This is a genomic window from Nocardia camponoti, from assembly GCF_014646135.1.
Lineage (GTDB): Bacteria > Actinomycetota > Actinomycetes > Mycobacteriales > Mycobacteriaceae > Nocardia > Nocardia camponoti.
Window position 1 is genome coordinate 1 of the sequence record NZ_BMMW01000003.1, and the last position, 115,343, is coordinate 115,343.

General features: G+C 65.1%; 106 protein-coding genes and 3 tRNA genes (1 of these 109 running past the window's edge). 41 read left to right on the forward strand and 68 right to left on the reverse strand.

Features of this window, described 5'->3' with window-relative positions; all coding sequences use genetic code 11:
- Positions 1-103: 103 nt before the first annotated feature.
- From murA to argS, 23 genes are all read right to left on the reverse strand, one after another.
- Positions 104-1,384, reverse strand: coding sequence for a UDP-N-acetylglucosamine 1-carboxyvinyltransferase (gene murA, locus IEX78_RS14865; RefSeq protein ID WP_188829620.1), 1,281 nt, complete (start codon positions 1,382-1,384; stop codon positions 104-106).
- A gap of 89 nt (positions 1,385-1,473) precedes the next feature.
- Entirely contained in the window at positions 1,474-2,052 is a 579-nt protein-coding gene (locus tag IEX78_RS14870; RefSeq protein ID WP_188829621.1) for a cob(I)yrinic acid a,c-diamide adenosyltransferase, read from the reverse strand.
- Positions 2,049-2,474 carry a DUF2550 domain-containing protein gene (locus tag IEX78_RS14875; RefSeq protein ID WP_188829622.1) on the reverse strand — a complete coding sequence of 142 codons (426 nt, stop codon included), beginning with the start codon at positions 2,472-2,474 and terminating at the stop codon, positions 2,049-2,051. The genes IEX78_RS14870 and IEX78_RS14875 overlap by 4 nt, the downstream gene beginning before the upstream one ends.
- A 203-nt stretch (positions 2,475-2,677) precedes the next feature.
- Positions 2,678-3,049, reverse strand: coding sequence for a F0F1 ATP synthase subunit epsilon (locus tag IEX78_RS14880; protein WP_188830207.1), 372 nt, complete (start codon positions 3,047-3,049; stop codon positions 2,678-2,680).
- 33 nt (positions 3,050-3,082) lie between these two features.
- Positions 3,083-4,531: a F0F1 ATP synthase subunit beta gene (gene atpD, locus IEX78_RS14885; protein ID WP_188829623.1), complete on the reverse strand. Its 1,449-nt coding sequence runs from the start codon at positions 4,529-4,531 to the stop codon at positions 3,083-3,085.
- Between the two features lie 99 nt (positions 4,532-4,630).
- Complete coding sequence (locus tag IEX78_RS14890) at positions 4,631-5,602, reverse strand: F0F1 ATP synthase subunit gamma (RefSeq protein ID WP_188829624.1); 972 nt, start codon at positions 5,600-5,602, stop codon at positions 4,631-4,633.
- Positions 5,603-5,665: 63 nt separating this feature from the next.
- Entirely contained in the window at positions 5,666-7,306 is a 1,641-nt protein-coding gene (gene atpA, locus IEX78_RS14895) for a F0F1 ATP synthase subunit alpha (protein WP_188829625.1), read from the reverse strand.
- A gap of 66 nt (positions 7,307-7,372) precedes the next feature.
- Positions 7,373-8,185, reverse strand: a complete 813-nt coding sequence (locus IEX78_RS14900) for a F0F1 ATP synthase subunit delta (protein ID WP_188829626.1) — start codon at positions 8,183-8,185, stop codon at positions 7,373-7,375.
- Positions 8,186-8,204: 19 nt separating this feature from the next.
- Positions 8,205-8,762 (reverse strand): F0F1 ATP synthase subunit B, encoded by a 558-nt coding sequence (locus tag IEX78_RS14905; protein ID WP_188829627.1) that lies wholly within the window; start codon positions 8,760-8,762, stop codon positions 8,205-8,207.
- 5 nt (positions 8,763-8,767) lie between these two features.
- The gene (locus IEX78_RS14910) at positions 8,768-9,016 is read right to left on the reverse strand and encodes an ATP synthase F0 subunit C (protein WP_188829628.1); all 249 of its coding nucleotides are present in this window, start codon (positions 9,014-9,016) and stop codon (positions 8,768-8,770) included.
- Positions 9,017-9,092: 76 nt separating this feature from the next.
- Entirely contained in the window at positions 9,093-9,926 is an 834-nt protein-coding gene (gene atpB, locus IEX78_RS14915) for a F0F1 ATP synthase subunit A (RefSeq protein WP_188830208.1), read from the reverse strand.
- Positions 9,927-10,234: 308 nt separating this feature from the next.
- The gene (locus IEX78_RS14920; protein WP_188829629.1) at positions 10,235-10,690 is read right to left on the reverse strand and encodes a Cg1360 family ATP-synthase-associated protein; all 456 of its coding nucleotides are present in this window, start codon (positions 10,688-10,690) and stop codon (positions 10,235-10,237) included.
- Between the two features lie 11 nt (positions 10,691-10,701).
- Positions 10,702-11,850 (reverse strand): MraY family glycosyltransferase, encoded by a 1,149-nt coding sequence (locus tag IEX78_RS14925; RefSeq protein ID WP_188829630.1) that lies wholly within the window; start codon positions 11,848-11,850, stop codon positions 10,702-10,704.
- A 13-nt stretch (positions 11,851-11,863) separates the two neighbouring features.
- Positions 11,864-12,529 (reverse strand): L-threonylcarbamoyladenylate synthase, encoded by a 666-nt coding sequence (locus IEX78_RS14930; protein ID WP_188829631.1) that lies wholly within the window; start codon positions 12,527-12,529, stop codon positions 11,864-11,866.
- Positions 12,530-12,843: 314 nt separating this feature from the next.
- Positions 12,844-13,710, reverse strand: coding sequence for a peptide chain release factor N(5)-glutamine methyltransferase (gene prmC, locus IEX78_RS14935; RefSeq protein ID WP_188829632.1), 867 nt, complete (start codon positions 13,708-13,710; stop codon positions 12,844-12,846).
- 54 nt (positions 13,711-13,764) lie between these two features.
- Complete coding sequence (prfA, locus tag IEX78_RS14940) at positions 13,765-14,844, reverse strand: peptide chain release factor 1 (RefSeq protein WP_188829633.1); 1,080 nt, start codon at positions 14,842-14,844, stop codon at positions 13,765-13,767.
- A gap of 99 nt (positions 14,845-14,943) precedes the next feature.
- Complete coding sequence (rpmE, locus tag IEX78_RS14945; RefSeq protein ID WP_188829634.1) at positions 14,944-15,180, reverse strand: 50S ribosomal protein L31; 237 nt, start codon at positions 15,178-15,180, stop codon at positions 14,944-14,946.
- Positions 15,181-15,410: 230 nt separating this feature from the next.
- Positions 15,411-17,522 carry a transcription termination factor Rho gene (gene rho / locus IEX78_RS14950; protein ID WP_188829635.1) on the reverse strand — a complete coding sequence of 704 codons (2,112 nt, stop codon included), beginning with the start codon at positions 17,520-17,522 and terminating at the stop codon, positions 15,411-15,413.
- A gap of 235 nt (positions 17,523-17,757) precedes the next feature.
- The gene (thrB, locus tag IEX78_RS14955; RefSeq protein WP_188829636.1) at positions 17,758-18,684 is read right to left on the reverse strand and encodes a homoserine kinase; all 927 of its coding nucleotides are present in this window, start codon (positions 18,682-18,684) and stop codon (positions 17,758-17,760) included.
- A 25-nt stretch (positions 18,685-18,709) separates the two neighbouring features.
- Positions 18,710-19,822, reverse strand: a complete 1,113-nt coding sequence (gene thrC / locus IEX78_RS14960) for a threonine synthase (protein ID WP_188829637.1) — start codon at positions 19,820-19,822, stop codon at positions 18,710-18,712.
- Positions 19,819-21,168: a homoserine dehydrogenase gene (locus IEX78_RS14965; RefSeq protein ID WP_188829638.1), complete on the reverse strand. Its 1,350-nt coding sequence runs from the start codon at positions 21,166-21,168 to the stop codon at positions 19,819-19,821. The genes thrC and IEX78_RS14965 overlap by 4 nt, the downstream gene beginning before the upstream one ends.
- On the reverse strand, positions 21,165-22,586 hold the full coding sequence (lysA, locus tag IEX78_RS14970) for a diaminopimelate decarboxylase (protein WP_188829639.1): 1,422 nt from the start codon (positions 22,584-22,586) through the stop codon (positions 21,165-21,167). The genes IEX78_RS14965 and lysA overlap by 4 nt, the downstream gene beginning before the upstream one ends.
- 37 nt (positions 22,587-22,623) lie before the next feature.
- Positions 22,624-24,282 carry an arginine--tRNA ligase gene (gene argS / locus IEX78_RS14975; RefSeq protein WP_188829640.1) on the reverse strand — a complete coding sequence of 553 codons (1,659 nt, stop codon included), beginning with the start codon at positions 24,280-24,282 and terminating at the stop codon, positions 22,624-22,626.
- Between the two features lie 90 nt (positions 24,283-24,372).
- Between argS and IEX78_RS14980 the strand changes: the two genes are divergently transcribed.
- From IEX78_RS14980 to IEX78_RS15015, 8 genes are all read left to right on the forward strand, one after another.
- Complete coding sequence (locus tag IEX78_RS14980) at positions 24,373-25,275, forward strand: thioredoxin-like domain-containing protein (RefSeq protein ID WP_188829641.1); 903 nt, start codon at positions 24,373-24,375, stop codon at positions 25,273-25,275.
- A complete protein-coding gene (locus tag IEX78_RS14985; RefSeq protein WP_188829642.1) occupies positions 25,275-25,949 on the forward strand; it encodes a DUF305 domain-containing protein in 675 nt (224 codons plus the stop codon). The genes IEX78_RS14980 and IEX78_RS14985 overlap by 1 nt, the downstream gene beginning before the upstream one ends.
- Positions 25,950-26,041: 92 nt before the next feature.
- Positions 26,042-26,114, forward strand: a tRNA-Arg gene (locus tag IEX78_RS14990).
- 652 nt (positions 26,115-26,766) lie between these two features.
- On the forward strand, positions 26,767-27,519 hold the full coding sequence (locus IEX78_RS14995) for a DUF1963 domain-containing protein (protein WP_188829643.1): 753 nt from the start codon (positions 26,767-26,769) through the stop codon (positions 27,517-27,519).
- A gap of 649 nt (positions 27,520-28,168) precedes the next feature.
- On the forward strand, positions 28,169-28,681 hold the full coding sequence (locus IEX78_RS15000) for an Rv0361 family membrane protein (RefSeq protein ID WP_188829644.1): 513 nt from the start codon (positions 28,169-28,171) through the stop codon (positions 28,679-28,681).
- Positions 28,682-28,767: 86 nt separating this feature from the next.
- The gene (locus IEX78_RS15005; protein WP_188829645.1) at positions 28,768-29,790 is read left to right on the forward strand and encodes an iron ABC transporter substrate-binding protein; all 1,023 of its coding nucleotides are present in this window, start codon (positions 28,768-28,770) and stop codon (positions 29,788-29,790) included.
- A 54-nt stretch (positions 29,791-29,844) separates the two neighbouring features.
- A complete protein-coding gene (locus IEX78_RS15010) occupies positions 29,845-31,344 on the forward strand; it encodes an ABC transporter permease (protein WP_229684014.1) in 1,500 nt (499 codons plus the stop codon).
- Entirely contained in the window at positions 31,341-32,402 is a 1,062-nt protein-coding gene (locus IEX78_RS15015) for an ABC transporter ATP-binding protein (RefSeq protein ID WP_188829647.1), read from the forward strand. Before IEX78_RS15010 ends, IEX78_RS15015 begins: the two co-directional genes overlap by 4 nt.
- Before the next feature lie 191 nt (positions 32,403-32,593).
- On the opposite strand, the gene IEX78_RS15020 is transcribed toward IEX78_RS15015, so the two are convergent.
- Positions 32,594-32,665, reverse strand: a tRNA-Cys gene (locus tag IEX78_RS15020).
- A gap of 88 nt (positions 32,666-32,753) precedes the next feature.
- On the opposite strand from IEX78_RS15020, the gene IEX78_RS15025 reads away from it, so the two are divergent.
- Complete coding sequence (locus IEX78_RS15025; RefSeq protein ID WP_188829648.1) at positions 32,754-33,302, forward strand: MarR family winged helix-turn-helix transcriptional regulator; 549 nt, start codon at positions 32,754-32,756, stop codon at positions 33,300-33,302.
- Here IEX78_RS15025 and IEX78_RS15030 read toward each other — a convergent pair.
- The 3 genes from IEX78_RS15030 to IEX78_RS15040 form a co-directional block, all read right to left on the reverse strand.
- A complete protein-coding gene (locus IEX78_RS15030) occupies positions 33,299-34,090 on the reverse strand; it encodes an enoyl-CoA hydratase (protein WP_188829649.1) in 792 nt (263 codons plus the stop codon). The two genes, IEX78_RS15025 and IEX78_RS15030, sit on opposite strands and share 4 nt — an antisense overlap.
- Before the next feature lie 54 nt (positions 34,091-34,144).
- Entirely contained in the window at positions 34,145-35,212 is a 1,068-nt protein-coding gene (locus tag IEX78_RS15035; protein WP_188829650.1) for an enoyl-CoA hydratase/isomerase family protein, read from the reverse strand.
- Positions 35,213-35,311: 99 nt separating this feature from the next.
- Positions 35,312-36,298, reverse strand: coding sequence for a DUF2157 domain-containing protein (locus tag IEX78_RS15040; protein ID WP_188829651.1), 987 nt, complete (start codon positions 36,296-36,298; stop codon positions 35,312-35,314).
- A gap of 415 nt (positions 36,299-36,713) precedes the next feature.
- Here IEX78_RS15040 and icmF point away from each other — a divergent pair, with 415 nt between their 5' ends.
- Together icmF and IEX78_RS15050 are read left to right on the forward strand one after the other, a co-directional pair.
- Positions 36,714-39,893 (forward strand): fused isobutyryl-CoA mutase/GTPase IcmF, encoded by a 3,180-nt coding sequence (icmF, locus tag IEX78_RS15045; RefSeq protein ID WP_188829652.1) that lies wholly within the window; start codon positions 36,714-36,716, stop codon positions 39,891-39,893.
- 9 nt (positions 39,894-39,902) lie between these two features.
- Positions 39,903-40,313: a DUF3224 domain-containing protein gene (locus IEX78_RS15050; protein ID WP_188829653.1), complete on the forward strand. Its 411-nt coding sequence runs from the start codon at positions 39,903-39,905 to the stop codon at positions 40,311-40,313.
- On the opposite strand, the gene IEX78_RS15055 is transcribed toward IEX78_RS15050, so the two are convergent.
- Both IEX78_RS15055 and IEX78_RS15060 read right to left on the reverse strand, forming a co-directional pair.
- The gene (locus tag IEX78_RS15055; RefSeq protein WP_188829654.1) at positions 40,310-41,059 is read right to left on the reverse strand and encodes an SWIM zinc finger family protein; all 750 of its coding nucleotides are present in this window, start codon (positions 41,057-41,059) and stop codon (positions 40,310-40,312) included. The two genes, IEX78_RS15050 and IEX78_RS15055, sit on opposite strands and share 4 nt — an antisense overlap.
- Positions 41,059-43,866: a DEAD/DEAH box helicase gene (locus IEX78_RS15060; protein ID WP_444543789.1), complete on the reverse strand. Its 2,808-nt coding sequence runs from the start codon at positions 43,864-43,866 to the stop codon at positions 41,059-41,061. The genes IEX78_RS15055 and IEX78_RS15060 overlap by 1 nt, the downstream gene beginning before the upstream one ends.
- A gap of 107 nt (positions 43,867-43,973) precedes the next feature.
- Between IEX78_RS15060 and IEX78_RS15065 the strand changes: the two genes are divergently transcribed.
- On the forward strand, positions 43,974-44,666 hold the full coding sequence (locus IEX78_RS15065) for an HNH endonuclease family protein (RefSeq protein ID WP_188829656.1): 693 nt from the start codon (positions 43,974-43,976) through the stop codon (positions 44,664-44,666).
- Positions 44,667-44,677: 11 nt separating this feature from the next.
- On the opposite strand, the gene IEX78_RS15070 is transcribed toward IEX78_RS15065, so the two are convergent.
- The 5 genes from IEX78_RS15070 to pdhA form a co-directional block, all read right to left on the reverse strand.
- A complete protein-coding gene (locus tag IEX78_RS15070; RefSeq protein WP_188829657.1) occupies positions 44,678-45,496 on the reverse strand; it encodes a sulfurtransferase in 819 nt (272 codons plus the stop codon).
- A gap of 38 nt (positions 45,497-45,534) precedes the next feature.
- Complete coding sequence (locus IEX78_RS15075; protein WP_188829658.1) at positions 45,535-46,767, reverse strand: benzoate/H(+) symporter BenE family transporter; 1,233 nt, start codon at positions 46,765-46,767, stop codon at positions 45,535-45,537.
- A 93-nt stretch (positions 46,768-46,860) separates the two neighbouring features.
- Complete coding sequence (locus tag IEX78_RS15080) at positions 46,861-48,297, reverse strand: dihydrolipoamide acetyltransferase family protein (RefSeq protein WP_188830209.1); 1,437 nt, start codon at positions 48,295-48,297, stop codon at positions 46,861-46,863.
- Between the two features lie 46 nt (positions 48,298-48,343).
- Entirely contained in the window at positions 48,344-49,318 is a 975-nt protein-coding gene (locus tag IEX78_RS15085; RefSeq protein WP_188829659.1) for an alpha-ketoacid dehydrogenase subunit beta, read from the reverse strand.
- Positions 49,315-50,397, reverse strand: coding sequence for a pyruvate dehydrogenase (acetyl-transferring) E1 component subunit alpha (gene pdhA / locus IEX78_RS15090; RefSeq protein ID WP_188829660.1), 1,083 nt, complete (start codon positions 50,395-50,397; stop codon positions 49,315-49,317). The genes IEX78_RS15085 and pdhA overlap by 4 nt, the downstream gene beginning before the upstream one ends.
- Before the next feature lie 177 nt (positions 50,398-50,574).
- Between pdhA and IEX78_RS15095 the strand changes: the two genes are divergently transcribed.
- Positions 50,575-51,075 carry an Lrp/AsnC family transcriptional regulator gene (locus IEX78_RS15095; RefSeq protein WP_188829661.1) on the forward strand — a complete coding sequence of 167 codons (501 nt, stop codon included), beginning with the start codon at positions 50,575-50,577 and terminating at the stop codon, positions 51,073-51,075.
- Positions 51,076-51,090: 15 nt separating this feature from the next.
- Here the strand turns inward: IEX78_RS15095 and IEX78_RS15100 are convergent, their stop codons facing one another.
- On the reverse strand, positions 51,091-51,483 hold the full coding sequence (locus tag IEX78_RS15100; protein WP_188830210.1) for an acyl-CoA thioesterase: 393 nt from the start codon (positions 51,481-51,483) through the stop codon (positions 51,091-51,093).
- Between the two features lie 87 nt (positions 51,484-51,570).
- Here IEX78_RS15100 and IEX78_RS15105 point away from each other — a divergent pair, with 87 nt between their 5' ends.
- On the forward strand, positions 51,571-52,962 hold the full coding sequence (locus IEX78_RS15105) for an MFS transporter (protein WP_229684015.1): 1,392 nt from the start codon (positions 51,571-51,573) through the stop codon (positions 52,960-52,962).
- Here the strand turns inward: IEX78_RS15105 and IEX78_RS15110 are convergent.
- The 4 genes from IEX78_RS15110 to IEX78_RS15125 form a co-directional block, all read right to left on the reverse strand.
- Entirely contained in the window at positions 52,959-54,110 is a 1,152-nt protein-coding gene (locus tag IEX78_RS15110; RefSeq protein WP_188829663.1) for a DUF5925 domain-containing protein, read from the reverse strand. The genes IEX78_RS15105 and IEX78_RS15110 overlap by 4 nt on opposite strands.
- 97 nt (positions 54,111-54,207) lie before the next feature.
- Positions 54,208-55,626 (reverse strand): NAD(P)(+) transhydrogenase (Re/Si-specific) subunit beta, encoded by a 1,419-nt coding sequence (locus IEX78_RS15115; protein ID WP_188830211.1) that lies wholly within the window; start codon positions 55,624-55,626, stop codon positions 54,208-54,210.
- 17 nt (positions 55,627-55,643) lie between these two features.
- A complete protein-coding gene (locus tag IEX78_RS15120) occupies positions 55,644-55,946 on the reverse strand; it encodes an NAD(P) transhydrogenase subunit alpha part 2 (protein WP_043648409.1) in 303 nt (100 codons plus the stop codon).
- On the reverse strand, positions 55,946-57,064 hold the full coding sequence (locus tag IEX78_RS15125) for a Re/Si-specific NAD(P)(+) transhydrogenase subunit alpha (RefSeq protein WP_188829664.1): 1,119 nt from the start codon (positions 57,062-57,064) through the stop codon (positions 55,946-55,948). The genes IEX78_RS15120 and IEX78_RS15125 overlap by 1 nt, the downstream gene beginning before the upstream one ends.
- Before the next feature lie 408 nt (positions 57,065-57,472).
- Here IEX78_RS15125 and IEX78_RS15130 point away from each other — a divergent pair, with 408 nt between their 5' ends.
- The 3 genes from IEX78_RS15130 to IEX78_RS15140 are packed head-to-tail and all read left to right on the forward strand — an operon-like array spanning position 57,473 to position 59,393.
- Entirely contained in the window at positions 57,473-57,919 is a 447-nt protein-coding gene (locus tag IEX78_RS15130) for an HIT family protein (RefSeq protein WP_188830212.1), read from the forward strand.
- Complete coding sequence (locus IEX78_RS15135) at positions 57,916-58,752, forward strand: maleylpyruvate isomerase family mycothiol-dependent enzyme (RefSeq protein WP_188829665.1); 837 nt, start codon at positions 57,916-57,918, stop codon at positions 58,750-58,752. Before IEX78_RS15130 ends, IEX78_RS15135 begins: the two co-directional genes overlap by 4 nt.
- Positions 58,752-59,393: a Type 1 glutamine amidotransferase-like domain-containing protein gene (locus IEX78_RS15140; RefSeq protein WP_188829666.1), complete on the forward strand. Its 642-nt coding sequence runs from the start codon at positions 58,752-58,754 to the stop codon at positions 59,391-59,393. The genes IEX78_RS15135 and IEX78_RS15140 overlap by 1 nt, the downstream gene beginning before the upstream one ends.
- Positions 59,394-59,439: 46 nt before the next feature.
- Here IEX78_RS15140 and IEX78_RS15145 read toward each other — a convergent pair whose 3' ends face one another.
- Together IEX78_RS15145 and IEX78_RS15150 are read right to left on the reverse strand one after the other, a co-directional pair.
- Positions 59,440-59,952, reverse strand: a complete 513-nt coding sequence (locus IEX78_RS15145; protein WP_188829667.1) for a GtrA family protein — start codon at positions 59,950-59,952, stop codon at positions 59,440-59,442.
- Between the two features lie 58 nt (positions 59,953-60,010).
- Entirely contained in the window at positions 60,011-60,322 is a 312-nt protein-coding gene (locus IEX78_RS15150) for a hypothetical protein (protein ID WP_188829668.1), read from the reverse strand.
- A gap of 264 nt (positions 60,323-60,586) precedes the next feature.
- Here IEX78_RS15150 and IEX78_RS15155 point away from each other — a divergent pair, with 264 nt between their 5' ends.
- A complete protein-coding gene (locus IEX78_RS15155) occupies positions 60,587-61,948 on the forward strand; it encodes an FAD-binding oxidoreductase (protein WP_188829669.1) in 1,362 nt (453 codons plus the stop codon).
- A gap of 39 nt (positions 61,949-61,987) precedes the next feature.
- Complete coding sequence (locus IEX78_RS15160; protein ID WP_188829670.1) at positions 61,988-62,272, forward strand: GNAT family N-acetyltransferase; 285 nt, start codon at positions 61,988-61,990, stop codon at positions 62,270-62,272.
- Between the two features lie 58 nt (positions 62,273-62,330).
- Here IEX78_RS15160 and IEX78_RS15165 read toward each other — a convergent pair whose 3' ends face one another.
- The 4 genes from IEX78_RS15165 to IEX78_RS15180 form a co-directional block, all read right to left on the reverse strand.
- A complete protein-coding gene (locus IEX78_RS15165) occupies positions 62,331-63,488 on the reverse strand; it encodes an acyl-CoA dehydrogenase (RefSeq protein ID WP_188829671.1) in 1,158 nt (385 codons plus the stop codon).
- A gap of 166 nt (positions 63,489-63,654) precedes the next feature.
- Positions 63,655-64,314: a TetR family transcriptional regulator gene (locus tag IEX78_RS15170; RefSeq protein WP_188829672.1), complete on the reverse strand. Its 660-nt coding sequence runs from the start codon at positions 64,312-64,314 to the stop codon at positions 63,655-63,657.
- A 134-nt stretch (positions 64,315-64,448) separates the two neighbouring features.
- Positions 64,449-64,961, reverse strand: a complete 513-nt coding sequence (gene purE, locus IEX78_RS15175) for a 5-(carboxyamino)imidazole ribonucleotide mutase (protein ID WP_229684017.1) — start codon at positions 64,959-64,961, stop codon at positions 64,449-64,451.
- Between the two features lie 84 nt (positions 64,962-65,045).
- Positions 65,046-66,269 carry a 5-(carboxyamino)imidazole ribonucleotide synthase gene (locus IEX78_RS15180; RefSeq protein WP_229684018.1) on the reverse strand — a complete coding sequence of 408 codons (1,224 nt, stop codon included), beginning with the start codon at positions 66,267-66,269 and terminating at the stop codon, positions 65,046-65,048.
- 45 nt (positions 66,270-66,314) lie between these two features.
- Here IEX78_RS15180 and IEX78_RS15185 point away from each other — a divergent pair, with 45 nt between their 5' ends.
- On the forward strand, positions 66,315-66,860 hold the full coding sequence (locus IEX78_RS15185; RefSeq protein ID WP_373291612.1) for a GtrA family protein: 546 nt from the start codon (positions 66,315-66,317) through the stop codon (positions 66,858-66,860).
- Here IEX78_RS15185 and IEX78_RS15190 read toward each other — a convergent pair.
- Genes IEX78_RS15190 through IEX78_RS15200 form a run of 3 tightly spaced genes read right to left on the reverse strand, consistent with a single transcriptional unit; the run spans position 66,857 to position 69,387 of the window.
- Entirely contained in the window at positions 66,857-68,167 is a 1,311-nt protein-coding gene (locus tag IEX78_RS15190; protein ID WP_188830215.1) for a sensor histidine kinase, read from the reverse strand. The two genes, IEX78_RS15185 and IEX78_RS15190, sit on opposite strands and share 4 nt — an antisense overlap.
- 7 nt (positions 68,168-68,174) lie before the next feature.
- Entirely contained in the window at positions 68,175-68,852 is a 678-nt protein-coding gene (locus IEX78_RS15195; protein ID WP_188829674.1) for a response regulator transcription factor, read from the reverse strand.
- Positions 68,853-68,856: 4 nt separating this feature from the next.
- Entirely contained in the window at positions 68,857-69,387 is a 531-nt protein-coding gene (locus IEX78_RS15200; RefSeq protein WP_188829675.1) for a PH domain-containing protein, read from the reverse strand.
- 94 nt (positions 69,388-69,481) lie between these two features.
- Between IEX78_RS15200 and IEX78_RS15205 the strand changes: the two genes are divergently transcribed.
- The gene (locus IEX78_RS15205; RefSeq protein ID WP_188829676.1) at positions 69,482-70,456 is read left to right on the forward strand and encodes an acyl-ACP desaturase; all 975 of its coding nucleotides are present in this window, start codon (positions 69,482-69,484) and stop codon (positions 70,454-70,456) included.
- Positions 70,457-70,510: 54 nt separating this feature from the next.
- On the opposite strand, the gene IEX78_RS15210 is transcribed toward IEX78_RS15205, so the two are convergent.
- Positions 70,511-71,305: a biotin--[acetyl-CoA-carboxylase] ligase gene (locus tag IEX78_RS15210; protein WP_188829677.1), complete on the reverse strand. Its 795-nt coding sequence runs from the start codon at positions 71,303-71,305 to the stop codon at positions 70,511-70,513.
- Between the two features lie 126 nt (positions 71,306-71,431).
- Between IEX78_RS15210 and IEX78_RS15215 the strand changes: the two genes are divergently transcribed.
- The 3 genes from IEX78_RS15215 to IEX78_RS15225 all read left to right on the forward strand — a co-directional run bounded on the left by IEX78_RS15215 (position 71,432) and on the right by IEX78_RS15225 (position 74,113).
- Entirely contained in the window at positions 71,432-73,072 is a 1,641-nt protein-coding gene (locus tag IEX78_RS15215; protein WP_188829678.1) for an acyl-CoA carboxylase subunit beta, read from the forward strand.
- 73 nt (positions 73,073-73,145) lie between these two features.
- A complete protein-coding gene (locus IEX78_RS15220; RefSeq protein ID WP_229684019.1) occupies positions 73,146-73,478 on the forward strand; it encodes an acyl-CoA carboxylase epsilon subunit in 333 nt (110 codons plus the stop codon).
- Positions 73,478-74,113, forward strand: coding sequence for a Maf family protein (locus IEX78_RS15225; protein WP_188829679.1), 636 nt, complete (start codon positions 73,478-73,480; stop codon positions 74,111-74,113). The genes IEX78_RS15220 and IEX78_RS15225 overlap by 1 nt, the downstream gene beginning before the upstream one ends.
- On the opposite strand, the gene IEX78_RS15230 is transcribed toward IEX78_RS15225, so the two are convergent.
- Complete coding sequence (locus IEX78_RS15230; RefSeq protein ID WP_188829680.1) at positions 74,039-74,800, reverse strand: helix-turn-helix transcriptional regulator; 762 nt, start codon at positions 74,798-74,800, stop codon at positions 74,039-74,041. The genes IEX78_RS15225 and IEX78_RS15230 overlap by 75 nt on opposite strands.
- 112 nt (positions 74,801-74,912) lie before the next feature.
- Between IEX78_RS15230 and IEX78_RS15235 the strand changes: the two genes are divergently transcribed.
- The 4 genes from IEX78_RS15235 (at position 74,913) to IEX78_RS15250 (ending at position 80,025) form a co-directional block, all read left to right on the forward strand.
- A complete protein-coding gene (locus IEX78_RS15235; RefSeq protein WP_188829681.1) occupies positions 74,913-75,800 on the forward strand; it encodes a sulfurtransferase in 888 nt (295 codons plus the stop codon).
- A 191-nt stretch (positions 75,801-75,991) separates the two neighbouring features.
- Positions 75,992-77,788 (forward strand): acetyl/propionyl/methylcrotonyl-CoA carboxylase subunit alpha, encoded by a 1,797-nt coding sequence (locus IEX78_RS15240; protein ID WP_188829682.1) that lies wholly within the window; start codon positions 75,992-75,994, stop codon positions 77,786-77,788.
- Between the two features lie 480 nt (positions 77,789-78,268).
- Complete coding sequence (locus IEX78_RS15245; protein WP_188829683.1) at positions 78,269-79,225, forward strand: patatin-like phospholipase family protein; 957 nt, start codon at positions 78,269-78,271, stop codon at positions 79,223-79,225.
- 443 nt (positions 79,226-79,668) lie between these two features.
- Positions 79,669-80,025, forward strand: a complete 357-nt coding sequence (locus IEX78_RS15250; RefSeq protein WP_188829684.1) for a hypothetical protein — start codon at positions 79,669-79,671, stop codon at positions 80,023-80,025.
- Between the two features lie 147 nt (positions 80,026-80,172).
- On the opposite strand, the gene IEX78_RS15255 is transcribed toward IEX78_RS15250, so the two are convergent.
- From IEX78_RS15255 to IEX78_RS15270, 4 genes are all read right to left on the reverse strand, one after another.
- A complete protein-coding gene (locus IEX78_RS15255; RefSeq protein ID WP_229684020.1) occupies positions 80,173-81,360 on the reverse strand; it encodes a YVTN family beta-propeller repeat protein in 1,188 nt (395 codons plus the stop codon).
- Positions 81,361-81,478: 118 nt separating this feature from the next.
- Complete coding sequence (locus IEX78_RS15260) at positions 81,479-81,670, reverse strand: hypothetical protein (RefSeq protein ID WP_188829685.1); 192 nt, start codon at positions 81,668-81,670, stop codon at positions 81,479-81,481.
- Positions 81,671-81,761: 91 nt separating this feature from the next.
- Entirely contained in the window at positions 81,762-83,108 is a 1,347-nt protein-coding gene (lat, locus tag IEX78_RS15265) for an L-lysine 6-transaminase (RefSeq protein ID WP_188829686.1), read from the reverse strand.
- Positions 83,109-83,173: 65 nt separating this feature from the next.
- The gene (locus IEX78_RS15270; RefSeq protein ID WP_188829687.1) at positions 83,174-83,626 is read right to left on the reverse strand and encodes an Lrp/AsnC family transcriptional regulator; all 453 of its coding nucleotides are present in this window, start codon (positions 83,624-83,626) and stop codon (positions 83,174-83,176) included.
- 114 nt (positions 83,627-83,740) lie between these two features.
- Between IEX78_RS15270 and amaB the strand changes: the two genes are divergently transcribed.
- Together amaB and IEX78_RS15280 are read left to right on the forward strand one after the other, a co-directional pair.
- Positions 83,741-85,246, forward strand: coding sequence for an L-piperidine-6-carboxylate dehydrogenase (gene amaB, locus IEX78_RS15275; protein WP_229684021.1), 1,506 nt, complete (start codon positions 83,741-83,743; stop codon positions 85,244-85,246).
- 49 nt (positions 85,247-85,295) lie between these two features.
- Positions 85,296-85,369, forward strand: a tRNA-Met gene (locus tag IEX78_RS15280).
- A gap of 46 nt (positions 85,370-85,415) precedes the next feature.
- Here the strand turns inward: IEX78_RS15280 and IEX78_RS15285 are convergent.
- Positions 85,416-85,970: a histidine phosphatase family protein gene (locus tag IEX78_RS15285; RefSeq protein ID WP_188829689.1), complete on the reverse strand. Its 555-nt coding sequence runs from the start codon at positions 85,968-85,970 to the stop codon at positions 85,416-85,418.
- Positions 85,971-86,027: 57 nt separating this feature from the next.
- On the opposite strand from IEX78_RS15285, the gene IEX78_RS24290 reads away from it, so the two are divergent.
- Positions 86,028-91,193, forward strand: a complete 5,166-nt coding sequence (locus IEX78_RS24290; RefSeq protein ID WP_229684022.1) for an Lhr family ATP-dependent helicase — start codon at positions 86,028-86,030, stop codon at positions 91,191-91,193.
- Complete coding sequence (locus IEX78_RS15300; RefSeq protein ID WP_188829690.1) at positions 91,193-91,969, forward strand: Fpg/Nei family DNA glycosylase; 777 nt, start codon at positions 91,193-91,195, stop codon at positions 91,967-91,969. Before IEX78_RS24290 ends, IEX78_RS15300 begins: the two co-directional genes overlap by 1 nt.
- On the opposite strand, the gene glpD is transcribed toward IEX78_RS15300, so the two are convergent.
- Positions 91,966-93,702, reverse strand: a complete 1,737-nt coding sequence (gene glpD, locus IEX78_RS15305; RefSeq protein WP_188829691.1) for a glycerol-3-phosphate dehydrogenase — start codon at positions 93,700-93,702, stop codon at positions 91,966-91,968. The two genes, IEX78_RS15300 and glpD, sit on opposite strands and share 4 nt — an antisense overlap.
- 211 nt (positions 93,703-93,913) lie before the next feature.
- On the opposite strand from glpD, the gene glpK reads away from it, so the two are divergent.
- Positions 93,914-95,410, forward strand: coding sequence for a glycerol kinase GlpK (gene glpK / locus IEX78_RS15310; RefSeq protein WP_188829692.1), 1,497 nt, complete (start codon positions 93,914-93,916; stop codon positions 95,408-95,410).
- A gap of 489 nt (positions 95,411-95,899) precedes the next feature.
- Here the strand turns inward: glpK and IEX78_RS15315 are convergent, their stop codons facing one another.
- From IEX78_RS15315 to IEX78_RS15330, 4 genes are all read right to left on the reverse strand, one after another.
- On the reverse strand, positions 95,900-97,081 hold the full coding sequence (locus IEX78_RS15315; protein ID WP_188830218.1) for an aminotransferase-like domain-containing protein: 1,182 nt from the start codon (positions 97,079-97,081) through the stop codon (positions 95,900-95,902).
- Between the two features lie 80 nt (positions 97,082-97,161).
- The gene (locus IEX78_RS15320; protein WP_188829693.1) at positions 97,162-99,234 is read right to left on the reverse strand and encodes a DUF8176 domain-containing protein; all 2,073 of its coding nucleotides are present in this window, start codon (positions 99,232-99,234) and stop codon (positions 97,162-97,164) included.
- A gap of 88 nt (positions 99,235-99,322) precedes the next feature.
- Complete coding sequence (locus IEX78_RS15325) at positions 99,323-100,495, reverse strand: hypothetical protein (RefSeq protein WP_229684023.1); 1,173 nt, start codon at positions 100,493-100,495, stop codon at positions 99,323-99,325.
- A 123-nt stretch (positions 100,496-100,618) separates the two neighbouring features.
- Positions 100,619-102,019, reverse strand: coding sequence for an NAD(P)H-quinone dehydrogenase (locus tag IEX78_RS15330; RefSeq protein ID WP_188829694.1), 1,401 nt, complete (start codon positions 102,017-102,019; stop codon positions 100,619-100,621).
- Between the two features lie 93 nt (positions 102,020-102,112).
- Here IEX78_RS15330 and IEX78_RS15335 point away from each other — a divergent pair, with 93 nt between their 5' ends.
- A complete protein-coding gene (locus IEX78_RS15335; RefSeq protein WP_188829695.1) occupies positions 102,113-102,574 on the forward strand; it encodes a gamma-glutamylcyclotransferase family protein in 462 nt (153 codons plus the stop codon).
- Positions 102,575-102,617: 43 nt separating this feature from the next.
- On the opposite strand, the gene IEX78_RS15340 is transcribed toward IEX78_RS15335, so the two are convergent.
- The 3 genes from IEX78_RS15340 to IEX78_RS15350 all read right to left on the reverse strand — a co-directional run bounded on the left by IEX78_RS15340 (position 102,618) and on the right by IEX78_RS15350 (position 105,767).
- Entirely contained in the window at positions 102,618-103,766 is a 1,149-nt protein-coding gene (locus tag IEX78_RS15340; RefSeq protein ID WP_188830220.1) for an amidohydrolase, read from the reverse strand.
- A gap of 89 nt (positions 103,767-103,855) precedes the next feature.
- Positions 103,856-105,052, reverse strand: a complete 1,197-nt coding sequence (locus IEX78_RS15345; protein ID WP_188829696.1) for a M20 family metallopeptidase — start codon at positions 105,050-105,052, stop codon at positions 103,856-103,858.
- Positions 105,053-105,065: 13 nt separating this feature from the next.
- Positions 105,066-105,767 (reverse strand): enoyl-CoA hydratase-related protein, encoded by a 702-nt coding sequence (locus IEX78_RS15350; RefSeq protein ID WP_188829697.1) that lies wholly within the window; start codon positions 105,765-105,767, stop codon positions 105,066-105,068.
- Positions 105,768-105,800: 33 nt separating this feature from the next.
- Here IEX78_RS15350 and IEX78_RS15355 point away from each other — a divergent pair, with 33 nt between their 5' ends.
- Both IEX78_RS15355 and IEX78_RS15360 read left to right on the forward strand, forming a co-directional pair.
- Positions 105,801-106,580, forward strand: a complete 780-nt coding sequence (locus tag IEX78_RS15355) for a purine-nucleoside phosphorylase (protein ID WP_188829698.1) — start codon at positions 105,801-105,803, stop codon at positions 106,578-106,580.
- Positions 106,581-108,080 (forward strand): phospho-sugar mutase, encoded by a 1,500-nt coding sequence (locus IEX78_RS15360; RefSeq protein WP_188829699.1) that lies wholly within the window; start codon positions 106,581-106,583, stop codon positions 108,078-108,080. It abuts the gene before it with no gap.
- Here the strand turns inward: IEX78_RS15360 and IEX78_RS15365 are convergent.
- Positions 108,077-108,499: a DUF4913 domain-containing protein gene (locus tag IEX78_RS15365; RefSeq protein WP_229684024.1), complete on the reverse strand. Its 423-nt coding sequence runs from the start codon at positions 108,497-108,499 to the stop codon at positions 108,077-108,079. The genes IEX78_RS15360 and IEX78_RS15365 overlap by 4 nt on opposite strands.
- Before the next feature lie 41 nt (positions 108,500-108,540).
- The gene (gene upp, locus IEX78_RS15370; RefSeq protein WP_188829700.1) at positions 108,541-109,164 is read right to left on the reverse strand and encodes a uracil phosphoribosyltransferase; all 624 of its coding nucleotides are present in this window, start codon (positions 109,162-109,164) and stop codon (positions 108,541-108,543) included.
- A gap of 151 nt (positions 109,165-109,315) precedes the next feature.
- On the opposite strand from upp, the gene IEX78_RS15375 reads away from it, so the two are divergent.
- Genes IEX78_RS15375 through IEX78_RS15395 form a run of 5 tightly spaced genes read left to right on the forward strand, consistent with a single transcriptional unit; the run spans position 109,316 to position 112,719 of the window.
- Entirely contained in the window at positions 109,316-109,633 is a 318-nt protein-coding gene (locus tag IEX78_RS15375; protein ID WP_308426544.1) for a hypothetical protein, read from the forward strand.
- Positions 109,630-110,766 carry a C40 family peptidase gene (locus IEX78_RS15380; protein ID WP_188829702.1) on the forward strand — a complete coding sequence of 379 codons (1,137 nt, stop codon included), beginning with the start codon at positions 109,630-109,632 and terminating at the stop codon, positions 110,764-110,766. Before IEX78_RS15375 ends, IEX78_RS15380 begins: the two co-directional genes overlap by 4 nt.
- A complete protein-coding gene (locus tag IEX78_RS15385; protein WP_188829703.1) occupies positions 110,763-111,116 on the forward strand; it encodes a hypothetical protein in 354 nt (117 codons plus the stop codon). The genes IEX78_RS15380 and IEX78_RS15385 overlap by 4 nt, the downstream gene beginning before the upstream one ends.
- Positions 111,113-111,466, forward strand: a complete 354-nt coding sequence (locus tag IEX78_RS15390) for a YbaB/EbfC family nucleoid-associated protein (RefSeq protein ID WP_188829704.1) — start codon at positions 111,113-111,115, stop codon at positions 111,464-111,466. Before IEX78_RS15385 ends, IEX78_RS15390 begins: the two co-directional genes overlap by 4 nt.
- Before the next feature lie 20 nt (positions 111,467-111,486).
- Entirely contained in the window at positions 111,487-112,719 is a 1,233-nt protein-coding gene (locus tag IEX78_RS15395) for a SatS C-terminal domain-containing protein (protein WP_188829705.1), read from the forward strand.
- Here the strand turns inward: IEX78_RS15395 and IEX78_RS15400 are convergent, their stop codons facing one another.
- From IEX78_RS15400 to IEX78_RS15410, 3 genes are all read right to left on the reverse strand, one after another.
- Entirely contained in the window at positions 112,720-113,820 is a 1,101-nt protein-coding gene (locus IEX78_RS15400; RefSeq protein WP_188829706.1) for an adenosine deaminase, read from the reverse strand.
- Between the two features lie 94 nt (positions 113,821-113,914).
- Positions 113,915-115,204 (reverse strand): thymidine phosphorylase, encoded by a 1,290-nt coding sequence (locus IEX78_RS15405; protein ID WP_188829707.1) that lies wholly within the window; start codon positions 115,202-115,204, stop codon positions 113,915-113,917.
- 19 nt (positions 115,205-115,223) lie between these two features.
- Positions 115,224-115,343: the 3' end of a cytidine deaminase gene (locus tag IEX78_RS15410; protein WP_188829708.1), read on the reverse strand. Its footprint extends 294 nt past the window's final position; 120 of the gene's 414 nt are visible here — the last part of the coding sequence; its start codon lies beyond the right edge, outside the window; it ends in the stop codon at positions 115,224-115,226.

Genomic DNA, 115,343 nt, shown 5'->3' on the forward strand with positions numbered 1-115,343 from the left:
TCGTTATCCCTGCCGGTGAAGGCCGGGTCGGTGTCCGTGTCGCTCTGACTCGAATAAAGTTACGTGTTGGGTAACGCGTTGTCAACTCCCCAGGTCAGAGGCCCTATTTCGGCGTACCAACCCGTTCAACTTGCCCGCCGAGGGCTTGCATCTGCTCAACGAAGTTCGGATATCCGCGGTCGATGTGGAAAACATCGTGGACTTCGGTGACACCATCGGCGCACAAGCCGGCGAGCACCAGGCCCGCGCCAGCGCGAATGTCGGACGACCACACCGGTGCGCTCGACAAACGCGGGATGCCGCGGACAACCGCGTGATGGCCGTCAGTACGCGCGTCGGCACCCAACCGGATCATCTCTTCCACAAACCGGAACCGCGCTTCGAACACGTTCTCGGTGATCATCGACGTGCCATCGGCGACGGCGGCGAGACCGATAGCCATCGGCTGCAAGTCAGTCGGGAAACCGGGGAACGGGAGAGTCGCGAAGTTGACCGCGCGCGGTCGCTCGGCCTGCACAACGCGAAAACCATTGGGCTCGTAGGTAATTCGCGCACCCGCGGAGCGCAGCTTGTCGAGCACGAGCGACAGATGCTTGGGGTTAACCCCGGTGACGCGCACGTCGCCCTGGGTCATCGACGCCGCGATCCCCCACGTCGCGGCGACGATGCGGTCGCCAATCACGCGATGCGTGGTCGGGGAAAGCCGCTTGACGCCCTGGACGGTAAGCACCGACGAACCGGCGCCTTCGATCCGCGCACCCATCTGCACGAGCATGTTGCACAGGTCGACGATGTCGGGCTCGCGCGCCGCGTTGTCGATGACGGTCTCGCCTTCCGCGAGCACGGCAGCCATCAGGATGTTCTCGGTGGCACCAACCGACGGGAAGTCGAGGCGAATGCGCGCGCCCTGGAGCTCTTCGGCCTTCGCGACAACGCAACCGTGCTCGATTTCCGACGTCGCGCCAAGCAAGCGCAAGCCTGCCTGGTGCATATCGAGGGGACGCGAACCAATCGCATCGCCACCCGGCAACGCGACAACGGCCCGCTTACAGCGCGCCATCAGCGGGCCGAGCACACAAACCGACGCGCGGAACTGCGTGACCGCCGGGAAATCGGCGTGGTACTTGGGCTCGGGCGGCGTGACGATCGAGACGACGCTGCGGTCGCCAGGGGCGTCGTCGGTAATCGCGACGTCGCAGCCGAGTCCGCGCAGGACCTCGGCCATCAACGGGACATCGAGGATGTCAGGGCAATTGGTGATGGTTGTCGTGCCCTCAGCCAACAGGGCGGCGGCCATCAGCTTCAGGACGCTGTTCTTCGCCCCGCCGACCACGACCTCGCCGACGAGCTGATTACCGCCGGAGACCAGAAACCGTTCGCTCACTCCGCCAGCTTATCGACCAGCACCGCGCGAGGTGCCCCCCGGCACCAAACCCGCCCGATCGAACCTGGGAACTGCTGTGGGCGTAGGGATTACGCTTCGCGCGCGCCGCCGGGTTGCCAAAGGACGTCGCCGTCGGGGTTGGTGACCCGGCTCAGGATGAACAACAGGTCAGAGAGGCGATTCAGGTATTTCGCGGGCAGCACTGACGTGTCATCGGGGTTGGCATCGACGGCCGCCCATGCGGACCGTTCGGCGCGGCGCACCACCGTTCGGGCAGTGTGCAACAGCGCGGCCAACGGGGTGCCCCCAGGCAAAATGAACGAATTCAGTGCTGGCAGAGGCTCATTGAACTCATCGCACCAGGTTTCGAGCCGGTCGATGTAGGGCTGGGTGATGCGCAGCGGCGGGTACTTCGGGTCGGCGACAACCGGGGTCGACAGATCAGCGCCCGCGTCGAAGAGGTCGTTTTGCACCTGACGCAACACCGCGAGAATTTCGGCATTGGGCTGACCAAGCGCGACAGCGACGCCGATCGCGGCATTGGCCTCATCGCAGTCGGCATACGCGACAACGCGCGAATCGGTTTTCGCAACCCGCGAGAAGTCGCTCAGGCCCGTTGTCCCGTCGTCGCCGGTTCGCGTGTAAATGCGGGTGAGATGAACGCTCATGCCTGACCACCCCGGGTGCGGCGCGCACGATCCGACGGGCGCGATTCCAGCCACGACAGGAAAGCGGCCATCGAACCACGATCCAACGCGAGCTCGTAAGAACCGTGCGGATCGGTGACCCCGACGACGATTTCGTCGTGCATGATGTCGAACTCGTCGCCCTGGGGCTTACGCCGTTCGTCGATCTCTAGGCCCTGGCGATGAATTGTGCTGTCGGGGCCGAGTTTGAGACTGGTGAGCTTGAAGAAAACCAGCTTGTCTTCCTCGTAGCGAATGAGCCCGTGTCGCCAACCAGCGCCACCTTTAGCAGGCAAAACCCGCAGCAACGCGGCGGTGCCGCCACGGCGCAACATCACCAACCGGTAGGTAGATGCGGCAGCTAAGAAGACCAGCGTGAAGACCAGAATGATCAGCAGAACCATCCCGGTGTGCAATGCCGTACGCCCTTCCGCTGTAGCCGGTGTATCAGTGACACGTCCTTCGTCATTCAATCACGTCGACGGAAACCCGATCAACGCGGTCCCATTCCCCCGACGTCGGCGCGTCAAACCACCCAGATACGCGAAATGCCGGTGACGAACTTTTCAAAAGTTCGTCACCGGCCCTTCGGTGAAGCTGCTAGCAGCTAGTTGACGGTGACCGTCGCCTCGTAGGCACGGAGCTGGCCCTGCGCGATACGCAGTTCCTCCTCCGAAACCTCACCGGTGGCGATGACCTGCCGCGCGGCGTCGGGGTCGACCTCGCCCGCGAGGTCGGCCGACTCGGCAAGCACCCGCACGGTGTCGGCGGTGACCGAGAAGAAGCCACCGTGCACCGCGGCGACGATCCGCTCGCCGTCGGTCGACACGATCGTGACCGTGCCGCCCTCAACGAGCTGACCGAGCAGCGGCTCATGGCCAGCCATGATGCCGATCTGACCCTCGGTGGTCTGCGCGCTGACGAACGTAGCGTTGCCGGACCAGATCTTGCGCTCGACGGCGACGAGATCGACCGTCATCGTCCTTGCGTTGGAATCAGTCGCCATTGGTGACTACTTCCCGGCGATCTTCTTCGCAGCGGCCTCGACGTCGTCGAGTCCACCGCAGGAGTTGAACGCCTGCTCCGGAAGGTGATCGAACTCGCCCTTGCAGACGCGGTCGAAGTCGTCGATGGTCTGCGCAAGCGGCACGACCGAGCCCGGCTGACCGGTGAACTTCTCGGCGACGATGAAGTTCTGGCCGAGGAACTTCTCCAGGCGACGGGCGCGACCGACGAGGACCTTGTCCTCTTCGGAAAGCTCGTCCATACCGAGGATGGCGATGATGTCCTGCAGTTCCTTGTACTTCTGCAGGATTCGCTTGACCTCGTTGGCAACACGGAAGTGACGCTCGCCGACGATCGAAGCCTCAAGGATGCGCGAGGTCGAGGTCAGCGGGTCAACGGCCGGGTAGATGCCCTTCTGCGAGATCGGGCGCGAAAGCTCGGTCGTCGCATCGAGGTGGGCGAAGGTCGTCGCCGGGGCCGGGTCGGTGTAGTCGTCGGCGGGGACGTAGATCGCCTGCAGCGAGGTGATCGAGCGGCCCTTCGTCGAGGTGATGCGCTCCTGAAGAGCACCCATCTCGTCGGCCAGCGTGGGCTGGTAACCAACGGCCGAAGGCATACGACCCAGCAGGGTCGAAACCTCGGAACCGGCCTGGGTGAAACGGAAGATGTTGTCGATGAAGAGCAACACGTCCTGGTGCTGGACATCGCGGAAGTACTCCGCCATGGTCAGCGCCGACAGCGCGACGCGCATACGCGTGCCCGGCGGCTCGTCCATCTGGCCGAAGACAAGGGCGGTGTCCTGAAGGACGCCCATCTCTTCCATTTCCAGGTGAAGGTCGGTGCCCTCACGAGTACGCTCACCGACACCCGCGAACACCGAGGTGCCCGAGAACTCGCGAGCGATACGGGTGATCATCTCCTGGATCAGAACGGTCTTGCCGACGCCGGCACCACCGAACAGACCGATCTTGCCGCCCTTGACGTAAGGGGTGAGCAAGTCGATGACCTTAATACCGGTCTCAAGCAGCTCGGTCTTGCCTTCGAGCTGGTCGAAGCTCGGCGGCTGGCGGTGGATGCCCCACTGCTCGCCGTCGCGGCCAAGGCCGGGGGTGTCGAGGCAGTCACCGAGGGCGTTGAACACGTGGCCCTTGACGACGTCGCCGACGGGAACCGAGATCGGCTTGCCGGTGTCGGTGACGCTGGCGCCACGGACAAGGCCGTCGGTCGGCTGCATCGAGATGGTGCGCACGATGTTGTCGCCGAGGTGCTGAGCGACCTCAAGGGTGAGGGTCTTAGCAACCGACGGAAGGGCGATGTCGGTGTGCAGCGCGTTGAACTGCTCGGGGATGGCACCACGCGGGAACTCGACGTCCACGACGGGGCCGATGACACGGACGACGCGACCGGCGGTGTCGCCCGCCTTCTTCGCGTTGTCCTGAGTGACAGCTGCGGTCATTAGATTGGTTCTCTCTGTGCTGGATTGGCGGCCTTCGGGGGCCCTTCGTGGTTACGCAAGCTTCCGCCTACGGGCCCTGACCTCAGGCCGCGGCGCTGTTTAGTCGCGGTCCGAGCTCGACGCCAGCGCGTTGACGCCACCGACGATTTCGCTGATTTCCTGCGTAATTTGGGCCTGACGCACCGAGTTCGCCTCGCGCTGGAGCACATTGGCCAGCTCGTTGGCGTTGTCGGTCGCCGCCTTCATTGCGGTGCGCCGAGCCGCGGACTCGGATGCCGCTGCCTCAAGCAACGATGAGTAGATACGGGTTCCAACGTACTTGGGCAGCAGTGCGCCCAGCAGCACGTCGGCGTCCGGCTCGAACTCGTACTGAGCCGTGACAACCACGTTCGGCGCGTCCGACAGCATGTCGTCGCCGAGCTCGTACGCCTCGTCGACGATGTTGACCTGGATGGGCGCCAAACGACGCACCTCCGGGGTCTGGGTCAGCATCGAGACGAACTTGGTGTAGACGATGTGCAACTCGTCGACACCAGGGACTTCGCCTTCGCCGTCGAGCGCGGGAACCGTGCCCTCGGAACCAGCCATGAACGCCTTGACCAGGAACTCGCATGCGGCCTGAGCATCGGCGTAGGTCGGCTGCTGGGAGAAGCCGGTCCACGAACCCTGGAACGGGCGGTTGCGGAACTTGTAGAACGTGAGGCCCTTGTTGCCCATCACGTACAGCACCGGTTCCTTGCCGTCGCCGCGCAGCGTGGTCATAAGCTCCTCGGCGCGCTTGAGCACGTTGGAGTTGTAACCGCCACACATGCCGCTGTCGCTGGTGATCACCAGGACGGCGGCGCGCTTCGGGTTGGGCCGCTCGGTGAGCAGCGGGTGCGCCAAGTTCTTCGACGCGCTCGCCAGCTCACCGAGGACCTTCGTGATCTCTTCGGCGTACGGCTTGGCCGCGGCAACGCGGGCCTGTGCCTTGGAGATGCGCGAGGTCGCGATCAGTTCCTGAGCCTTGGTGATCTTCTTGATCGAATTCACACCACGAATGCGGGAGCGCAATTCACGCAAACTTGCCATTTAACGGTTCACACTCCCCTCATTCATCAGAACGGAAATTGCCGACATCAGTTCAGACCCGGCTTACTTCTCGACGTGCTTGCGGGTAACCGAAAGCGACTCGACCTCTTCGTGGTCAAGATCGCCAGCGGCGGCCTCGTTCACGACGCGCGAACCGTCGGCAGCAAGGAAGCCCTGCTTGAAGTTGTCGGTCTCGGCCTTGATCTTGTCGGCGGCCTCGCCCTCGAGCGGCTTCTTGCCACCCTGCAGCGCGTCGAACGAATCCTGCGCGGTGCTGTGCAGGTGCTCAAGGAGCTCGGCAGTGAAGCGACGCACGTCGCCAACCGGCACCGAGTCGTAGTAGCCACCGTCGACGAGGTAGATCGAAACGACCTGGTCCTCGACCGAAACCGGCGAGTACTGGTCCTGCTTGAGCAGCTCAACCCAGCGGGCGCCACGCTCAAGCTGAGCGAGCGACGCGGCGTCGAGGTCGGAAGCGAACGCGGAGAACGCCTCAAGCTCGCGGTACTGCGCCATTTCCAGACGCAGCGAACCGGCGACCTTCTTCATGGCCTTGGTCTGCGCGGCGCCACCGACACGGGAAACCGAGGTACCGACGTTGATAGCCGGACGCACGCCCTTGTTGAACAGGTCGGACTCAAGGAAGACCTGGCCGTCGGTGATGGAGATGACGTTGGTCGGGATGAACGCCGAGACGTCGTTGGCCTTGGTCTCGATGATCGGCAGCCCGGTCATCGAGCCGCCGCCCATTTCGTCGGACAGCTTCGCGCAACGCTCAAGCAGACGGGAGTGCAGGTAGAACACGTCACCGGGGTACGCCTCGCGGCCCGGCGGACGACGCAGCAGCAGCGAGATCGCGCGGTAGGCCTCGGCCTGCTTGGTGAGGTCGTCAAACACGATGAGGACGTGCTTGCCCTGGTACATCCAGTGCTGGCCGATGGCCGAACCGGTGTAGGGGGCCAGCCACTTGAAGCCCGCGGAATCGGAAGCAGGCGCGGCGACGATGGTGGTGTACTCCATCGCGCCGTGCTCCTCAAGCGCGGACTTGACGCCCGCGATGGTGGAGCCCTTCTGGCCGATCGCGACGTAGATGCAGCGAACCTGCTTGGACGGGTCGCCGGTTTCCCAGTTCGCCTTCTGGTTCAGGATCGCGTCCACGGCGACAGCGGTCTTGCCGGTCTTGCGGTCGCCGATGATCAGCTGACGCTGGCCACGGCCAATCGCGGTAAGGGCGTCGATCGCGGTGATACCGGTCGCGAGCGGCTCCTCAACGGGCTGACGCTCAAGCACGGTCGCGGCCTGAAGCTCAAGCACGCGGCGCTCGTCGGACTCGATCGGGCCGAGTCCGTCGATCGGCTGGCCGAGCGGGTTGACGACACGACCGAGGAAGTTGTCACCAACGGGAACCGAGAGCACGTCGCCGGTGCGGCGGACTTCCTGGCCCTCTTCGAGCGAGGCCGACTCGCCGAGGATGACGGCACCGATCTCGGTGTCCTCAAGGTTCAGCGCGACGCCGAGGACGCCGCCCGGGAACTCAAGCAGTTCGTTGGCCATCGCCGAAGGCAGCCCACTGACGTGCGCGATGCCGTCGCCGGTGTCGGTGACAAGACCGACCTCTTCGATGGAGGTTTCGGGGGTGTAGCTCTGGGTGTAGCTCTCGATCGCGCTACGGATCTCGTCGGAGGAGATCGTCAGCTCCGCCATGTTGTTCCTGCTCTCGCTGTGGTCTCGAATGTCGGGGGTTGGATAAAGCGCGTGCTCGCTGGTCCGTTAGGACAGCGCGCGACGCAGCTTCTCCAGTCGGCCGGTGGCGCTGCCGTCGATGACGTCGTCTCCGACGCGCACGACGACGCCGCTCAGCAGCGTCGGGTCGACCTGCACGTGCACGGTGACCGGCTTGCCGTAGATGCGCTGCAGCGAAGCGGCGAGCCGCTCCTTCTGCGAGGCGCTCAGCTCGACGGCCGCATGCGCGTGGGCGACGATCTGGTCACGACGGGCCGCCGCCAGATCGGACAGGGCGTCGAAAGCGACGCCGATGTTGTTGGTCCGCAGTCGGGTGACCGCCTGCTCGGCCAGCGTCAGGGTGATCGGCTCGGCCTTGCCCGACAGCAGGCGCTCAACGAGCTCCTTGCGGGCCTTGACCGGCTTGCCCTGATCGGAAAGCGCCTGCTCAAGCTCGGGGTTGTCGGCGATGATGCGACCGAGCCGGAACAGCTCGTCTTCCACCGCGTCGAGCCGACCGCCATCAGCGGCCGAGGCGAGCAGGGCTTCCTGTCCGAGCAGCACCAAGGTGTTGACCAAGTCGCTGGTGCGCGACCAGTTCTGGGCGACCGCGGTGGTCAGCACTGCCTGAGTGGCAGCGCTGACCTTGCCGCCGAAGATCCGCTCACTGAGTTCAGCGCGCGCCGAACCCGGCACCGAGGAGTCCGCGAGCGCCACACGCAGCGAACGCTGGTCGTCCAGCACGGCGACAACGGCGAAAAGTTCCGAACCCGTTGTGGCCGCGATAGTTTCGCTTCCGGTCAACGCGACCCGAAGCGCCTCGCGAGACCGGGCACTGGCCTCGCGGCTCGCTGCGTACATGCTTCTCACTTTCGCGTCGCTACCTTCCGACCCCGATGCCAGCGTCGGTGTCGTCAAGTTCGCTGAGGAACTTGTCGATCGACGCGGCCTGCTTGGCCTCGTCCGAGACCGACTGACCGATGATCTTCTCGGCCAAGTCGACGGCCGTGCGGCCGACCTCGGAACGCAGTTCGGTCAGGATCTGCTGACGCTGAGCTTCCAGCTGCGAGTGACCAGCGGCGACGATACGGTCGCTTTCGGCCTGTGCATCGGTACGCATCTGCGCCAGAATCTGCTGACCCTGGGTGCGCGCATCCTCGCGGATACGTGCGGCCTCGAGCCGGGCGTCGGCAAGCTGCTGCTGGTATTGCGCCAGCGTGTGCTTTGCCTCTTCCTGGGCTGCCTCGGCCCGAGCGATACCGCCTTCGATCTTGTCGGTGCGGTCTTCAAGAGTCTGCGTGACGCGAGGAACGACGTACTTCCAGAACAGCAGACCAATGACGATGACGCAGACGATCGACCAGACGATGTCGTACGTTTCGGGGATAAGAGGATTCACATCCTCTCCCCCTGCGGCGAGCGTGATGATTTCGCGCATCGGAATCAGAAGATGAAGCCGGCGACGAGGCCGATCAGCGCCAGGGCCTCGGTGAACGCGATACCGAGGAACATGTTGGTGCGGATCTGGCCGGAGAGCTCAGGCTGACGGGCGATGCCCTCGATGGCCTTACCAACGACGATACCCACGCCGATGCCGGGGCCAATCGCGGCGAGGCCGTAGCCGATGGCACCGAAGCCCTTGAAGGTCGACTCGGTGTTCGCGGCTTCCTGGGCCAGGTAAGCGAGGCTCATGAGCTTGTTTCCCTTTCTTTTGCTCACCCGCCGGTCGGCGCGTGTAGCAGGTTTGGCAGTTGTGGCGGAATGAAGGTCAGTGGTCGTCGGCGTGCTGCGCGAGGCCGATGTACACCGCGGTCAGCAGGGCGAAAACGTACGCCTGCAGGAAGATGACCAGCAGCTCGAACAGCGTGAAGCCGATGCCCGCGATCAGTGAGAAGGGCGAGAAGACCTTCATCCATGCGGTGGCATCGAAGAGGAAGAACCACGTGGCGCTGAAGAACAGCACCAGCATGATGTGGCCGGCCAGCATGTTGGCCATGAGTCGGACGGTAAGCGTGAACGGGCGCAGGATGAACGTCGAGATGAACTCGATCGGAATCAGCAGCACGTGCAGCGCGATCGGCACATCGGGAACAACAATGCTCGAACGCATGTACTTGAAGAAACCGTACTTGCGGATACCGACATAGTTGAAGGCGATGTAAGCCAAAGCGGCGAGCACGATCGGCATACCGACGCGCGCGTTCGACGAGATGTTCAAGAACGGAACCACAGAGGAGAAGTTCAGGAACAACACCGTGAAGAAGATGGTGGCGATCAGCGGAAGGAAACGCTTACCGGTTTCCTTACCGAGGACTTCATCAGCGATCTGTTCCTTGACGAAAACAACGCCGAGTTCAGCCACATTCTGAAGGCCGCGCGGAACGATCTTCGGTGAGCGGAAAGCCAGCGCGAAGACGATCACCAAGACGGCGGTCATCAGGAGCCGGACCAGCATCAGGCGATCGAGTTCGAACGGCGTACCCTCGAACAGCACCGCTGGAGGGAAGAAGTCGGACAGCGATGGCGCGTGGAACTCGCCCGCCGCCAAAGTGATGACGCTCAGCGTTCTCTCCCGTGTTCGGGCCGCGGGTACGACGGTCATTCCCGCGGTTCGATCGGACATATGACGATCTAATGGGGGTCGACGCTTGTCGGCTCGAATTTCGACAGTGGCTTTACGGCGTAACCGCGAACGACTGTACGGGTGTCGGCGACATCGTCGACATGCTTGTTCCGGGCATATTCCTCCCGGATCGGCAGTAAGCATAGCGGCACCAGGTGCGATCAGGATGATCCACCCCCGGCAACCCGAGGCAAAGCCCCGAACTGATCCGGGCCGCGCCCCCAGCTTGGGTGCTTGCTTACTTACACTTTACCAAGTTATCTACGACGTTGGGTAGTGGGGTGCGATTATTCCTGCTCGGAAGCCGTTTCGCTGTCTCCCGCGCGTGTCGTGACGTACGGAACCTTTTGGCTCACAACGCCATACGTCTCCGCGCCGAGCACGATGATGAGCGCGCCGACGACGGTGAAGAACAGGGCGGGGCGACTGTAGAAATCGAACTGGTTCAGGATCGCTACCAGCACTAATGCGACAAGCAGCTTGCCAACCCAGCTCACCAACATGACCATGTGAGCCGTCGTTGGCGGCAGCTTCGCGCCGAGAATCACCGAGATCACGGTGGTGAGGATGAACCCGCCGCCGATCAGGCAGCCGAACACCGCGCCCCACAGACCGGCGATGCCAGCGAGGGCGGTGGCGACGATCACCGACAAAACGACGAGCACGCCAAGCCCGATCAGGCCGTAGCGAAGGGCGGCGCGCAGGGGTGCCTGCTCTTCCGGGGGCGGGGTTTGAGTGCTCACGCCAAAAAACTTTACCTTGCGGGCTGGGTTGGCGTTTTGGCCGGACCGGGCCGTCGCATCGACGGAATCGCCGTCACGACCAGCGCGAACACCAGTCCGCCAGCGACTAGCAGCACAACAACGCGCCGATCCATCAGTGAAGTGCCAACGGCACCAAAGGCCAGCACGCCGACCCATAAATAGATCAACAACACAACGCGACGGTGCGAATGCCCGATCTGCAACAAACGATGATGCAGATGCATTTTGTCCGGTGTGGAAAAACTCACGCCAGCGCGCACGCGACGAACAATCGCCAACAACAGATCAAGCACCGGAATGAACATCACCGCGCCAACAAGCAGCAGCGGCGACAGCAGACCGACGATGTCGCGCGGGCCGTAACCCTGCAGCGGAATTCGACCAGAAGCGCCGGTGGAAACAGCGGCGAGCATCAATCCGATCAACATCGAACCGGTGTCGCCCATAAAAATGCGGGCCGGCTGGAAATTGTGCGGAAGAAATCCGAGGCACGCGCCTGCCAAGGCGGCGGCGAGCAATGCGGGCGGATAGGTGTCGACCGAGCCGCCCTGGTCGTAAAGCAGGCCAACCGAGAACACGAAAACCGCACCCGCGCAAATCAATCCCAAGCCAGCGGCGAGACCGTCGAGCCCGTCAACGAAGTTCATCGCGTTGATGAGCGTGACGCTGATCGCGACGGTGACAAGACCGCCCTGGAGGGCGTCGAGGACGACAGTTGTGTCATTGAATGGGTTGTAAATGACGTACCAACTCAGGCCCATTACCGCCATCACGCCAGCGGCGGTCACCTGTCCGGCGAATTTCGTGAGCGCGTCAAGGCCCCAACGGTCGTCAATAATGCCGACCGCGACGATGATCGTCGCCGCGACAAGCACGGCGGGAATATCGGGCGCGTAATCGAAACCGCGCCGCAGCGCGGGCAATTGGTGTGCGAAGGCGACCGCGGCGACAACGCCGATGTACATGCCAAGCCCACCCATGCGCGGGACCGGCTTGACGTGGACGTCGCGTTCACGCGGCACCGCGACCGCACCAAAGCCGATGGCGAGCACTCGGACTCCACCGGTGGCCAAGAAGGTCACGGTGGCCGAGACGAGCAGCACGAGGACGAGCTCGCGCAGAGGAACAACCGTGCTCATCGCGGGCGTGCTGTCACCGCTGCGCGGGGCTGAGGAGGGCGTCGGGCGTCATACCAAGAACCTCGGCGATCTCCTCGGCCGACACCGCGCCTTCGCGGAGGATGCGCGGCTGGTCGGCGGTGAGGTCGACGATGGTCGACGCGGTCGCGTGCTCGGCGGGGCCGCCGTCGAGGTAGACGCTGGCGAGCGAACCGAGCTGGTCACGGGCCTGTTCGACAGTGCTCGCGGGCGGTTGCCCCGACACATTCGCACTCGACACCGCGAGCGGGCCGACCTCCCGCAGCAGCTCAAGCGCGACCGGATGCAGCGGCATCCGCAGCATCACCGTGCCGCGGGTATCGCCGAGATCCCATGCGAGCGAAGGCGCTGCCTGGACGACAAGGCTGAGCGCACCCGGCCAAAACGCGCGAATCAATTCGCGTGCCTGCGGGCGAACCGAGAAAACGAGGCCGTCGATGGTGTGCCACGAACCAACGAGCACCGGCACCGGCATGTCGCGCCCACGCCGCTTCGCGGCAAGCAGGTCGGCGACGGCGGCCGAGTCGAAGGCGTCGGCGGCGATGCCGTAGAGGGTGTCGGTCGGCATCACGACAAGCCGACCCGATTTCAGTGCGCTCGTCGCGGCGGTGATGCCTGCCGCGCGCGAATCCGGCTGTGCACAGTCATAGACGGTACTCACTGTGCTTCGTCCGCCTCTCCGAGGAACTATCGGTGGTTTTGCGTACGCGGCGCTGAGGTTTCGCTGCCGCGCCAATACTGCCGCGCTGCCACGCGGGAAACACCGCGCGAGGCCGTTGCGTGCGTCGCAGAGTCTAGCCCCCAAACCTGGGCGCGCGTGCGGGGGGAGTTTTCGAGGTCGCTGATCGCAGGTCGGAGTGCCGATTACGTGACTAGCCCCGGGTGGACACGCGCGCGGTCTGCGCGGCGACCGCTGTCACCACTCGCGGTGTACGAGCGGCGCCCGATCCGTCAAGCCGTGACAGAACCAGACCTCTACCTGCGGCGGGCGGTGACGAAGCGCGGCTTGTTGGCCAGGTCGTTGTGTCGGGCGACTTCGGTGAAGTCTGCGGTTGTCAGGGCGTCAGCCACTCCCGCACCGTTGGTGTCGTCATGTTCGATGCCGGTCGCGCCGCCCGCGCGCACAAGTCGCGCGATGTTCGGGACCATCCGGTTGATCACGCTCAATCCGTCGGGGCCGCCAAACAGGGCGCGGTGCGGATCATGTTGGGCCACTTCGGGTTCCAGCGTCGCCGCTTCGGGAATGTACGGCGGGTTCGACACGACGAGGTCCACTCGGCCGGTCAACTCGCTCAGTAGCGCGGGGTCGGTGACGTCGGCGGCGTGGACCGCGATGGGCGTATCTCCTTGCGCCGCACGGTCTTTCGCGTTGCTCCGGGTCCATTCCAGCGCTGCGGGGTCGAGTTCGACCGCGTGCACCTCGGCGTCGGGGCGCGCATGGGCGATAGCGAGGGCGATGGCACCCGATCCGGCGCATAGGTCGACAACGATCGGGGCCTTCACACCATCCAGCGACCGCACCGCCCATTCGACAAGCAACTCGGTTTCGGGGCGCGGGATGAAAACCCCGGGCCCGACGGCGAGGTCGATCGCGCCGAGCGGGGCCGTTCCGGTCAAGTGCTGCAACGGAATTCGCTGTTCGCGCTGGGCGACGAGCGCATCGAACGGGTCGACGAACGCGGCGTCGACCGTCGGCTCAAGCGCGAGTCGCATCCTCGAAACGCCGAGCACGTGCGCGGCGAGTAATTCGGCGTCAAGCAACGGCGACGCGACGCCCGCCGCGCTCAACCGCTCCCCCGCCGCGACAATCAACGGCCGCAGCCGAATCTGTTCAGCCACCATGCCGCCTCCACTTGTCGGACCGTTGCGCCGCAGGCTTGTCGGCGGTGCGGCGGGCTATTCCGCCGCCATGCGCGCGTCGCGGTCGGCCTTGCCAAGCGCGTCGAGCAACGCGTCCATGTCGCCCTGCAAAACCGCGTCAAGATTGTGTGCCTTGAAGCCGATGCGGTGGTCGGCGATGCGGTTTTCCGGGAAGTTGTAGGTGCGGATGCGCTCGGAGCGGTCGACCGTGCGGATCTGGCTCGCGCGACCGGCGGCAGCTTCCGCGTCGGCCTGTTCTTCGGCCAATGCCTGCAAACGCGCCGACAACACCTGCATCGCGCGCGCCTTGTTTTGCAGCTGCGAACGCTCGTTCTGGCAGGTCACGACGATGCCGGACGGGAGGTGGGTGATGCGAACGGCCGAGTCGGTCGTATTAACGCCCTGACCTCCCTTGCCCGACGAACGGTAGACGTCGATGCGCAGGTCGGTTTCGTCGATCTGCACCTGCTCGACCTCGTCGGGCTCGGGGTAGATCAGCACGCCAGCCGCCGAAGTGTGGATGCGGCCCTGCGACTCGGTGACGGGCACGCGCTGCACACGATGAACCCCACCTTCGAACTTGAAGCGCGACCACACGCCGTCGCGGGCCGCGTCGCGCGACTTGATCGACAGCGTCGCTTCCTTGTATCCGCCCAGGTCAGAATAGGTGACGTCGAGCGTTTCGACCTTCCACCCGTGCCGCTCGGCGTAGCGGATGTACATGCGCGCGAGGTCGGCGGCGAACAGCGCCGACTCCTCACCACCTTCGCCGGACTTCACCTCAAGCACAACGTCGTCGCCGTCGTGCGGGTCGCGGGGGGCGAGCAGGTCGGCGAGCGCGAGCTCAAGCTCAACCAACTGGGCTTCCAGGCCGGGGACCTCGGCGGCGAACGCGGCGTCGTCGGCAGCGAGTTCACGCGCGGCTTCCAGGTCGTCGCGCACCGCTTCCAGCTTGCGATAGGTGCTCATCACGGGCGCGAGCTCGGCGAACCGCTTACCAACGCGACGTGCCGCACCCGCGTCGTTGTGCAGCGACGGGTCGGCTAGCTGCGCTTCAAGGCCCGCGTACTCGGCGAGAACGTCATCGATAGCGGAAGGAGCCGTCTGATCGGCCATGAGTTGAACTCCTGCGGAGGGTTGTCACAAGGTGGGCGCTACACAAAACACCAAACGCCCGGTCCTGCGGAAAGCAGTACCGGGCGTCGGTGGTGGCAACTAGGAGGCGTCGTCGGCCTTCTTGGCGCCGGCGCGCTTGCCGTAGCGAGCCTCGAAGCGAGCAACGCGGCCGCCGGTGTCGAGGATCTTCTGCTTGCCCGTGTAGAACGGGTGGCACTGCGAGCAAACCTCGACGGTGATCTGGCCGGACTCCTTGGTGGAGCGAGTCTGGAAGGTGTTGCCGCAACCACACACAACGGTGGTGTCGACATACGTGGGGTGGATTCCTGCCTTCATGGGCGTCCTCTCGATCATGGTCCCGGGTCGCACACCACTGGAAACGTGGAATACGTGAACCGGTACCGACTAGGCGGAATATCTGCGAACTCGCAGACACACGATTAACCAGTATGCCAGAGTTCGCCGCGCTGGATGACAACGCCCTCTGGTCACGCGTTGTTCCCACGTCGGCGAAACGACCGATGGGTCCCGCTCGAAAGCGGAACCCATCGGCAAACTTCACTGTGTCACTCGTCCAGCGCGCCCGGTGCGGTCTTGGAAACCGTCATCAGGAACTCCAGGTTATTCTTCGACTTACGCAACCGGTCCATCAACAGGTCGATGGCCTGGTGCGAATCGAGGCCCGAAAGCACGCGGCGCAGCTTGTGCACGACCGCCATCTCGTCGGGCGACATCAGCAGTTCGTCGTGACGCGTCGACGACGGGTTGATGTCGACGGCAGGGAACACGCGACGTTCGGCGATCTTGCGGTCGAGCTTGAGCTCGGCGTTGCCGGTGCCCTTGAACTCTTCGAAGATCACCGTGTCGCCGGTAGAACCGGTCTCGACCATCGCGGTGGCGATGATGGTGAGCGAGCCACCGTTTTCGATGTTGCGCGCCGCGCCGAGGAACCGCTTGGGCGGGTACAGCGCGGTCGAGTCGACACCACCGGAGAGGATGCGACCCGATGCGGGCGACGAGTTGTTGTACGCGCGGCCGAGTCGAGTGATCGAATCAAGCAGCACCACAACGTCTTTGCCCATTTCCACCAGACGCTTTGCCCGCTCGATGGCGAGTTCGGCGACGGAGGTGTGGTCGCCCGGCGGACGGTCGAAGGTCGATGCGATGACCTCACCCTTCACCGAACGCTGCATGTCGGTGACCTCTTCGGGACGCTCATCAACAAGCACAACCATGAGGTAGCACTCGGGGTTGTTGATCGCGATCGCGTTGGCGATGTCCTGCATGATCGTGGTCTTACCCGCCTTGGGCGGGGAAACGATCAGCGCGCGCTGGCCCTTACCAATGGGCATGATCAGGTCGATCACACGCGTGGTGAGCTTGTTTTGCGCGGTTTCCAGACGCAGCCGCTGATTGGGGTACAGCGGGGTGAGCTTCTGGAAATCGGGACGGCGCTTGGCAGCTTCGACATCGCCGCCGTTGACGGTGTCGAGACGAACTAGCGGGTCGAACTTCTGCCGCTGGTTGTTGCTTTCGCCGTCACGCGGGGCGCGAACCGCACCGGTGATGGCGTCGCCACGCCGAAGTCCGTTCTTGCGAACGAGATTCATCGACACGTACACGTCGTTCGGGCCGGCGAGGTAACCGGACGTGCGGACGAACGCGTAGTTGTCGAGCACGTCAAGAATGCCTGCGACAGGCTGCAATACGTCGTCTTCGCGGATTTCGATATCGCGCGATTCGCCAGCGGCGGGAGCGCCACCGTCGCGGTCGCGACCACGACGACGCTCACGGAACCGGCGACCACGCCGACCGCCGCGACCCTCTTCGTCGTCGCCATCGCGATCTTCGCGCGGGCCACGGGCGGGGCCGTTGTTGTTGCCAGCGTTGGCATTGCCGTTCGCATTGCCGTTGCCATTTTGGTTGCGCTGGTTGTTGTTCCGCTCGTTGCGGTCACCCCGCTCGCCGCGATCATTACGGTCGCCACGATCACCACGGTCGTTGCGCTCGCCCCGGTCGGGACGCTCGCCACGCTCGGGCCGGTCGCCACGATCTCGACGACGCTCGCCCTGCTCGTTCTCGGTCTTGGGCTCATCGGTGCGAACCTCAGCGGCGTTGGCCGAGTTGGCAGCGTTACCTGAGTTGGCGGCGTTGCCTGAGTTGTCGTTACCCGAACGACCCTGCTCACGACCACGACGCTGACGGCCACGACCACGCTGACCACCATCGCGACCCGAATCGTCGCGACCAGACTCATCAGACCCCGACTGCCCCGACTGCTCAGCTTGCGCCGGAGCCTGCTCAACGGGCTTCTCAGCAACAGCGACCGCGGTAGGTGCGGCGGTCTGCGCGGCGGCGGGAGCGGATTCTGCTGCGGCGGGAGCCGACTTTTCAGCCTTGTCGCCGCGCGACTTGGCGGCGGGCGCCTTCTCAGCGCGCGGCTTCTCGGCGGCCGAACCGCCGGACTGATTTTCCTTAATAGCGGCGATGAGATCGCCCTTACGCATCCCCGAGGTGCCTCGGATACCGAGTTCCCCCGCCAGTGCGCGCAACTGCGGCAGCAGCATTCCAGTCAGCCCCGATCGTGCGACGTCGGTTTGTTCGCTTATTTTCGAAATCTGTCCGGATTCACTTTCGCGGCCGCCCGAGGGTGTCGCGAGCAGGTCCGTTTCTGTCACGGAAATCCTTTCCTTCCCTCGAGTGCCTTATGCATTGGTCGAGGGTTCGTTCCGTAGACCCGGTAATGCGTACCGAGCACGGATTATGCGTCCGCGAGGAGAGATCGCTCTTCAAAACTGCCCTAGAGCTTGCTTGAGCGATTGCCCTGATGAAGCACCGGCGTCTGACGCGCACGATGTACGGACAGACCAAGAATAGCGCTGTATCCGTAGCATCGGCAAGGCAGGCACGCCGTTAGTCGATCGAGACCCCGTCAGCGATCACCGGTTCGATCACTTCGAGCCCTTCGGCCTTGGCGAGTTCATGCAATTCAGCGGGAAACTCGCTGGTCGTGAGCGCGAGAATGGTGGGACCAGCACCCGAGACCGTCGCGGCGATGCCAGCGGCGCGCAACCGCGCGATCCACGCGGTGGTCAGCGGCAACGCTGGTGCGCGTTGGGTCTGATGCAACTTGTCTTGCGTTGCCTGCATCAGCAGGTCGGGGCGTTCGGTGAGCGCGACAACCGCGAGCGCGGCCCGACTCACGTTGAATGCCGCGTCGCCGTGCGGAACCTGCGCGGGCAGCAGCCCACGGGTGTGCGCGGTCGATGAACGCTCGCTCGGCACAAGTACGACAACGCGCAGCGCGGCGGCGGGCGCGAGACGAACAGCGCGGTAGCGAACGGTGCCGTCTTCGGCGGTCTCGGTCCATGAAACAACAGCACCGCCGAGCACGCTCGCGGCGGCATTATCGGGGTGGCCTTCGAATTCCGAAGCCAAATGCACGAGTTCGTCGCGATCGATTTCGAGCGCCGGATCGAACTTCGCGGCGAGCCCAGCGCCTGCCGCGAGTCCACCAACAACGGCCGACGCACTCGACCCAAGCCCACGCGAATGCGGAATCACGTTGCGGCACACCACATCTAGGCCACCGGCGCGCAAACCCGCTGCGGCTAAACCTGCTTCGATGGCGCGAACAACAAGATGTGTTGGCCCCCACGGCACATCGTTGGCACCTTCACCCTCGACGCGGATGGTGAGTCCGTCGTCGGTGGTGCGCACCTCGATCTCGTCGTAGATGCCCAAAGCCATTCCCAGACAATCGAATCCGGGACCAAGGTTGGCCGTCGACGCGGGCACCCGCACCGAAACGGCCAACCCGGCGGGCAAGGTGGCTGACATCGTTGAGACCTCGTGCGCGCTCAACTCAGGCCAGCTCGAGTTCGGCGGCGATAGCCACGGGGTCGACGGCGATGGGCTTGACCTCGGGCATGCCAGCGAGGGCATTGTCGGGGTCCTTTAGGCCGTTGCCGGTGACGGTGCACACGACGGTGAGGCCCGAATCCAGCCAACCTTCCTGGTGCGCGGCAAGCAGACCGGCCACGCTCGCCGCGGACGCGGGCTCGACGAACACGCCTTCCTTAGCGGCGACGAGACGGTAGGCGGCGAGGATTTCGTCGTCGGTCGCCGCGCGGAACGCGCCACCGGACTGCTCCTTGGCCTCCATCGCACCGTTCCACGACGCGGGCGAACCGATACGGATCGCGGTCGCGATGGTCTCGGGGTCCTTCACCGGCGCACCGTTGACCAGCGGCGCGGCACCAGCGGCCTGCACGCCGAGCATGCGCGGCAGCGACGTGGTGATGCCGTCGGCGTTGTACTCGCGGTAACCGCGCCAGTAGGCGGTGATGTTGCCAGCGTTGCCGACGGGCAGCACGTGCACGTCGGGTGCCTTGCCGAGCACGTCGCAGATTTCGAACGACGCGGTCTTCTGGCCTTCGATACGCGCCGGGTTGACCGAGTTGACCAGGCCGACCTCGGGGAAGTCGGACGTGACCTTGCGCGCGAGTTCAAGACAGTCGTCGAAGTTGCCTTCGACCTGGATGATCTTCGCGCCGAGCATCACGGCCTGAGCGAGCTTGCCCATCGCGATCTTGCCCTGCGGGATCAGCACGGCGCATTCCATGCCAGCGCGAGTGGCGTAGGCGGCGGCCGATGCCGACGTGTTGCCCGTCGACGCGCACAGCACAGCCTTCTGACCGCGGTACTTCGCGTCGGTCATCGCCATCGTCATGCCACGGTCCTTGAACGAACCGGTTGGGTTGGCACCTTCGACCTTGAGGTACACCTCGCAGCCGGTGAGCTCCGACAGGTACGGCGCGGGAACGAGCGGCGTGCCACCTTCGAACAGCGTGACCGGCTCCCAGTCGGCAGCCCCGGCCAATCGGTCACGGTAGGCCGCGATCAGACCGGGCCACCGCGAATGCACTCCCGTCTGGGGAGCTACGCCGCGCAAGGCCCTACCCGATGCTGTGCTCATTCTTCCGTGCCTTCCAATCTCAAAACGCTGGTCACATGGGTGACGGAATCCATCTCCGCCAATGCCGCGACAGTATCGGCAAGGGCCGACTCCGTCGCTTCGTGGGTGACGACGACGAGGCGAGCGCCTTCGCCATGACCCTGCTGCCGCACCGTCGAGATGCTCACGCCATGCTGGGCGAATTCGCCAGCGACAGCGGCGAGCACGCCGGGACGATCCGCGACCTGCAGGTTCACGTGGTAGCGGGCCAGGGTGTCGCCGATTGGCGCGATCGGCAGCTCAGCATAAACCGACTCACCGGGCGCGCGACCACCATAAAACTTGTTACGGGCGGCCATGACGAGGTCGCCGAGCACGGCCGACGCGGTTGGGGCACCGCCGGCACCCTGCCCGTAGAACATCAGGCGACCGGCGTTCTCGGCTTCAACGACAACCGCGTTGAACGCGCCGTTGACCGAGGCGAGCGGGTGCTTGCGCGGGATCAGCGCGGGGTAGACGCGCACCGAAACGCGTTCCTTGCCGCCTTCGGCAGCGGTCGGCTCGCCCGGACCAGCGGGAACGCGCTCGCAGATAGCGAGCAGTTTCACCGTGGCGCCGAGCGCGGAAGCGGTTTCCAGATCCTCGGAAGTGATCTTGGAAATGCCCTCGCGGTACACGTCAGCGGCGGTGACGCGGGTGTGGAACGCGAGCGAGGCGAGAATCGCGGCCTTCGCGGCGGCGTCGAAGCCTTCGACGTCGGCGGTCGGATCGGCTTCGGCGTAACCGAGACGCGTTGCTTCGGCGAGGGTATCGCCGTAGTCCGCGCCGGTTTCGTCCATCGCCGACAGGATGAAGTTGGTCGTGCCGTTGACGATGCCGATGACCTTGTTCACGCGGTCGCCCGAAAGCGACTGGATCAGCGGGCGAACAACGGGGATCGCACCGGCGACAGCGGCCTCGAAGTACAGGTCGGCGCGGTTGGCTTCGGCGGCAGCGGCCAGCTCACCGGTGTAATCGGCAAGCAGGGCCTTGTTGGCCGAGACGACCGACTTGCCCGCGTTGAGCGCCGACAGGATCAGGCCGCGTGCGGGGTTGATACCGCCGACAACCTCGACAACAAGATCGACGTCGTCACGCGCGACGAGCGCTTCGGCATCGGTGGTGAGCAGTTCAGCCGGGATACCACGGTCCTTGCTGACATCGCGGACAGCGACACCGCGCAACACGAGCGGCGCGCCAACGCGGGCACGCAGGTCGTCGGCGTGATCGCGGAGAATGCGAACGACCTCGGTGCCAACGTTGCCCATGCCGAGCACCGCGACGCCGAGCGGACGCTCCGAATCCCAAGTCCCGTTCGATGCGCTCATTGCTCTACCTCCAGGCTCAGCAGGTCCGCCACCGTTTCCCGGCGCAGAATCAGTCGCGACTTCCCGTCACGCACCGCGACCACAGCGGGTCGGGTGAGCTGGTTGTAGCGACTCGACATGGAATAGCAGTACGCCCCCGTCGCCGCTACCGCCAGCAGGTCACCAGGCGCGGCATCGGCGGGCATCCACGTATCCCGAATGACGATATCGCCACTCTCGCAATGCTTTCCGACTACGCGCGCGACAACCGCGTGCGCGTCAGATGACCGCGAGACCAGACGGCAATCGTAATCGGCCTGATACAGCGCGGGCCGAATATTGTCGCTCATTCCGCCATCGACGCTCACGTAGCGACGACGCGCGCCACCGTCGAGTTCGACGTCCTTGATCGTGCCGACTTCATACAGCGTGACCGTGCCCGGACCGGCGATCGCGCGACCAGGTTCGACGGCGATCGTTGGCTCAGCCAGGCCAGCGCGCGTTGCTTCGGCGGCGACGAGGTCGCGCAGGTTCGCGGCGAAGGCGGTGAGCTCGGGCGGGCTGTCGCTCGGCAGGTACGAGATGCCGAGGCCGCCGCCGAGGTCGAGCGTCGAGATCTGCGCGGTGCGTTCGATGCCGAACTTGTCGATGGCCTCACGCAGCAGGCCGAGCATGCGACGGGCCGCGATCTCAAAGCCGTCGAGTTCGAAGATCTGCGAACCGATGTGGCTGTGCAAGCCGACGAGGCGCAGGTTGTCGGCCTCGAAGACGCGCGCCAGCGCTTCCATCGCGTCGCCACCGGCGATCGAGAAGCCGAACTTCTGGTCTTCGTGGGCGGTCGAAATGTATTCGTGGGTGTGGGCTTCGACGCCGACCGTCACGCGGACGAGCACGTCCTGGACAACCCCAGCGGCACCCGCGACAGCTTCGAGTCGCTCGATTTCGTACAGCGAATCGACGACAACGTGGCCAACACCAGCGGCAACGGCCGCTTCCAGCTCAGCAACCGACTTGTTGTTGCCGTGCAGCGCGATGCGCTCAGCGGGGAAATCGGCGTTGAGCGCGACGGCGAGTTCGCCACCCGAGCACACGTCGAGCGAAAGGCCCTCGTCGCGAATCCAGCGCGCGATCTCGCCGCACAGGAACGCCTTCGACGCGTAATGCACGCGGGCGTTCGGCCCGAACGCGGCGACCATGTCGCGGCAGCGCGAACGGAAGTCGTCTTCGTCGATCACGAAAAGCGGCGTGCCGTACTGGCGTGCGAGCTCGTCGACGCGCACGCCAGCGAGTTCGACGACACCGTCGTCGGCGCGCGTCGCGTTGCGCGGCCAGACGTTGGCGGGCAGGTTGATCAGCTCGGCCGGGTCAGTCGGGCGCTCAGCCAAAGTGGGCGCGTGCGGAATCTCCGCGTGCCGTGGGCCAGCCGGGTGTGCGCTCATGTGAGTGCGGTGTCCTTCCTGAAAAGCGTGCCGGGGTTCACATGCGCTCCGGCGCGCTGACGCCTAGCAGGGTCAGGCCGTTGGCCAGCACCTGTCGGGTCGCGCGCACCAGTTCGAGGCGGGCGGCATTAAGAGGGGTGACAGCTTCGTCGCCCTTGGGGAGTACGCGCATGTCGTCGTCGGACTGGAACGGGTGATAAACCCCGGCCAGCTCTTCGAGGTAACGAGCGATGCGGTGCGGTTCGCGGGTCTCGGCTGCTGTTGCGACGACGCGCGGGTAGTCGCCGAGAGTGCGGATGAGGTCGCCTTCGCGGTCGGCCGTCATCAACGCGAAATCCGGTGCGACAGAAGCGAATTCAAAGTTCTTCGCGTTGTCGATAATGCGGCAGGTGCGGGCGTGGGCGTACTGGACGTAGTAGACCGGGTTTTCGTTGCCAGCCTTGGTCCACACGTCCAAGTCGATGTCGATGCTTGAGTTCACCGACGAACGCACGAGCGAATAACGCGACGCGTCGACGCCGATCGCTTCAACCAGATCGTTGAGCGTGACGACGGTGCCCGCGCGCTTGCTCATCTTCACCGCTTCGCCGTCGCGAACCAGGTTGACCATCTGGCCGATCAGCACCTCAACGGTGTTGGGATCGTCACCGAACGCGGCGGCGGCGGCCTTGAGGCGACCGATGTAGCCGTGGTGATCGGCACCGAGCATGTAAATCGCCAGGTCGAAGCCACGGCCACGCTTGTTCTGGAAGTAGGCGATGTCACCGGCGATGTAGGCGGCGTTGCCATCGCTCTTCAGAACAACGCGGTCCTTGTCGTCGCCGTACTCGGTTGACGCGATCCACCACGCGCCGTCCTTCTCGTACAGGTTGCCGCTGGTTTTGAGCTGCTCAACAGCCTGCTCAACCGCGCCGGAAGCGAACAGTTCGGACTCGTTGAAATACACGTCGAAGTCGGTGCCGAACTCGTGGAGGTCAGCGCGAATCTGGGCAAACATCTGCGTGACGCCCTCGCGACGGAACAGTTCGTGCCGCTCGTCGGCGGGAAGGTCGAGCACGCCGGGATTGGCGGCGACGATGCCAGCGGAGATGTCTTGGATGTATTCGCCGGCGTAACCGTCTTCGGGGGTGGGCTCACCCAGCGCGGCGGCGACCAGCGAGCGCGCGAAGCGGTCGATCTGCGCGCCGTGATCGTTGAAGTAGTACTCGCGGGTCACGTCGGCACCCTGAGCTGCGAGAATGCGGCCGAGCGCATCGCCGACGGCGGCCCAACGGGTGCCACCGAGGTGGACGGGGCCGGTCGGGTTCGCGGAAACGAATTCAAGGTTGATATTCGTGCCGGTCAGCGATTTGCCGGTGCCGTAGTTCTCAGCGGCGGCGAGCACCTGCGCGACGATCGCACCCTGCGCCGAAGCGGCAAGGCGGATGTTCAAAAAGCCCGGTCCAGCGACCTCGGCAACCTCGATCGCGTCCGTCGCGGAAAGGGCGTCAGCCAGCCACGTTGCCAGTTCGCGGGGGTTCGTCCCAACCTTCTTCGCAACCTGCATCGCTATATTCGTGGCATAGTCGCCGTGGTCAGGGTTACGGGGACGTTCCACACTGAGCTGCTCGGGCAGGACCGATGAGTCGAGTCCACGTTCGACGAGCACCTTCGCGGCGGTAGTGCGAAGGAGATCTGCAAGGTCAGCTGGAGTCACGAGTCTCTATCCTATTGGCTGGGCGTACTTGCACGTCGACCGCCCGCCGCGAATGAAGATCATCCACACGTCGAAAGAGCACAAGCAGCGATGCCGAGCAGCACAAGCGCCACCTCAGCTAAGGCCGTGCGCGCCGCGGGGAAGTCGTCTCCGTCGCGCAAAAAGGGCAAGGGCAACATTCCCGGCAAGAAGCGGGAGACGCCGTGGGCCCTGATTGGCGCGGGTGTGGCGATCATCGCACTCATCGGCCTTCTTGCCTACAGCCTGGTCCCCAAGTACCTCGATCAGGCGGCGATGCGTGAGGCGCAGACCGACCTCAAGGAATGGGTGCCGACCAAGGAAAACCCGGACCCGTCGACCAAGATCGAAGGGGTCGTGAAGACCGAATACCCGGCTGGCATGCACGTGCAGTCGACCCAGCGCGTCGCCTACGACAAGGCACCCGCGTTCGGTGGTCCGCACGATTCGGCGTGGGCAAACTGCACCGGCACCGTTTACGCGAAGCCGATCCGTCAAGAAAACGCCGTCCACTCGCTTGAGCACGGCGCGATCTGGATCACCTACAACCCCGACAAGGTCAACGCCGATGGCGTTTCGACGCTGTCGAAGTTCGTGCAGGGCCGTGAGCAGTCGCTGATGTCGCCGTACCCGGGCCTCGATTCGCCAGTTTCGGTGCAGTCGTGGGGTCACCAGCTCAAGGTGAATTCGGTCGACGACCCGCGCATCAAGCAGTTCATCTCCGCGCTGCGCGCCAACCCGTACGGCGCTTACCCCGAGGTTGGCGCTTCCTGCTCGAACCCGGGCTTCGACGCCGCCAACCCGCCGCCGTTCGACTCGTCGCCCTACGGTCCTGACGCGGTGAAGATGGACGGCACCGGCGCGAAGAACGACGCCCCGGCTGAGCTTGGTGGCGCCGGTGGTCTCGGTGGCGCGTTGCCGCCGGGCGTGCAGTCGATTCCGATGCCGACCGGTGCGGCACCGGCCGGTCAGTAGTGGATTCCGATACCGGTACGCGCCGGGCGAGCGGGCCAGTGCTCGTGCTCGGGGCGATCGGGTTGTTGCTGCTCGGCGCGGTGATTGGGGTGCTGCTGCGGTTGCCGCTGGACCGTGGTGCAACCGAAGCCGCGCCCGGGCCGGTTGATATTGGGTTCAGCCAGGACATGTCGGCGCATCACGCCCAAGCTGTCGACATGGCTGGCATCGCGTTGACGGGTTCCACCGACAACGACGTGCGTCGCCTCGCCTACGACATCCTCACGACGCAGCAGAACCAGATCGGCCGCATGCAGGGCTGGTTGCAGCTGTGGGATGAGCCGAGCCAGCCCGTCGACGGCTACATGACGTGGATGCAGTCCGGTGGTCACGACCACGGCGGTGCGAAACACGACATGGCCGAAGGTGCCGCGTCGATGCCTGGCATGGCGTCGCAGGCGGAGATGACGGCGTTGCGCGCGTCGTCGGGCCCGGCACTGGACACGATGTTTCTGCAGCTCATGTTGCGTCACCACCAGGGTGGTGCGCCGATGGCCGAATATGGCGCTGAGCACGCCGAGACGTCGGCGGTGAGCATGCTGGCCGCGCAGATGTCGAAGGCGCAAGCGAGCGAGTCGAAGGTGATGACCGACATGCTCACCGCGCGCGGCGCGACCCCGCTGCCTTTGAGCTGACGCTGCTTGACCGGCCCCGCCTTGTCGGTTGGGGCCGGCTTAATCAGTTTTGGCGCAGCAGGGTTGATGCGATACGCTGTCGTCGCTATCCCGCCCTCGTAGCTCAGGGGATAGAGCGTCTGCCTCCGGAGCAGAAGGCCGCAGGTTCGATTCCTGCCGAGGGCACAGACGAAAATGGCCCCCAACCTGCGGGTAAGCGGTTGAGGGCCATTTTCGTACGCATGATCAGCTCGCGCCGATGCCACAAGATGACACAACTTCGCCGAATGTGCGGTATGCCGTGCTGGCAATTGGCATCTATTCGTGCCGCGACAGGCCTGCGGTCGAAACCGGATCCGCATGAAATGCTGGGTCACATGACCCCCCTAGGCCTTCCCGTGCCTGCCGACGACGCCGACGGCAGCGAATTCTGCTGGTTTGCCCGCACACCGATCGCCTGCTGCGCGTTCAGTGACTATCGCGGTGATCTGTACACAATCCCCCCCGGAGTGATAGCTCGGTGGGAACGCTCCAGCGAGTTACCAAATGACCTGCTCCAATTACGCAGCTACGTGTTCTCGGAGCAGAGAGCGTGCTATTACGCGGGCGGTTACGGCCTACCGTTCAAGGACAAGCCACTGGTTCGTGCACTAGTCGACAAGATCAGGGAGATCTCCGGGGGAGTAATAAGATGCCCCGCCGCCGAATCCGAGGGTGGCTGCGAATGCGTGAATTACGTCCGTTCCCAGCGATGAGCTAGGCCAGCGGCACCGCGGACAGACCGAGCGCCCGCACACCGATGTGAACAGTCAAAGGGGCTTCGTGTGACGATGGCGTGGTGGCTGAGGCTGAATCTCTACACCCTGACTTCCAATTGACGATCCGGGAAGGTTTGCGGCTCCGTCACGGCAGCCAGGGAGACATGCTCATCGGATACTTCGGCGGACTGCCGGAACTCCCGGAAGGATTCGACTGGCCCGGAGACGATCGGGGCCACTACGAGCACGTGGCCACAATCGATTTGGCGAGATTGCCCGCGTTGGATCTGGGCCTTCCAACATCTGGCAGGATCACGGTGTTTGGCGACACCGGTGGATGGTCGGGCGCGCTGCTGTACTTCGCCGACGACGTAGTACTCCAGAAAACAGCACTGCCCGAGGACCTCGAACGTCAAAATCGACTCTTCCGACACGTTCCGATGACGTACGTGACTGTTCCGACAATTCCTTCGCGCTGGTGGCTTGAGGAGTACCTGCTGGGGGACGGCGACCACGACGACAGCGTGCACGAACGCCTGGAGTCCTTCTCTGACACTTTCCGCTCCCGCTCATCGTCGTGGCATCAACTCGGTGGGTGGGCCAACGAGATCCAGGGTGAACGCGACCGCGGCCTCCTGCCTGACACGACGGCCGAGCGACACTTCTTCCCCGACTATCCGCCGCTCGGACCTGTTCTGATTGCCCAGTTCGACACCGATCACGAACTCGGTATGGGCTGGGGTGATTTCGGAACCCTCTACTGCTTCATCGATATCGATCATCTCAAGAATCGCGACTTCACCAACGTCGAGGTTTACTGGGAAAGCTACTGATAAGAGGGTCGGACTCATGCCGTACTCATCCCCAAATCGGCATGGGCGGATCTTCGACGACGAAGCAGTCGACGGCCGCTCCGAGTGTCACCACGCTGTTAAGGTCCCCAGCCGACTGGTTGGGGACCTTTCGCGTTGTCAGATGACAATCCGCTTCGCATCCGGGTCCTTGTCAACTAGCATGGAGAGTGCTGAGCGGGTGAAGCGCCGCGCGAACGACGCTCCACCCTGGATGGGTCTAGCTAGCCAACCAAACTCGGCTGACCAGGAACAGGGCCCCGGCGGTCACTGCAGCTGCTACGAACAGCATGCCGTAATCGACCGGGGCCGCCTTCTTGCTCCGGCGGTGCTTAGCCAAATCCATCACCTCCTTTCTCGGCGCGGCACGGCGACCAGGTCCCGTACCGCCCCTGAGCTGGAGGTAGCGCCAGCCTACTCACGGCTGGCGACCAATTGCCAAGAACAACAGCAACTTTCGTGCATCCCCGACTTCACGTGTGCGAATAATCCGGCAAATCAGTCAAATTCGCTGGTTCGCAACAGTTTGCGACGGTGGATTTGTCCCGCAACGTCTACCGCGCTACCGTTCCCCGCAAACGTTTGGCCGCAGTTGTGTTCACGGTTTCACCGGATCATCCAGGAGCGGGTCATGGCGCAAATTTCTTCAACCCCGGTCGAGGCGAGCGGAAGCGGTCTGTCGCCGACGTCGCCCCAAACCCCAATGGGGACAAAGCTTTTGCTTGCGGTCGGCGTCGCTATTGTTGTCGTCGCCGCCGTCGCGGCCGCGTTTCTCGCCTTCGGCGGAAAGTCCGAACCCTCCGCTGATCAGCAAATCGAAACCGCTATTCGCGATTTCTACTCAACCCTCGACAAAGACGGGTTTGTCGCGGCTAATGCGAAAACGTGTGCCGCCGACCGGGCCGAGCTCGCCGCGCTGAGTCCCCAAGCGCGCGAACAGTTTCAGCAAGCCACGCTCAAAGTGCGCATTGACAAAGTCCGCGACGTCATCGTCACCGGCAACGACGCCAAGGCCACCATCGACGGCACCCTCACCCTGACCGTCCCCGGCGAAGCGCCCAACACTGAAAACAGCACCGACGAACACCTGCGCAACGAAGACGGCGTGTGGAAGATCTGCTCGGCCCCGGCTAACAAACGCTGACCAACAAACCCCGTCCAGCTCACGCAGGGTATCTTGCTTAGGTAAGCCTCATCATAGGATGGGGACCCTGTGCTGGAAGGACGCGAATGACCTCGCGTAGTTGGAAGCCGCTAGCCGGCCTGATGACCGTCGCCATCGCCGCACTCGGCCTCACGGCCTGCTCGTCCGGCTCGGGCAATGCCGACGAGATCACCGTCTACAACGCCCAGCACGAGTCGCTCACCAAGGAATGGGTTGCCGATTTCACCAAGGAGACCGGCATCAAGGTCACCTTGCGTCAGGGCGGCGACACCGCCCTCGGCAACCAGCTCGTCGCCGAGGGTGCCAACTCCCCCGCCGACGTTTTCCTCACCGAAAACTCCCCCGCGATGGCGCTTGTCGAAAACGCGAACCTGTTCGCCGACGTCGACAAGGCAACGCTGAACCAGGTGCCCGCGCAGTACCGCCCGTCGACCGGTAAGTGGACCGGAATCGCCGCGCGCGCAACGGTTTTCGTCTACAACAAGGACAAGCTGCCGACCAGCGGTCTCCCAACCTCGCTGCTCGATCTGCAAAACCCGGAGTGGAAGGGCCGCTGGGGCGCTGGCACTTCGGGTGCGGATTTCCAGGCGATCGTCGCTGGCCTGCTCGCGCTCAAGGGCGAAGACGTCACCCGCACCTGGCTCCAGGGCATGAAGGCGAACGCGACCACCCTGCAAAACAACGTCGCGACGATGAAGGCCGTCAACAATGGCGACCCGGTCGGCGGCGTGATTTACCACTACTACTGGTACCGCGACCAGGCCAACACCAAGGAATCGAGCAAGAACACCGCGCTGCATTACTTCAAGCATCAGGATCCGGGCGCGTTCGTGAGCGTCTCGGGTGGCGGCGTTTTGAAGTCGAGCAAGAAGCAGGAATCGGCGCAGAAGTTCCTCGCCTACATCACATCGAAGAAGGGTCAGGAGATCCTGCGCGACGGCACGTCGATGGAGTACCCGGTCGCTGACGGCGTTTCGGCCAACCCGGCGCTGCCGCCGCTCGCCGACCTCCAAGCACCCGCGATCGACCCGAGCAAGCTCGATTCCCGCAAGGTCACCCAGCTCATGACCGAGGCTGGACTGCTGTAAGTGCCGCTCGCCACGCTTAGCAAGACGAGGTCCCGGGGTCCCGGGACCTTCGTCGTGCTTGTCGCGCTCATTCTCACCGCGCTCACCTTCATCCCGCTCGGCTACATCGTTTCGGTGCTGTTCGACACGGGACTGTCCGAGGCGGCTGAGCTAGTTTTCCGAGAGCGCGTCGGGCAATTGCTGATCAACACCGGGCTGCTTGTCGCGTGCACGGTGCCGATCTGCGTGGTCGGTGGAATTGGTCTCGCGTGGTTGGTTGAACGCACCGATGTTCCCGGAAGGGCTTGGTGGGGACCGGTTTTGGTCGCGCCGCTCGCGGTGCCCGCGTTTGTGAACAGCTACGGCTGGGTCAGCGTTTTTCCGCGCATGCACGGGCTACTCGCCGCCGTGATCGTCGCGACAATGTCGTATTTCCCGCTCGTCTATCTGCCTGCCGCGGCGACCTTGCGCAGACTCGATCCAGCGTTGGAAGAGTCGGCGCGCGCGTTGGGTTCGGGACCAGTCGAAGTGTGGTTTCGGGTGGTTTTGCCGCAGCTGCGGTTGGCGATTCTCGGCGGCGGTTTGTTGATCGGCCTGCACCTGCTTGCCGAATACGGCGCGTTCGTGATGCTGCGCTACGACACCTTCACGACCGCGATTTTCGAGCAGTACCAAAGTAGTTTCGCCGGTCCTGCCGGCAGCATGCTCGCTGGTGTTCTCGTGCTGTGTTGTCTCGCGCTGCTTGGCGGCGAATCGGCGTTGCGCGGCGACGCGCGCTATGCGCGACTTGGCAGCGGCGCGCAACGGGCGGCCGAACCGGTCGCACTCCCGACCGCAGCCAAACTTCCGCTGGTCGGCGTGCTGATCGCGGTCACAATTGGCGCGCTCGGCGTTCCGCTGTGGACGATCTTCCGCTGGCTCTGGTTGGGCGGCGCGAAGGTGTGGGACGGGGTGGAAATCGGCAACGCGCTCGGGCAGACCATCGCACTCGCGGCGAGCGCGGCCGTCGTGACCACGCTGTGCGCGTTTCCGATCGCGTGGATCGCGGTGCGGTCGAAGTCGCGGTTCGCCCGGTGGATCGAAGGCGCGAACTACATCACCTCGTCGCTGCCAGGCATCGTGATCGCGCTCGCGCTGGTCACGGTGACGATTCGCTACGTCCCCGACCTCTACCAAACCACCGCGCTTGTCGTGATCGCGTACACGATGATGTTCCTGCCGCGCGCGTTGGTGAGCGTGCGATCGGGCCTCGCGCAGGTGCCGATTGGACTGGAAGAAGTGTCGCGCTCGCTCGGCGAAGCACCCGCGGCGACGTTTTTCCGCGTCACGCTAAGGCTCACCGCGCCAGCCGCCGCGTCGGGTGCCGCACTCGTTTTCGTCGCTGTCTCAACGGAACTCACCGCGACGCTGCTACTCGCGCCGAGCGGCACCCGCACGCTGGCGATGCAGTTCTGGGGTCTGTCCGGCGAACTCGACTATGCCGCCGCCGCGCCGTACGCGCTGATCATGATTATCGCGGCGATCCCGGTGACGTACCTGCTTTTCACCCAGTCAAGAAAGGCGGCAGGGGCATGAGTCGTCTTGTCGTACAAGATGTTTCGAAGAGTTTCGGTGGACCGGCACCGGTGCTCGACGCGATCAATCTCGAAGTGCCTGACGGCTCTGCCGCCGCTGTTGTCGGCGCGTCGGGGTGTGGCAAGACCACCCTGTTGCGCGTGATCGCCGGGTTCGAGACACCCGACGCCGGTTCGGTCTGCCTTGGCGCGGAAACCGTTGTCGGCGAACGGTTTTGCGTTCCGCCGCAGCGACGCAAGATTGGGTATGTCGCCCAAGACGGGGCGCTTTTCCCGCATTTGAGCGTGGCCGACAACATCGCGTACGGGTTGTCGACGGGGGTGCGCGGCGGTTTTCAGCGCCTGCGGCGGCGTTCGGAGGCCGACCGCGCGCGCATCACCGACCTGCTCGCGATGGTGTCGCTTGACGCGTCCTACGCCGACCGCAAGCCGCATCAGCTGTCGGGTGGGCAGCAGCAGCGCGTCGCGCTGGCGCGCGCGCTGGCCCGCAAACCGGATTTGATGCTGCTCGACGAACCGTTTTCGGCGTTGGACACGGGCTTGCGGGCAACGACACGCGAAGCTGTCGCCGAAACCCTGCGCGCGGCCGGGATGACGAGCATTTTGGTTACCCACGATCAGGAAGAGGCGCTGAGCTTCGCCGAGCAGGTCGCGGTGATGCGCGACGGCCGATTCACCCAGGTCGGCGAGCCGGTGACGGTGTACACGCGCCCAGCTGACCTGTTCACTGCCGGTTTCCTAGGCGACACGGTCTTGCTCGACGGAGTGTCGGACGGGCATGTCGCGAAAACGGTACTGGGCGACATCGCGGTGCAGGAAGGCGCGCCGGACGGTGAGTGCACGGTAATGCTGCGCCCAGAGCAACTGACCGCCGCGACCGGCACGGGCCCGCATGTGGTGAAGCACGTTGATTTCCGAGGCCCGGAAGTGATCCTGACGATCGAGTTGGCCGAGGGCGCGGGAACAGTCCGCGTACGCCGCGCGGGAATGAACGCACCGCAGACAGGTGACCGCGTGCAGCTCACCCCGCATGGAACAGCAATGGCCTACCCCAAGTAACCCAGGTTCCCCAAGCAATAAGAACGAACTGCGGCACCCAACGCGGGATCCCCACGTCAACCAAACAGGGCAAGATTTTCGGCCCCTCTCAGTTGCGGTGCGTTGCGTAACGGCGAAGCCGAAGCAACGCGCCGCAACTGAGAGGTCACTGGCCGAAAATCCCGCGCGGCGGAGCCGCGCAATAAATACAGAGCGAGCGGCGGGAATTGAACCCGCGTAAACGGCTTTGCAGACCGTTGCCTCAACCACTCAGCCACGCCCGCCTCGGTTACCGATACTGCCGTGGTCGGGCGCATCTGCCGAGGTTTGGGATCACCGTGATCGCAAACGGGGCGTGGGATGATCGGAACTATGTCGCGTCGCAATCCGCTCCCGCTTGATCCCATCGCTGAGGCGCATCGGCAGTGGGTGGGGCACGGTTGGGGCGACGTTGCTGACGGGATGGCGGTGGTCACGTCGCTGGTGCGTGCCCAGCAGATTGTGATGGCGCGCGTTGACGCGGCGCTCAAGTCGTCGGGGCTCACGTTTTCGCGCTATGAGCTGCTTCGACTGTTGAGTTTCACCAAGTCGGGGGCCCTGCCGATGGCGAAGGCCAGCGCGCGACTTCAGGTGCATCCGACTAGCGTCACCAACACTGTCGACCGCCTCGCCGCCTCCGGGCTCGTGACCCGCGTGCCGCATCCCACCGACCGCAGGACAACGCTCATCGAGATCACCGGAGAAGGCCGTCGCGTTGTTGATGACGCGACGGCCGCGCTCAACGCGCAGGTCTTCGCCGAGCCTGGCATCGCGCCGGAGTCAACGAAACATCTACTCGCACTGCTCGCCGAATTCCGTTGGGAGGCAGGCGATTTCGCGTCGGCAGATTCGCTGTGGGAGCCCACCGACGCGACCACCTAGCGGTCGGTGAACTCCGGCTTGCGCTTGTCGACGAACGCGCCCATGCCTTCTTTCTGATCCTGCGTCGCGAACAGCGAGTGGAAGCTGCGGCGCTCGAAAAGCACGCCTTCGGCGAGCGAGCTTTCGAACGCGCGGTTCACGGCTTCCTTCGCGGCTAAGGTCGCCGGTAGCGCGTAGCTCGCGATGGTCTGGGCGGCTTCGAGCGCGGTGTCGAGCAGTTCGTCGGCGGGCACAACGCGCGCGACGAGCCCGGACCGTTCCGCTTCTTCCGCGCCCATCATGCGGCCGGTGAGGATCAAATCCATCGCCTTTGCCTTGCCGACAGCGCGGGTCAGGCGCTGCGAACCGCCGATGCCTGGGATGATGCCGAGCTTGATTTCGGGCTGACCGAATTTCGCGTTGTCGGCGGCGATGAGGATGTCGCACAGCATCGCGAGCTCACAACCGCCGCCGAGGGCGAACCCGGCGACTGCGGCGATAGTCGGCTTGCGGAAGTTGGCGAGGCGATCCCAGCGGGCGAACGCGTTGGACAGGTACATGTCCATCGACGACTTATCAGCCATCTCTTTGATGTCCGCACCGGCGGCGAACGCCTTCGGCGACCCGGTGATCACGACCGCGCCGATGCTGTCGTCGCGGTCGATTTCGTCGAGGGCGGCGATGACGTCATCGAGGATGGCACCGTTGAGGGCGTTGAGCGCTTCGGGCCGGTTGAGGGTGATCAGCGCGACGCCGCCGCGCCCCTCGGGGCCTTTGCGTTCAAGCAGGATCGTCTCGAAGTCGGTCACAGGGTTCCCTTTCGGTCCGGGGTGTTCTGCGCCAGACCCTACCGGCGTCGCGTTTTACTCCGGCAATCCAAGTTCGTGCTCGCCGAGTTCGGCGAAGTACGCGTCGACTTGGGCGGTGGTGACGTCGGCGATCGTCGCGGGCGACCAGCGCGGGCTGCGGTCCTTGTCGATCACCTGCGCGCGAATGCCTTCGGCCAAGTCCGGGGTGGATAGCGCGTGGACGGTCAGGCGGAACTCGACGTTCAGCGCGGCGGCGAGGCTGGGCAGCGTGCGGGCGTTGCGGACCGCGCGCAGCGTAGCGGCAAGTGCCAGTGGGGATTTCGTGAGCAACTCGTCGCGCGCCTTGGTCGCTTCGGGGAGCTCAGCGGCGGTGAGCGCGTCGACGATGTCAGCGACGGTCTCGGCCGCGTAGCACTCGTCGATCCAGCTGCGATGGGATTCGAGCACGGACTCGCCTGCGCTAGTTGCGAATTGGGCGACCGCCTCATCGACCGGGGTGATGGTCAGCGCGTCGAGCAGCGCGGGGAGGTCGGCGCTGGGGACCAATGTGTCCGCGAATCCGGCGTAGATCGCGTCGGCACCGCTCATGCGGGCGGTGGTGAACGCGATGTGCACGCCGACCTCGCCAGGGCCGCGACCCAGCAGATAGGTGCCGCCGACGTCGGGAACGAAGCCAATTCCGTTCTCCGGCATGGCAATTTGCGAGCGTTCGGTGACGATGCGATGACTGCCATGCGCGGAAACGCCAACGCCGCCGCCCATGACGATGCCGTCCATCACCGCGACATACGGCTTCGGATAGGACTTGATGTAGTCGTTGAGCAGGTATTCGTCGCGCCAGAACTTGGCGGCGGCGGTGTCGATGGGACGCTGCGCGCCGCCCGCGTTGATGTCGTGCGCGTCGCGGAAAATGGCGACGATATCGCCGCCCGCGCACAGCCCGCGCTCGCCAGCACCGACGATCGCGACCGTCTCGACGGCGTCGTCGTCGGCCCATTCGCGCAGCGTGGACAGGATCGCGAGGCTCATCGCGTGACTGAGCGCATTGATCGCCCGTGGCCGGTTCAGGGTGATCAACCCAAGCCGACCGCGTACCTCGAACAACACATCCGCTTCACTCATGCCGTCACGATAAAGTTGGACGTCCGTGCATTTCTATCTGGCCGGGGCAGGATGTGACTCATCGCACGCGACACGGTGCCGCGTCAGGCGCGGTCGATGTCAGCCGACGTCGAGGTCGCACCGCGATCCGGCGGCAACGGGACGTTCTCGGCCGCGTTGCTCCCGCACAATCACCCCAATCGCGACGGCGAGCACGATCAACCCCACCGTGATCACGATCGCTGGGACGCCAACTCCCCCATCCGTGGTGCGAAACAGGACCTCGCCGAGTGCGATCGCGAGCGCCGCCGCACCACCGATCACCAGCACCGGTTCCCATCGCGCGAAGGCCAACGCGAGCGCGACCAGCCCGACAACGGCCGTGACCGAAGGCTGCCACGCCGACTCCCCTTCGCCGAGCGCTTGCGCCCCCACAACGCCGGTCACGCCACCAATGAGGTACCCAGCCCAGTTCGCGACGAGGACGCGCCGGTAAGCGACGGCGAACCAGCCCGCGGCAATGACCAGCAGCAACGCGCCTGTCCAGTGCGAATAGTCGGCGAGCACCGCCGCGGTGACACCCGCGGCGACGCCAATGAGCGCGAGGCCGATCACGCTGGGGACCATCAGGTACGTGAGCAGCGCGAGGACAAGCCCGGTCAGCGCGACGGCCGCCGGACTTTCGCGGTCGGCGGCGTCGAGCGCGATCGCGACGGCCGCGCAACCAATGCAGGTGCCGAGGGCGAAGAGGATCGCGGCGAGTCGCACGCGACCCGCCGGGGCGATCGGCACGCGCCGAAAAATCCCACGACATCCACCGACGACGACAACGCCACCGGCGATCGAGCACCCTGCCGCGACGACGAGCAGCAGCACCTGACCGGTTTGAGCGAGGTCGTCCCAGCCGTAGTCGATGAGGACAACGACCCCGGCGAACACGATCGCCGCACCCAGATAGGCGACGGCTTCGGCGAGCGCGCGCCCGAAGGTTGGCCGCGCGTCGCGACGTGCCTCCTCGGTCGCGTGCAACACCGCGTCACGTTGCGCGGGACTGAGGACCCCGTCGGCAACGAGCCGTTCCACCGCGACAGCCACCGCTTGTGTCATGGATTGAGTATGTGCACCCCGAGGGCGGACTTCGCTGAGTTTGGCCGTGCGTTTCGCCGATTGCGCGAATTCCCCGCTGGCAGGCGTCCTGCGGTCACGTTGGTGCTGGGCGGCCGCTGCCTGGCTAGCCGCGAGCGACGCTGCTTGTCCTTAGCGATCGTCGCGTTGGGTGGCCGCACTGCGCGGTGGCCGCGAGCGACGTCGGTTGCCTCGGCGATTCGTGACCGCGCCGCCCGGCCAGCCGCGAACGACGCTGGGTTGTCCTTGGCGGTTCGTCGCGTTAGGCGGCCGCAAGGTGCGCCCACCCGCGAACGACGTCGGTTGCCCTCGGCGATTCGTGACCGCGCCGCCCACTCGCGACGTAGAATTAGTTTGATGTCCAAGTATTGGACATGCGACTAAGTGGAGGCCCGCGTTGCCTGAGCTGCACGTTCCCGTTCACCCCGTCCGGTTCGTCACCTCGGCGGCGCTTTTCGACGGCCACGACGCCGCGATCAACATCATGCGGCGCATTCTCCAAGCTCAGGGCGCGGAAGTGATCCATCTCGGGCACAACAGGTCGGTGCGCGACATCGTCGACGCGGTGGTTGAGGAAGACGTCAACGGCGTCGCTGTCAGCTCGTATCAGGGCGGCCATGTTGAGTTCTTCGAATATCTCGCGGCGTCACTGCGCGAAGCAGGGGCCGCGCATGTGCGGATTTTCGGTGGTGGCGGCGGGGTGATTGTGCCCGACGAAATCGCCCGGCTCGCTCAGTCCGGCGTGCGGATTTTCGCGCCGGAGGACGGGCAGCGTCTTGGGCTGCCGGGAATGGTCAACGAGCTGATCGCTACGTGCGATGTTGATTTGTCGGCCACGTCAGCCGAGGTCAGCACGCTTTTCGCCGGTGAGCGCACGGCGCTCGCGCGCACGATCACGTGTCTTCAGCAAGGCACGTTGTCGGCCAATGAGCGCGCTGACATTAGCGCGGCCGCAGCAGCGCGCACGGTGCCCGTCCTCGGCATCACCGGCACCGGCGGCAGCGGAAAGTCTTCGCTCACTGATGAATTGGTGCGCCGGCTGCGCGTCGACCAGCAGGACAAGCTGCGCATCGCGGTGTTGGCCGTCGACCCGACGCGCCGTCGCGCGGGTGGTGCGTTACTCGGCGACCGCATTCGGATGAACTCCCTCGACGGCGAGCACGTGTACTTCCGTTCGCTCGCGACGCGCGGTAATCACGAACTGCCTGACAACATCGACCTGATCATCGACGCGTGTAAGGCGGCGGGCGCTGATCTGGTGATTCTCGAAACGCCCGGCATCGGTCAGGGTGATGCGGGGATCGTCGACCACGTTGACGTCGCGCTGTATGTGATGACGCCGGAGTTTGGCGCGCCGTCGCAGTTGGAGAAGATCGACATGCTCGATTACGCGGACGTTGTCGCGGTAAATAAGTACGAACGACGCGGTGCGGCCGACGCGGTGCGTGACGTCGCGCGACAGTTGGTGCGCAATCGCGAGGCGTTCGGCTCGTCACCTTCGAATATGCCCGTATTCGGTACTAGCGCAGCCACTTTCGATGACGACGGCGTCACCGCGCTGTACCAGCACCTCAGCGGGTTGCTCGCGGAGAAGGGTCTAGAAGTTGCGCAGGGCTCGCTGCCGACCGTCGATACAAAGGTGTCGACGCGCTTCGCGACGCTGATTCCGCCGACCCGTGTGCGCTACCTCGCCGAAATTGCCGAGACGGTGCGCGATTACCACGCCGCGACTGGTCAGCTCGTTGCCGCCGCTCAGCGCGCACAGCGACTCGCTTTAGTGCATGAGGAATTGCCGGACGACCCCGCGGTCAGCGAACTGTTTGACCAGGCCCAGGCCGCGCTCCCGACTGATGTCGTCGCGCAACTGCGCGAGTGGCCTGCCGTTGCGGCCAGTTACCGCGAGCGGGCGGGCGTCACGACAACACGAGAAAGCTTGTCGGGCAATATAATTCCGCGCGTCGCGCTCCCCCGCTACACCGACGACGGGGAACTGGTTCGGTTCCTACGCACCGAGAACCTGCCCGGTCGCTTCCCGTTCACCGCTGGCGTTTTCCCGTTCAAACGCGAAAACGAGGACCCTGCAAGGATGTTCGCTGGCGAAGGCGACCCCGCGCGGACAAACCGCCGGTTCAAGGTGCTGTCCGCGCATGCGCCCGCGATTCGACTGTCCACCGCGTTCGATTCGGTGACGCTCTACGGCAACGACCCAGCCGAGCGCCCCGACATTTACGGCAAGGTCGGGACCAGCGGCGTTTCCGTCGCGACGCTCGACGACATGCGCGAATTGTTCGACGGCTTCGACCTTCTCGCGCCCACCACCTCGGTTTCGATGACGATCAACGGGCCAGCGCCAACAGTGCTCGCGTTCTTCCTCAACGCGGTGATCGACCAGGCGGTCGCGAAATTCACCGCCGCCGAGGGCCGCGCGCCTTCCCGCGAGGAAGCTCAGCAGTTACGCGCGGACGCGCTCGCCACCGTGCGCGGCACCGTCCAGGCCGACATTCTCAAAGAGGACCAGGGCCAAAACACCTGTCTGTTCTCGACGGAATTCAGCTTGCGCATGATGGCTGACGTGCAGGAATGGTTTATCCGCAACGGGGTGCGGAATTTCTATTCGGTGTCGATTTCGGGCTATCACATCGCCGAAGCGGGTGCGAATCCGATTAGTCAGCTCGCGTTCACACTCGCCAACGGATTCACGTACGTGGAAACATATTTGGCGCGCGGACTCAATATTGACGACTTCGCACCGAATCTCTCGTTCTTCTTCTCGAACGGCATGGACCCGGAATACACCGTGCTCGGTCGCGTTGCCCGTCGCATTTGGGCCATCACGATGCGTGACCGGTACGGCGCGAACGAGCGGTCGCAGAAGTTGAAGTACCACGTGCAAACCTCCGGCCGATCGTTGCACGCGCAGGAAATGCAGTTCAACGACATTCGCACCACCTTGCAGGCGCTCATCGCGGTTTACGACAACTGCAACAGCCTGCACACCAATGCTTTTGACGAGGCGGTCACTACCCCGACCGAAGAATCCGTGCGGCGAGCGTTGGCGATTCAGCTCATTATCGCGAAGGAATGGGGACTCGCGATGAACGAGAATCCGCTCCAAGGCAGCTTTATCATCGACGAACTCACCGACCTCGTCGAAGCGGCCGTGCTCGCCGAATTCGATCGGATCAGCGAGCGCGGCGGCGTGCTTGGCGCGATGGAAACCGGGTACCAGCGTGGTCGCATTCAGGACGAGTCAATGCTCTATGAGCAGCGCAAACACGACGGCACGCTGCCGATTGTCGGCGTCAACACCTTCCTCAGCGACACCGAAAACGCGACCGGACCCATCAAACTCGCCCGCGCGACCGAAGCCGAGAAACGCTCGCAACTCGACCGCGTTACCTCATTCAAACAGGCCAACCGCAGCGAAGCCGAAGTCGCGCTCGCCGCGCTCGCCGACGCCGCGCATGCGGGCGAAAACCTGTTCGACGTGCTCTTCGACGCCGCGCGCGTGTGCACGCTTGGGCAGGTCACCGACGCGTTTTTCACCGTCGGTGGACAGTACCGTCGCACGGTTTAGCATCGTCGTATGAAGGCAATCGGAACCTTTGCGCTCACCGCGTTCGACCCGACTCCCGTTCAACCAGAACCGCCGATCGTCACCGCGCTGCCCGTTGGCGTGTCGCATATGACCAAGGAATACTCCGGTGAAATCGGCGGAGTTTCGGCCACGCTCTTCACCGCAGCGTTCGACATGGATTCCGGCGCGGGCACTTACGTGGCGATGGAATCCTTCGACGGCACGCTCAATGGCGTTGCTGGTACGTTCAATTTCGTCCATTCCGCAACCACCGGCGGCACTGACCGCACGCATGAGTTCTTCCTCATCGTGCCGCAGAGTGGGACAGGCGGATTGACGGGCATCACCGGCACCGGCGCGCTTTACGTGGATGACAAAGGCGGCCACCACATTTGGTTCGACTACGAACTGCCTGCTTAGCGGTCGAATTCGCGGTAAAGGTCGCGCAGTTCCCTAAGGCCGGTTGCCGCCATCGGTTCATCTTCGGACGACATTCTTAGCGCCTGTCGAAGGACAAGCGGATCGAGATCGTCGAGGACTGAGGTGAATTCGATGCGCGGCAGGTCGGGTAGTACTAGCTCGTCGCCGTAAGGGTCGCTGAATTCGTTGTCGCCCGTTGACTTTTCGACGCCACCAATCAGGGTGTCGAGGTCGAGCCCGCGCAAGGTGAGCAGGACACTCGGTTCCTCGTCGATGCGTTCGGCGACCAAATAGCAGACCGCAGCCACATGCTTGCACGGCCAACCACTATCGGGGCAGCTGCACGAGAAATCGAGTTCGGCCGCCGTCGTTGGGAGCAAGTGCGGGGCGAGCGCTTTCGGCAACGCACCAGACGCTATTTCGGCGAGCATTCCGGGCGCGCCTTTAATTTCCTCGAGCAGCAGCTCAACTTCTTCGCTCTGAAGTGGCCGCACGCTCAGTTCCGAGCGGAACGGATTCGGCTGACTTCCCTGTACTTCAGCGGGAACGAGACCGCGCTCGATCCGGTAATTCACCACCTGACCTGCGCGAGCGTAGGTACGGCCGCGCGTGAGCCGACCCGCGTCGCCCACCTTTTCCACCGCGTCAAGGAATGCTTTGCCCCACCAGGTTCGACCGAATCCGCCATGCGTTTTCGCACCGCCGACCACCGGTTTCCGTTTCCCGAATTCGCGATAATCAACCATTAGTCGCCCACCGCTTCCGCGCCGAGGGTAAACAGATCACGCAATTCGTCGGTACTCAATTCGGTAATCCAATTCTCGCCCGCGCTTACCGCGAGGTCGGCGAGTTGTTTCTTGCCGGTGATCATGTCGTCGATGCGCTCCTCAATGGTGTCGACGCACACGAGTTTGCGAACTTGCACCGCGCGGTGTTGGCCGATGCGGTAGGCACGGTCGGTCGCCTGATTCTCCACGGCGGGGTTCCACCAACGGTCAAGGTGCACAACGTGATTCGCTGCCGTGAGGTTGAGGCCCGTCCCACCCGCTTTGAGCGAGAGCAGCATGAGGGGCGGGCCGTCTTCGCGCTGAAAACCGGTGACCATGTCGTCGCGGCCGCGTTTGCTCACGCCACCATGCAGGAACGGGACGGGTGTGCCAAACCGTTCGGTGAGATACGGCAGCAGCAGGTCACCAAACTCGCGGAATTGGGTGAAGAGCAGGGCTTTTTCGCCGTCGGCAAGCACAGATTCGAGGATGTCATCGACGAGCGCGAGCTTTCCCGAGCGGTGACTGCCGCGTCGGAGGACGGGCGAGCCGTCGGACAGGTAGTGCGCGGGATGATTGCAGACCTGCTTGAGTCGGGTGAGCGTGCTGAGCACAATGCCCTTGCGCGCCATGCCTTTTGCGCTCTTGAGCTTGGTGAGCATGTCGTCGACAACGGCCTGGTACAGCGCGGCCTGTTCGACGGTGAGGTTGGCGCGGACCGTCATTTCCAGCTTTTCCGGCAGGTCGGTGATGACGGTCGGGTCGGTTTTCAGTCTGCGCAGGACGAACGGGTCGGTGATGAGGCGCAGGCGGTCGATGGCGAGTTGGTCGCGTTCGCGTTCGATCGGCACCGCGAAGCGCGCGCGGAACGACTGCGGGCTGCCAAGCAGTTTGGGCATCGCGAAGTCGAACAGGGCGCGCAATTCTTCAAGTCGGTTTTCGACCGGGGTGCCGGTGAGGGCAAGGCGGTGGCGTGCTTTGAGGGTTCGCGCGGCTCTCGCCTGCCTGGTCGCGGCGTTTTTGATGTGTTGGGCCTCGTCGAGAACGATGCGTTCCCATTGTTGTTCGCCGAGGAGGGCGGCGTCGCGGGCCAGGAGCGCGTAGGTGGTGACGACGATGTCGGCGTCGGCGACGCCTTTCGCGAAGTCGTCGCCTTTGCGGCGGTCGGCGCCGTGGTGGACGAGGACTTCCAGGTCGGGGGCGAAGCGCTGCGCTTCGCGTTGCCAGTTGCCGACCACCGACATCGGGCACACCAAAAGCGTTGGGCCAGGCTGTTTTTCGACTGTTTCACGCTCGTGAAGCAACAGCGCGAGGACCTGAACAGTTTTGCCGAGGCCCATGTCGTCGGCGAGAACTGCGCCGCAGTCGAGGCGGTTCATTGTCGCGAGCCAGCTCAGACCGCGTTGCTGGTAGGGGCGAAGTTCAGCTTTGAGTCCCTGCGGGGTTTCGACCAGTTCGGGTTCGGCTTGGCGTTCGAAAAGGTCGGCGACCCAGCCTTCGGCGGTGACCTCGGTGACCGGAACGTCGTCGACGCGTTCGGCGGCGAGTTGGCCGATCATGTCGGCGAGGGTGATGGGCGTGTCGTCGGTGTATTGCGCGACGTAGCGCGCGGCCGCGGCGAGGACGCGGTGGTCGGCTTGGACCCAATCACCGCGCAACTGAACAAGATTCGATTTGCTCTGGATCAGCCGTTCCATCTCGGCTTTGGTGAGCACCATGTCGCCGAGGGCGAGTTCCCAGCGATACGACAGCAGGCCGCTGAGCCCGACCGTTGATTCGGCGGCGGCCGGGCTGGTCACACGGAGGCGCATGCTCGGCTCGGCGACGTTCCACGCGCGCGGAAGCAGCAGGCGGATGCCGCTTTCTTTGAGCGCGTGCGCGCCGTGCGCGACTAGGTCGACGACCACTTCGGTCGGCAGGAGGAGGTCGAGGCCGCGCGGGTCGCTTGGGAGGTCGCGGAGGCGCGGATAGGCTTTGCGCGCGGCGGCCAGCTTTTCAGCTGCGGTGCGGACGAGGACTGCATCATCTTCCAGCGCAACAGGTTTGGGTGCGTCATCGACTGGGCGCAGGCAGACTTGGAGCCGCCACAGCGCGGTTGCTTCATCGGTGGTGCCGAAGGTGCCGTCGGGTTCGCACAGTCGCAGCACGAGTTCAGGTTCGTCGGCGGTGTAGCCGGCTCGCCAATGCGCGAGGGTTTCGGCGAGGCGATACGAACCGGATTCAAGCGGGATGTCGCCGACGAGCGCGTCGAGCAGCGGGTGCGTCATGCGCCGGTCGGCGATGTGTTCGCGGGCGATGGGGTCGGTGAGCTCGGTGATGAGGTCATCGAGCACTTCGAGCGGCGGACCTGCCGCTTTAAGCGCGGCGGGCATGGCTGTTGCTAGCTCGGCGAGCCACGCGCGTTGCCGTTGTCCGCCGATGAGCCGCCAGCGGGCCCACCACTGGCCGTCGGCGCGTTCGAGCTGCGGCACGACGCGCCCAGCCTCAACCCACCGTTCGATGCCGCGCACGACATGGGCGAGGAACCGCAGGTCGCCGGAAATGGCGTCGCCGCGAGGGAGGCGGGTGCGCAGAATCGCGGCGGCGGTCGGCGGGGCGAGCGCGTGCGCGGGCACCTGTTTGACGCCGCGCGTTGCGGGGTCGTAGACGTGGGCTTTGTGGCGAAATTTCGCGCGATGAAGCAGGTCAGTGAGGACAGGCCCGATCTTCGCTTGGTCGACGGCTTCGTCGGGGCTGTCGAAGTACAGCAGCAAGCCCGAACCTGGGGACCAGAGAGCGTGCAGCATGGTGTTCATCCAAGCAGGTGGTCCCGACAAGTTTCGCCCGGCGCAGTTTGACCGGGCTATCTGCCTTAATTTCCGAACCTGTCGGTGGGTGGGGGTAGAACTCTCGCATGAGCCCGTTGCGTTCGCTCGGTGTCGCCGTCGTGGCATTGCTCACGGTGGTGCTTGCCGCGTGCGCGCCGTTGCGAGGGGACGCGCCTGCGCCGGGGAGTCCCGCGCGGACCAGTGTTGAAGAGTTGCTTGCGCGGGTGCGGATGGTTGATGCGCGTGGGAAGCCCGGTGGGTACGAGCGTGGGTGTAAGCCTGGGCAGGGGTGCGTTTTTGGGGCGGCGTGGTCGGACGATACGGATGCGCCCGACGGCCACGATGGGTGTGGAACTCGCGACAATGTGTTGGCGCAACAGTTGCGTGACGTGGTGAAACGCGGCAACTGCGTCGTTGTCGGCGGGGTATTGGCCGACGCGTACACCGGCACCGAGATCACGTTCACCAAGGCCGATGCGGGGGCGGTCCAGATCGACCACGTGTTCCCGCTGGCCGCCGCATGGGATCTTGGCGCGAACGCGTGGTCGCTCGCCCGTCGCGCTCGCTTCGCCAACGACACCGTCGTCAACCTGCTCGCGGTCTCCGGCAGGGCGAATCAGGATAAGGGCGACAAAACGCCGGGCAGTTGGCTGCCGCCCGCCGGGTCGAGTCACTGTTTTTACGCGGCGAAGTATTTGACGGTCGCGGTGAGTTACGACCTGCCGATTACGGCTGCTGACCGGGCGCGATTGGCTGAGGTGGCGAAGGGGTGCCCGTAGTCGGCGCCTGCTCACGCCCCCTTTTCGACCGGTCGGTCCGAGTCGTTCGACCACTGCGACCACGAACCCGGGTACAAGGCCGCGTCTAGGCCCGCGATGGCCAGGGCGGCGACCTGGTGAGCTGCCGTGACACCCGATCCGCAGTACACCGCGAACGGGCCCTCACCCAGCGCGGCGAAACGTTCGGCGAGGTCCTCGGCGGGGAGGAAGCGGCCGTTTTCGTCCAGGTTTCCGGTCGTTGGGGCGCTCAATGCGCCGGGGATGTGGCCTGCCTGCGGGTCGATGGGTTCCACCTCGCCTCGGTAGCGCTCGGCGGCGCGCGCGTCGAGCAGTTGACCCGGCCAGGTCGCGGCACCATCGATGTCGATGGTGGAGAGCGCGCCGGGGTGCACGACCAGGTCGCCGGGGTCGGGCGCTGGTTCTTCGCCGGTCGCGATAGCGCCGCCCGCCGCGATCCAGGCGGGCAGACCGCCGTCGAGAATGCGCACGTTCTCCACGCCCGCCCAACGCAACAGCCACCAGGCGCGGGCGGCGGCGAGGCCCCCGGTTGCGTCGTAGACGACGACAGGCTCGGTGGCGGTCAAACCCCAACTGCGAGCGCATTTTTGGAAGTGCGTTGTATCCGGGAGCGGGTGGCGACCTTGCGCGGGCGAAGGGGGCGCGGCCAGTTCGGTTTCGAGGTCGACGAACACAGCACCGGGCAGGTGACCGTCGAGGTAGTGCTGCGGACCGTTCGGGTCACCCAGTGCCCACCGCACGTCAAGCAGGTGAATTCGGGTGTCCACCAACTCTTCCCGAAGTTCTTCGGGAGAGACCAGCACCGCACTCATCGCACTCCTTCACTTCGCCCCTCTGCCCGAAACGATACTCACGTTGTTGCGGGCAGCACGCGGCGCAGGACGATGCCGGTTAACAGTGCCCAGAAGGCCGCGCCAACACCGAGGAAAGGGGTGGCGGATGCGGCGACGAGGAAGGTTGCCAAGCTCGCGATGCGGTGCGTTGGGTCGGCCAGTGATCCGGCCAAGGAAGCGGCCAGTGTCGCCAAAAGCGCAAGGCCCGCAACAGTTTCCACCGTCCCCTGTGGTGCTGCCGCGATGAACGTGACCACCGCCGCCGACGCTAAGCCGAGGAACAGGTAGCTCGCTCCCGCTGTTGTTGCGGCGATCCAACGGCGGTTGCGGTCCGGGCTCGCGCTCGTGCCTGCCGACAGTGCCGCGCTGATCGCGGCAAGGTTGATCGCGTGGCCGCCCGCTGGTGCGCCGACCACGGTGCCGATGCCGGTCAGCAGCAGCGACGGTCGCCACGGCACCTCGTAATCAAACGAACGCATCACCGCGACGCCCGGAATGTTCTGCGACGCCATCGTCACCACATACAGCGGCACCGCGAGGCCGATTACCGCCTGCCACGACCAGTGCGGAACGGTCAGTTCCAGCGTCGGGACCATCGCGGCTAGGTCAAGTGGTCGATGCGCGACCGCGATGTCGATTCCAGTGCCGACGGCGGCGACCACAAACGCAACGAGCACCGCCCACTTCGGCGCGAACCGTTGGAGCACGACCCACGTGAGGATCGTCGGGACAACGATCGCGGGCGCGGTTGCGAGTGCCTTCACCGGGGCAAGGCAGATCGGAACGAGCACGCCAGCGAGCATCGCTTGGGCAAGCGGCACCGGAATCGACGCGACCAACGCGCCAAGTCGCTGCCACAACCCCGTCGCCACAATCAGGACGCCGGTGACGATGAACGCGCCGATCGCGCCGGGCCAGCCACCAACGACCGCGCCGGTCCCGGCGAGCAGCGCTGCACCGGGCGTTGACCAGGCCAGCGTGAGCGGAATCCGATACCGCAGGCTGAGGATCAGCATCCCGACGCCCTGGGTAAAACACAGCGCGAGCAGGCCGGATGCGGCTTGCGCGGGAGTCGCCCCAACTGCCCGCAGCCCGGTGAGCACGACCGCGAACGAACTGGTGAACCCGACAAGCGCGGTAATAAGCCCGGCCCCGATGGGTTGACCCACCCCAGCCGCCGCGGCCGTCCCACCAGCCGCTGCGTCACTGCGCGGTCCAGCTGGTTGGTCAGTCGCGTGAACGTCGGTCATCGCCCGATGATGATGGTTACCGGCCCCGTTGTCTGGGACCAGTCCCCCGAAACTGGCCTGACTTCGACGCCAACCGTCGGACGGGTCGCGCTCCTACCTACTCAATAACGTCAGCGGGTCTGACAAATACTCGCCCACTCTCGCCAAAAATCGGGCGCCCAGTTCGCCGTCGATCATTCGGTGGTCGAAGCTCAGGCCCAACGTCGTGACCCAGCGAATCGCCAGTTCGTCGCGGTGTACCCACGGGCGGCGGCGGATTGCGCCCAGCGACAGGATCGCCGCTTCGCCCGGGTTCACTAGGGGCGCACCGGAATCCACACCGAAGACACCAACGTTGGTGATGGTGAACGTGCCGCCGCGTAGGTCGGCTGGGGTCGCGTCGCCGGAGCGAGCGGTCTCGGCCGACCACGCGATCTCGCGGCACAGTTCGCTCAGCCCAAGCGTGTGCGCCTCCTTCACCGTCGGCACGAGCAAACCTCGGTCGGTGGCGACAGCGATGCCCAGGTTCACGAAATGCTTGATCGCGATCTGTTGGTTTTCCTCATCCCAACTGGCGTTGATCGCGGGGAAGTCCGCGATGGCCGCAAGCACTGCCTTCGCTACAACGGACAACGGCGTAAGTGCCAGTTCCGCAAAGGATTTGGTGGTACGAAGGTGGTCGAGCAATTCCATCGACGCCGTGCAGTCGATCGTCACAAACGTGCTCGCCTGGGGAATCGTGCGGGCACTCGCAACCATCGCAGCGGCCGTGCGCTTGCGAATCCCACTGACCGCGACGCGTTCTTCGCGCGCGGTCGGTTCAATCAGTCCCCCACTCCCCCGGTCGGTGCCGCTGTGGTCGCTGTTTTGCTGGGCCGCAGTATGTCCGTCTAACCCTGACCCAATTCCGGGACCCGTTCCCGCCGCTGAGCCACCCCGCTCGGGACTCGAACCTCGCCCGAATTCAGGTGTGGCCCTAACGAACTCGCTGTCGACACCAAAACCCCCGTTAGACCCACCCTGCCGACCAGGCACCGTAACGGGAACGGAAGCCCGCACATCCTCAACCGTCACCGCCCCGTCCGGCCCCGACCCCGCGATAAACCACAGGTCGACACCCAACTCCTTCGCCAACTTTCGCGCCCCCGGCGTAGCGCTCGCCCGATGCGATGACGACGCACCCTCACGAGAAACCGCAGGCCGCCGCCGCGACGTGGCCTCAGCTGACGGCCCGTACCCAACAAGCACGTCGTCGCGCCGCACTTCATCAACCGTGGGCTGTGGTGTAACCGCCAGATCATTGCGCACCCGGATCAGCGGCGCGCCAACGGGAACGGTGTCGCCAGGCTGCGCGAGCAACTCGACAACCACCCCGGAGAACGGCGACGGAAGCGCCACAACAGCTTTCGCGGTCTCTACCTCAGCGATGGTCTGGTTGAGCTCGACCGTGTCGCCCACCGCGACCGCCCACGAAACCAGCTCGCCGTCAGCGAGTCCTTCCCCTAGGTCTGGTAGCCGGAATTCGAGCACGTCAGAATCCTCAGCGGGCATACGGATACCTCTCACGTCGGCAAGCTGGTTTCGTGGGCGGTCACGCTTATGCGGCCAAACAGCGATCGACCGCGGCGAGAATGCGGTCGGGGTCGGGCAAGTGATGCTTTTCGAGCTTAGCGGGGGGATAAGGGATGTCGTATCCGCCAACGCGCAGCACGGGCGCTTCCAACTGATAGAAACACCGTTCGGTGATCCGCGCGGCGATTTCCGCACCGAGCCCGCCAAATACTGGCGCTTCATGAACAATCACCAGTTTGCCTGTCTTATTGACCGACGCGGCGACAGTGTCGACGTCGAGCGGTGACAAACTGCGCAGGTCGATGACCTCAAGCGAATGTCCTTCGTCCGCAGCGATTTTCGCCGCGTTCACCGCCGTTGCCACTGTGCCGCCGTAGGCGACAACCGTCGCATCGACACCCTCCATGAGCACCCGCGCCCGGTCGAGCGGCAAATCCGGCCCGGCATCGAAATCGACATCCTCCTTGTCCCAGTACCTGCGTTTGGGCTCAAAGAAGATCACCGGATCATCGAGCGCGATGGCCTGACGGAGCATCTGATACGCATCGGTTGGCGTGCTCGGCGCAACAACCCGCAGCCCAGCCGTATGCGCGAAATACGCCTCGGGCGATTCGGAGTGATGCTCAACCGCCCCAATGCCGCCGCCGAACGGAATGCGAATGGTCAACGGCGCCTTGACCTTTCCCCCAGTGCGATAGTGAATCTTGGCGACCTGCGACACGATCTGATCAAACGCCGGGTACACGAACCCGTCGAACTGGATTTCACACACCGGCCGATACCCGCGCAATGCCATCCCGAACGCGGTGCCGATAATCCCCGATTCGGCAAGCGGGGTGTCGATCACCCGACGGTCACCAAAGTCCTTTTGCAAGGTGTCGGTGACCCGAAAGACGCCGCCCAGCTTGCCAATATCCTCGCCGAGCAGCACGACCTTGGCGTCGCTATCCATGCTCGCGCGCAACCCAGCGTTGAGCGCGGCGGCGAAAGTGGTGATCATGGCGTGCCTCCTTCGGCGAGATAGTCGGCGAACTGCGCGCGTTCGGCCGCGACGAGCGAATGATCGGTGGCGTAGACGTGGTCGAACATGCTCATCGGTTCGGGATCGGGCGCATTGATCGTGGCGCTGCGCACCCGACGCGCGACATCGTCGGCAACGGCGGCCACTTCCTCGGCGAACCCTTCGTCGTAAAGTCCTTCGCGCTCAAGCAAAGCGCGAACCCGGTCGATGGGATCGCGACGCCCCCACAGCTCCATTTCAGCGGCGACGCGATAGCGAGTGGGATCGTCGGCGGTGGTGTGCGGGCCCATGCGATAGGTGATGGCCTCGATAAACGTTGGGCCGCCGCCGGTACGCGCACGCTCAAGCGCCTGCCGCGTGACCGCCATGACCGCGAGCACGTCATTGCCATCAACCTGCACGCCAGGCATCCCGTACCCGTCGGCCCGTTGCACAAGCGGCCCGCGACTCTGCACGCTCACCGGTTCGCTAATGGCCCACTGATTGTTTTGGCAGAAGAAGACAACGGGCGCGGTCCACGCCGACGCGAAGCCGAGTGCTTCGGCGATATCACCCTGGCTTGTTGCCCCGTCACCGAAATACGCGATGGTCGCGATCTCCGCGCCGTCGAGCTGAGCGGCGTAGGCATAGCCGGTGGCATGGAGGGCTTGCGAACCCACGACGATGTTGGCGTTCGTCATGTTGACCTCGTCGGGGTCCCAGCAGTGATGCGCCACGCCACGCCACAGCGCGGTGAGCTGCTCGGGCGGAACGCCACGACAGTAGGCGACCGCTGTTTCGCGGTAACTGCCGAACACATAGTCGTCCGGCTTGAGCGCGTGCGCCGACCCAACCTGGGCGGCCTCTTGCCCTAGCAGCGGCGGCCACAACCCGAGCTGACCTTGCCGCTGCAACGCGGTGGCTTCGACGTCGATGCGACGAGTGACAACAAGATCGGTATAGAGCGCGCGCAGTTCACGCGGGCCGACATCAGCGACCAACGCCGCGTGCACGGGGTCGAACACCCGTCGACCATCGGGTTGCACCAACTGCACCGGGTAGGGCTGCTTGATCCGCATCTCGCCTCCTTTCCGCACCTTGTTGGCGGGTTCGGCAACGCCGTCGCAGCTGCCCGTTTCGGCATGTGCGACCTATGTCACATAGCATCCTCTTTTACGCGTAGTGCGCAAGTGGCTCACTCAAAAATAAGCAGAATGCTCAAACTCAAGGTGCGCAACACTGTCATACTGCGTCGTATGCCAAGTCAATACGACCCGTATCCCGAGATCCGCGCGCTCGACGCGACCGATGCTCGACTGCTGCGCGAACTAATCGCAACCCCGCGCGCGACCGGTGTCGAACTAGCCGCCCGACTCGGCCTCTCCCGCAACACCGTGCAGGCACGCCTGACCCGGTGGGAAACCGACGGCGCGCTCGGCAGCATCGAGCGACGCGTCGAACCGCGCGCGCTCGGCTACCCGCTTTCGGCCTTCGTCGCCGTTGTCGTTGACCAGCACCGACTCGATGCTGTGGTCGAGGAAATGGCCGAGATTCCCGAGGTCACCGAGGTGTGCGGCATGACCGGACCAACCGACCTCACCGTGCGTATCGTCGCTCGCAACGCCGACGATCTCTACCGTCTCGCTGGCGCGATCCTCAAGATCCCCGGCGTGGAACGCACGAATATGGCGTTGGTGATGCGCGAAGTCGTCGGCCCGCGCACCGCGCCCCTGCTCGACCGACTTGCTGGCGACTAGGCGAACGCGGTGGGTTTAGTCGGTGACCAACTCGGCTGCGGCTTCGCGAATCACGGTGGGAATCGCGACCGGCTTGCGGGTCTGCCCATCGACGTACACGTGCACGAACGACCCGGTAGCGGCCAGTTCAAGACCAGCTCCGCTCTCGCGGAAGATCGCCAGGTCGTAGGTGATGCTTGAGTTGCCGAGTCGCTCGATGCGCAGGCCAACCTGGAGTTGATCGGGGAAGCTCACCGAGCCGTGGAACTGGCAGGACGTGGTCGCGACGACCCCCAACGCGGGCAGCGCGGTGATGTCGACGCCGGTCGCGCGCATGAGCCAGGCGTTCACCGCGGTATCGAAGTACGAGTAATAGGTGACGTTGTTGACGTGCCCGTACTGGTCGTTGTCGGCCCACCGCGTTGGCATGGGCCACAGGACGGGATAGCGCGACGATGGATGCTGACTCACAGGGCCGACGATAGTGCAGGGGGCTCGTCTCAGTACCGTCGAAGCGTGAGCGCGAAGATCGAATCCCGGTTCCGAGCGGCGCGCGTTGGCGTCTTCGCGGCGTTCACCCTTACCGGGCTCGTGCTCGCGATGTGGGTTGTCCATATTCCGGCGATCACCGATCGCGCGCGGATCTCGTCGTCGGAACTCGGCATGCTGATCCTGTTGCTTTCCGCGGCGGCGATCGTGGGGATGCGGGGTGCGGGACCGGCCGCTGACCGCTTCGGTAGCCGTCGCGTTGTCGCGGTGGCGGCGACGTGGGTTTCCTTGAGCGCCATCGGAATTGGCTTCGCGGACAGCCCCCTCACACTCGCCATCGCACTCGCGGTGTTCGGCGTGGGCAATGGGGCGCTTGACGTGTCGATGAATACCCAGGCGATTTATGTCGAGCGCGCGTACGGTCGCCCGATCATGGCGGCGTTTCACGCCATGTTCTCGGCTGGCGGCTTCGCTGGGGCGCTGGTTGGCGCTGCGACGTTGCGGGCGGGATGGTCGCCGGAACTGACCCTGTCCTGCACGGCGGCATTGGGCGTCGCGGCGACGATCTTCCTGGTCCCGCGCCTACTACGCACCGAACCGGACCGCGCCAACCCGACCCGAGAACCGACGCTCAAGCCCAGCCCCACCGAAGTCAATTCCGCGACAGGACGGCCTGTCCCTGACACCGCCGCGCCAAGGGATTCGTCCGAGCCCGCAGCTCCCGACCCATGCGCGACAACCACGCCCAACGTCATCGACACGAAGCGCCCGACCGACGACCCAACCCGCCACGCACCTCAACCCCACCGCCGCCAAGTCATCTCCCTCGGCATCATCGCCTTCATCCTGCTGCTCGCCGAAGGCGTCGCGGGCGATTGGAGTGCGCTCCAAGTCCGCGAACATCTCAACGCATCCGACGCCGACGCCGCCCTCGCCTTCGGCGCGTTCAGCGCGACGATGACCATCGGTCGTTTCCTCGCCGACCGCGTCGCGGCCCGTATCGGCCCGGTCGCGATGGTTCGCTACGGCAGCCTGTTGTGCGCGGCGGGGTTCGCGGTGGTGATCTGCTCGCCGTGGATTCCCCTGACGCTCCTCGGCTGGGCGATGTGCGGACTGGGCCTTGCGGGCGGTGTGCCGCAGATCTTTTCGGCGGCAGGCAACCTTGGCGGGCGCACGTCGTCGACGGATATGTCGCGCGTTTTCACGATCGGCTACCTTGGCCTGCTCGCTGGACCGGCCATCATTGGCTGGCTGACGGCAATAATCCCGCTAACCGCAGCCTTATTAGTCCCCCTAGTCCTTTCCCTGGCGTGCGCAGCCGCCGCAGGCACCGTCGGGGAACAAGATCATCAGGCTCTCAGGGAGAAATCCACTCGACGTTTAGTGACACCAGAGCCTGATGATCGATCGTCCAACTAGAGGTACATGCCCACTTCTACCGGGAAATCCCGGGTAGACGCGATATGCGACTCCCCGTCCCGGTGCGCGACCAGCTCCGCCAACGTCGCACCATCGGTCCCTAACGCGGGATTAGCCGGGCCGTCATGAGCAGCCAACCAGGCCCGCGATTCGTCAAGTGACAGCCGACCGACCTCCAACTGCGCCAAACAACGGCCCGGTCGCACCACTGCCGGATGCAATCGCGACAAGTCTTCGTTCGTCGTAATCGCAACCAAAACCTTGCGGCCCTGCCCAAGCATGCCGTCGGTCAGGTTCAGCAAACGCGAAAGTTGTTGCCCTGCCGCCTCTTTCGCTTCGCCGCGAATCAGCTCATCACAGTCTTCCAAAACCAGCAACCGCCATCGACCATCGGCACTCTCGCCGTCGGGCCCCGCGGCAACTTCCATCAGGTAGCCGGGGCTCGCGAAAAGCACCTCGGGATCGAGCACGCAATCCACCTGACACCACGCCGCCCACGACCGCGCCAACGCACGCAGCGCGGTGGTTTTACCGGTCCCTGGCTCGCCGTGCAGCAACACCAGACGACCACGCACCGAAGCTGGGTCGAGGTTCATCAGCCGATCAAGTTGGTCACCGACCGCGACCGCGTAGTTGCCGCGAATGTCTGCCCAGGCGGGCGCTTCAATCTGCCGGCGACGGCGCGCTGGCCTGCGGGAATCCGAATGCCAGAAGCCCATCTCGACGGTCGACGCGCTACTCGCCTCAAGCGCGGCACCGGCAACACTCTCCGCGAGCACCGCAACCGCCAGTTCGTCGGATACCGCAGTGACCTCGACGGTTGCCGATCCTCCACCCCATCGCGTTGCCCGCAGCAGCCACCCATCGCCTGCCGCGAGCAGCGCGCTGCTGTCGTCGTCGGCAACCGAGCGCACCAAACGCGAGTTGGCGGGTCGCAAAAGCGCTTCGGGTCGCGCGCGGTCGAGGTGCGCCTGGCGCGCGAAAGGCTGTTCACCGCGCAGGAAGGGGGCGAGGGCGAGCGAGTCGATGGCGTCGCGAGTGGAATACGTTGAATCAATCAGCGCCATCCACGGAAACTGATCTACCTCGGCAGATGGTGATGGATCTACGAGCCGGAGCGCTTCATTTCGGTGGGACACCGCACCCATCCTCGCGGTGTTGATGGCCCATTGTCCAACCGTTAAACGCCAGCGGCCCGGTAGTCGGAGTACCGACTACCGGGCCGCACATGCGAAACCGCTTGGGCTACAACGCCTTCAGTTCCTCGGTGACCGCACCAACGGACTTCTTGGCATCGCCAAAGAGCATCGAGGTGTGGTCGGCGTAGAACAGCGGGTTGTCGATACCGGCGAAGCCCGAGTTCATCGAACGCTTGAGCACGATGACGCTCTTGGCCTGGTCGACGTTGAGGACCGGCATGCCGTAGATCGGGCTCGACGCGTCTTCACGGGCCGACGGGTTGGTGACGTCGTTCGCGCCGATGATCAGGGCAACATCGGTACGGCCGAATTCGCCGTTGATGTCGTCCATTTCCTTCATCGCGTCATAGGACACTTCAGCCTCGGCAAGCAGCACGTTCATGTGGCCCGGCATACGACCGGCGACCGGGTGAATCGCGTACTTAACCTCGACACCGCGCGCCTCAAGCAGCGCGGCCATTTCCTTGACCGCATGCTGCGCCTGAGCGACAGCCATGCCGTAACCCGGGACGACGATGACCTGGTTGGCGTATGCCATCTGGATCGCCGCGTCGGCCGCCGAAGTGGCCTTCGCCTGCTTGGCTTCGCCACTGCCGCTGCTCGCGACAGCACCGCCGCCACCGAAACCGCCCGCGACGATCGCCGGGATCGAGCGGTTCATTGCCTTGGCCATGAGGTTGGTGAGGATGGTGCCCGACGCGCCGACGATCATGCCGGCGACGATCATCGCGGTGTTGTTGAGCGCGAGGCCAGCCGCCGCGGCCGAAAGGCCGGTGAGCGCGTTGAGCAGCGAGATCACGACGGGCATGTCCGCGCCGCCGATCGGCAGCACGACCATCAGGCCGAGCACACCGGCGAGCACGAGCAGGCCGATCATCCACAGCTGCGAAACGCCACCGTCGTTGGCACCGAGCCCGATGACCACCGCGCACGCGACCGCGCCAACGAGCAGCAACAGGTTGAGCGGCTGCTGCAAGCGACCGATCCCAATCGGCTTGCCCGACAGAATTTCCTGCAACTTCGCGAACGCGATGATCGAGCCCCAGAAGGAGATCGAGCCGATCACGGCGGCGAAGAGCGAGCCGATGATGATGTGGATGTTGGGGGTTTCATGCAGCTGCGAGAAGCCCGAGCTGTCGATGAATTCCGCCCACGCGATCAGCGCGACCGTGCCGCCACCGACGCCGTTGAACGCCGCGACAAGCTGCGGCATCTCGGTCATCTTGGTGCGGACGGCAGGCGGAACACCAAGCGCGACACCAACAACGAGGCCCGCGCCAATGATGATCCAGTTCAGCAGGGCGGCGTGGCGGACCGAAATCAGCGTCGCGACCACGGCGATGGCCATACCAACGGCCGCGATCTGGTTGCCGCGCACCGCGGTCTTGGGGCCGGTGAGCCCCATCAGGCCGTAGATGAACATGGAGAAGGCCAGGATGTAAAGGCCGTTGACCAGGTAGGTCATGTTGTCGACTGCGTGCATCACTCGGCCGCCTTCTTCTTACCCTTGAACATGCCGAGCATGCGGTCGGTGACAACGAAGCCGCCGATCACGTTCAGCGTGCCGAAAACGACGGCGACAAACAGGATGATCTGGACCAGAATCGACGGGTCCTTCACGTTGCCGAGCGTCACGAGCGCGCCGAGCACGACGATGCCGTGAATGGCGTTGGTGCCCGACATCAGCGGCGTGTGCAGCGTGTTCGGGACCTTGGAAATCACCGCGAAGCCGACGAAGCCCGAAAGCACGAGGATCGCGATATTGGCGAGAAGTTCGGTGTACATCAGGCTTCCTTCTCACGGGTGACGCAGGAATCGGCGAGCACCTGGTCGTCGAAATCAGGGGCGACCTTGCCGTCGACCAGCATCAGCTCAAGCAGCGCCGCGATGTTCTTCGAGTACAGCTCGGAAGCGTGCTCGGGCATCGTGGCTGGCAGGTTGAGCGGCGACGCGATGGTGACCTCGTGCTTGACGACAACTTCGCCGGGCTCGGTGAGTTCGCAGTTGCCGCCGGTCTCGCCAGCGAGGTCGACGATGACGCTGCCGGGCTTCATGCCCTCAACAGCGGCGGCCGTGACCAGCCGCGGCGCGGGACGGCCGGGGACGAGCGCGGTCGTGATGACAACGTCGAAGCCCTTGATGGCGTCTTCGAGCGCCTTCTGCTGCTGGGCCTTCTCGTCGTCGGTGAGTTCGCGGGCGTAGCCGCCTTCACCGGCGGCGTCGATGCCGAGGTCGAGCCACTGTGCGCCGACCGAGCGGACCTGGTCAGCCACCTCGGGACGAACGTCGTAACCGGTGGTCCGGCCGCCGAGACGCTTGGCCGTTGCCAGCGCCTGCAGGCCGGCGACACCGACGCCGAGCACGAGCACGGTCGCGGGCTTCACGGTGCCAGCGGCGGTGGTGAGCATCGGGAAGAAGCGAGTCGACTCCGACGCGGCGAGCAGCACGGCCTTATAACCGGCGACATTCGCCTGCGACGACAGCGCGTCCATCACCTGCGCACGCGAAATACGCGGGATCGCCTCAACGGCGAACGCCTGCACACCCGCGGTTTTGAGTGCGCCGATCTGGTTTTCGGCGTTGCGCGGGGCTAGGAAGCCGATCAGCGTCTGACCTGAGGTCAGCTTGGCAACTTCGGCATCGCTTGGCGGGGCGACCTTGACGACCACGTCGGCCGACCACGGATCACCGATGGTCGCGCCTGCGGCTTCGTATGCCGCGTCGGGAATGAGCGCGCCGAGTCCAGCGCCGGCTTCCACGATCACCTCGACACCCTGCTTGGACAGGGTGGGGATGATCTTGGGCACCAAGGCGACTCGCCGCTCACCCGTGCCGGACTCGCGAACGACTCCGACACGCGCGCCGCGTGGCGAACCCTCGCCCACGTTTTGCGTTGTCTCCACTAGTCAGACTTCCTTTTCGTGCTGGCTTCGAGCCTGGGAACAACGGGTCAGCCGACGTTACCCGTGAGTAAGTTCAGTTGAAATCTTCGCAACTGTACTCGGCTCGCGGTGAGCCTAGCGGAGATGCCCGTCACAACGGCCAACTGGACTGAGCCCGACAAATCGAACACCTTGCTCCCGCCAAGCCGTTCCAGCGGCCACTTTGCCCGGTAGACGTCGGTCGACGCCTTCGCCCAGGTTCGTCGCCGCAGGTCGGAGCGCACAAGAGCGCACAGTTAGGTCGGCTACTTACCTTGAGGTTGGCATCCAGGCCAGCCGCGGTCGCGAGGACGCGGACGTGACGCGCATCATGCCCGGTGCGGGGCGTGGGGTGTTGCCCGCCCCGGTCACGCCGTAGGGTCGATGACTGTGAGCGACTGCGTCTTCTGTGCGATCCTCGACGGCACCGCGCCCGCGACCCTGGTCTACGAAGACGAAACTGTCGCAGCGTTTCTCGATATTCGTCCCATCACCCGAGGTCACACCCTCGTCATCCCGCGCGACCACGCGACGACACTCGACGACCTCGATCCGGCACTCGGCGGGCACGTCTTCGCCGCCGGTCATCGCATCGCGCGAGCACTCCGACGCAGTGGGCTCGCGAGCGACGGCGCCAACCTGCTCATCAACGACGGCGAAGCCGCGTTTCAGACCGTCGGACACGTGCATCTGCACGTCATCCCGCGCAAACATGGCGACAAACTCACCTTCGCCAAAGGCTTTCTCCTCCGCAGGCCACACGAACCCACATCGACCGCGAACGCGATCCGCGCTGGTTTGACCGCGCTGGACGCTGAAGAAGGAGCCGCTCAATGACCGAGCTTGACCGCGAACAGCTCACCGATTTGCTCGCGCAGCAGTGGGAAATCATGGGCGCGCTGGTGAAGGATTTGGACGAGGCCGCGTGGCGTCGACCGTCGCCGTTGCCTGGCTGGACGCTGTTCGACGTGGTCGCGCACGTGATTGGCACCGAGTCGTGGTTGCTTGGCGAAACGCCGCCGCAGCACGACCCGCTTCGGCCGAAAACCGACGTCCGCACGTTGCCGCATGTGCGCAACGAAGTCGCTGTACTTAACGAGATCTGGGTCGACAGGTTGCGTCCGCTTTCCGGCAAGCGGCTGCTTGGGCTTTTCGATGAGGTCACCGAGCGACGTCGCGCCGCGCTTGTCGCACTTGATGACGAAGCGTGGGCCGCGCCGACGGTCTCGCCGGTTGGGCAGGTGCCGTATAGCCGGTTCATGCGGGTGCGGTTGTTCGACTGCTGGATGCACGAACTCGACATCGCCGACGGGATCGGGCGCGTTGTCAACGAGGGCGGTCCGCGCGCTGAGCTGGCGTTTGAGGAACTAACGATGAGCATTGGGCGCGCGGTGGTGAAGGGCGCGAAGGCCGCTGACGGGTCGCGCATCACGTTCGACCTCACCGGGCCGGTGACGCGTCAGCTCAATGTTGCCGTCGACGGCGGGCGTGGGTCGGTTGTCGAAACGCATTCCGGCGAACCGACTGTTGTCGTGACACTCGACTCTGGGCTTTTCGCTCGGTTGCGTGGCGGGCGAACCACTGTCGCTGACCACCCCGGTGAAATCACTTTCTCCGGCGATCAAGCCTTGGGCGACAAGCTGATTCGCCATTTGGCGTTTACCATCTGATGCGGCTTTTTCTCGCGTCGTACCAGTTTGGTGCATTCGCTGACCGGCTAGCGTCGCTAGTCGCCGGACCAGGTGCTGTCGCGGTGATTCCCAACGCGATGGACGGGTGGCCGGATTGGCGGACCGCCGCTGTCGCTACCGATACGAGACTGCTTGACCAGCACGGATATTCGCCATCGGTCGTCGACTTGCGTGACTTCGTCGACGACGCGGCAGGTCTCGAAGCGCGACTGCGCGAGTTTCCATTGGTGTGGGTCCGCGGCGGGAACACCTTTGTCTTGCGCGCCCAATTCGCCCGCAGCGGAGCGGATTCCGTCCTCCCACGGTTGTTGCGCGAAGACGCGCTCGCGTATGCGGGGTACAGCGCTGGCGCGTGCGTGTTGAGTCCAGACCTGCACGGGATCGAACTCGCTGACGACCCGAACGAGGTTTTTCCGGCGACGAGGCGCGAACCTCAGTGGGACGGACTGGGTTTGATTGACCGTCCGATGGTTGTGCACCTTGACTCCCCCACCGACCCCGACGGTGCGTGCGGTCGCATGCGTGATCGGCTGGTCGCCGAAGGCGTCGAGCACTACGCGTTGACCGATGCTGACGTGCTGGTTGTCGACGGTGAACGCACGGAGTTGTTGCGGGGATAGATCCCGTCAACGGGTCGGCAGCGGCCCGCGCAACGTTGCTACTCGACTAACGACTCGCTGATTGGCGCTCGTCGCGCGGTGCATCTTCTCGACTTCCGTTGCGCCGGAACACAATCCACCGCATCGCGCAGTACATGTACACCGCTTCGCACCCACCGGCGAGCACCCTTGCGACGTGGTACTCCAAACCGAGCGCGGCAAGTCCCGACCCGACGCCGAGGATGAACGCGAGATAGTTGATGACAACGACAACCGCGTACACAACGGCCTGCTTGCCGATCGGTGCGTGCGAATGGAAGTTCAGCGTGCGGTTCAGCAGGAAACTCAACCCGAACGCGAGCACGTAGCCAACGGTGATCGACAACCACAATGCCACCCCGAACACGCTGCGCATGACCGTGAGCACGACAAGGTCGACGGCGAACGTGAAGCTGTTGATCAGCGCGAAGCCAAGCAACGTGGGCGCGATGAAGCGCCGAAGCGCGCGCGGCAGCAGCCCGACCAGCGTTTCGCAGACGCGAGTGAACCGATCGGCGGCACCACCGCTTCGCTGTTGCACGCCGCCAGCCTGCCAGGGCGAGGTGACGCCGGAGTGAGCAACCGGCAAACGGGTGCTGTTAGCGCGCCGCGGCGATCGGGCGCACGTCAAGCGCGGCCCACGCGCTCATACACCGACGTTGCGTGAGTTCGTCCGCTTCCGCGAGTAATGCGTCGCGCAACACGCGCGGGTCAGCGGCCCAGCTCGCGGTGATCTCGGCGAGCGCGGGGAACCCGAACATGCCCGACGCCTCGATCGCGTCGACCCAAACGTCGTGGTCGCCGGAGTAGACCGCGCGCATCGCGGCGGCGTCGAGGCCCGATTCGGCGACCTCAGCCCCCAAAAGTGCAACGACCAACTCGGTACGACTACCCGAATCCTGCTGATACATGGTGCCCTCCCTGCGAAATTCGTCGGTGACGCGACAGTCACGTTGTCGATGCGCCGGGCGGCCAACCCGTTGTCTTCATTGTGCGGGCTTTGACGGCGTATACACCAGCCAGCCGTGCCGGATCACAGTCATGCAAAAATTCGCTTATTCTCTTTCCAGTTTCGCCCCGCGAAGTAACCCCGGCGTGTCGCGGCGGAAAAAGTGGCATTTCTACCGGCGGCCAATTCGTCTCGCGATCACGCGCCAAGCCGATACCGTTGATGCGTGGAGCCTCTCGCCGCACTTGAAGCCGCACTTCCGCCCGGGACCGTCCTCACCGACCCCGACCTCATTAGTTCCTATCGCCAAGACTGGGCGCGCGACCCCGACGCTGGCACGCCGCTCGCTGTGGTTCGGCCGAGCACTACTGACGAAGTCGCGACGACGGTGAAATGGGCTGCGGCACACCATGTTCCGATCGTGCCGCGCGGAGCTGGCTCTGGACTGTCCGGCGGCGCGACGGCCGTCGACGGCGGGATCGTGCTCAGCACCGAGCGCATGCGCGAGATTCGCGTCGACCCGATTACGCGCACTGCCGTCGTACAGCCGGGACTGCTCAACGCCGAGGTGAAGCGGGCCGTCGCCGAGCATGGGTTGTGGTATCCGCCGGACCCGTCTTCGTTTGAAATGTGTTCGATCGGTGGGAACGCGGCGACCAACGCGGGCGGGCTCTGCTGTGTGAAGTACGGCGTGACCTCGGATTACGTGCTTGGGATGGAGGTCGTGCTCGCCGACGGCCGCGTCGTGCGACTCGGTGGCCCGCGCCTCAAAGACTCAGCGGGACTGTCGCTGACGAAGCTGTTTGTCGGTAGCGAAGGCACGCTTGGGGTGATCACCGAACTCACGCTGCGCCTCGTCCCCGCGCAATTGCCGCAGGCCACCGTCGTCGCCAGCTTCGACTCGCTCACCGCGGCAACCGACGCCATCACCGCGATCAGCTCGACCATGCGGCCAGCGATGCTTGAGTTCATGGACGGTGTTGCGATCAACGCCGTCGAAGACGAGATGCGCATGGGTCTCGATCGGACCGCGGTCGCGCTCTTGGTCGCTCGCAGCGACGCGCCTGGCGAGTTCGCCGAACGAGAAGCCGTTTTGATGCGCGAGTTATGCGAAAAGCACGGTGCGACAGAGGCTTTCCATACCGCTGATCCCGAAGACGGCGAAGCATTCACCGCCGCACGCAGATTCGCGATTCCCGCCGTTGAGCGTCGGGGTTCGTTGCTGCTCGAAGATGTCGGTGTCCCGGTCCCGAAGCTAGGCGAACTCATCAGCGGCATCGCCTCGATCGGCGAACGCAACGGCGTGATCGTTTCGGTGATCGCGCACGCTGGCGATGGCAACACCCACCCGCTGATCGTGCACGACCCAACCGACCCCGACAACACCGCGCGCGCCCACCGTGCGTTCGGCGAGATCATGGACCTCGCCATCGCCCTCGGCGGCACGATCACCGGCGAGCACGGGGTTGGTCGATTGAAGAAGGCGTGGTTGCCTGACCAGGTTGGCGACGACGTCATCGACCTAACCCGCCGCATCAAGAACGCACTCGACCCCGACGGCATCTTGAACCCCGGCGCGATGCTGTAGCGGGAACATTCGGCGCCGAGGTGGGGTTAGCATCCGAATATGACCACCAGGCTTGAGCACAACGTCGCCGACACTCGCTACGAGATCTACCACGACGACGTTCTCGCGGGATACGCCGATTACGCCGAATCCGAAGACCCGAAGGTCCGCGACTTTCACCACACCATGACGTTCCCGGAATTCCGCGGTCGCGGGGTAGCGGCGGAAGTGGTCGAATACGCCCTCAACGACTCACGCGAACACGGTTACAAGATCGTTCCGACGTGCTGGTACGTGGAGAAATACGTAGCCGACCACCCGGAATACGCCGACCTCGTCACGTAAGTGCGAAAGCCCCGCTCAAGTGAGCGGGGCTTCGCTAATTAGCTGGTTGCGAAAGCGATCAGCGCAGGATGTTGCGGGCCATCACCAAACGCTGGATCTGGTTGGTGCCCTCGTAGATCTGGGTGATCTTCGCGTCGCGCATCATGCGCTCGACCGGGAAGTCCGTGGTGTAGCCTGCGCCGCCGAAGAGCTGGACGGCGTCGGTGGTGACCTGCATCGCGACGTCGGACGCGAAGCACTTCGCGGCCGCGGAGATGAAGCCAAGGTTCTTCTCGCCACGCTCGGCGCGAGCGGCCGAGGTGTAGACCATGAGGCGCGCGGCCTCGATCTTCATCGCCATGTCAGCCAGCATGAACTCGGTGTTCTGGAAGCTGGCGATGGTCTTGCCGAACTGCTTGCGATCCTTGGTGTAGGCGATCGCCGCGTCGAGTGCACCCTGGGCGATACCGACAGCCTGGGCGCCGATGGTCGGGCGGGTGTGGTCGAGGGTCTGCAGCGCGGTCTTGAAACCGGTGCCGGGCTCGCCGATGATGCGGTCGCCGGGGACGCGGCAGTTCTCGAAGTACAGCTCGGCGGTGGGCGAACCCTTGATGCCAAGCTTGTGCTCAAGCGGGCCAACGACGAAGCCCTCGTCGTCCTTGTGCACCATGAACGCGGAGATGCCGTTGGCACCCTTCTCCGGGTCGGTCACGGCCATCACGGTGTACCACTCCGACTTGCCACCGTTGGTGATCCAGCACTTGGAGCCATTGATGATCCAGTCGTCGCCGTCGGCCTTCGCGCGGGTGCGCATCGCGGCGGCGTCGGAACCAGCTTCACGCTCGGACAGACAGTACGAGGCCATCTTGCCTTCGACGAGGTCGCCGAGGACCTTCTGCTTCAGTTCTTCGGAACCGTTGAGGATCAGGCCCATCGTGCCGAGCTTGTTGACGGCGGGGATCAGCGACGACGAACCGCAAACGCGGGCGACTTCCTCGATCACGATGCAGGTAGCGACCGAGTCGGCACCCTGGCCGCCGTACGCCTCGGGCACGTGGACGGCGTTGAAGCCTGCCGCGTTGAGGGCGGTCAGCGCCTCTTCAGGGAAGCGCGCCTGGCCGTCGACCTCTTTGGCGTAGGGGGCGATTTCCTTCTCGGCGAGGCCGCGGATGGCCGAGCGCAGCTCGTCGTGGAAATCCTCAAGCTGGAACAGGTTGAAATCCGGGTTTCCCGCCATCGGGGCACACTCCTGGTCGTGGTGGTTTCGCTGCGGTCCACAGCGTGTCATTCGTCGGCACTGAGTGCCAATCCACTCGGATTATACGCGCGGCATTCTGCGATCACATGGGCATATGTCGGTGGCACCGAGTGTCATGCAATCGACGTTTTCAACAGGCCGCGCGTTAGAGGTTACCGAGTTGGGCAGTGAGCGCGTCAGCGAGTTGACGCGGCGGCATGTCGCGCGGAAACACCGCGACGACCAGTTCGTCGCGCGAGGCGTTTCGCGTGCCGCCGCGCGGGATCGCGGCCAGTTCCGCACGCAAGTCGGCGACGCCAGCCGCCGACTCCCCTCGAACCATCCGTCGCAGCAAATAGTTGTGCGTCGCGGTGACAGCGGCGGTGAACTGGACGCGCGCGACGTCGCGTTCGTCGGGCAGCCGTTCCCGCAGAAATTCGGTGAAGAGCCGTTCGTAGCGGAACACCGTGACGATCTCCCGCTCGCGCAGCGCAGGCACTTCGCGGACGACCTGATAGCGCCGAACCGCGATGTCGCGCCACTCGGTGAACCGCGCGAAAACCCCGACGACAGCGTCGATAACGGCATCCCACGCGTCCCCGTTGTTGTCGGCGAGAAACCGTTGCGCGGTAGCGAGTTGGAACTCGTGATCGGCGAAAATCACGTCTTCCTTGGACCTGAATTGCCGAAAGAAAGTCCTGCGCGAAATCCCGGCGGCAGCGGCGATGTCGTCGACGGTAGTCGCCTCATACCCGCGCTCGGCGAAGAGCCGAAGCGCATGCTCAACAACCGCCAACCGAAACCGCGCCGCATCATCTTCAGCCACGCGCTCACCGTAGTCACCGCCGTCCGCCAGCGGTTAAGCACCCGATTCGCGGTCATTCACGCAGCGGGCGCGTCGCGACAGGATGACTATGGGCGAGTCGCGAATATGCTTGGCGCCCTCGGGTTTTCGTTACTTCACTCCCCAAGAAGCCTGTCGCGCAACGCCTTATCCTTCTCCAGCACCATTTCCTCAAGGCCCGTCTGGAACGCCGCCATCCGGTCACGCAGCGCCGGGTCGCAGACGCCGAGGATGCGGACGGCGAGCAAACCCGCGTTGCGCGCGCCGCCGATCGACACCGTCGCTACCGGAACGCCCGCGGGCATCTGGACGATCGACAGCAGCGAATCCATTCCGTCCAAATGCTTCAGCGGGACCGGGACGCCGATCACCGGGAGCGGGGTCGCCGACGCGACCATGCCGGGCAGGTGTGCCGCGCCGCCCGCGCCCGCGATGATCACCTTCACGCCGCGTCCAGCCGCGTCGCGTGCGTAGTCGAGCATGCGCTGCGGGGTGCGGTGGGCGGAGACAACGCCTACCTCGAAGGGCACGCCGAACTCGGCGAGCGCCTCAGCGGCGGCTTCCATCGTCGGCCAATCCGAATCGCTGCCCATGATCAAACCGACCTGGGGACCGCTGGTGGTAGTCACGACGACACTCCTGAACTTCGACGGGGCGGGTTGTGCAAGATCATCGCATCACCCCGCCGCTCCCCCGCACACGCGGAGGCCAACCTACTCCCCGTGCGAATCCCAACCGTCGGTCCACACGCCCGTCGACATCCACGTCGCCGCCCGCTCCGCCTTCTCCCGCACGAACTCAACGTCGTTGCCGAGAATGTTGATGTGCCCGATCTTGCGGTTAGGGCGCTCACCCTTGCCGTACAGGTGCACCTTCGCATCAGGCATCCGCGCGAAAAGGTGGTGCAACCGCTCATCCATCGACATCTCCGGCGCTTCAGCGGCACCGAGAATGTTGCTCATCACCGTGACGGGCGCGAGCGGGGTCGTATCTCCGAGCGGGTAGTCGAGCACCGCGCGAATGTGCTGCTCGAACTGCCCGGTCCGCGAACCGTCCATCCCCCAGTGCCCGGAGTTGTGCGGTCGCATCGCCAGCTCGTTCACCAGCACTTCGCCATCATGCGTTTCGAACAGTTCAACAGCCATCACCCCGACAACACCAAGCCCGGCGGCCAGCTCAAGCGCCATCGTCTCCGCACGCGCGGCAAGCTCTTCCGACAGGTCAGGCGCGGGCGCGATGACCACAGCGCACTGACCGTCGCGCTGCACGGTCTCGACGACAGGCCACGTCGCCGCCTGCCCAAACGGCGAACGCGCGACCATCGCGGAAAGCTCACGCTTCAACGGCACCTTCGCCTCAGCGAGCAACCGCACCCCGTGCGCGAGCTGGTCAGCGACCAACTCCGTGGCCTCGTCGGCAGACGCTGGCATCCACACGCCGCGCCCGTCGTAACCGCCACGCACGGCTTTCAACACGAAAGGCCACCCATGCTCGTCGCCGAACTTCACCGCGTCGGCGACCGAATCAACCGCGGTAAACGCGGGAACAGGCAACCCAAGCGACGACAACTTCTCCCGCATCGCCAACTTGTCCTGGGCGAAGATCAACGCCTGCGGCGGCGGCGCGACATTGACACCCTCGGCGACAAGCACCTCAAGATGCTCGGTCGGCACGTGCTCGTGGTCGAAGGTGAGCGCGTGCGAACCGCGCGCTGCTTCACGCAGCGCGTCGATGTCGTCGTGGCTGCCGTAGACAACGTTGGGGCTGACTTGCGCGGCCGGTTCACCGGGCGCGGCGGCAAGCACCCGCAGCGTGCTTCCCAGGGCGATCGCCGCCTGGTGCGTCATGCGCGCGAGTTGGCCACCGCCGATCATCGTGACGGTCGGCATGGCGGACTGATCGAACGAACGTGCACTCACGCCGACCAATGTTGTCATGTCCAAAGCGAATCTTTGCTACCGGTACACTCAGAACTTGTGTCAATCGTCGACGACGTGGTCAGCGTCCTACCCCCGCGCCTGCGCGCCGCCGCGCTTGGCAATGTCGAACTGATCAAGTTCGCGATTGTTGGCGCTACCACTTTCGTCATCGACAGCGGCCTGTTTTACCTGCTCAAGTGGACAATTCTCACCGAGAAGCCGGTTACGGCGAAGATCATTTCCGGCGTTGTCGCGGTGATCGCGTCCTATGTGCTGAACCGGGAGTGGTCGTTCAAGAATCGCGGCGGTCGCGAACGCGCGCACGAGGCATTCCTGTTTTTCGCCGTCAGCGCGATCGGTGTCGTCCTCAGCAACATCCCGCTGTGGATTTCCAGCTACGTGCTTGACCTGCGTCAGCCGAACGTCAGCTTCCTCGTCGAAAACGTCGCCGACTTCGTCAGCGCGTTCATCATCGGCAACCTGTTGCAAATGGCTTTCCGCTTCTGGGCGATGAAGCGCTGGGTCTTCCCCGACGAGATGTCGGAGCTGGAAAACGAGTTCGAAGACCTCGTCGCCGAAGTGACGATCGACAAGAAAAAGCCCGCTTAACGCGGTTCCGACAGCGCCGACCCAGCCCGGTTCCCGGTGGCTTTCGAACCGAGGAACACGGCGAAAAGCGCCGGTCGACGTCGCTGCAATTCCATTCGACCACCGTCGGCCTCAACGAGTGCACGCGCGAGCGCCAACCCAACGCCGGTCGACCCGCCCGCCGAAAACCCTCGGTCGAAAATGTGCGGCGCGAGCTCATCACGCACGCCTTCGCCTTCGTCGGCGACCTCAACGCACACGACCGGGTCGCGCGAACTCATCGTCGGGACCGTCCGCACCGACACCGTGCATGTTCCACCGCCGTGCATCAACGCGTTGTCGACCAGCACCGCGACCGCTTCCCGCAACCGAGAACCCGTTATCGGGGCGCGCAGCGTCTCGTCGCCGATGAGTCGCAACTCGCGCCCGTCCTCGCGGAACGGGGGCTTCCACTCGGCGACAACGCCGCGCAGCTCGGCCATCACCGGGACCGGGTCGCGGTCGGCGGCGTCTTCGTCGCGGGACGCGCGGACGAGGTCGTCGATCGCTTCGGTGAGCCGGTCGACCTGGGCCATCGCCTCCTCGGCCTCGTGCACGACTTCGGGGTCGCGGTGCGTTGACAGCTCGTCGAGGCGAAGGCGAACGGCAGTAAGCCGACTGCGCAGCTGATGGGAAACGTCGGCGACGAGCGCGTGCTCGCGCTGCAATCGACCAGCGATTTCGACGGTCGCCGAATCGAGCACGTCGGAGACGCGGTCGAGTTCGGCGATGCCGTGCCGACGCGGGTCGGGGCGGAAGTCGCCCATCGCGAGGCGCGCTGCCCGCGCGGCGACGTCACGCAACGGGTCAGCGACGCGACGCGCCGTGACAACCGCGACCGAGAACGCCGCCCCAAGCGATGCGAGCACCGCCAACGCGACAGCGGCGACGGCCTGTTCCTGCCTCGCGTGCATCCCGGCGGCAGGTACTTCGAGCCGCAACGACCCGGATGTCCCCATCGACAGCGACTCGACAAGCGGATTGTCGACCGAATCCACGCCGATGTCGGCGCGCGCCGCATTGTCGGTTGGCGTCGGATACACGATCGTGAGCCGACCACCTTGTGGGACGAGCGCCGAAATCGCGCGCGTTTCCAGCGGCGGATGCACGAACCCGTCAACGCGCTCTTGGGAAACGATCTCGGTCGCCATGCGGTCGAGCCGGTCCTGCAAATCGTTGCGGGTGATGTCTTCGACCCACAACCACGCGGTGTAAATGAGCGGCACCCCCAACACGATCGTGGTGATCGTGAGCACGGTCAGGATCGAACGCAGAATCCGTCGCCGCACGTGGTGGCTAACTCGCGTTGAGCCGGAAGCCGACGCCACGCACGGTGACAATGCGGCGCTCGGCCATCGGGCCTTCGTCGCCGATCTTTCGGCGCAACCAGGACATGTGCATGTCGAGGGTTTTCGACCCGCGTAGGTCGGCGTCGCCCCACACTTCGCGCAGGATCACTTCGCGCGGAACAACCTGACCCGCGCGGTCGATGAGCACCTTGAGTAGCTCGTATTCCTTATTCGCGAGGTTCACTTCCACCCCGTTGACGAGCACGCGACGCGCCGCCGGTTCCAGCCGAATGCTGCCGACCTCGACGGCGTCGTCGCCAATCCCGCTGCGTCGCAATAGCGCGCGCACGCGGGCGAGCAGCTCGGCGAGCCGGAACGGTTTGCCGACGTAGTCGTCGGCACCGGCGTCGAGTCCGACGACGAAGTCGACTTCGTCGGTGCGCGCGGTGAGCATGAGGACGGCTAGGTCGGCGCCGGACGCGCGCACCTGGCGACACACTTCAAGCCCGTCCATTCCGGGCAGGCCGAGGTCGAGAATCAGCAGGTCATGCGCCCCTTCGAGGGCGCGTTCGAGCACGGCGGGTCCGAACCGTTCGACGGTGACGGTATAGCCCTCGCGGCCAAGGGCGCGCGACAGCGGCGCGGCGATCGCCTCGTCGTCTTCGGCGAGCAGTACGGCGGTCATGTGGTCAACGGTAGCCGCCCCACGCTTGGTCGCCGCGTTGATTGGTTGCCTCGAACACCTCGTGATAGAGCAGCGCGTGCACTTGCTGGACGCCGGGGATGTCGTCGTATTCGAGTGGTTCGTCCGACGACGACCCGATGATCAGGGTGCCGGTGCCCAGGAGTCGGTCGAAAATCCCGTGCCGAAACTGCACGCTGGAGATGCGACTGAGCGGGATGTCGATGCCGGTGTGGGTCAAAACGCCTTGGCGCACCAACACGCGACGCTCGGTGACGATGAAATGCGTTGACTTCCAAGCGATTACGCGACCAACGCAGCGCCACAGAATGAGCCCGAACCAAATCAGCCCAAGCAAGATCAACAAAACGACCCGAACCTGGCCGCTGGTATTACGCCAGATCAAGCCTCCGAGAAAGCCGGCAACCGCCGTTCCGGCGATCAGGGTAAGCACTGGCCAGAACAACATCTTCCAATGCGGGTGCCGATGCAGAATTAGCAGCTCATCGGGCGCGAGGACGTCCTCTGGGTAACCCATGGAGCAACGATAGCGCCTCAAGCACTAGGGTGGCCGTCACGCCAGAGCAGCACTTGTTCGTCACATGTACGCGGAACGAGAAGTGGAGGCACGCGTGTCCAGAGATCTCACCCAGCTCGAAATTCTGACCGAGCTTGAACCGATTGCCGAACAGAATCTCAACCGTCACCTAGGCATCGCCAAGGAATGGCATCCCCACGACTATGTGCCGTGGGAAGAGGGTCGTAACTTCGCCGCGATGGGCGGAATCGATTGGGACCCAACGCAATCCAGGCTCAGTGAAGTCGCGAAAGCGGCGATGATCACCAACCTGCTTACCGAGGACAACCTGCCGTCCTACCACCGCGAAATCGCCGAGAACTTCTCCCAGGACGGCGCGTGGGGCACCTGGGTTGGTCGGTGGACGGCCGAAGAAAACCGGCACGGCATCGTGATTCGCGACTACCTCGTTGTCACGCGTGGCGTTGATCCGGTCGCACTCGAACAGGCACGCATGGTGCACATGACCCAGGGCGCGCACGCACCGGCGAACTGGGGCGGCTTCCTGGTCAACGTCGCGTATGTGACGTTCCAAGAACTCGCGACGCGCGTCAGTCACCGCAACACCGGTCGCGTTTGTGACGATCCGGTCGCTGACCGCATGCTCGCGCGTGTCGCGACCGACGAGAACCTGCACATGATCTTCTACCGCAATCTCTGTGGCGCGGCGCTCGATCTTGTCCCCGATCAGGCGATGGAAGCCATCACCAAGGTGCTCGTGAACTTCCAGATGCCCGGCGCTGGCATGCCCAACTGGCGGCGCAACGGCGTGCTGATGGCCAAGCACGGCATCTATGACCTGCGTCAGCACCTCGACGAGGTTGTCCGGCCAGTACTCAAGCAGTGGAATGTGTTCGATCGCAACGATTTTGGTGTGCGTGGCGAACTTGCCCGTGAAGAACTCGCTGAGTTTTTGACCAAGCTCGAACGCGACGTGCTCAAGTTCGAAGAGCAGCGCGACCGACTGCTTGCGCGCGAACGCGTTGTCGCTGACCGGAAAACGCTGGCGACTGGCGCTGCCGCGCGGTAACGCTCAACCCGAGGCGAGGGGCGGGCCCGCAATGGCGCAGGCCCGCCGAGCGTCTTAGTACTGCCCGCGCAGGTGGCTCACGTCGCCTGCCGAGACGGCGGTGTCGCCGATGAGCAGGCGGCCACTTTCATCGACGCCGGTCGCGACGCCGGTGACCACTTTGTCGCCGGGGAGTTCCGCACGAACTTCTAAACCGATTGTCGCGCAGCGGTTTCGGTAATCCTCGGCAAGCACGTCCGGCGACCAACCCGCCTCCTGCCACGCGGTGAAACGCGCACCAAACGCGCGCAAGATCGCGGCGGCGAGGTCGGTGCGATCAGTCGACGCCCCCGCGAGTCGAAGCGAAATCGCGTGCGGCACCGGCAGTTCCGCCTCGCTGAGGTCAACGTTGAGACCAACGCCAACAACCACAGTCGGGTTTGCACCGCCAGCGGCAACCTCGGCCAAAATCCCCGCCAGCTTGCGCCCATTCAGCAGCACGTCGTTCGGCCACTTCAATTCCGCTGCGACGCCGACACTTTCGCGCAGCGCATCAACAACGGCGACCCCGGTCAGCAACGGCAACCACCCGAGCACCGCGGGGTCAATTCCCGGCAACCGCACCAACATCGACATCGCGATCTGCGCGCGCGGCGGTGAACTCCAGGCCCTCGCGTGTCGACCGCGTCCCTTCACCTGTTCCTCGGCAAGCAGCGCGACCCGGTCAAGCGACGGGTCCGCGGTTGCCAACGCGACTAGGTCGGCATTGGTCGACCCGGTCTCATCAACCACATCAATACGGCGGAAAAATCCGGAACTGCCGTCGCTGAACTCGCGCAGGCGATGGGTGTCGATCGGGGCCCTATCCATCCTTGGCACGCTAGTCGGTGGGCGGATCGACGCGACGATGGCCGCACCTAGCTGCGCTTTCTCTTACTGGCCGGTAGCCAAGACTGCCGTAGTGCGATGCAGTGTCACTCGTTACACTCGGCTCCCATGACGAGTGTCCAGCAGCAGCCCGCATCGGAATCGGCGGGCACCCCCGATATCCACACCACCGCCGGGAAGCTGGCTGATCTGCGGAATCGGCTCACCGAAGCCCAACACCCGATGGGTGAAGCCGCAGTAGACAAGGTGCACGCCAAGGGCAAGATGACCGCGCGTGAGCGCATCCTCGCCCTTGTCGACGAGGGTTCGTTCGTCGAACTCGACGCCCTTGCCCGCCACCGCAGCGTGAACTTCGGCCTTGAGCACAACCGCCCGCTCGGCGACGGCGTTGTAACCGGCTACGGCACCATCGACGGCCGCGACGTGTGTCTGTTCTCCCAGGATGTCACCGTTTTCGGTGGCTCGCTTGGTGAGGTTTACGGCGAGAAGATCGTCAAGGTCATGGACCTGGCCATCAAGACCGGCCGTCCGCTCATCGGCATCAACGAGGGCGCGGGCGCGCGCATCCAAGAAGGTGTTGTCTCGCTCGGCCTCTACGGCGAGATCTTCCACCGCAACGTCCAGGCGTCGGGTGTCATCCCGCAGATTTCGCTGATCATGGGCGCTGCCGCCGGTGGTCACGTGTACTCCCCCGCGCTCACCGACTTCGTCGTGATGGTCGATCAGACCTCGCAGATGTTCGTCACCGGCCCCGACGTGATCAAGACCGTCACCGGTGAAGAGGTCACGATGGAAGACCTCGGCGGCGCGCACACGCACATGACCAAGTCCGGCGTCGCGCACTACGTGGCTTCGGGTGAGCAGGACGCGCTCGACTACGTCAAGGACCTGCTTTCCTACCTGCCGAGCAACAACCGCGCTGAGGCGCCGCGCACGATCCCGACCGATCCGATCGACGGTGCTATCGCCGACTCGCTCACCGACGAGGATCTTGAACTCGACACGATCATCCCCGACTCGCCGAACCAGCCCTATGACATGCACGAGGTCATCCGGCGACTGACCGACGACGACGAGTTCCTTGAGGTCCAGGCCGAGCGCGCGATGAACATCATCTGCGGCTTCGGCCGCATCGACGGCCGCAGTGTCGGCATCGTCGCCAACCAGCCCACTCAGTTCGCCGGCTGCCTCGACATCGACGCCTCCGAGAAGGCCGCGCGCTTCGTTCGTACCTGCGACGCGTTCAACGTCCCGATCCTCACCCTCGTCGACGTTCCGGGCTTCCTCCCGGGCACCGGCCAGGAATACAACGGCATCATCCGGCGTGGCGCGAAGCTGCTTTACGCCTACGGCGAGGCCACTGTGGGCAAAATCACTGTCATCACTCGTAAGGCCTACGGCGGCGCGTACGACGTGATGGGTTCCAAGCACATGGGCGCCGACGTGAACCTCGCGTGGCCAACCGCTCAGATCGCCGTCATGGGTGCATCGGGCGCGGTCGGTTTCGTGTACCGCAAGCAGCTCGCTGAAGCGGCAAAGAACGGCGCTGACGTGGACGCATTGCGTCTCGAACTGCAGAACGAGTACGAGGACACCCTCGTGAACCCGTACGTCGCGGCTGAGCGTGGTTACGTCGACGCGGTGATCCCGCCGTCGCACACCCGCGGGCAGATCGTGTCGGCGCTGCGGTTGCTCGAACGGAAGATGGTGACGCTGCCGCCGAAGAAGCACGGCAACATTCCGCTGTGATTCGGCGATAACCTCTCTACCACGGCAACCGATCGGGATACCCTTCCGGTCGAGGCAGGAAGGATCTGGCACTGTGACAACTGTGGCAGAAGAAGACGTGTTAACCGCCGCCGAGCTTGAGCTCGACGATCTCGGACTCGTCGAGGAAGTCGAATCGATAGTCGACGCGCTCATCGAAGCGCAGCCAAGCGAGCCCCAGCAGGAACCGATGTTCCGGGTGCTCAAAGGTTCGCCCACCGACGAAGACGTCGCCGCGCTTGTCGCGGTGTTCGCCGCCGCGAGCGCGCAAGTGGGCGCGGCAGTCGAAACCGGTCCCACCGACAACTGGGGAGTCGCCACGCTTTCGCATCGTGGCGTCAACCCGTTCTCGCCCTACGCGTACCCGCTGCTGTCGCACCTGCGCTGATGACGCGTTTGGTGCTCGCATCAGCGTCACGCGCCCGGTTAGGCATCCTGCGCGGGGCCGGCATCGACCCCATCGTGCAGGTTTCAGAAGTAGACGAGGACGCGGTAGCCGACGCGCTACCGCATGGCACTTCGCCTGAGGACGTCGTCGTCGCGTTGGCGCGCGCTAAAGCGCTCGACGTGGCGGCGGCGATTCCCGAACATTCCGCCGACGCGGTTGTCGTCGGCTGCGATTCCATGCTGCTCGTCAACGGGCAGCTTCAGGGCAAACCACACACGCCCGAGGTCGCGAAACAGCGGTGGAAAGACCAGGCGGGACGTAGCGCTGAGCTGCTCACCGGTCACTGTGTGTTGCGGGTGCGCGACGGCGAGATCGTCGCTGACGCGGCCGAGTGCTCCGGCACGGTCATCCACTTCGCGAAACCAACCGACGACGAACTCGACGCGTACATCGCCACCGGCGAACCGTTGCAGGTTGCCGGTTCGTTCACCCTCGACGGGCTCGGTGGCTGGTTTGTCGACCGGATCGACGGCGACCCTTCGTCGGTGATCGGGATTGGGCTACCGCTGTTGCGCGGGCTGCTCGAAGACGTCGGCGTCAGTGTCACGCAACTGTGGCGCGACGCTGCGCAGTGAAGCCGGTCGCAGCTCTTCCGGTGCCGCTTCCATCGCCGGGGTCTCCGGCTTAGCGACGGTCAAGTCGAGTCGTGCTGTGCACAGTTCCGGCTCAACGAACGGGTGCAGCTGCACGTCGACGCGGCCATGCGCACCGTTTCGATCGAGAATCTCGCGCATCAGGCCGATGTGCACGCCACACACCACTTCCGCGTGCGAGCGGGCGAGTTCGCGCAGCGGGCACGCGGTGAGCTTGATGCCAACGTGGTCGGGGGTGTCACCGACCGGGTCTTTTTCCGGGGCGAAGCCCAGTTCCGACATCAGCGTCATCGTGATGTCGCGGGCGTCGGCCAAGCTCGTGACCGGGTGCGCGTTGATGTCCATGCGCGCGCCCCACGCGCGACCAGCGGCGATCGCGGCGGCCGAACGGGTGACCGGGTCGGGCCCGAGCTGGTCGGCGAGCACCTGCGCGAGTTCCTGATAGCCAACCGAGCGCTGCACCGCGCGATAGCCGATGCGCGGGCGACCACGGCCGCGTGGTGGTTGCTGGAACTGGCGAACGAGGGATTCGCGAGTGAGCACGTCGAGGTGGAATCGCACGGTCGTGACGTGTTGTCCGGTGATTCTGGCCAGTTCTTGAGCATCGAGGGGCTCGGTCGCGCCACGTAGGATCGCGAGCAGTCGCCGCCGCGGCCAAGAATCGGACATAGCTCACCCCTCCTCTTCAGAGACTTTATCGGACACCAGTGCGCTTTATTCGCCCATTGTGTCGATTCGTGATGTCTCGACACAGACCTACCATCGTGAAGGAACCACTATCGTGCCCGTCGCTTCGGATCCGCACCCCGCCTTCGGTTCTTACGCGGTCCCGCACCGTTTAGTAACCACAGAGTGGCTATCGGCAAACATCGGCAGGCCGGGACTGAAGATCATCGAAGCTAACGATGACATCCTGCTCTACGACATCGGGCACGTCCCGGGCGCGGTCAAGATCGACTGGCGCGGCGACCTTTCCGACCCGGTGACCCGCGACTATATCGACGGTCCCCGCTTCACCGCACTCATGCGGGCCAAGGGTATCGGCCGCGACGACACGGTAGTGATCTATGGCGATCGTGGCAATGCCCAAGCCGCACACACCGCGTGGATTTTCACCCTGTTCGGCCACGACGACGTGCGCCTACTCGACGGTGGCCGCGACGCGTGGCTTTCCGAAGAACGCGACATCACCTTCGACCTGCCCACCCTCGCTGCCAGCGATTACCCCGACGTCACCCGCGATGACGTGACCGCGCGCGCTTCGCGTGAACAGGTGCTCGCCCGACTCGGCGCGCCGCTCATCGACGTGCGCTCGGCCGCCGAATACGCCGGTGATGGCGAGGAAAAACCATTCGATTCCGAATACGCGACCTTGCGTGGCGGGCACGTGCCAACGGCGGTGAACCTCCCGTGGACCTCCGCGTGCGGTCCCGACGGCCGTTTTCTTTCGCGCGCCGAACTCGATGCCGTTTACGGGCAGCTGCCCGCCGACGATTTGGTTGTTTACAGCCGTCTCGGCGAGCGGTCCAGCCACACCTGGTTCGTGCTCACGTTCCTGCTCGGCCGCACGTCAGTGCGCAATTACGACGGTTCGTGGATCGAATGGGGCAACTCGGTTCGGCTGCCGATCGCACGAGGATCGCAACCCGGGGATCTCACCGAGATCTGACCAAAAACGTGCGCGTCACATCGAGCTGAGTATTGTGACCTGCAACCTACTCAACAGTAGGGCTAGCCGAGTTCGAGCAGCGTTGGCACACTGCCTACACTCGCCCGAGACGAAAGTTGTCGATCCCGGGCACGGGGCCTAACCGGCCTCCCGTCCCCCGACGCGACCAAAGATTGCACACAGGAGGCTCAGTGCCCAGCCATGCCAGCGCACGGATCACGAAGGTACTCGTAGCTAACCGCGGCGAGATCGCGGTCCGCGTGATCCGCGCTGCCAAAGACGCGGGGATCACCAGCGTCGCGGTATACGCAGAGCCCGACGCCGACGCGCCCTTCGTGAAGCTCGCCGATGAGGCGTTCGCGCTCGGTGGACAGACCTCGGCCGAGTCGTACCTCGTGTTCGACAAGATCCTCGACGCCGCAGCTAAGTCCGGCGCCGACGCGATTCACCCCGGTTACGGCTTCCTCTCCGAGAACGCCGACTTCGCCCAGGCCGTCATCGACGCCGGGCTCATCTGGATCGGCCCGTCGCCGCAGTCCATCCGCGACCTCGGCGACAAGGTCACCGCGCGCCACATCGCTGAGCGCGCGAACGCGCCGATGGCCGCTGGTACCAAGGACCCGGTCAAGAACGCCGACGAGGTTGTCGCGTTCGCCAAGGAGTACGGCGTTCCCGTCGCGATCAAGGCTGCCTTCGGTGGTGGCGGTCGCGGCATGAAGGTCGCGCACACGATCGAAGAGATCCCCGAGCTTTTCGAGTCGGCAACGCGTGAGGCCATCGCCGCGTTCGGTCGCGGTGAGTGCTTCGTCGAGCAGTACCTCGACAAGGCCCGCCACGTCGAGGCCCAGGTCATCGCCGACCAGCACGGCAACGTTGTCGTCGCCGGTACCCGCGACTGCTCGCTGCAGCGTCGCTTCCAGAAGCTCGTCGAGGAGGCGCCCGCGCCGTTCCTTTCCGACGAGGTTCGCGCCAAGATCCACGATTCGGCCAAGCGCATCTGCCGCGAAGCTGGCTATTACGGTGCTGGCACGGTCGAGTACCTCGTGCAGGGCGAGACGGTTTCGTTCCTTGAGGTCAACACGCGTCTGCAGGTTGAGCACCCGGTCACCGAGGAGACCGCTGGTATCGACCTCGTGCGTCAGCAGTTCGCCATCGCCAACGGCGAAGAACTGACCATCAAGGAAGATCCGGCCCCGCGCGGTCACTCGTTCGAGTTCCGCATCAACGGCGAAGATGCCGGTCGCGGCTTCCTGCCCGCTCCGGGCCCGGTTTCGGTGTACCGCGAGCCGTCGGGCCCCGGTGTCCGCGTCGACTCCGGTGTCGTTGAGGGCAGCGTGATCGGCGGTCAGTTCGACTCGATGCTCGCCAAGCTCATCGTCACCGGCGAAAACCGCGAGCAGGCGCTGCAGCGTGCTCGTCGCGCGCTCGCTGAGTTCGACGTGCAGGGTCTCGCGACGGTCATCCCGTTCCACCGCGCGATCGTTTCCGATCCCGCCTTCATCGGTGACGGCACCAAGTTCGACGTCTACACCAAGTGGATCGAAAACGAGTGGAACAACACCGTCGAGCCGTTCACCGCTGGTGCGCCCGCTGACGACGCCGACGAGGAACTGCCGCGGCAGAAGGTTGTCGTCGAGGTCGGTGGCCGTCGCGTTGAGGTGTCGCTGCCCGGTCAGTTCAGCATCGGCAACGGTGGTGGCGCGGCGCCTGCTGGCGTGATCCGCAAGAAGCCGAAGCCGCGCAAGCGTGGTGGCGCCGGTGCCGGTGCCGCTTCGGGCGACGCGGTCACCGCCCCGATGCAGGGCACCGTCGTGAAGGTCGCGGTTGAGGAAGGCCAGACTGTCGAGGCTGGCGACCTGATCGTTGTCCTTGAGGCGATGAAGATGGAAAACCCGGTCAACGCGCACAAGGCTGGTGTGGTCACCGGTCTGTCGGTTGAGGCGGGTGCCGCGATCACGCAGGGCACTGTGTTGGCGGAGATCAAGTAAGTTTTAGGTAGTACGCGAGGGCCCCGGTTGCGAAACCGGGGCCTTTTCGCTGTGTTGGGCGGCTCGTGGTTGATTGGTGGGTGCGCGTCGAGGTTGGGCTGGTCGCCGCAGAGGCCCGCGTGCGGTGGGCGTCCGGATGGGAGACCCTGGCGCACCCATGAGGCCGGCAGCAGCCATGAGCGCGACGCAGCGACTGGGCGGGACTGTGAAGGCGACGCTTAGGCTGCACGGCCACGAGCGCGACGCCCAGCCTGGGCACAGACCGCGAGCGCGACGCCCAGTCTGGACGGGGGCTGTGAGCCAGACGCCGAGGCTGAATGGAAGCCATGAGGGCGGCGCGGACGCGGACTGCCTGGGCGATGAAGTGCGCGCGGGGGGCGTAAATCGGGTGCGTACGGCTGCGTTCTTGTCTGTGAACCTCGGGCGAACCCCTTCGAGTGACTCCGTCGCGGATGTCCGAATCGCAGTATCGTCGGTCGGGTGACCAGCACTGCGCGTATCGAAGGTTCGTCGACTTCCGCGCCGAGCGCCGCTGACGTCATCGCTTCGCGCTCCGAAACTGGGCGACGCGACGACGGGCATCGGCTCGCGTTGGTGATCGAAGGTGGCGGTTCTCGCGGCGTCTATTCGAGCGGCATGGTGCACGCGCTGGAGGAACTCGGGCTCACTAGCATCTTCGACGCCGTTTACGGCACGTCAGCCGGTGCGATTAACGGTGCCTGGTTGCTTTCTGGGCGCGCGTCGACCGGGATGCGCGCGGCGTGGACCGACCCGGAGATCATGCGACGCGCGATCGACCCGTCGCGAGTGTTGCGGTGGCGGCCCGTTTTCGACCTGCGCTACCTCGTGCACAACGTGTACGACGGCATTCAACCGATGGATTTCGATGCGATCCTTGGCAATTCGACAACATTCCATCCGATGGCGACCGACATCCACACCGGGCTTTCCGTCGATTTGCACCCGTTCTTGGTCGATAAGCCGAGTCTGCTGACCGCGTTGCGCGCATCCGCTGGCTTGCCGTTGTTGGCTGGGCCGCCGGTGTCGCTTGGTGGTCGCGCGTATTTCGACGGCGGACTTGCCGAAACGGTCCCGATCCGCGCAGCGGTGGCGGCGGGCGCGACGCACGCGTTGGTGTTGCGCACTCGACGCGAGGACGAACGCAGGCCGCCCGCATCGCTGCTGCACCGCGTTGTGGGCGGCGGATACATGCGGGCGATCGCCCCCGGCGCGTTCCGCGCATGGATGGCGCGCCCGCAGCAGCAGGACCTTGAAGACGAGTTCCTCGCGTCGCGCGGCGATGCGGTGTTGCAGGTGTTCCCGCCCGCAGACGCGCCACCGATCGACAGCGCGTCGCGCGATACGGCACTACTCGCGCAGGGATTGGTGTTGGGCAACGCGGCAATGCGATCGACTTTGCGCACCCGGTTGGGGTGAAGCGGGCGCGCGTACGGACCGTCCGACACGCCCACCCCGCACCGCCATTACGCTGCCACTTCGCCGCTGGTGCGCCGGCTGGCGCTATGACTCGCCCGGTCCGCCCACCACCGGACCCGTCACCTCACCGCCACCGCACTGCCGCTCATCGACTCGCCCAGCCGTCGACCGTGCGCCCGGACAGTCCGACACCCCACACCTGACACCGGCACTGCGCTGCCGTTGCTCGACTCGACCGACTGCCGTGACGTGCCCCGTGTCCCAGCGGTCCGACATGCACTCGACCCCGCCACTGCGCTACCACTTCGCTAGGTAATCGCCTCCGAACGCCAGCCGTCCACACACCGCAGCCACCGCACTGCCATTAGCCGACTCAACCGCAGTCGTCACGTACCCCCCGACCGTCTGACACGCCCACTCGACACCGCCACTACGCTGCCCTTGTGGAACCAATCGAGATCAATGCTGGGGCCTGGTACCTGCGCGCGCTGCGGGCGGATCGGCGCATCGACGACCGTCCCGCGTTGGCCGACGGCGGCGTTACCGACCCCGATTACGTCGCGACTCGTTCCGCGCAGTGGGCGGACGAATCGCATTTCTCGTGGGCGGTGTGCGTGCCAACGACGGCGGAACTGGTCGCTGAGATTGGCGTGACCCCCTCACCCGACGGGACCGCAGCCGTAAGTGGTTGGGCGCGAACAGGATTCGACGATGCGTTGGCGACCGGACTGGAGTCCGTCACGAGGTTCGTTGCTGGCGCGCTTGGCCTGACCCCTGTGCCTGCTTCTGACTCGCCGTAGCCGACGGTGGTCCAACCGCACTAGACAAAACCCCAGGTCAGCCAGGAAACTTAGGGTCACCTCCGAATAGCATTTTCGTGCAGGTTCGCACGCAAAGACTCTTTTACAGCCCCGAAGCTCGCGAACCCGCACGAAAATGCCACCTAGTCAGCGCATAACACCCGTATGCCCGGTCGAATAGCGACCAGGCTGCGGCCACACCGTCAACCCATGCGGACCAGCGCCAACAGGAATGCGGGCAAGCAATTCCCACTTCGCGATATCGACCGCGTACACCTCGTTGTGGCGTCGGCCCGACACCCAAAACACGGTGCCGTCGGCGGAAATATTGCCCATGTCAGGCGAGCCGCCGCCGGGAATCTCCCACTTGCGCACCAACTTTGACGTCGCGAAGTCCCAGACCGAGATGCTGCCCTCGTCGCGATTGGTGATGAGCATTTGGGTGGAGTCGCGGGTGATGTAGAGCCCGTGCGCGCCCTTGCCGGTGGGGATGATGCCGGTGTTTTCGAAGGTGTGCGCGTCGATGGTGTAGACCCCGTCGGCCATCATGTCGGCGACGTAGAACACGTGACCGTCGGGCGAGAGCTTCACGTCTTGCGGCATTCCGCCGCGACCGCCTGGCAGGTCGATCATCTTCACGAGCGTGCGCTGAGCGACGTCGAAAACCGCCATGCGCCCGGCGAATTCGCAACTTGCGACGGCGAAGCGACCGTCGGCGGTGAAGTCCATGTGATCGACGCCAGCGCAGTCGGGGACCGCGAGCGCATGCAGTTTCTGCCAACTGACGGGGTCGTAGAAGTCGAGCGACTTGTCCGCTTCGGCAACGACGATCGCGAACTTCCCGTCGGGCGTGTAGTACATGTTGTAGGGGTCGCGAACCGGAAAAGCGTTGCCCGACTTGCCCGTTCGGGGATCGATCGGAATCAGACTCCCCCCGCCGATGGGCAGGTCGTTGGTGGCGTACAGCGTTTGCATGTCGTACGAGGGCACAACATGCTGGGGTTCTTCGCCGCCGGATGAGTAGGTGTCGATGACGGCGAACGTGTCTTGGTCGATCACCGTCACCGACCCGCCCTTGCTGTTGGGGACGTAGACGAGTCGTCGATGGTCAGCGACGGCGGGACTGAGCGTGCGGTTGGCCGCGTAAATATCGGTGGCCGACAGCGGCGGCGGCATGCCGGGCAGCAGGTCCGTCATGTGTGCGGGCATCGCGGTCGTGGTTGGCACGGGCGCCGCGACCTCAGTGGCAGGCGCGGGCACCGTCTCATCCCCCCGCCCACACCCGGCTGCGGCCAGCACCAAAACCACACCGATTTGTCCGATTCGACGATTCACGCGCAGCACACTCACACCCTTGAGCAACGACCTGATGACGTACAGGAGCACCCTAGGAGTCACAACAGCTAAATGTCAGCAATTTCGCCCCATCCCCGGCGGTTCCCCCAAGACACGCCTATTCCCAGTCCCCAAGATGCGCAGAAACGATCCCAGCAACCAACTCCAAGGGGTCTTGCCCGTCCGCAACAACTTCGAGCGTGCGATTGGCGGCAAGCGAAGCGAGTCCATGCACATTGGTCCACAGCGCTAGCGCCCGCCGCGGTGCGGAGTCGACACGATCAGGGTCGACTCGCGCGACAAGCTCCACGATCCCCCGATAGAGGGGAACCGTCGTCGCCCGCAGGTTTTCGCCGGAACCGACAAGGAGGTCGTGTCGACTCGCGGAGGCGCCGACGGAACTACCTGGAGTCAGCAGCTACGCGCGTGAGGACGGCGTCCAAAGCATCTACCGCACTTGCCAATTCCTCTTCTGTCACCGTCAAAGGCGGGCGGAAGCGGATGGAGCGTTCACCTGTGCCAAGCAGCAATACGTGTTCGTCCTCGCGCAATGCGCGCACTACCTCGTCGCGAATTTCCGGGGTCGACAACGTGACCGCGCACATCAAACCCCTGCCGCGCGGTTCGCTCACCAAAGTGGGGTGGTTCGCCACCAATGACTCCAACCGGGAAAGCAAGTAATCGCCAAGGGGCCCAACACCTTCGATCAGTTTCTCCCGCTCGATCACTTCCAAAATGCGGCGGGTGCGGACCATGTCGGTCAAGTTTCCGCCCCACGTCGAATTCAAGCGTGAGCAGACCTGAAAGACGTTGTCGCTCACCTCATCTACGCGACCACCCGCCATAATTCCGCACACCTGCGTCTTCTTCCCGAACGCGACCACGTCCGGCGTAACGCCAAGCTGCTGATAACACCACGTGGTCCCGGTCATCCCGACGCCCGTCTGCACCTCGTCGAGAATGAAAAGTGCGTCGTTCGCGTGGCACAACCGTTCCATTGCCTGCAAAAACTCCGGGCGCAAATGGCGGTCGCCGCCCTCGCCCTGAATGGGTTCGGCGATGAAACAGGCGACGTCGTCGGGGTATTCGGCAAAGGCCTGCGCAGCCTGCTCAAGCGCGGCGGCTTCCAGCGCTTCGATATCGTCACCAGCGAAGGTGTGCGGGGTGTCGATGCGCGGCCAATCGAATTTCGGGAACCGATCGGTTTTCACCGGATCGGTGTTGGTCAACGACAGCGTGTACCCACTTCGACCGTGAAAAGCCCCGGTCAGGTGCAGCACGCGCGAACCAGCGGCGGCAAGGCCAGCGGCCTGATTGCGCCGCGACTTCCAGTCGAAGGCAACTTTCAACGCGTTCTCTACCGCCAACGCCCCACCGTCGACAAAGAACAAATGCGGCAGAGCCGGATCGCCGAGCACCCGCGCGAAGGTATCGACAAAGCGCGCCAACTCGACCGTGTAAATGTCGGAATTGCTCGGCTTATTGAGCGCGACCGCAGCCAATTCGGCGCGGAACTCCGCGTCGTCGGCAAGCGCGGGATGATTCATCCCCAGCGCGTTGGACGCGAAGAAACCGAACATGTCGAGATATTCGGTACCGTCGCGCTCGTCAACAATCGTGCGGCCGCGCGAAGCGGCGAGGTCGAGCACGAGTTCGAAACCGTCGGCGAGGATGTGCTCGGACAGAATTTCACTGACCCGGTTGGCGGTGGTGACCGCCGCGCCGGGGCGCTCCAGTTCGATGGTCACACCCACCACGATACGCAAAACTTTGCGTCAAACGGTAGGAACAGCGAACTAATTACCGGAAATCGTTACCTATCGTAGAATGTCTGCAGGATGATGGTGCTGCGGGTATGCACGTTGGCGGTGGCTCGAATCTCGGCGAGCAACTGTTCGAGATGCCGAGGCGAAGCCACACGCACCAGCAGCACGTAGCTTTCATCGCCCGCAACCGAGTGACACGCCTCGATACCGGGAATGTGTTGCAACAGCGCGGGCGCTTCGTCGGGCTGGGAAGGGTCGAGAGGAGTGATCGCGACGAACGCCGAAAGCATCTGGCCGAGGGCTTCGGGATCAACGTGGGCGGCGTATCCGCGAATCACGCCGCGCGCCTCGAGCCGCCGCACCCGCGACTGCACGGCCGACACCGAAAGGCTCGCCTTTTCCGCCAAGTTCGACAATGTCGCACGACCATCGCTCATTAGTTCTTTGATCAATAGTCGATCAATATCGTCGAGCTGGGGTCGAACCGGTGTTTCCGCCATTAGCGAAGGCTAACCCAGCAGTAGGGCACACCACGGGGAAACTTCTTTCTGTTCCACCCCGAAAATGGGCCAACATTTCCGTGAGCCGCACCAATGACCAAGAAGGTGGCAGCGATGACTGAGCCAACGACCGAGCAACTCGCCCTGCGCGCGAAAACCCTGCTGACCAGCATCGGAGCCGAGCTGCCGACATCGGGCACGCTGCCAGCGCGCACCCCGATCAGCGGCGGAACGCTGGCCTACGTCACCGTCGACACCCCCGCTTCGGCCGAGGCCGCCATCGACCGCGCGGCCACTGCATTCGAATCATGGCGCACCGTCCCAGCGCCCGCACGCGCCCGCCTCGTCCGCGCCCTCGCCGCGCTGCTCGTCGAATACAAGAGTGAACTCGCCGAATTGGTCACCCTCGAAGCGGGCAAGATCGAAGCCGAAGCGCTTGGCGAAGTCCAGGAAATGATCGACGTCTGCGAGTTCGCGATCGGCCTGTCACGGCAGCTCTACGGCCTCACGATGGCGTCGGAACGCGAAGGTCATCGGCTGATGGAAACGTGGCATCCGCTCGGCGTTGTCGGGGTGATCTCGGCGTTCAATTTCCCGGTCGCGGTGTGGGCGTGGAATGCGGCGATCGCGCTGGTCTGCGGCGACACCGTTGTCTGGAAACCGTCGGAAACCACCCCGCTCACCGCCCTCGCGTGTCACACGCTCATGCGAAGGGCGGCGGCCAGCGTCGGCGTTGACCCCGACGTGCATCAGCTGGTCCAGGGTGAGGTCGGCCCGACGCTGGTCGACGACCCCCGCATCGCCCTGCTCAGCGCGACCGGGTCGGTGCGCATGGGCGCGATCGTCGCACCGAAGGTCGCCGCGCGCTTCGGCCGCTGCCTGCTTGAACTGGGCGGCAACAACGCGGCGATCGTCACACCAAGCGCCGACCTCGACCTCGCCGTGCGCGGCATCGTATTCTCGGCGGCGGGCACGGCCGGGCAACGCTGCACGAGTTTGCGTCGCTTGATCGTGCACCGATCGATCGTCGACCAGGTAGTCGACCGACTCACCGTCGCGTATCACCAACTGCCCGTTGGTAATCCGCTCGACGCCGGCATCCTCGTTGGCCCGCTCATCAACGAACGCGCGTTTGTCGCGATGCAGGAAGCGCTCGTGCACGCCACGTCCGACGGTGGCGAAGTGATCGTCGGCGGCGAGCGCGTGGATTCGGTCGACCACGACGCCTACTACGTGCGCCCCGCGCTGGTTCGCATGCCCGAGCAGACGGCGATCGTGCGACACGAAACCTTCGCGCCGACCCTCTACGTGCTCGCCTACGACACCCTCAAAGACGCGATCGCACTCAATAATGCTGTCCCACAGGGACTTTCGTCGTCCATCTTCACCCTGAACCAGCGCGAAGCCGAAACCTTCATCGCCGAATCCGACTGCGGCATCGCCAACGTGAACATCGGCACGTCCGGTGCCGAAATCGGCGGCGCGTTCGGCGGCGAGAAGGAAACCGGCGGCGGGCGCGAATCGGGTTCGGACTCGTGGAAGACCTACATGCGCCGCGCGACGAACACGATCAACTACTCCGATCAGCTGCCACTCGCGCAGGGCATTTCCTTCGGCTGACCGGGCGATTTCGTGTTTCCCGCGTGGGTGTGTAAAGTGGTTTTTACGACGCGGGATGGAGCAGCTCGGTAGCTCGCTGGGCTCATAACCCAGAGGTCGCAGGTTCAAATCCTGTTCCCGCTACTAAACCGAAGGCCCCCAGAGATTCTTTCTCCGGGGGCCTTCGGTGTTATTCGGCCCCTTTGTCAGCACCGATCCGCAACGTCCAGCTGCTTCGGTAGTGCAGTCGCGTGATGCTGCCCGGCGCAACGTCGATGCGCCAAAAACTCGCCGCGGGGGCGTCGAGCACGGCAACCAGCGCCGCGCGAATCACCGCAGGATGTGTCACCGCGATCAGGTCAACAGCCTCTGAGGCAACCTCGGCCAACCAAAACCGCGTCCGGTCGATCAGTTCGGTAATCGACTCGCCCTTATGCCCACGAAACGCCGGGTCCGTGAGCCACGCGAACAGCTGGTCTTGCGGCAGCGACCCCATCGCCGTCCCCCGCCACGAACCCGCATCCAAGTCGCGTAATCGCTGGTCAGGCGCGCTTTGCAGCCCTAATCCCATCGCTGTTTCCCGGGTGCGGCGTTCGGGCCCGGTCAGCACGCGCGCGTCGGGCAGCGGCTGGTAGTCGGGCAGTTTCGCGGACACGTCTAAGGGTTCATCGACGGGAAATCGGGTCTTGCGCATCGCCTCGGTGAGGCCGTGACCGATCAGGTCGACTCTGAGCACCGTTTGCACGAGTCACCAGCGTAGGCGTCCCCGTTTTTGTCGGTGACCCAGTGCACACTTGAGATCATGGAGCGTTTCTCGCAAGCGACACGCGAATGGTTCGACGGGGCTTTCGACGGCCCAACGTCGGCCCAGCTTGGCGCGTGGGAAGCCATCGCGGGCGGCATGAACACGCTGGTCATCGCCCCTACCGGCTCTGGCAAGACGCTGTCGGCGTTCCTTTCGGCCATCGACCGGCTCGCCAATCGCGAGCCTCCCGAACCTGGCACCAAGCGGGGCACCTCGGTGCTTTACATCTCGCCGTTGAAAGCGCTCGCTGTCGACGTTGAGCGCAACCTGCGCGCGCCGCTGGTCGGGGTCACGCAAACCGCGAAGCGGCTGGGTCTTGAACCGCCCGACATCACCGTCGGCGTGCGGTCGGGCGACACCACCCCGCAGCAACGTCGCGTTTTGCAACGCACCCCGCCCGACATTCTCATCACCACGCCCGAGTCGCTTTTCCTCATGCTCACCTCGGCGGCACGGGAATCGCTCACAGACGTGCACACCATCATCGTCGACGAAGTGCACGCCATCGCGGGCAGCAAACGCGGTGCGCACCTTTCGCTGTCGCTCGCCCGGCTCAACATGATCACCGACAAGCCCGGGCAGCGCATCGGCTTGTCGGCAACTGTTCGGCCGCCCGAGGCCGTCGCGCGGTACCTGTGCGGCGACGAGCCGTGCGCGATCGTGAAGCCCGACGCCGCGAAAACCTTCGACCTCACCGTGCGCGTGCCGGTCGCCGACATGACCGATCCGGGCGATTCCGCCCAGCCCGGCTCGGTCTGGCCGCACGTTGACGAGGCGATTGTCAGTTTGGTGCTCGCGCATCGGTCGTCGATTGTGTTCGCGAATTCGCGGCGACTTTCCGAACGTCTCACCGCGCGGCTCAACGAGGATTACGCGGCTCGGCTTGGTGAGCCGGTCGAAACCGAGCATGCGATGCCCGCGCAGATCGGGGCGTCGACGGCCGTTACGCATGGGGCCGACCAGTTGCTTGCGCGGGCGCATCACGGGTCGGTGAGTAAAGAGCAGCGCGCGATCATCGAAGACGATTTGAAGAGCGGGCGACTGCGGTGCGTTGTCGCGACGTCGAGCTTGGAGCTTGGTATCGACATGGGCGCGGTCGACCTTGTCGTGCAGGTCGAAGCGCCGCCGTCGGTGGCGAGCGGGTTGCAGCGAGTTGGGCGCGCTGGTCACCAGGTTGGTGAGGTGTCACGCGGCGTGCTTTTCCCCAAGCATCGCACCGACGTTTTGCACTGCGCGGTCACCGCGCAACGCATGCTCGCTGGCGAAATCGAAGCCATCAAAATCCCGCTGCATCCGCTCGATATCCTCGCGCAGCAAACTGTTGCCGCGTCGGCGATGGAACCGCTCGACGTCGACGCGTGGTTCGACCTCGTGCGTTCCACCGGCTCGTATGCCACGTTGCCGCGTTCGGCGTATGAATCCGTGCTCGACCTACTCGCTGGCCGTTATCCGTCCGACGAGTTCGCCGAGCTGCGCCCACGCGTGGTGTGGGATCGTGACGCGGGCACCATCACCGGTCGCCCGGGTGCGCAGCGGTTGGCGGTCACGTCCGGGGGCGCGATCCCTGACCGTGGCATGTTCGCGGTGTACATGGTTGGTGAAAAGGCGTCGCGCGTAGGCGAACTCGATGAGGAGATGGTTTACGAGTCGCGGGTTGGCGACGTTTTCGCGCTCGGGGCAACGAGTTGGCGCATCGAGGAAATCACCTTCGACCGCGTGCTTGTTTCGCCCGCGTTCGGCATGCCTGGGCGGCTGCCGTTTTGGCGCGGGGACAGTTTGGGGCGGCCCGCTGAGTTGGGGGTCGCGCTTGGGTCGTTTATTCGGGCTGCCGGGCAGGTTTCCGATGATGAGATGGCCCAGGTTGTTTTTGAGATGAGCGCCGACCCGCCCACCGGGGATCCGACCGGCGAAGCGGTTACGCGCGTCACCGTACCGTCGACCAAGGCTGGCGAAGCGCTCGCGCAGCGGGTGCAAGAAGCGGGGCTCGACCAGAACGCGGCCGCGAATATGGTCAGTTTGCTTGTGGAACAACGTGCTTCGACGGGTCAGCTCCCTACCGACCGCACGCTGCTCGTTGAACGTTTTCGCGACGAGTTGGGCGACTGGCGACTGGTGCTGCACTCCCCCTTCGGCACGCCGGTCCACGCGCCGTGGGCGCTTGCCGTTGGGGCGCGGTTGAAAGAACAGTTCGGAATCGACGCCGCGCCAACACCTTCCGACGACGGCATCATCGTTCGACTACCCGACACCACCGATGATCCGCCCGGCGCGGAACTGTTCGCGTTCGATCCTGAGGAAATCGAGGACATCGTCACCCAAGAGGTTGGCGGCTCGGCGCTGTTCGCTTCGCGGTTCCGTGAATGTTCGGCGCGCGCGTTGTTGCTGCCGCGGCGCGATCCGGGCAAGCGCGCGCCATTGTGGCAGCAGCGGCAGCGGTCGGCGCAGTTGCTTGACGTCGCGCGGAAGTTCCCTGAGTTTCCGATGCTGTTGGAAACGGTGCGCGAGTGTTTGCGCGATGTGTACGACCTGCCGGAATTACGCGACCTCCTCACGAAGGTCGCGCGGCGCGAGGTGCGGTTGGTTGAGGTGGAGACGGCGTCGCCTTCGCCGTTCGCGACGTCGCTGTTGTTCTCCTACGTTGGGCAGTTCCTGTACGAGGGCGACTCACCGCTCGCCGAAAGACGCGCTGCCGCACTGGCTTTGGATACGAGTCTGCTGGCTGAGCTGCTTGGTCGAGTTGAGTTGCGCGAACTGCTCGACCCCGCGGTGATCGCGGAAACGGAACGCGAGTTGCAGCGGTTGGTGCCAGACCGTAAGGCGCGCGACGCGGAGGGTTTGGCCGACCTCCTGCGCCTGCTCGGCCCGTTGACGCCGGTTGAGGCGGCGATGCGGTGCGTGCCGCGAGACCAGGTTGATTTGGACGCCGATTATGGGGACACGTCGACGGAGAGTGTGGCGGGGACGCCGTCTGCGGGGGAAGCCGACCCGCGCGGTTCTGCTGCTGGGGGCAAGGTGCCGGGCCGTACGGCGACGCCACGCCGGGTTGCGAAATCATCCAGCGCGGGTGCCTCAGCTGGCACGGATGGAAATGCCCCCAGCAGCGGTGTCGAACCTGGCACAACGTCGGCTGGCGAGGGCGCACGGCCGGGCCATCGCGACAGTGTCGATAACGGGGCTAGCGCGTCGAGCGTCGGCGACGTGAGCAGTACTGCCGCAGACGGGTCGCCCGGAACCGGCAAAACTGGCGGGGGCGATGAGGGTAGCGGCGCTGGCGCGGGCGCGGAGGCCGTGGGAAGTGCTGACGGCGCGCAGGGTTCGGGAGTTGCTGTGCCGACCGGGCCCGAAGCCGAAGCGATTCTCGCCAACTCCGATGCGCCGCAATGGTTTTCCGAGCTCAAAAAAGCGCGGCGTGCGCTTGACGTGCAGTTCGCCGGGAAAACGTGGTGGGTCGCTATCGAGGACGCCGCCCGCCTCCGGGACGCGCTCGGGGTGCCGCTGCCTATCGGGGTTCCCGCCGCGTTCATTGAACCCGTTCCCGATCCGCTCGGCGACCTCGTCGGGCGATACGCGCGCACCCACGCGCCGTTCGCCACCCATGCTGTCGCCGCGCGATTTGGGCTTGGGCAAGCTGTCGCCGCGACCGCTTTGCATCGACTTCTCGCCGAAAAGCGGGTGGTTGAAGGCGAATTCACCCCTGCCGCACACGGGGCCGAATGGTGTGACACGCAAATCCTGCGACGGCTCAGAAGGCGTTCGCTCGCAGCGGCACGGCATGAAGTCGAGCCAGTGTCGACGGCGGCGTTCGGGCGCTTCCTTCCCGCATGGCAGCACGTCAACTCCACCGATCTGCGCGGCATCGACGGCGTCGCCACCGTGGTGGAACAGCTTGCGGGCGTACCGATTCCGGCGTCCGCGTGGGAGTCGCTGATCCTGCCCATGCGGGTGCGCGACTACCGGCCCGCGATGCTCGACGAGCTGATGGCCACCGGCGAAGTGCTGTGGTCCGGGCATGGGGCGATCACCGCGCGCGACGGGTGGATCGCGCTGCACATGACCGACCAGGCCCCGCTCACGCTCCCCCCGCCCGACGATATCGACCCCACCGACGTGCAACTCAACGTCTTGGCCGCGCTCGGTGCGCAGCTCGAACCGTGGCCGATCCCGGCGCATCCAACCCCCGCTGAGCTGGACGAACCCGATCGTAAGCCGGGCGATCCGGTGCGCATCCCCCCGGTGCTGCACGGCAGTGGCGGCGCGTTCTTCTTCCGCCAGCTCGCTGACGCGACCGGGCTCGCCAACGACAAAGCGGTGGGCGACGCGCTATGGCAACTGGTCTGGGCAGGCTGCGTTTCCGGCGACACCTTCGCGCCCGTCCGCGCACTCCTCGCCGGCACGGTCCGGGCGACGACCGCGCATCGCAGTCCGCGCCGCGCCCCACGCGCCCGCGCGTACCTGCCGCGACCAGGCATGCCAACGCGCGGCGGCCCACCCAACCTCGCTGGCCGCTGGTCGCTGCTGCCCGACCGGGTCGTCGACAACACCGTGCGCGCGCACGCGGTCGCCGATCAGCTCATTGAGCGCTACGGGGTCGTCACGCGTGGGTCGGTGCAAAATGAGGGTGTGACAGGCGGTTTCGCGTTGATGTATCGGGTGCTCACCGAGTTTGAGGACCGTGGACGATGCAGGCGCGGATATTTCATCGACACGCTTGGTGGTGCGCAGTTTTCGACAACCGACACCGTCGACCGGTTGCGTTCCTTCGACGGCGATCGCGTCACCGAAAAGGCTGGTGTCGCACTGGCATTGGCGTCCTGCGACCCGGCCAACCCGTACGGGGCGGCGCTCGCGTGGCCGAAAAGTGAGGGCGAAGGCGGACATCGCCCTGGGCGAAAAGCGGGCGCGCTGGTGGTGCTTGTTGGCGGCGAACTCGTGCTTTACCTAGAACGCGGCGGAAAAACCCTCCTGACCTTCACCCAAGACCCCGGCCTGCGCCGCGCAGGAGCCGACGCGCTAGCTGGCCTAGTCCGCGACCACCGAGTCGACGCTTTGGTCATCGACAAGGTCGACGGCGACTCGATCCACGGCAACCCTCTCGCCGATTTCCTCGTCGAAGCGGGCTTCTCCGTGACGCCGCGCGGCCTACGACTGCGCAGGACGATCTAATGCCAGAGGGAGACACTGTCTTTCGCACTGCCGAGCGGCTACGACCCGCACTGGTAGGAAAAACCCTGTCCCGCAGCGATTTTCGCGTACCGCGTTTCGCGACCGTCGACCTGGTTGGCGACCTCATCACCGACGTCGGCACCTACGGCAAGCACCTGTTCATTCGCACCGACAAGCTCAGCATCCACACGCACCTCAAGATGGAAGGCGAGTGGCGGGTCTTTCACTGCGGGCAGCGTTGGACCAAACCCCGGGTCAACGCGCGGATCGTGCTCGCCAATGACGAGGTGGAAGCGGTCGGTTTCGACCTCGGCAAGGTGGAAGTGCTGCCGCTCGCCGACGAGCAGAAGGTCATCGCCCACCTCGGTCCCGACCTGCTCGCGCCCAACTTCGACGCCGACGAAGCGCAGCGCAGATTGCTGGCCTATCCCAAGCGATCCATCGGTGCCGCCTTGCTCGACCAACGCAACCTCGCTGGCATCGGCAACATCTACCGCAGTGAAATCTGTTTCCTCCGCAAGGTGCACCCGGCGACCCTGGTGGGCGACATCGACGCGCTCCCCGCCCTCGTCGCCGAAGCTCACCGCGTGATGAATCAGGCTGCGCGCCAACCCCCTTGGCGGCAACTGGTGTACCGCAAGAACCGTCGCCCGTGCCCGCGCTGCGGAATGGCATTGGTGGCGCGCGTCCTTGACGACCCCGACTCCCCCGACCCGGTCAGCCAGCGCGAACGAGGAATCTACTTCTGCCCGCGCTGCCAACCCGAGCCGAGTTAACGCTCGCTCGGCACCGGCTCCAAAATCTGGGGGCGCGGTTCGGGGGCTGCCGCGCGCAACGCGTCCGCCGCCTTGTCGTCCGGCTGCGTCTGCGACTCGATTTCCGCCTCGACGCGCGCCCGGTACGTCGCGATTTCTCGGTCGACGTCGTCGGCGTCCCAGCCCAAAATCGGCGCGACCAACCCGGCAACTTGCTCGGCGCAATCCACCCCGCGATGCGGGTATTCGATCGAGATCCGGGTGCGGCGCGCCAGGATGTCGTCCAGGTGCAGGGCCCCCTCAGCCGCCGCCGCGTACACCGCTTCGACCTGCAAATACGCTGGCGCGTCGGTAATTGGTTGCAGCAGTTCAGGTTTCCCATCGGCCATCGCGAGCACATCTTCGGCGAGCGAACCGTAGCGGTCGAGCAGGTGCGTCATGCGGTAGGCGTGAATGCCGTAGTGCTCGGCCAGCGGCACCGTCTGGTTCACCAGCGCGAAGTACCCGTCGGCACCAAGCAGCGGCACCTTCTCGGTGACCGACTCCGGCACGCGGGCGGGGATGTCGCTCGCCGCCTCGTCGACCGCGTCGGCTGCCATCACCCGGTAGGTCGTGTACTTGCCGCCCGCGATGCTCACCAGCCCCGGCGCGACGCGCGCGACCGCGTGCTCACGCGACAACTTCGACGTCTGGTCGCTCTCCCCCGCGAGCAGTGGCCGCAGGCCCGCGTAGACGCCGTCGATATCCGCGTGCGTGAGTGGCGTGACCAGCACTTCGTTCACTCGATCGAGCAGGTAGTCGATGTCGGCTTTGGTCGCGGCGGGGTGGGCGAGGTCGAGGTTCCAGTCGGTGTCGGTTGTCCCGACAATCCAGTGCGCGCCCCACGGGATCACGAACAACACCGAGGTTGCCGTGCGCAGGATAATGGCCGCGTCGCTCACGATCCGGTCGCGCGGTACCACAATGTGGACACCTTTCGACGCGCGCACATGGAACCGCCCGCGCTGCCGCGACAACGCTTGCACCTCGTCGGTCCACACGCCCGTCGCGTTGATCACCACGCTCGCGTGCGCTTCGCCGGTTCGCCCGTCGTCGGTGTCACGCAACTTCACGCCGGTCACCCGGTCGGCTTCCTTGATCAACCCAACAACCTGGGTCGAAGTGCGCACTACCGCACCATAATTCGCGGCCGTGCGCGCGACGGTCATCGTGTGGCGAGCGTCGTCGACAACGGTGTCGTAGTAGGTAACGCCGCCGATCATGGCGTCGTCACGCAACCCGGGCGCGAGTCGCTGCGCGCCGTGCTTTGTCAAATGACGTTGTCCCGGAACGGATTTCGCGCCGCCCATCGTGTCGTAAAGCGCGAGCCCGGCCGCGACATACGGCCGTTCCCACACGCGATGGGTGAGCGGATAGAGGAAGCGCAGCGGCTTGACAAGGTGCGGCGCGAGCGTCGACAGCGCGAGCTCGCGTTCCTTCAACGCCTCCTTGACCAGCCCAAACTCCAACTGTTCGAGGTAGCGCAGGCCGCCGTGGAACATCTTCGACGAGCGGCTCGACGTGCCAGCGGCGAGGTCGCGCGCTTCGACAAGCGCGACCGAAAGCCCGCGCGTTGCCGCGTCTAGCGCGATGCCCGCGCCAACGACGCCACCGCCGATCACGATCACGTCGAAGTGCTGCTTTTCCAACCGCGCCCACGCGGCTTCGCGCTGCTCGGGGCCAAGCTGGCCGTGCACCCCGTCGTTGCTGCCCATTTTCGACTCCTCGCCGCCAACCAAGGTCCGGTCAGCTCCGGCCGACTTTCGCGCACGCCAGCGGGCCCGGCGACGCGGCTCTTAGGCTAGTCGCGAAACCGTTTGCTCGCGATTGGCGCGCGCGATGAAACCAACCCGTCGCATCTGTTCTTGGCGAGCAGAGCTGGGTTTTCTGGATCAGCGCGACGCCCGCACGCGGTAACCTGCCCGAATGCGTCGCTATGTGGCTGCCATCGATCAGGGCACGACTTCGAGTCGCTGCATCATCTTCGATCGGCAGGGCAAGATCGTCGGCAGCGCCCAGCGCGAACACCGCCAGATCTTCCCCAAACCTGGTTGGGTGGAACATGATCCGCGCGAAATCTGGGTCAACACCGAGTGGGCGATGGGCGCCGCGCTGGGCAACGCGGGCGTCGCCGCCAGCGAACTGGCTGCCGTCGGTATCACCAATCAGCGCGAGACCACGGTGGTGTGGGACCGCGCGACCGGTGAGCCGGTGTACAACGCGATCGTCTGGCAAGACACCCGCACCGACGCGCTATGCGAGGAATTAGCCGGTGAGCAGGGCATTGCCCGTTACGCCGACCGGACCGGGCTACCACTGTCCACTTATTTCGCAGGGCCGAAGCTGCGGTGGATTCTCGACAGCGTGGCTGGCGTGAGGGAGCGAGCCGAAGCCGGGGAACTCGCGTTCGGCACGATGGACAGCTGGGTGCTGTGGCAGCTCACCGGCGAGCACCTCACCGATGTGACGAATGCGTCGCGCACGATGTTGATGGATTTGCGCACGCTGCAATGGGATTCGGCGATTTGCGCCGACTTCGACATTCCGATGTCGCTGCTGCCGGAGATTAGGTCGTCGTCGGAGGTGTATGCCGACGCGGTCTCCGGGCCGTTCGCTGGCGTGCCTGTCGCGGGCATTCTGGGCGACCAGCAGGCGGCCACGTTCGGGCAGGCGTGTCTGCTGCCTGGCGAGGCCAAAAACACTTACGGCACAGGCAATTTCATGTTGCTGAACACTGGAACAACGCCCGTGTTCAGCAAGCACGGGCTGCTCACGACCGCCTGCTACCAGCTTGGCGACGAACCCGCCGTTTACGCGCTGGAAGGGTCGATCGCGGTCACCGGTTCGCTCGTGCACTGGTTGCGCGACAACCTCGGCATCATCGCCGACACCAGCGAAATCGAGCCGCTAGCCCGCAGTGTCGACGACAACGGTGGCGCGTACTTCGTGCCCGCGTTCTCGGGCCTGTTCGCGCCGCGCTGGCGTCCCGACGCGCGCGGAGTGATCGCCGGTCTCACACGCTTTGTCACCAAGGCCCACCTCGCGCGCGCCGCACTTGAGTCGACGGCGTTCCAGACCCGCGAGGTGGTCGACGCCATGCGCGCCGACGCCGCCGCCCAGCAGTTGGATTTGGAACTGACGACGTTGAAGGTCGACGGCGGGATGACCGCGAACTCACTGTTGATGCAGTTCCAGGCGGACTTATTGGACGTGCCGGTGGTGCGCCCGGTGGTGACGGAGACGACCGCGCTCGGCGCCGCTTACGCCGCCGGTCTCGCAGTGGGCTTCTGGGAGAGCACTGACGAGATCCGCGCGAACTGGGCAGCGGATCGCACGTGGACGCCGGATATGCCGGAACCCGAACGGACGCAGCGACTTTCGGAGTGGAACAAGGCGGTGGAACGGACGTACGGGTGGGCGTGAGAATACTCGCCGCGAGCCGTCGTCAACCGGCTAGTCGGGCACTGGGTCGCCGATACGATCAGCGCTCAGCCTGGCACGCCGCTGGGACCGCCCACACGACGATCACTCAGCCTGGTGCAGCGGCCAAGTCGCCGACACGATCAGCGCTCGGCCAGGCACCCCGGCTGAGCCGCCCGCACGACGATTGTCCTGCCGGGTCCACCGGCCGGGTGGCCGACACGACGATCGCTCAGCCAGGCGCACCGGACAGTACGGGTGGCGTGAAAGCAGCCGCTGTGCATCGGTAAGCGCGGCACTGGGCCGCCCAGCCGAACTCAGCCGGGCGCACCGGACAGTAAGGGGGTGTGAGAGTGGTCGCCATGAATCGGCTAGCGCGGAAGTTGGTCGCCGACACGATCAGTGCTCAGCCGGGCGCACCGGCTAGGTCGCCGACACGCTCAGCACTCATCCGGCGCACCGGACGGCGGCCTGGGCCGAAGGTCAGGGCCGTCAGCGGCTCGCGTGGGCGGCGGCGAGGCGGCGCACCGCTTCGGTGAGCGTGGCTTCGTCGCCCGTCGTGAAGCACATTCGGGCCGAGTTGCGGTAGGCGTCCGCGACGGCGAAGGCCGCGCCGGGGACGTACGCGACACCCGCGTCTAACGCCGTTGGCAACAGGGCTGTGGTGTCGGTGCCATCGGTGAAGTCGACCCACACGAACATGCCGCCTGCCGCGTCGGTGCAGGTTAGGGCGTCGCCGAAGGTGCTGCGCAGTGCCTCGACCAAGGTCTTCGCGCGGTGGCCGTACGCGGTGCGGACGGTGTCGACGTGCGCGGCGAACCAACTGGTGTCGGCGATGAGGTCGGCGGCGATCTGGTGGGTGAGCGCCGAGCCGCACAGGTCAGCGCCCTGCTTCAGTAGTTCAACCGCGCGACAAACACGGTCGGGCGCGACCATCCAGCCAACGCGCAAACTCGGAGCGAGCGTCTTCGACACGCTGCTCAGGCGGATCACCTGGTCGGAGTATGACGCGACCGCAGCCGGGGCCGGGGTGTCGAACCACAGCTCGCCGTACGGGTCGTCTTCGATGACCCAAAAACCGTGGCGCTCAGCAAGTTCCGCGAGACGGCGGCGGCGCTCGGGACTGAGCGTGACTCCGCCCGGGTTGTGGAAATTCGCGACCGTGTGCACGACGGCAGGGCGCTCACCGTTCGCGATGAGCTCTTCGAGGACGTCGACGCGCATGCCGTCGCGGTCGAGCGGCACCGCGACTATCCGCGCGCCAGCAGCCCGAAACACTTGCAACGCACCGACATACGCGGGATCCTCCACGATCACGAGCGCCCCGGGGTCGAGCAGCACCTCAGCGAGGAGCGAAAGTGCTTGCTGCGAACCATGAGTCACGAACACCTCATTGAGCCCCACCGCGCGACCGATGCGCGCCGATTCGCGTGCGGCGAGCACTTCACGCAGCGCTGGCAAGCCCGGCGACTCGGTGTATTGCAGACAGGATGCGTCAGCGAGGGCCGACTGCGCGGCGGCGGCGATGCGCTCGCGCGGCATCAACGCGGCGTCGGGCAGGCCACCAGCCAAGCTGATGATGTCGGCGCGCGCGGTGAGCTTCAGCAGGTCGCGAATGGCCGAACTTTGCAAGCCCGCGAGCTTGCCTGCGAGGGCTGGCGTAGAGAGCGGCATGCCCAACGATGACATACCGCGCCCACTTTTTGAAATAGTCGTCCCATGATTTGGGCAGCATTAGGCCCTCGTGGTTAGTCCTACCGCGCCGCGATGGACTTCAGCTGCCACTTGCCTTCCGGGTTGGCGTTCGTCGCGATGATGTCTTGCTTGTAGACCGTCACGACGCCGTCGGGATGCCATTCGCGCAGCTCAACGTCGAAATGACCACCGCTGACCTCGCGAATGCGCACGCAGTGTTTCGACCCGTTCGGGATCTGCTCGTCGATCGCGCGTTGGATCACGTCGGCGGGTGAGATCGTTTCGGAGTCAGGTGCCACGTACGTGCGGGCTTGCACACCCGACCGCTGCACGTAGAACGCGTAGTTGAAACCGAGGATCGCTTTGGCACCGGAGGTGGTGTCGCCCGGGCCGTTGCTGATAGTGACAAGCGGATCGAGACCCACCTTGCATTCCAGCGGTGCGGCGACCGATGCAATGGGCGGAGCCGTCGGGCCGGGATCGTCGCCCCCGCCGCGCTTGGTGAGCCCGATCGTCATGACGAGCGCAACCACGATCAGTACCGCGACAGCGATACCGCCGGCGATCCACTCACGCGGGAGCGACTTCTTTTTCTTCGCCGCCGCGATCGGCGTTGACGGCGCGAGCCGCTTGGCGATGGGGTCGTCGCTCCACGAAAGGCTGTCGTCGCCGGGTGGCTTCGGCACCTCGCCGTCGTCGCCGGGGTTGTCCCACCAGCGCTCAGATTTGGGTGCGTCCGCCTTCGGCGTTGTCATCCGCACGGTTTTGTCGGCGCGATTGTCGTCGGCTTGAGCGGGCACCGCCGACTGACTTGGCACAGCAGTGCTGGCCGCGTCCCGCAGCGCGTGCGCTCCGCTTGCGCCAGCGGTGCGCGCGACGTCGTCCCGCCCGGTGCTGACGGGGACAGATCCGCCGAAAGGTGAAGGGACGATGGGGGTTTCGCCGCTACGCGGCCGGGCGGAAGCTCCCGCGTTCGGTTCGCGCCGCAGGACCTCGGTCGCTTCACGCCCGTTCTCAACAGGCACAGCGCCACCGAAAGGCGATGCGGTCGCGGGTTGTCCGACACCCGATGTGGGTTCGCGACGCGCTCGATCGCCGTCGCCGGGGACCGCACCACCGAAGGGGGAAGGAGTACTTACGGGCGGCCCTGCAACAAGGCCGGACTCACGGCGCGCACGGTCGCCACCGTCGACGGGAACGGAACCGCCGAAAGGTGTGGCGGCACTTGATGATTCGCTCCCAGTGGGACGTGCAGCAGCGCCCGACGTAGGTTCGCGACGCAGGACCTCGGTGGCCTCACGCCCATTTTCGACAGGCACAGCACCACCGAAGGGTGATGCGGTAGCTGGCTGTCCGACACCCGACGTACCCTCACGACGCGCTCGATCGCCGTCGCCCGCTACGGCACCCCCGAAGGGTGAAGCAGCCGCAGGCTGCCCGGCACCAGACGTACCCTCACGGCGCGCCCAATCACCGTCGCCAGCCACGGAACCACCGAACGGCGAAGCGGCCCTAGGTTGCCCGATGCCCGACGTACTCTCACGACGCGACCTGTCGCCATCGCCGGATACGGGTCCGCCGAAAGGTGAAGTAGCGCTTGAGGTTTGGCGGGGCGTCGCGCCGAAGCGGACCGTCTGTTCGACTCCCGGCGGCGCGGTCGGCGGACCGAAGGGCGATGACGACGCGTCCTCGCCGAAGCCTTCCCGCGTGGGCGGCCCGACGGGGCCTCCGAAGGGCGACGACGGCGCATCAGGGGCGTTCACCGGGCCGCCGAACGGTCGCGATGACTCAGGCGGGCGACCAACAGTGCCGGACGACCCGGACGAAACGGGTCCGCCGACCGGCCCACCAAAGGGCGTCGATGGCGCGACCGGCCGCGCAGGGCCGGGCGCGGTCCCAGCCGAACCACTCGCGCCGAACGGCGAACCAACCTGCGCGGGCGGTGCCGAATAGCCGGTCACCGGGACGCCAAACGGCCCCGGGGTCGCGGGCGCGGATGCCGGCTTCCAGCCAACCTCCGGCAGCGAACTGGTCGGCGGGGGCGGCGGTGCTGCCGCTAACGGCGCGCCGAAACTACCCTCGGCGTCATCGTGGCCTTGGTCGCGGCTGGTGTCGTCACCGTCGGTACCCAAGTCGGAATCCTTTCCCCGGTCCGGGTGGGGACATGCGTGTGGGGCGGTCGATTGCCTCGACCGCCCCACACGACGTAGCAGCTTGTTGCTAGTACTGGAGCGAACCGCCCCATTGGGTGTTGACACCCAAGACGTTGACCGTCTGGAGCAGATCTCCCGGCACCGGCAGTGTAGCGCGGGCGGCAGCGTCGAGCGCGGCCACGCCGCCCGGCTGAGCCTTGATCCAGTTCTCCACCGACGCCTTGGCCAGGTTGGCCTGCGTGGTGTCGAGGACGGTGACGGTGGTGTTGTCGGCGCGACCGTCGCCACCGTTGAAGGTGGTGACCTTCACCGCGTTGGCACCGATGTACTCGACAGCAACGCCCGCGTCACCGAAACCGGTGGGCGTGCGGTAGCCGATGGTGCCGACGTAACCCGACGCGTTGTTGTAGTGGTGGGTGTTGGCGAGCACGCCGGGGACCAGACCACCGGCATCGACGGTGACGCCGACTTCCTGGTGCGGGCCTTCCATCGCGACGACCGGCGCGGCAGGCGCGTCGGCGAGGTTGGGTGCCTGCCACTTCGGCGCTGCGGGCGCTTCAGCGGGCTGGTCTTCGGCAGGGGTCGCCGACTCGCCAACCTGGTTGTTCGACGCGCCCGGCTGCACCGGCTTCACCGGATTGGTCTGCGGCGCAACGTTATTCGCACCCGGCGTGCCCGACTCATCACCGGACTCCGGCTTGGCCGGATCAGCGGGCTTGCTCGGGTCGGCAGGCTTGCTCGGGTCGGTGGCCACAGCGGGCACCGCCCCACCCTGACCCGGCACCGGCAGCGGCGCGACACGCGGGCTCGTGACACCCGGCTGGCTCGGCGTGGGCTTCACGTTGACGCCCGGCTGACCCGGCGTGGTGACACCCGGCTGCACGGGAGTGGTCTGACCCGGCTTGCTCTGCTCAGGCTTGACCTTCTCCGGCGTCTCGCCCGGCTTCGTCTGCTCGGGCGTCTGCCCCGGCTTTACTTCCTCAGGAGCTTCCGGCGCGGGCGTGTTGGTTTCGGGCGCGTCCTGCTGGAACTGGCCACCGTGCCCGTTGCCATTACCGTTGTTGCCGTTGCCATTACCGTTGTCGTTGTTGTCGAGCTGCGCGGGCGCGGGCTGACCACCATCGTGCGGCGCGGCACCGGCCGGGCCGGCCAAAATGGTGGCAACCGCGGCGGCTGCGGCCAACGGCAACGAAGTACTCGCGATCGCGCGCTGGGCACGACTCGGCTTGCGATGCTTCACTTTTCGCTGATCCCTTTCCCGGAGGGAGTCCCCCAACTTCACCCACACGCGATCACAAACTGATCACGCCTCGCGGTGAGTCAACCACATCAGCCCCAGTGAGGCAACGCCAGCCGTCGGTGCTTAATCGAGGTCGTCGTGGCGCATCAACAACCGTCCCGCCTCGGTGACTGAACCGGTCAAAGATGGGTACACAGAGAATGTTTGGGCCAAATCGGCCACCGTCAGATTGTTCTGCACGGCCAGCGCGATGGGCAGAATCAACTCCGAAGCGATGGGTGCGACGACCACGCCACCGATCACCACACCGGTCGCCGGGCGACAGAAGATTTTCACGAAACCCCGTCGCAGTCCCGACATTTTGGCGCGCGGGTTGGTGTTCAGCGGCAGCATCACCGTGCGGGCTGGCACCTCGCCGTTGTCGATCGCGGTCTGACTCACGCCGACGGTCGCGATCTCGGGGCGCGTAAAGACCGCTGACGCAACGGTTTTCAGCCGAATCGGGCTCACGCCTTCACCGAGCGCGTGGTACATCGCGATGCGGCCCTGCATCGCGGCCACCGACGCGAGCGGCAGCAGACCGGTGCAGTCGCCCGCCGCGTAAATGCCGGGCACCGAGGTGCGCGACACGCGGTCGACACGCAAGTAGCCACCCTTGTCCAGTTCGATCCCCACCTGGTCGAGGCCAAGGTTTTCGGTGTTAGGCGTAGACCCAACGGTCATGAGCGCGTGCGAACCGGTGACGTTGCGCCCGTCGGCCAGCTTCACGACGATGCCGTCGGCGGTGCGCTCGACGGCGTCGGCACGCGCGTGTTTCACCAGCTCAACGCCACGTTCGGCGAGCGCTTCCTCCAAGACGAGCGCGGCGTCGGCGTCTTCGCCGGGCAGCACGCGGTCGCGGCTAGAGACCAACTTCACCGGAACGCCCATCTCGGTATAGGCCGAAACGAACTCCGCGCCGGTGACACCCGAGCCGACAACAACGAGCGATTCGGGCAGCTCATCGAGGTCGTAAAGCTGACGCCAGGTGAGGATGCGCTCGCCGTCAGGCTCAGCGCCAGGCAGCACACGCGGGCTCGCGCCGGTGGCGATGAGCACCACTTCGGCTTCGAGTTCCTCGGTAGTGCCGTCGGCGAGATTGGCGCGCACCTGATGCGCCAAACCGGTTGACTTGCCGGTCAATTCGCCATAGCCAGAGAGTAACCGCACACCAGCGGCCTGCAGTTTCGCCTTAATATCGGCCGATTGCGCTAGCGCGAGCGCCTTCACGCGGCCGTTCACCTCCGGCAGGTGAACCTTGGCCTGTTCGGCGTCGATGGTGATGCCAAGATCGCGGGCGCGGCGCAGGTCAGTGCGCAGGCCGGTCGAGGCAATGAAGGTTTTCGATGGCACACAGTCCCACAGCACGCATGCTCCGCCGATGCCGTCGGCATCGATCAACGTCACGTCAGCCCCGTGTTGGGACGCGACAAGAGCCGCCTCGTAGCCGGCCGGTCCACCGCCGATGATCGCAATCCGGGTCACGTGTCACGCTCCTATTCGTCGGGTCGTGGTCATCATTTCAGGTTTTGCGGCGTGCGGTGCGTCTGGCCGATCGTTATTGGCTACAGTTCACGAGTGCCGATCTATGCCGCTTACGGGTCCAACATGGACTCGACGCAGATGCTGGAACGCTGCCCCCACTCGCCTATGTCCGGGACCGGGTGGTTGGAAGGTTGGCGCCTGACCTTCGCCGGTGACGACATCGGCTGGGAAGGCCCGCTGGCCACCGTCGTCGAGGAGCCAGGCTCCCGGGTCTTCGTCGTGCTCTATGACGTGTCACCCGAGGACGAGGAACGCCTCGACCGCTGGGAGGGCTCGGACTTCGGTATCCACAAGAAGATCCGGCTTCGCGTCACCGGCAACGACGGCGACTCGCGACTCGCGTGGCTGTATGTGCTTGACGCTTACGAAGGCGGGCTGCCATCAGCGCGCTATATCGGAGTTATCGCTGACGCCGCCGAAAAAGCCGGTGCGCCAGAGGATTACGTGCACGCGTTGCGTACGCGCAACAGCAAGAACGTGGGGCCAGGGGCTTAACGCGCTCGACGTGCCTGTCGCGCAACGGATTACGCGCGACAGGTTAGGCGTGCAGCACGATGCCCGTGAGGGTGCGCACGCCCACTTCCAACGCGCGCTCGTCGATGTCGAAGGTGGGCTGATGCAGGTCGAGTTGTTCGCCTTCGCCTGACCACACCCCGAGGCGGGCCATCGCGCCCGGCGCCTCTTCGAGATACCACGAAAAGTCTTCTCCCCCACCGGATTGCGGGGTGTCGGCGAGCGCTTCGGGGCCCATCGCCAGGATCGAGTTCTCGAACATCGCGACCGAAATCGGATCGTTGACCACCGGCGGAACGCCGCGCTTGTAGTTGAGCTGGAACCGCACGCCCGTCGGCGCGAGCAGCCCTTCGACAATCTCGCGCACCAGCGGTTCGAGCAGTTCCCACGTCGCGTGGTCGCCAGTGCGGACGGTGCCGGTGAGCATGCCGGTCTGCGGGATCGCGTTAGGCGCTTTGCCCGCGCTGACCGCGCCCCACACCATGACCGTGCTGGTCCGCGGATCGACGCGGCGGCTCAACAAGCCGGGCAGGCCGGTGATGACGGTGCCGATCGCGTACACCAAATCCGAGGTGAGGTGCGGGCGCGACGTGTGCCCGCCTGGCGAGTCGAGAATCAACTCGACGGTGTCGGCGGCCGAGGTGATCGCGCCGGTACGCAGCCCGATCTTGCCAACTTCAAGCCGTGGGTCGCAGTGCAGCGCGAAGATCCGGTCGACGCCGACCATCGCGCCAGCGGCGACGGCGTCGAGCGCGCCACCGGGCATCACTTCTTCGGCGGGCTGGAAGATCAGGCGAACCCCAACCGGCAGCGTTTCCTCCGCCTCAGCAAGCGCGAGTGCCGCGCCCAACAGGACCGTCGTGTGCGCGTCATGACCGCACGCGTGCGAGACGCCGGGGGCGGTCGAACTGAACGGCAGGCCGGTGAATTCCTGCATCGGCAGCGCGTCCATGTCGGCACGCAGCGCGATGCGTGGCCGGTCGGTTGGCCCAAGGTCGCAGACGATGCCGGTGCCGCCGGGCAGGACTTCGTAATCGAGCCCAGCCTTGGTGAGCCACTCGCCAACGAACTCCGTCGTCGCGAATTCGGCACGCGACAGTTCCGGGTTCGCGTGGATGTGGCGACGCCAACGGACGAGGTCATCGGCATGTTCGGCCAGCCAGGCGTCGACAATCTCAAGCCCTGCGGCCGGGCCCGGAGTGAGCGCGGGCAGCGTCGACGCCGATTCCGCATCGGCGGTGCCGGCTTGTTGCCCCGAAACGCTCACCGTTGCTTCTCCTGTCGTCGCGCCAACTGTTCAAGCAAATTATCCCTATGCGCTTCATCACGGGCGACGGCGATCCCGGTACGGGCCAGCGCGAGCGCTCCGTCGATGACCGCGCGGTCGGCCGACGCGCTCACCGCCGCCGTCGCGAATTCGGGCTGATGCGTGACCGCGCCGCCCGCGTCGATGCCGATCACCGGGTGAATGCCGGGCAGCACATTGGTGACGTTGCCCATGTCAGTGCTGCCGAGCGGACGCGCGGCTTCGAATTCGACGGGCAGCGGCACGCGGCCGAGTCGCACGATTTCGGCGCGATACAGGTCGCTGAGCAGCGGGTCGGGCGTGAGTTCGGTGTAGGTCGGCGCGACCGTGGAGATGTCGTGGGTACACCCGGTGGCGAGCGCGCCCGCCGCGAAGCACGACTTCGCGCGACGCATGAGGTCGTCGAGCGCGCCCGCGTTGGTCGCGCGCAGGTAGTAGAGCAGTTCCGCGCGACCAGGCACGATGTTGGGCGCGATACCGCCGTCAGCGACGATGCCGTGCAATTGCTGACCGGGCTGGAGGTGTTGGCGCAGCAGGCCGATGGCGACCTGGGCGACGGTGACCGCGTCGCCCGCGTTGCGCCCAAGCTCAGGCGCGGCACTCGCGTGCGCTTCGTGGCCGTGATAAACGATCGACAGGTCGGCGAGGGCCAGCGATCGCGCGCCGACGATGTCGACGGGACCGGGGTGGACCATCATCGCCAGCGCGAGGTCGTCGAATGCGCCAGCTTCGAGCATGAGGACTTTGCCGCCACCGGATTCTTCGGCTGGCGTACCGAGCACCACGACGGTAATGCCAAGCTCATCAGCCACTTCCGCGAGACCGAGCGCGGCACCGACGGCACTGGCGGCGATCACGTTGTGCCCGCACGCGTGCCCGATTTCGGGCAGGGCGTCGTATTCGGCGCAGATACCGATCGTGAGCGGGCCGCTGCCGTAGGTCGCGCGGAAGGCGGTCGGAAGTCCAGCGATGCCAGTCGTGACCTCGAAGCCCCGATTCGCCAGTGGCGCAAGCACTTTCGCAACACTGCGGTGCTCGTTGAACGCTAACTCGGGTTCGGCGGCGATAGCGTGGGAAAGCGCGACGAGCTCGGCGGACGCGGCATTAACCGCCGCATCCGCCGAAATGGTTTCGCCCGTTCGCGAAGCAGACATGCTGCTCAGTAAATCAGCTTCCGAAGGGGAGGTTCTCCGGGGTGACCGGGATCGCGAGCGCGGCAAGCGCCTCGGCGTGCAGGTCGGTCTTGATGATCGGCAGGATCGGCTTGCGCAGGCTCGACAACGCGGTTGCCTGGGCGACTGCCGTCGGCAGCACCTGGTCACCGTCGGCCTTGGCGTCGACGATGCCCGCGGCGATGGCGTCATCAGCACCGAAGCGGAAACCGGTCGTCATGGCCTTGACCAGCACCTGGTTGGCAAGTCGACCCTTGAGCAGGCCGTTCATGCCGGGGGTGAACGGCATGCCGAGCAGCACCTCGGGCAGCGACCAGAAACCGCGATCGGCGCGCATCACGCGGAAGTCGTGCGCGGTGGCAAGCATCGCGCCCGCCCCGAACGCGTGGCCATTGACCGCGGCGATGGTCGGCATCGGGAAAGTCAGCAGGCGGGTGTAGAGGGTGTGCACGCTGTCGAGGTAGCCGTGGATCTTGTCCAGGTTGCCGAAGACGTAGTCGGTGTCGAGGCCGTTGCTGTAGTACTTGCCGGTCGCGACGGTGACCAGCGCGGCGGCGCCTTCAGACTTCTCCACCTCATCGAGCGCGGCGTGGAATGCGGCAATCCACTCGGGTGAGAAACGGTTCTCGTTGTCGGTCTCGCCCTCATTCCCCAGGTAGAGAACGAAAACATCACCAGAGCGCGCTAAGTAAGGCATGACCGAAGAATAAACGGTGCCTAGACTCAGGCCATGCTTGCCACCCAAGCCGCTGAGGCCATCGCCGAAAGAACTGACACTCCCGCCCACCGCGTCGCGGTGATTCTAGGCTCGGGCTGGCAAGACGCCGCAGCCGAAATCGGGGCGGCGCACGCGTCGATTCCGATGGCGGAGTTGCCCGGATTTGGTAAGCCGACCGCGCAAGGTCACGGCGGGATCGTGCATTCGGTGCGCGTTGGTGAGACGCCGGTGCTGTTGATGATGGGTCGGCAACATCTCTACGAGGGGTACACGCCGCAGCAGGTGGTGCACGCGGTCACGACCGCCGTCGCCGCCGGTGCCGAAATCGTGTTGCTCACCAACGCCGCGGGCGGCATTCGCGCTGGCCTGACGGTTGGTGAGCCGGTGCTGATCAGCGATCACCTCAACCTCACCGGTCGCACGCCGCTCGAAGGCGCGAACTTCGTGAACCTCGTTGACGCGTGGGACCCCGAACTGCGCGCGCTCGCCCGGGAAGTTGACCCGAGCCTCACCGACGGCGTCTACGCCGGGCTGACCGGTCCGCAGTACGAAACGCCCGCCGAGATTCGGATGCTGTCGACCGTCGGGGCCGACCTCGTTGGCATGTCAACGGTGCTCGAAGCCATCCAGGCGCGGGCGCTTGGCGCGAAGGTGCTCGGCATTTCGCTGGTCACCAACCTCGCCGCGGGCGTCACCGGCGAAGCGCTTTCGCATGCCGAAGTCCTTGCCGAAGGGCAGGCTGCCGCGCCGCGCCTCGGCAAACTGTTGCGCGGGATTTTGGAGCGCGTCTAGATGTTGCGCTTCGGGACTGCTGGGCTGCGCGGGCCGCTGCAAGAGGGGCCCGATGGGATGAACGTGACGACGGTGTCGCGGGCGACGGCCGGGCTCGCCGCGTGGTTGCGCGACCGGTGTCTCGGTGGCGGGACCGTCGTTGTTGGGCGCGACGCGCGCCACGGTTCGGCCGAATTCGCGACGGCGACAGCGGAAATACTCACTGCCGCAGGGTTTCCCGTCGTGTTGTTACCCGAACCGGTGCCAACGCCTGTTGTCGCGTTCGCGGTGCGGGAGCTTGGTGCGGTTGCCGGGGTGCAGATCACCGCGTCGCACAATCCGCCCGCTGACAATGGGTACAAGGTGTATCTCGCCGGTGGATCGCAGTTGCTTGCGCCTGCTGACGCTGAGATTGAGCAGGCGATCGATGCGGTAGTTGAGCCTATTGCGCGCGAGGCGGTTTCGCCTTCCGATGATTCGCTGGTCGCCCAGTATCTTGCTCGCGTCGCGGAATTGCCTGCGGCACTTCGTGGTCCAGGCGAACGCGCACCGATCCGAATCGCGTTGACCGCGATGCATGGGGTGGGCGGTGCTATCGCGGTCCGTGCGCTGAACGCTGCTGGGTTCACCGACGTGCATGTGGTCGATGAACAGTTCGCGCCCGATCCAGACTTCCCGACTGTGGCGTTTCCAAATCCGGAAGAGCCGGGCGCTTCGGACCTGCTGTTAGCGCTGGCTAAGCGGGTCGACGCCGATGTCGCGATCGCGTTGGACCCCGACGCCGACCGGTGCGCGGTCGGCGTGCCCGACCCGGTCACCGGCGAATGGCGGATGCTGCGTGGCGACGAAACCGGCGTGCTTCTCGCGGATTACGTGCTCAGCGGCGATGTTGGCTCGGACCCGCTCGTCGCGACAACAATCGTTTCCTCGCGACTGTTGTCCAAGCTCGCGCCCGCGCGCGGCGCTCGGTACGCCGAAACACTCACCGGGTTCAAATGGTTGGCGCGAGCGGGCGACGGGCTCGTTTACGCGTATGAAGAGGCGATCGGGCACTGTGTCGATCCGTCGTTCGTGCGGGACAAGGACGGGATTTCCGCTGCGGTTTCCGTCGCCGATCTCGTCGCGTTGTTGAAAGCGCGTGGCCGGACGTTGACTGACGAACTTGATTCGTACGCAACGGAATTCGGGGTGCATTCGGGTGGTCAGGTTTCCCTGCGACTGCCTGACCAAGCTGCGGCGGGCAAGCTCTCCGCCTCACTGCGCGAGCATCCTCCGCACGAAATCGCCGGTGCCCCGGTACATTTCACCGACCAGGCTGCCATGCGCGGCACGATGCGCACCGACGCGCTGATCTTCGACGCCGACGACTTCCGCGTCGTGATCCGCCCTTCGGGCACCGAGCCCAAGCTCAAGTGCTACCTCGAAACCTTCGTCGACGACACCAGCGACCTTCCCGCGGCGCGCGCTAAGGCGGCTAGTCGACTGGCCGAGCTCACCGAATACTGTTCGGCGCTGGGCTAACTGCCGCGAACCAGTTGCGCCTTGCCCCGCCCCGACGGGGCAAGGTAGCCGCCGCGCATACCGGAGTCGGTGACCGGCAGTGAGTACGTTTCGCGATGTCCGCGCTCGACCGAGCACTGCCGGAACGGGCCATTCACCGAGGTGAGCGCGGCCATATGCGGGTCGGCGTGCCGCAACAGCCAATCGCTCACCGCTGGCCCGCCGGGCCGTTCGCATTCTTCCCAGACCTGCCACAGCGCGTCGACGCGCACGACCGCGCTCGGGTGACGCCACCACTCAGGACACCACTTGAGCCCGTCGCCTGGGCGGTAGCCGAGTGCGTCGCCGAAGACCTTGCTGAAGTAGCCGTCAAACCACGACATCGCATCGGGATAAACCGTTTCCGACGTCTCTTCAGCGATCGCTCCGGGGTAGGGCATCGAAACAGGATCGCACGAATGATGCTCGCGCGGAGAGGATTTCATCGCGGACCGAACTGCCGATCACCCGCGTCGCCGAGGCCAGGAACGATGTAGGCATTCTCATTGAGTTTCTCGTCGATCGCGGCGGTAACCAACCGGACAGGAATGCCTGAGTCAGCAAGGGCGGCAACACCTTCCGGCGCCGAGACCACGCAGACAGCCGTAATGTCCTGTGCCCCACGCGCTTCCAACAGTCGCAAGGTGTGCAGCATCGAACCGCCGGTCGCGAGCATCGGGTCAAGCACGAAAACCGGAATGTTCGACAGGTCTTCGGGCAACGATTCGAGGTAGGGCACCGGCTCGTGAGTCTGCTCATCACGCGCGATCCCGACGAAGCCGACGCGCGCCTCGGGAACAAGGTCGGCGGCCGCGTAGACCATGCCCAGGCCAGCACGCAGGACAGGGACGAGCAGCGGTGGTGCGGCGAGGCGCACGCCTTCGGTGACCGCGACCGGCGTGTTGATCGGGGTGCGGACCACGGGCGCGTCGCGCAGCGCCTCATACATCAGGATGCCGGTGAGGTCGCCCAGCGCATTGCGGAAGGTGGCATTATCGGTGCGTTCGTCGCGCATGGTGGAAAGCAGCGTCGCGGCGAGCGGGTGGTCGACTGTGTCGGTGCGCATGTCGAAGACGATAGGGTCGTCACCCGAAGATGGTGGGCTGGCTGGGGAAATTTCACGATCGAGGGAACCGATCGCTGTGGCCATGCGTCCAATCAAGTGAATGCCGTACGCTGCCCGTGACTCGAAGATTGGGGGATGTTCGATGCAAAAAATGAGCGCCGACGCCGAGGGAATCGTCGCCTATAGCGGCACTGCCACGGTCATGTCCACCGAACTAGCCGGTGCCGCCGCGGGCGCTGCCGGTTCAGCTCCCGCCCTGCTCGGGCCGGTCATGGGCCTGATTGGTGGCGATTTCGTCGCCGCTTACAGCGCGGCACACGCCGGTCAGATCGCCGCCATCGCGCAACTGTCGGCGGTGATGGGCAGCATGAGCGCGGCAACCGCCAACGCGGCGGGCACGCTTGTCGCAACCGACGCCGACCACGCCGCCGCCATCGCCGCGGCCCAAGCGGGCGAGGTGGGCGCGTGATCGACCTCAGCGGGCTCATCCAACCGCTCTACACACTGCTTTCCAGCTTCGGCACCGGCGTGCTTGGTTCCGGCGGCGCGTCCGACGGGCTACGCACCACATCGACCAATCTTGAATCGATCCACGAACTCGGCCGATCGGGCATCAACGCGCTCAACACCGCTTGGGATGGCAAGGCGGTCGACGCGGCAACGTCGAAGGCGCTGCGGGTGCAGACGTCGTCGGCAACACTGTCCGATCGCGGAACCGAGATGGCGGCGGTAGTTGATCAGGCGGCCGCCTACGTGCAGACCGGGCAGAAGGATCTCGACGCGATCGTCGCGTCCTTCGCCACCGAGGTCAGCAAGCTCAGTCCCACGCTCGGCACGCCTGCCGGCCTCATGGCGGTTGTCTCGTCGGCCATCGACCACATCGGTCAGGGGCTTGGCGTTGTCGGGCGCGTGCAAGACGAGCTCAGTACGCAGACCGCGGCGATGACGTCGCTGACGCCAGCCCCTTCGAGTACCTCGTTGGCCGGGGCAAACAGCGCGCTTTCGACGGTGAGCTCCGGCCTTTCCTCGACATTGTCGGGTACCGGAACGTCGATGCTCGGCGCGCTTGGCTCCACGCTGTCGTCTGCCTTGAGCAGCACGTCTTCGTCGAAGTCGGGCACATCGAAGAATTCGACGAAGAACAGCACCGGCAACACGTCGTCGTTGAAAAACGGCACCGGTTCGTCGGCGGGCTCGTCCGGTACCGGCGTCAAGATCACCTTGCCCGACGGCAGCGTCGTCGAAGCGCCGAACAAGGAAGCGGCAACGGCGGTGCGGTCGGCGATCAGCGCGGTCGGCACGCCGTACGTGTGGGGCGGCAATACGCCCGGCTCCGGCATCGATTGCAGCGGGCTCACCAAGTACGCCTACGGCGAGGCCGGTGTCGAACTGCCTCGCCTCGCGCAAGAGCAGGGCGTCGGTCATCCCCAGGTATCCCCAGGCGACCTCATGCCCGGCGACCTCGCGGTCTGGGACGGGCACGTCGCGATGGTCATCGGCAATGGACAACTCGTGGAGGCGGGCGACCCGGTCTCCATCAGCTCGATTCGAACGGAGAACAGTGGCATGGAGTTCTACGGCTTCTATCGGCCTACCTCATGAGCGAACGACCAATTCCCGAAGTTCCTAACGTGGAAACCGCGGTGAGCAAAAACCGGTCGGGCACGGTCACCGTGCGGGCCACCAGCATGGGCCTGCCCATCGCGATCAAGTTTGAGCGCGGCGAGTACCAGTTTGGCGCCCAAGCACTCGCCGACGAGATCCTGCGGCTCACGAAGCGTTCGCAAATCGCGGCCGCCGCGAAACTGCGCGAAACCTACGCCGACGCGGCCGACATTCCCGACCCACTGCTCGACCGCTTGGGTCTGCCGACGCGCCGTGAGGCCGTCGACGAACTCGACCGCATCGACGACGCCGATACCGGCCAGACCAGTTGGATGAGGCCACTGTGACCGCGCAAATGGACGCCCTCGTCGCCGGAGTGCAAGAAAAACTGGCCGCGCTCGAAGCCGCGCTTTACGGGCTCAAGCAGGCCGAAGGCGAATTCACGAGCACCGACGGGCTCGTCACCGCGCGCGTCGATAGCAACGGCGCGCTCGTCGATTTACGCCTCGCCGAAGGCATCACGTCGCTGCCACCAACCGAGGCCGCTGAGCTCATCGTTGCGACCTGCCGCCAGGCAACAGAAGCGGCGAGTGCCGAGCGTTCGAAGGTCGTTGCCGCACTGAATAAATCGTTGGTTACGGGTGAAGGACAGACTGAGACCGGGTTTGTACCCGGGCCGGATAGTGCGCGGGGCTGAAGGTCGATAGGCTTCGCGTCATGGCTTCTGGAGACATCGTCCCGATCGAGCTCGGTCTGACCGATGGCGATCTCGTCACCCTATGGGCACCGCGCTGGCGCGACGGTGACGACGAGTGGGAGGCGTTCCTCGGACACGAGGACGACCTCTACGGGTTCGAGTCCGTCGCGGAGTTGGCCGGGTTCATCCGCACCAACACCGACAACGACCTCGTCGACCACCCGGCATGGACCCTCATCGCCGGGCTTTCGGCGGCCGAACTCGAACCTGAACACAACTTCAGCTTCGACCTCGTCGCCGTTCCCGAGCTGGCGGCGAGCGATCCCGAGTCCGAGGTTGTCGCCGAACTGGAAGACACCCTCGCGATGGTCCGCAACATCGGCGAGATCTGTGAGCTGGAAGCCGTCACCAAGTTCTTCGACGAGAACCCGGTACTCGGTGGGCTCGTCGCTGGCTCGGCGAGCTTCGAAGGTCGCGAAGGTGAGGAACTCTGGGACGAGGTCGGCGCGGCCATCGTCAAGAGCTGGGACAGCGTGCTCGACGCGATCGACGGTGTTGTCATCACGCCCGAGGTCGACGCGGCTGCCGTCGCGGTCGCCGAAGCGGAGTTGGCTGCCGCTGAGGAAAACGTGGTCGACGCCGACGACGTTGCCGATGAGGAAGAAGAGTTCGAACAGGTCGACCTCGATGCCGAGGATGAGGACGAGACGTTCTGGCACGGCGTCGGCATCGACCCGGTCAAGATCATCACGTCCGAGGGCGAGTTCTTCACGCTGCGCTGCTACCTCGACGACGAGCCGATCTTCCTTGGCGACGGCCAGTCGATCACGGTGTTCTCCTCCGAACGCGCGCTCGCCCGCTACCTCGCCGACGACCACGAGCACGAGCTATCGCGCGTGTCGACCTTCGACGAAGTGCAGACCGCCGCGATCGACGGTTCGCTTGAGGTCGAGGTCACCGACGAGAACGTGTACGTACTCACCGGCTTGGCCGAAGACCTCAGCGAAGGTCCAAGCGCGGTCGACACCGAACAGCTCGATCTCGCCATCGAATTGTTCTCTGACGCAGCCGATTACGCCGACGACGACTCGGTTGAGCAGGCACTCGCCCCGTCCAACCCGCTCGGCTGGTACGTGTCCTACCTGCTCAACCCCGACCCCAACCGCATGGCGCCCAACCCGCCGTTCGCGGCGGAGGGCACCTCGTTCCGCGAATTGCAGACCGCGTTCGAGGCGCGCCTCGTCCGGGAGTAATTACCCGAGCAACACCGCGTACCCGGGCTTGATCACCTCATCGATGATCTTGAGTCGGTCCGGGAACGGGATGAACGCCGACTTCATCGCGTTGATGGTGAAGCGTTCGAGGTCGGTCCAGCCGTAGCCGAACGTGTCGACCAGCTTGAGCATTTCCTCGCTCATGCTGGTATCGCTCATCAGACGGTTGTCGGTGTTGACCGTCACGCGGAAACGCAGGCGAGCGAGCAGGTCGAACGGGTGCTTGTCCAGTGATGGCACCGCGCCGGTCTGCACGTTCGACGACGGACACAGTTCAAGCGGAATGCGCTGATCGCGGACGTAGTTGGCGAGTTGGCCAAGGACCGCGTCGTCGACGCTGCTGCCGGGCACGGTGATGTCGTCGATGATGCGCACGCCGTGTCCGAGCCGGTCGCAGCCACAAAACGCGAGCGCTTCGTGAATCGACGGCAAGCCGAACGCCTCACCGGCGTGGATGGTGAAGTGCGCGTGGTTGGCGCGCAGGTATTCGAACGCGTCGAGGTGACGGGTGGGCGGGAAGCCAGCTTCGGCACCCGCGATGTCGAAGCCACCGACGCCCTTGTCCCTAAAGCGCAACGTGAGCTCGGCGATTTCGCGTGAACGGGCAGCGTGGCGCATCGCGGTAAGCAGCGTGGTTACCCGAATCGGCTGCCCAAGCGCCGCCGCTTCCGCCTCACCTTCGCGGAAGCCTTCGAGGGTGTACTCGACAACCTCGTCGAGGGTCAGTCCCTTTTCCAGGTGTTGTTCAGGGGCGAAGCGGATTTCGGCGTAGACAACGCCGTCGGCGGCGAGGTCGAGCGCGGCTTCCCTGGCAACGCGACGCAACCCTTCCGGGGTCTGCATCACCGCGACGGTGTGGGCGAAGGTTTCGAGATACCGCTCTAGCGAACCGCTGTCGGCCGCGTCGCGAAACCACTCGCCAAGATCTTTCGCATTGTCGGCGGGCAGGCCCTCGTAACCGCAGTCGGCGGCTAACTCAAGCACGGTCGCTGGACGCAACCCGCCGTCAAGGTGATCGTGGAGCAGGGCTTTCGGAGCTTGTCGGATCGAAGCAAGGTCTAATTTCGCCGGTCCAGTCATGTACCGACAGTAGTGCGCGACTCGTGAGTAGGCCCCGTTTCAGTGGCCCCAATCACGGTGCTTTCACGCACGGTTTACTGCGTTGTCACTCTGCTCAGTCGATGCGGGCCAAGATCAAGTCGGGCTGCTTCACGTCGTCGGTGTCGCTGATCTTGTACGCGCCGTCGAGTGCGTCGATCGCGCGCTCGAACGCGGCGGGGGTGTCGGTGTGCAGGGTGAGCAACGGCTGACCTTCGACAACGATGTCGCCGGGTTTGGCGTGCATCTCAATGCCAGCGCCCGCCTGGACGGCTTCGCCTTGCCGTTCGCGACCCGCGCCGAGTCGCCACGCGGCGATGCCGACGCCCATCGCGTCAAGCTGGGTTAACACGCCTGAACGCGGCGCGCGGACCACTTCCGAATGCTTCGCGACCGGCAGCGCGGCATCGGGATCGCCGCCCTGAGCGGCGACCATCGCGCGCCAGTGGTCCATCGCCTTACCGCTCGCGAGCACGTCCGCGGGGTCGACCGTCAAGCCCGCTTGCGCGACCATCTCGCGGGCCAAACTCAACGTCAACTCGACAACGTCAGCGGGCCCGCCGCCAGCAAGCACCTCAACCGACTCCGCCACCTCAAGCGCATTGCCCGCCGTGCGGCCAAGCGGGGTGTCCATCACCGTCAGCAGCGCGACCGTCTTCACGCCAGCGTCGCGACCAAGCTCGACCATCGCGGTCGCGAGCGCGTGCGCGTCGTCGCGGTTCTTCATGAACGCGCCCGACCCGACCTTGACGTCGAGCACAAGCGCGGCGGTGCCTTCGGCGATCTTCTTGCTCATGATCGAACTGGCGATGAGCGGGATGGATTCGACGGTGCCGGTCACGTCGCGCAGGGCGTAAAGGCGTTTGTCGGCGGGGGCGAGGTCGGCGCCTGCCGCACAGATAACCGCGCCGATGGCGGGGTCGGCGAGCATCGCCCGCATCGCGGGGACGGAAACGTCGGCTTGCCAGCCGGGGATGGATTCGAGCTTGTCGAGGGTGCCACCGGTGTGGCCGAGTCCGCGACCCGACAGTTGCGGGACGGCAGCGCCGCACGCGGCGACAAGCGGCGCGAGCGGGAGGGTGATCTTGTCGCCGACGCCGCCGGTCGAATGCTTATCGACGGTCGGCCGTGGCAGATCGGTGAAGTTCATTCGCGTGCCCGAGGCGATCATGGCCTCGGTCCAGCGCGCCGTTTCGCGACGTGTCATGCCGCGTAGCAGAATCGCCATCGCTAGGGCCGACATTTGTTCGTCGGCGACGACGCCGCGCGTGAACGCGTCGACTACCCAGTCGATTTGCGCGTCGGAGAGTTCGCCCCCGTCGCGCTTAGTTGTGATCACCGACACCGCGTCAAGCGAGTTAGTCATGCGCTCACTAAATCAGTGGTTACGCCGGTTCGCTACTCTGCCCAGCCGCTAAATCGTCGGGACCAAACGCGTAAGGCAGCAACTCGCTCAAGCGTTTTGGGCCATCGGGGTGATCGACGAGCAAATCGCCACCCCCATG

Excerpts from the sequence above, each read along its gene's own strand:
- IEX78_RS15080 (WP_188830209.1), bottom strand. The coding sequence starts at position 48,297 with ATGCCCGCTGAGGATTCTGACGTGCTCGAATTCCGGCTACCAGACCTA.
- IEX78_RS15035 (WP_188829650.1), bottom strand. The coding sequence starts at position 35,212 with ATGAGTGAAGCGGATGTGTTGTTCGAGGTACGCGGTCGGCTTGGGTTG.
- IEX78_RS15200 (WP_188829675.1), bottom strand. The coding sequence starts at position 69,387 with ATGGGTTACCCAGAGGACGTCCTCGCGCCCGATGAGCTGCTAATTCTG.
- IEX78_RS15110 (WP_188829663.1), bottom strand. The coding sequence starts at position 54,110 with ATGGGTGCGGTGTCCCACCGAAATGAAGCGCTCCGGCTCGTAGATCCA.
- IEX78_RS14870 (WP_188829621.1), bottom strand. The coding sequence starts at position 2,052 with ATGAGCGTTCATCTCACCCGCATTTACACGCGAACCGGCGACGACGGG.
- IEX78_RS15270 (WP_188829687.1), bottom strand. The coding sequence starts at position 83,626 with ATGGCGGAAACACCGGTTCGACCCCAGCTCGACGATATTGATCGACTA.
- IEX78_RS15140 (WP_188829666.1), top strand. The coding sequence starts at position 58,752 with ATGCGGCTTTTTCTCGCGTCGTACCAGTTTGGTGCATTCGCTGACCGG.
- IEX78_RS14925 (WP_188829630.1), bottom strand. The coding sequence starts at position 11,850 with ATGAGCACGGTTGTTCCTCTGCGCGAGCTCGTCCTCGTGCTGCTCGTC.
- pdhA (WP_188829660.1), bottom strand. The coding sequence starts at position 50,397 with ATGCGGATCAAGCAGCCCTACCCGGTGCAGTTGGTGCAACCCGATGGT.
- IEX78_RS14890 (WP_188829624.1), bottom strand. The coding sequence starts at position 5,602 with ATGGCAAGTTTGCGTGAATTGCGCTCCCGCATTCGTGGTGTGAATTCG.
- prmC (WP_188829632.1), bottom strand. The coding sequence starts at position 13,710 with ATGGTGGCTGAACAGATTCGGCTGCGGCCGTTGATTGTCGCGGCGGGG.
- IEX78_RS15100 (WP_188830210.1), bottom strand. The coding sequence starts at position 51,483 with ATGCCAACGCGGTGGGCCGACAACGACCAGTACGGGCACGTCAACAAC.
- IEX78_RS15405 (WP_188829707.1), bottom strand. The coding sequence starts at position 115,204 with ATGACTAACTCGCTTGACGCGGTGTCGGTGATCACAACTAAGCGCGAC.
- IEX78_RS15400 (WP_188829706.1), bottom strand. The coding sequence starts at position 113,820 with ATGACTGGACCGGCGAAATTAGACCTTGCTTCGATCCGACAAGCTCCG.
- rpmE (WP_188829634.1), bottom strand. The coding sequence starts at position 15,180 with ATGAAGGCAGGAATCCACCCCACGTATGTCGACACCACCGTTGTGTGT.
- IEX78_RS15160 (WP_188829670.1), top strand. The coding sequence starts at position 61,988 with ATGACCACCAGGCTTGAGCACAACGTCGCCGACACTCGCTACGAGATC.
- IEX78_RS15350 (WP_188829697.1), bottom strand. The coding sequence starts at position 105,767 with ATGCCTTACTTAGCGCGCTCTGGTGATGTTTTCGTTCTCTACCTGGGG.
- IEX78_RS15365 (WP_229684024.1), bottom strand. The coding sequence starts at position 108,499 with ATGCCCTACCCCGGAGCGATCGCTGAAGAGACGTCGGAAACGGTTTAT.
- IEX78_RS15150 (WP_188829668.1), bottom strand. The coding sequence starts at position 60,322 with ATGTATCAGCAGGATTCGGGTAGTCGTACCGAGTTGGTCGTTGCACTT.
- atpA (WP_188829625.1), bottom strand. The coding sequence starts at position 7,306 with ATGGCGGAGCTGACGATCTCCTCCGACGAGATCCGTAGCGCGATCGAG.
- IEX78_RS15375 (WP_308426544.1), top strand. The coding sequence starts at position 109,316 with ATGAGCGCCGACGCCGAGGGAATCGTCGCCTATAGCGGCACTGCCACG.
- IEX78_RS15040 (WP_188829651.1), bottom strand. The coding sequence starts at position 36,298 with ATGACACAAGCGGTGGCTGTCGCGGTGGAACGGCTCGTTGCCGACGGG.
- IEX78_RS15015 (WP_188829647.1), top strand. The coding sequence starts at position 31,341 with ATGAGTCGTCTTGTCGTACAAGATGTTTCGAAGAGTTTCGGTGGACCG.
- IEX78_RS14905 (WP_188829627.1), bottom strand. The coding sequence starts at position 8,762 with ATGCGCGAAATCATCACGCTCGCCGCAGGGGGAGAGGATGTGAATCCT.
- IEX78_RS24290 (WP_229684022.1), top strand. The coding sequence starts at position 86,028 with ATGGAGCGTTTCTCGCAAGCGACACGCGAATGGTTCGACGGGGCTTTC.
- IEX78_RS15050 (WP_188829653.1), top strand. The coding sequence starts at position 39,903 with ATGAAGGCAATCGGAACCTTTGCGCTCACCGCGTTCGACCCGACTCCC.
- atpB (WP_188830208.1), bottom strand. The coding sequence starts at position 9,926 with ATGACCGTCGTACCCGCGGCCCGAACACGGGAGAGAACGCTGAGCGTC.
- IEX78_RS15315 (WP_188830218.1), bottom strand. The coding sequence starts at position 97,081 with ATGCCGCTCTCTACGCCAGCCCTCGCAGGCAAGCTCGCGGGCTTGCAA.
- IEX78_RS15360 (WP_188829699.1), top strand. The coding sequence starts at position 106,581 with ATGTTGCGCTTCGGGACTGCTGGGCTGCGCGGGCCGCTGCAAGAGGGG.
- IEX78_RS15215 (WP_188829678.1), top strand. The coding sequence starts at position 71,432 with ATGACGAGTGTCCAGCAGCAGCCCGCATCGGAATCGGCGGGCACCCCC.
- thrB (WP_188829636.1), bottom strand. The coding sequence starts at position 18,684 with ATGTCAGCCACCTTGCCCGCCGGGTTGGCCGTTTCGGTGCGGGTGCCC.
- lysA (WP_188829639.1), bottom strand. The coding sequence starts at position 22,586 with ATGAGCGCACACCCGGCTGGCCCACGGCACGCGGAGATTCCGCACGCG.
- IEX78_RS15210 (WP_188829677.1), bottom strand. The coding sequence starts at position 71,305 with ATGGATAGGGCCCCGATCGACACCCATCGCCTGCGCGAGTTCAGCGAC.
- prfA (WP_188829633.1), bottom strand. The coding sequence starts at position 14,844 with ATGGCCGATCAGACGGCTCCTTCCGCTATCGATGACGTTCTCGCCGAG.
- IEX78_RS15165 (WP_188829671.1), bottom strand. The coding sequence starts at position 63,488 with ATGGCGGGAAACCCGGATTTCAACCTGTTCCAGCTTGAGGATTTCCAC.
- IEX78_RS15025 (WP_188829648.1), top strand. The coding sequence starts at position 32,754 with ATGTCGCGTCGCAATCCGCTCCCGCTTGATCCCATCGCTGAGGCGCAT.
- IEX78_RS15395 (WP_188829705.1), top strand. The coding sequence starts at position 111,487 with ATGGCTTCTGGAGACATCGTCCCGATCGAGCTCGGTCTGACCGATGGC.
- IEX78_RS15055 (WP_188829654.1), bottom strand. The coding sequence starts at position 41,059 with ATGGTTGATTATCGCGAATTCGGGAAACGGAAACCGGTGGTCGGCGGT.
- IEX78_RS15230 (WP_188829680.1), bottom strand. The coding sequence starts at position 74,800 with ATGTCCGATTCTTGGCCGCGGCGGCGACTGCTCGCGATCCTACGTGGC.
- IEX78_RS15085 (WP_188829659.1), bottom strand. The coding sequence starts at position 49,318 with ATGATCACCACTTTCGCCGCCGCGCTCAACGCTGGGTTGCGCGCGAGC.
- IEX78_RS15070 (WP_188829657.1), bottom strand. The coding sequence starts at position 45,496 with ATGAGTGCGGTGCTGGTCTCTCCCGAAGAACTTCGGGAAGAGTTGGTG.
- IEX78_RS15000 (WP_188829644.1), top strand. The coding sequence starts at position 28,169 with ATGGCGCAAATTTCTTCAACCCCGGTCGAGGCGAGCGGAAGCGGTCTG.
- IEX78_RS15345 (WP_188829696.1), bottom strand. The coding sequence starts at position 105,052 with ATGTCTGCTTCGCGAACGGGCGAAACCATTTCGGCGGATGCGGCGGTT.
- glpD (WP_188829691.1), bottom strand. The coding sequence starts at position 93,702 with ATGGGCAGCAACGACGGGGTGCACGGCCAGCTTGGCCCCGAGCAGCGC.
- IEX78_RS15300 (WP_188829690.1), top strand. The coding sequence starts at position 91,193 with ATGCCAGAGGGAGACACTGTCTTTCGCACTGCCGAGCGGCTACGACCC.
- IEX78_RS15135 (WP_188829665.1), top strand. The coding sequence starts at position 57,916 with ATGACCGAGCTTGACCGCGAACAGCTCACCGATTTGCTCGCGCAGCAG.
- thrC (WP_188829637.1), bottom strand. The coding sequence starts at position 19,822 with ATGAGCACAGCATCGGGTAGGGCCTTGCGCGGCGTAGCTCCCCAGACG.
- IEX78_RS14980 (WP_188829641.1), top strand. The coding sequence starts at position 24,373 with ATGCCGAGCAGCACAAGCGCCACCTCAGCTAAGGCCGTGCGCGCCGCG.
- IEX78_RS15225 (WP_188829679.1), top strand. The coding sequence starts at position 73,478 with ATGACGCGTTTGGTGCTCGCATCAGCGTCACGCGCCCGGTTAGGCATC.
- IEX78_RS14965 (WP_188829638.1), bottom strand. The coding sequence starts at position 21,168 with ATGAGCGCATCGAACGGGACTTGGGATTCGGAGCGTCCGCTCGGCGTC.
- IEX78_RS15005 (WP_188829645.1), top strand. The coding sequence starts at position 28,768 with ATGACCTCGCGTAGTTGGAAGCCGCTAGCCGGCCTGATGACCGTCGCC.
- IEX78_RS15060 (WP_444543789.1), bottom strand. The coding sequence starts at position 43,866 with ATGCTGCACGCTCTCTGGTCCCCAGGTTCGGGCTTGCTGCTGTACTTC.
- upp (WP_188829700.1), bottom strand. The coding sequence starts at position 109,164 with ATGCGCACCGACACAGTCGACCACCCGCTCGCCGCGACGCTGCTTTCC.
- IEX78_RS15180 (WP_229684018.1), bottom strand. The coding sequence starts at position 66,269 with ATGACAACATTGGTCGGCGTGAGTGCACGTTCGTTCGATCAGTCCGCC.
- IEX78_RS14880 (WP_188830207.1), bottom strand. The coding sequence starts at position 3,049 with ATGACGGTCGATCTCGTCGCCGTCGAGCGCAAGATCTGGTCCGGCAAC.
- IEX78_RS15385 (WP_188829703.1), top strand. The coding sequence starts at position 110,763 with ATGAGCGAACGACCAATTCCCGAAGTTCCTAACGTGGAAACCGCGGTG.
- IEX78_RS15355 (WP_188829698.1), top strand. The coding sequence starts at position 105,801 with ATGCTTGCCACCCAAGCCGCTGAGGCCATCGCCGAAAGAACTGACACT.
- IEX78_RS15075 (WP_188829658.1), bottom strand. The coding sequence starts at position 46,767 with ATGACCGACGTTCACGCGACTGACCAACCAGCTGGACCGCGCAGTGAC.
- IEX78_RS15095 (WP_188829661.1), top strand. The coding sequence starts at position 50,575 with ATGCCAAGTCAATACGACCCGTATCCCGAGATCCGCGCGCTCGACGCG.
- IEX78_RS14910 (WP_188829628.1), bottom strand. The coding sequence starts at position 9,016 with ATGAGCCTCGCTTACCTGGCCCAGGAAGCCGCGAACACCGAGTCGACC.
- IEX78_RS14875 (WP_188829622.1), bottom strand. The coding sequence starts at position 2,474 with ATGGTTCTGCTGATCATTCTGGTCTTCACGCTGGTCTTCTTAGCTGCC.
- glpK (WP_188829692.1), top strand. The coding sequence starts at position 93,914 with ATGCGTCGCTATGTGGCTGCCATCGATCAGGGCACGACTTCGAGTCGC.
- atpD (WP_188829623.1), bottom strand. The coding sequence starts at position 4,531 with ATGACCGCAGCTGTCACTCAGGACAACGCGAAGAAGGCGGGCGACACC.
- IEX78_RS15065 (WP_188829656.1), top strand. The coding sequence starts at position 43,974 with ATGAGCCCGTTGCGTTCGCTCGGTGTCGCCGTCGTGGCATTGCTCACG.
- amaB (WP_229684021.1), top strand. The coding sequence starts at position 83,741 with ATGACTGAGCCAACGACCGAGCAACTCGCCCTGCGCGCGAAAACCCTG.
- IEX78_RS15120 (WP_043648409.1), bottom strand. The coding sequence starts at position 55,946 with ATGTACACCGAACTTCTCGCCAATATCGCGATCCTCGTGCTTTCGGGC.
- IEX78_RS14900 (WP_188829626.1), bottom strand. The coding sequence starts at position 8,185 with ATGTACGCAGCGAGCCGCGAGGCCAGTGCCCGGTCTCGCGAGGCGCTT.
- IEX78_RS15195 (WP_188829674.1), bottom strand. The coding sequence starts at position 68,852 with ATGACCGCCGTACTGCTCGCCGAAGACGACGAGGCGATCGCCGCGCCG.
- IEX78_RS15115 (WP_188830211.1), bottom strand. The coding sequence starts at position 55,626 with ATGACCTACCTGGTCAACGGCCTTTACATCCTGGCCTTCTCCATGTTC.